109 protein-coding genes and 1 pseudogene (2 of these 110 only partly in view) are annotated in these 111,462 nt (G+C 68.6%); 44 read left to right on the top strand and 66 right to left on the bottom strand.

Annotated elements, in window-relative coordinates; all coding sequences use genetic code 11:
* The 7 genes from J5T34_RS21430 to J5T34_RS21460 all read left to right on the top strand — a co-directional run.
* On the top strand, nt 1–92 hold the end of the coding sequence (locus tag J5T34_RS21430) for a MaoC family dehydratase (RefSeq protein WP_208583191.1). 400 nt of this gene lie to the left of the window's left edge; 92 of the gene's 492 nt are visible here — the last part of the coding sequence; its start codon lies off the left edge, out of view; its stop codon occupies nt 90–92.
* Nucleotides 89–1,327, top strand: a complete 1,239-nt coding sequence (locus J5T34_RS21435; RefSeq protein WP_208582917.1) for an acyl-CoA dehydrogenase family protein — start codon at nt 89–91, stop codon at nt 1,325–1,327. The genes J5T34_RS21430 and J5T34_RS21435 overlap by 4 nt, the downstream gene beginning before the upstream one ends.
* On the top strand, nt 1,324–1,815 hold the full coding sequence (locus J5T34_RS21440) for a MaoC family dehydratase (RefSeq protein WP_174106558.1): 492 nt from the start codon (nt 1,324–1,326) through the stop codon (nt 1,813–1,815). Before J5T34_RS21435 ends, J5T34_RS21440 begins: the two co-directional genes overlap by 4 nt.
* Nucleotides 1,812–3,047, top strand: coding sequence for a CaiB/BaiF CoA transferase family protein (locus J5T34_RS21445; RefSeq protein ID WP_208582918.1), 1,236 nt, complete (start codon nt 1,812–1,814; stop codon nt 3,045–3,047). The genes J5T34_RS21440 and J5T34_RS21445 overlap by 4 nt, the downstream gene beginning before the upstream one ends.
* Before the next feature lie 60 nt (nt 3,048–3,107).
* Complete coding sequence (locus J5T34_RS21450; protein ID WP_208582919.1) at nt 3,108–4,031, top strand: HpcH/HpaI aldolase/citrate lyase family protein; 924 nt, start codon at nt 3,108–3,110, stop codon at nt 4,029–4,031.
* A gap of 69 nt (nt 4,032–4,100) precedes the next feature.
* Nucleotides 4,101–5,120 carry a Bug family tripartite tricarboxylate transporter substrate binding protein gene (locus J5T34_RS21455; RefSeq protein WP_208582920.1) on the top strand — a complete coding sequence of 340 codons (1,020 nt, stop codon included), beginning with the start codon at nt 4,101–4,103 and terminating at the stop codon, nt 5,118–5,120.
* Between the two features lie 166 nt (nt 5,121–5,286).
* Nucleotides 5,287–5,709, top strand: coding sequence for a GFA family protein (locus J5T34_RS21460; protein WP_208583192.1), 423 nt, complete (start codon nt 5,287–5,289; stop codon nt 5,707–5,709).
* Nucleotides 5,710–5,772: 63 nt separating this feature from the next.
* Here J5T34_RS21460 and J5T34_RS21465 read toward each other — a convergent pair whose 3' ends face one another.
* Complete coding sequence (locus J5T34_RS21465) at nt 5,773–6,414, bottom strand: HD domain-containing protein (protein WP_208582921.1); 642 nt, start codon at nt 6,412–6,414, stop codon at nt 5,773–5,775.
* 242 nt (nt 6,415–6,656) lie between these two features.
* On the opposite strand from J5T34_RS21465, the gene J5T34_RS21470 reads away from it, so the two are divergent.
* Nucleotides 6,657–7,613, top strand: a complete 957-nt coding sequence (locus tag J5T34_RS21470; RefSeq protein ID WP_208583193.1) for a GlxA family transcriptional regulator — start codon at nt 6,657–6,659, stop codon at nt 7,611–7,613.
* 20 nt (nt 7,614–7,633) lie between these two features.
* Here J5T34_RS21470 and J5T34_RS21475 read toward each other — a convergent pair whose 3' ends face one another.
* Together J5T34_RS21475 and J5T34_RS21480 are read right to left on the bottom strand one after the other, a co-directional pair.
* Entirely contained in the window at nt 7,634–8,371 is a 738-nt protein-coding gene (locus J5T34_RS21475) for an SDR family oxidoreductase (RefSeq protein WP_208582922.1), read from the bottom strand.
* Between the two features lie 147 nt (nt 8,372–8,518).
* Nucleotides 8,519–9,118: a TetR/AcrR family transcriptional regulator gene (locus J5T34_RS21480; RefSeq protein WP_208582923.1), complete on the bottom strand. Its 600-nt coding sequence runs from the start codon at nt 9,116–9,118 to the stop codon at nt 8,519–8,521.
* 164 nt (nt 9,119–9,282) lie between these two features.
* On the opposite strand from J5T34_RS21480, the gene J5T34_RS21485 reads away from it, so the two are divergent.
* A complete protein-coding gene (locus J5T34_RS21485) occupies nt 9,283–10,518 on the top strand; it encodes a YbfB/YjiJ family MFS transporter (RefSeq protein ID WP_208582924.1) in 1,236 nt (411 codons plus the stop codon).
* A gap of 22 nt (nt 10,519–10,540) precedes the next feature.
* Here the strand turns inward: J5T34_RS21485 and J5T34_RS21490 are convergent, their stop codons facing one another.
* Together J5T34_RS21490 and J5T34_RS21495 are read right to left on the bottom strand one after the other, a co-directional pair.
* Nucleotides 10,541–11,401 (bottom strand): alpha/beta hydrolase, encoded by an 861-nt coding sequence (locus J5T34_RS21490; RefSeq protein ID WP_208582925.1) that lies wholly within the window; start codon nt 11,399–11,401, stop codon nt 10,541–10,543.
* Between the two features lie 52 nt (nt 11,402–11,453).
* Nucleotides 11,454–12,074: a TetR/AcrR family transcriptional regulator gene (locus J5T34_RS21495; RefSeq protein ID WP_208582926.1), complete on the bottom strand. Its 621-nt coding sequence runs from the start codon at nt 12,072–12,074 to the stop codon at nt 11,454–11,456.
* A gap of 128 nt (nt 12,075–12,202) precedes the next feature.
* Here J5T34_RS21495 and J5T34_RS21500 point away from each other — a divergent pair, with 128 nt between their 5' ends.
* Nucleotides 12,203–13,021 carry a metal-dependent hydrolase gene (locus tag J5T34_RS21500; RefSeq protein ID WP_208582927.1) on the top strand — a complete coding sequence of 273 codons (819 nt, stop codon included), beginning with the start codon at nt 12,203–12,205 and terminating at the stop codon, nt 13,019–13,021.
* Between the two features lie 34 nt (nt 13,022–13,055).
* Here J5T34_RS21500 and J5T34_RS21505 read toward each other — a convergent pair whose 3' ends face one another.
* A complete protein-coding gene (locus J5T34_RS21505; protein ID WP_208582928.1) occupies nt 13,056–13,196 on the bottom strand; it encodes a hypothetical protein in 141 nt (46 codons plus the stop codon).
* 300 nt (nt 13,197–13,496) lie between these two features.
* On the opposite strand from J5T34_RS21505, the gene J5T34_RS21510 reads away from it, so the two are divergent.
* Nucleotides 13,497–15,971 (top strand): penicillin acylase family protein, encoded by a 2,475-nt coding sequence (locus J5T34_RS21510; protein ID WP_208582929.1) that lies wholly within the window; start codon nt 13,497–13,499, stop codon nt 15,969–15,971.
* Here J5T34_RS21510 and J5T34_RS21515 read toward each other — a convergent pair.
* Entirely contained in the window at nt 15,968–16,807 is an 840-nt protein-coding gene (locus J5T34_RS21515; protein WP_208582930.1) for an NAD(P)H-dependent oxidoreductase, read from the bottom strand. The genes J5T34_RS21510 and J5T34_RS21515 overlap by 4 nt on opposite strands.
* Nucleotides 16,808–16,891: 84 nt before the next feature.
* On the opposite strand from J5T34_RS21515, the gene J5T34_RS21520 reads away from it, so the two are divergent.
* Nucleotides 16,892–17,785: a LysR family transcriptional regulator gene (locus J5T34_RS21520; protein ID WP_208582931.1), complete on the top strand. Its 894-nt coding sequence runs from the start codon at nt 16,892–16,894 to the stop codon at nt 17,783–17,785.
* A gap of 25 nt (nt 17,786–17,810) precedes the next feature.
* Here the strand turns inward: J5T34_RS21520 and J5T34_RS21525 are convergent, their stop codons facing one another.
* Nucleotides 17,811–18,716: a LysR family transcriptional regulator gene (locus tag J5T34_RS21525; protein ID WP_208582932.1), complete on the bottom strand. Its 906-nt coding sequence runs from the start codon at nt 18,714–18,716 to the stop codon at nt 17,811–17,813.
* A 163-nt stretch (nt 18,717–18,879) separates the two neighbouring features.
* On the opposite strand from J5T34_RS21525, the gene J5T34_RS21530 reads away from it, so the two are divergent.
* Both J5T34_RS21530 and J5T34_RS21535 read left to right on the top strand, forming a co-directional pair.
* Nucleotides 18,880–20,181 (top strand): SGNH/GDSL hydrolase family protein, encoded by a 1,302-nt coding sequence (locus J5T34_RS21530; protein WP_208582933.1) that lies wholly within the window; start codon nt 18,880–18,882, stop codon nt 20,179–20,181.
* A gap of 150 nt (nt 20,182–20,331) precedes the next feature.
* Nucleotides 20,332–21,099 carry an SDR family NAD(P)-dependent oxidoreductase gene (locus tag J5T34_RS21535; protein WP_208582934.1) on the top strand — a complete coding sequence of 256 codons (768 nt, stop codon included), beginning with the start codon at nt 20,332–20,334 and terminating at the stop codon, nt 21,097–21,099.
* Between the two features lie 31 nt (nt 21,100–21,130).
* Here the strand turns inward: J5T34_RS21535 and J5T34_RS21540 are convergent, their stop codons facing one another.
* From J5T34_RS21540 to J5T34_RS21640, 21 genes are all read right to left on the bottom strand, one after another.
* Nucleotides 21,131–22,381: a cation:proton antiporter gene (locus J5T34_RS21540; RefSeq protein ID WP_208582935.1), complete on the bottom strand. Its 1,251-nt coding sequence runs from the start codon at nt 22,379–22,381 to the stop codon at nt 21,131–21,133.
* Complete coding sequence (locus J5T34_RS21545; RefSeq protein ID WP_208582936.1) at nt 22,378–23,949, bottom strand: HAL/PAL/TAL family ammonia-lyase; 1,572 nt, start codon at nt 23,947–23,949, stop codon at nt 22,378–22,380. Before J5T34_RS21545 ends, J5T34_RS21540 begins: the two co-directional genes overlap by 4 nt.
* Nucleotides 23,950–23,993: 44 nt before the next feature.
* Complete coding sequence (locus J5T34_RS21550; RefSeq protein ID WP_208582937.1) at nt 23,994–24,728, bottom strand: 4'-phosphopantetheinyl transferase family protein; 735 nt, start codon at nt 24,726–24,728, stop codon at nt 23,994–23,996.
* Between the two features lie 30 nt (nt 24,729–24,758).
* On the bottom strand, nt 24,759–25,220 hold the full coding sequence (locus J5T34_RS21555) for an excinuclease ATPase subunit (protein WP_244259132.1): 462 nt from the start codon (nt 25,218–25,220) through the stop codon (nt 24,759–24,761).
* Between the two features lie 52 nt (nt 25,221–25,272).
* Entirely contained in the window at nt 25,273–26,502 is a 1,230-nt protein-coding gene (locus J5T34_RS21560; protein WP_208582938.1) for a beta-ketoacyl-ACP synthase, read from the bottom strand.
* A complete protein-coding gene (fabG, locus tag J5T34_RS21565; protein ID WP_174106601.1) occupies nt 26,499–27,230 on the bottom strand; it encodes a 3-oxoacyl-ACP reductase FabG in 732 nt (243 codons plus the stop codon). The genes J5T34_RS21560 and fabG overlap by 4 nt, the downstream gene beginning before the upstream one ends.
* Nucleotides 27,227–27,655, bottom strand: coding sequence for a hypothetical protein (locus J5T34_RS21570; RefSeq protein ID WP_208583195.1), 429 nt, complete (start codon nt 27,653–27,655; stop codon nt 27,227–27,229). Before J5T34_RS21570 ends, fabG begins: the two co-directional genes overlap by 4 nt.
* Nucleotides 27,656–27,768: 113 nt before the next feature.
* Nucleotides 27,769–28,968, bottom strand: coding sequence for a beta-ketoacyl-ACP synthase (locus J5T34_RS21575; RefSeq protein ID WP_244259133.1), 1,200 nt, complete (start codon nt 28,966–28,968; stop codon nt 27,769–27,771).
* Entirely contained in the window at nt 28,968–29,594 is a 627-nt protein-coding gene (locus J5T34_RS21580) for a DUF3261 domain-containing protein (protein ID WP_244259134.1), read from the bottom strand. The genes J5T34_RS21575 and J5T34_RS21580 overlap by 1 nt, the downstream gene beginning before the upstream one ends.
* A complete protein-coding gene (locus tag J5T34_RS21585) occupies nt 29,582–30,811 on the bottom strand; it encodes an NAD(P)/FAD-dependent oxidoreductase (RefSeq protein WP_208583198.1) in 1,230 nt (409 codons plus the stop codon). The genes J5T34_RS21580 and J5T34_RS21585 overlap by 13 nt, the downstream gene beginning before the upstream one ends.
* A gap of 52 nt (nt 30,812–30,863) precedes the next feature.
* Entirely contained in the window at nt 30,864–33,248 is a 2,385-nt protein-coding gene (locus J5T34_RS21590) for an MMPL family transporter (RefSeq protein WP_244259135.1), read from the bottom strand.
* Nucleotides 33,241–33,858, bottom strand: coding sequence for an outer membrane lipoprotein carrier protein LolA (locus tag J5T34_RS21595; RefSeq protein ID WP_244259136.1), 618 nt, complete (start codon nt 33,856–33,858; stop codon nt 33,241–33,243). Before J5T34_RS21595 ends, J5T34_RS21590 begins: the two co-directional genes overlap by 8 nt.
* A 17-nt stretch (nt 33,859–33,875) precedes the next feature.
* Nucleotides 33,876–34,313 (bottom strand): acyl-CoA thioesterase, encoded by a 438-nt coding sequence (locus J5T34_RS21600; RefSeq protein WP_208582939.1) that lies wholly within the window; start codon nt 34,311–34,313, stop codon nt 33,876–33,878.
* An 11-nt stretch (nt 34,314–34,324) separates the two neighbouring features.
* Nucleotides 34,325–35,287, bottom strand: a complete 963-nt coding sequence (locus tag J5T34_RS21605; RefSeq protein ID WP_208582940.1) for an acyltransferase — start codon at nt 35,285–35,287, stop codon at nt 34,325–34,327.
* The gene (locus J5T34_RS21610) at nt 35,284–36,033 is read right to left on the bottom strand and encodes a glycosyltransferase family 2 protein (RefSeq protein WP_244259137.1); all 750 of its coding nucleotides are present in this window, start codon (nt 36,031–36,033) and stop codon (nt 35,284–35,286) included. Before J5T34_RS21610 ends, J5T34_RS21605 begins: the two co-directional genes overlap by 4 nt.
* Nucleotides 36,026–37,789, bottom strand: coding sequence for an AMP-binding protein (locus J5T34_RS21615; RefSeq protein WP_244259138.1), 1,764 nt, complete (start codon nt 37,787–37,789; stop codon nt 36,026–36,028). Before J5T34_RS21615 ends, J5T34_RS21610 begins: the two co-directional genes overlap by 8 nt.
* A complete protein-coding gene (locus J5T34_RS21620; protein WP_208582942.1) occupies nt 37,779–38,354 on the bottom strand; it encodes a hypothetical protein in 576 nt (191 codons plus the stop codon). Before J5T34_RS21620 ends, J5T34_RS21615 begins: the two co-directional genes overlap by 11 nt.
* A 6-nt stretch (nt 38,355–38,360) precedes the next feature.
* A complete protein-coding gene (locus J5T34_RS21625) occupies nt 38,361–38,627 on the bottom strand; it encodes an acyl carrier protein (protein ID WP_006576953.1) in 267 nt (88 codons plus the stop codon).
* A 61-nt stretch (nt 38,628–38,688) separates the two neighbouring features.
* Complete coding sequence (locus J5T34_RS21630) at nt 38,689–38,958, bottom strand: phosphopantetheine-binding protein (RefSeq protein WP_208582943.1); 270 nt, start codon at nt 38,956–38,958, stop codon at nt 38,689–38,691.
* Nucleotides 38,945–39,721 (bottom strand): lysophospholipid acyltransferase family protein, encoded by a 777-nt coding sequence (locus J5T34_RS21635; protein WP_174106616.1) that lies wholly within the window; start codon nt 39,719–39,721, stop codon nt 38,945–38,947. Before J5T34_RS21635 ends, J5T34_RS21630 begins: the two co-directional genes overlap by 14 nt.
* A complete protein-coding gene (locus J5T34_RS21640) occupies nt 39,714–40,478 on the bottom strand; it encodes a beta-ketoacyl synthase chain length factor (protein WP_208582944.1) in 765 nt (254 codons plus the stop codon). Before J5T34_RS21640 ends, J5T34_RS21635 begins: the two co-directional genes overlap by 8 nt.
* Before the next feature lie 584 nt (nt 40,479–41,062).
* On the opposite strand from J5T34_RS21640, the gene J5T34_RS21645 reads away from it, so the two are divergent.
* A complete protein-coding gene (locus tag J5T34_RS21645; RefSeq protein ID WP_208582945.1) occupies nt 41,063–42,862 on the top strand; it encodes a methyl-accepting chemotaxis protein in 1,800 nt (599 codons plus the stop codon).
* Between the two features lie 64 nt (nt 42,863–42,926).
* On the opposite strand, the gene J5T34_RS21650 is transcribed toward J5T34_RS21645, so the two are convergent.
* The 3 genes from J5T34_RS21650 to J5T34_RS21660 form a co-directional block, all read right to left on the bottom strand.
* A complete protein-coding gene (locus J5T34_RS21650) occupies nt 42,927–43,406 on the bottom strand; it encodes a carboxymuconolactone decarboxylase family protein (protein ID WP_208582946.1) in 480 nt (159 codons plus the stop codon).
* 102 nt (nt 43,407–43,508) lie between these two features.
* On the bottom strand, nt 43,509–44,465 hold the full coding sequence (locus J5T34_RS21655; RefSeq protein WP_279633811.1) for an RNA polymerase sigma-70 factor: 957 nt from the start codon (nt 44,463–44,465) through the stop codon (nt 43,509–43,511).
* Nucleotides 44,466–44,647: 182 nt separating this feature from the next.
* Entirely contained in the window at nt 44,648–45,340 is a 693-nt protein-coding gene (locus J5T34_RS21660) for a putative glycolipid-binding domain-containing protein (RefSeq protein WP_208582947.1), read from the bottom strand.
* Nucleotides 45,341–46,103: 763 nt separating this feature from the next.
* Here J5T34_RS21660 and oxlT point away from each other — a divergent pair.
* Both oxlT and J5T34_RS21670 read left to right on the top strand, forming a co-directional pair.
* Nucleotides 46,104–47,426: an oxalate/formate MFS antiporter gene (gene oxlT / locus J5T34_RS21665; RefSeq protein WP_174106626.1), complete on the top strand. Its 1,323-nt coding sequence runs from the start codon at nt 46,104–46,106 to the stop codon at nt 47,424–47,426.
* A gap of 140 nt (nt 47,427–47,566) precedes the next feature.
* The gene (locus J5T34_RS21670) at nt 47,567–48,163 is read left to right on the top strand and encodes a LysE family translocator (RefSeq protein ID WP_208582948.1); all 597 of its coding nucleotides are present in this window, start codon (nt 47,567–47,569) and stop codon (nt 48,161–48,163) included.
* Nucleotides 48,164–48,194: 31 nt separating this feature from the next.
* Here J5T34_RS21670 and J5T34_RS21675 read toward each other — a convergent pair.
* From J5T34_RS21675 to J5T34_RS21690, 4 genes and pseudogenes are all read right to left on the bottom strand, one after another.
* Nucleotides 48,195–49,106: pseudogene (locus J5T34_RS21675) on the bottom strand (helix-turn-helix domain-containing protein).
* On the bottom strand, nt 49,060–49,329 hold the full coding sequence (locus J5T34_RS21680; protein ID WP_208582949.1) for a Txe/YoeB family addiction module toxin: 270 nt from the start codon (nt 49,327–49,329) through the stop codon (nt 49,060–49,062). The pseudogene J5T34_RS21675 and the gene J5T34_RS21680 overlap by 47 nt, the downstream one beginning before the upstream one ends.
* Nucleotides 49,326–49,589, bottom strand: coding sequence for a type II toxin-antitoxin system Phd/YefM family antitoxin (locus J5T34_RS21685; protein ID WP_208582950.1), 264 nt, complete (start codon nt 49,587–49,589; stop codon nt 49,326–49,328). Before J5T34_RS21685 ends, J5T34_RS21680 begins: the two co-directional genes overlap by 4 nt.
* Nucleotides 49,590–49,770: 181 nt before the next feature.
* Nucleotides 49,771–50,721, bottom strand: coding sequence for a LysR substrate-binding domain-containing protein (locus J5T34_RS21690; protein ID WP_208582951.1), 951 nt, complete (start codon nt 50,719–50,721; stop codon nt 49,771–49,773).
* 157 nt (nt 50,722–50,878) lie between these two features.
* Here J5T34_RS21690 and J5T34_RS21695 point away from each other — a divergent pair, with 157 nt between their 5' ends.
* Both J5T34_RS21695 and J5T34_RS21700 read left to right on the top strand, forming a co-directional pair.
* Nucleotides 50,879–51,277, top strand: a complete 399-nt coding sequence (locus J5T34_RS21695) for a RidA family protein (RefSeq protein WP_208582952.1) — start codon at nt 50,879–50,881, stop codon at nt 51,275–51,277.
* A complete protein-coding gene (locus J5T34_RS21700; RefSeq protein ID WP_208582953.1) occupies nt 51,274–52,404 on the top strand; it encodes a tRNA-dihydrouridine synthase in 1,131 nt (376 codons plus the stop codon). Before J5T34_RS21695 ends, J5T34_RS21700 begins: the two co-directional genes overlap by 4 nt.
* A gap of 18 nt (nt 52,405–52,422) precedes the next feature.
* On the opposite strand, the gene J5T34_RS21705 is transcribed toward J5T34_RS21700, so the two are convergent.
* The 11 genes from J5T34_RS21705 to J5T34_RS21755 all read right to left on the bottom strand — a co-directional run bounded on the left by J5T34_RS21705 (nt 52,423) and on the right by J5T34_RS21755 (nt 63,835).
* The gene (locus J5T34_RS21705) at nt 52,423–52,788 is read right to left on the bottom strand and encodes a TraR/DksA family transcriptional regulator (protein WP_208582954.1); all 366 of its coding nucleotides are present in this window, start codon (nt 52,786–52,788) and stop codon (nt 52,423–52,425) included.
* Nucleotides 52,789–53,129: 341 nt separating this feature from the next.
* Nucleotides 53,130–54,080, bottom strand: a complete 951-nt coding sequence (locus J5T34_RS21710; protein ID WP_208582955.1) for an SAM-dependent methyltransferase — start codon at nt 54,078–54,080, stop codon at nt 53,130–53,132.
* 733 nt (nt 54,081–54,813) lie between these two features.
* Nucleotides 54,814–55,782: an aliphatic sulfonate ABC transporter substrate-binding protein gene (locus J5T34_RS21715; protein ID WP_208582956.1), complete on the bottom strand. Its 969-nt coding sequence runs from the start codon at nt 55,780–55,782 to the stop codon at nt 54,814–54,816.
* 11 nt (nt 55,783–55,793) lie between these two features.
* On the bottom strand, nt 55,794–56,012 hold the full coding sequence (locus J5T34_RS21720) for a TOBE domain-containing protein (RefSeq protein ID WP_174106645.1): 219 nt from the start codon (nt 56,010–56,012) through the stop codon (nt 55,794–55,796).
* 36 nt (nt 56,013–56,048) lie between these two features.
* Nucleotides 56,049–56,666, bottom strand: coding sequence for an NADPH-dependent FMN reductase (gene ssuE, locus J5T34_RS21725; protein ID WP_208582957.1), 618 nt, complete (start codon nt 56,664–56,666; stop codon nt 56,049–56,051).
* Nucleotides 56,667–56,672: 6 nt separating this feature from the next.
* Nucleotides 56,673–57,542 (bottom strand): ATP-binding cassette domain-containing protein, encoded by an 870-nt coding sequence (locus J5T34_RS21730; RefSeq protein WP_208582958.1) that lies wholly within the window; start codon nt 57,540–57,542, stop codon nt 56,673–56,675.
* 59 nt (nt 57,543–57,601) lie between these two features.
* Entirely contained in the window at nt 57,602–58,465 is an 864-nt protein-coding gene (gene ssuC, locus J5T34_RS21735; protein WP_208582959.1) for an aliphatic sulfonate ABC transporter permease SsuC, read from the bottom strand.
* Nucleotides 58,466–58,470: 5 nt separating this feature from the next.
* On the bottom strand, nt 58,471–59,706 hold the full coding sequence (gene ssuD / locus J5T34_RS21740) for an FMNH2-dependent alkanesulfonate monooxygenase (protein ID WP_244259139.1): 1,236 nt from the start codon (nt 59,704–59,706) through the stop codon (nt 58,471–58,473).
* On the bottom strand, nt 59,703–60,719 hold the full coding sequence (locus tag J5T34_RS21745) for a sulfonate ABC transporter substrate-binding protein (protein WP_208582960.1): 1,017 nt from the start codon (nt 60,717–60,719) through the stop codon (nt 59,703–59,705). The genes ssuD and J5T34_RS21745 overlap by 4 nt, the downstream gene beginning before the upstream one ends.
* Before the next feature lie 116 nt (nt 60,720–60,835).
* On the bottom strand, nt 60,836–62,479 hold the full coding sequence (locus tag J5T34_RS21750) for a multicopper oxidase family protein (RefSeq protein WP_208582961.1): 1,644 nt from the start codon (nt 62,477–62,479) through the stop codon (nt 60,836–60,838).
* A 99-nt stretch (nt 62,480–62,578) separates the two neighbouring features.
* Nucleotides 62,579–63,835, bottom strand: coding sequence for an MFS transporter (locus J5T34_RS21755; RefSeq protein ID WP_208582962.1), 1,257 nt, complete (start codon nt 63,833–63,835; stop codon nt 62,579–62,581).
* Between the two features lie 156 nt (nt 63,836–63,991).
* Here J5T34_RS21755 and J5T34_RS21760 point away from each other — a divergent pair, with 156 nt between their 5' ends.
* Nucleotides 63,992–64,915, top strand: coding sequence for a LysR family transcriptional regulator (locus J5T34_RS21760; protein ID WP_208582963.1), 924 nt, complete (start codon nt 63,992–63,994; stop codon nt 64,913–64,915).
* A gap of 14 nt (nt 64,916–64,929) precedes the next feature.
* Here the strand turns inward: J5T34_RS21760 and J5T34_RS21765 are convergent, their stop codons facing one another.
* The gene (locus J5T34_RS21765) at nt 64,930–65,331 is read right to left on the bottom strand and encodes a hypothetical protein (RefSeq protein ID WP_208582964.1); all 402 of its coding nucleotides are present in this window, start codon (nt 65,329–65,331) and stop codon (nt 64,930–64,932) included.
* The gene (locus tag J5T34_RS21770) at nt 65,328–65,471 is read right to left on the bottom strand and encodes a hypothetical protein (RefSeq protein WP_208582965.1); all 144 of its coding nucleotides are present in this window, start codon (nt 65,469–65,471) and stop codon (nt 65,328–65,330) included. Before J5T34_RS21770 ends, J5T34_RS21765 begins: the two co-directional genes overlap by 4 nt.
* Nucleotides 65,472–65,614: 143 nt before the next feature.
* Here J5T34_RS21770 and J5T34_RS21775 point away from each other — a divergent pair, with 143 nt between their 5' ends.
* Nucleotides 65,615–66,916, top strand: a complete 1,302-nt coding sequence (locus J5T34_RS21775; RefSeq protein WP_208582966.1) for a UDP-N-acetylglucosamine 1-carboxyvinyltransferase — start codon at nt 65,615–65,617, stop codon at nt 66,914–66,916.
* 72 nt (nt 66,917–66,988) lie between these two features.
* On the opposite strand, the gene J5T34_RS21780 is transcribed toward J5T34_RS21775, so the two are convergent.
* From J5T34_RS21780 to J5T34_RS21795, 4 genes are all read right to left on the bottom strand, one after another.
* Nucleotides 66,989–67,921, bottom strand: coding sequence for a dihydrodipicolinate synthase family protein (locus tag J5T34_RS21780; protein ID WP_208582967.1), 933 nt, complete (start codon nt 67,919–67,921; stop codon nt 66,989–66,991).
* A 17-nt stretch (nt 67,922–67,938) separates the two neighbouring features.
* Nucleotides 67,939–69,261 (bottom strand): MFS transporter, encoded by a 1,323-nt coding sequence (locus J5T34_RS21785; protein WP_279633813.1) that lies wholly within the window; start codon nt 69,259–69,261, stop codon nt 67,939–67,941.
* A gap of 96 nt (nt 69,262–69,357) precedes the next feature.
* Nucleotides 69,358–70,956, bottom strand: coding sequence for an aldehyde dehydrogenase (NADP(+)) (locus J5T34_RS21790; protein ID WP_208582968.1), 1,599 nt, complete (start codon nt 70,954–70,956; stop codon nt 69,358–69,360).
* Between the two features lie 56 nt (nt 70,957–71,012).
* A complete protein-coding gene (locus J5T34_RS21795) occupies nt 71,013–72,755 on the bottom strand; it encodes an IlvD/Edd family dehydratase (RefSeq protein ID WP_208582969.1) in 1,743 nt (580 codons plus the stop codon).
* A gap of 233 nt (nt 72,756–72,988) precedes the next feature.
* Here J5T34_RS21795 and J5T34_RS21800 point away from each other — a divergent pair, with 233 nt between their 5' ends.
* The 7 genes from J5T34_RS21800 to J5T34_RS21830 all read left to right on the top strand — a co-directional run bounded on the left by J5T34_RS21800 (nt 72,989) and on the right by J5T34_RS21830 (nt 80,396).
* Nucleotides 72,989–73,963 carry a LysR family transcriptional regulator gene (locus J5T34_RS21800; RefSeq protein WP_208582970.1) on the top strand — a complete coding sequence of 325 codons (975 nt, stop codon included), beginning with the start codon at nt 72,989–72,991 and terminating at the stop codon, nt 73,961–73,963.
* A 23-nt stretch (nt 73,964–73,986) separates the two neighbouring features.
* The gene (locus J5T34_RS21805) at nt 73,987–75,501 is read left to right on the top strand and encodes a PLP-dependent aminotransferase family protein (RefSeq protein WP_208582971.1); all 1,515 of its coding nucleotides are present in this window, start codon (nt 73,987–73,989) and stop codon (nt 75,499–75,501) included.
* 164 nt (nt 75,502–75,665) lie between these two features.
* On the top strand, nt 75,666–76,289 hold the full coding sequence (locus J5T34_RS21810) for an FMN-binding negative transcriptional regulator (RefSeq protein WP_208582972.1): 624 nt from the start codon (nt 75,666–75,668) through the stop codon (nt 76,287–76,289).
* Nucleotides 76,290–76,307: 18 nt separating this feature from the next.
* Complete coding sequence (locus tag J5T34_RS21815; protein WP_208582973.1) at nt 76,308–77,303, top strand: LysR family transcriptional regulator; 996 nt, start codon at nt 76,308–76,310, stop codon at nt 77,301–77,303.
* Nucleotides 77,304–77,450: 147 nt separating this feature from the next.
* On the top strand, nt 77,451–77,681 hold the full coding sequence (locus J5T34_RS21820; protein WP_208582974.1) for a hypothetical protein: 231 nt from the start codon (nt 77,451–77,453) through the stop codon (nt 77,679–77,681).
* 85 nt (nt 77,682–77,766) lie between these two features.
* Nucleotides 77,767–78,828, top strand: a complete 1,062-nt coding sequence (locus tag J5T34_RS21825; protein WP_208582975.1) for an HlyD family secretion protein — start codon at nt 77,767–77,769, stop codon at nt 78,826–78,828.
* The gene (locus J5T34_RS21830) at nt 78,825–80,396 is read left to right on the top strand and encodes an MFS transporter (protein WP_208582976.1); all 1,572 of its coding nucleotides are present in this window, start codon (nt 78,825–78,827) and stop codon (nt 80,394–80,396) included. The genes J5T34_RS21825 and J5T34_RS21830 overlap by 4 nt, the downstream gene beginning before the upstream one ends.
* Before the next feature lie 25 nt (nt 80,397–80,421).
* Here the strand turns inward: J5T34_RS21830 and J5T34_RS21835 are convergent, their stop codons facing one another.
* Complete coding sequence (locus J5T34_RS21835) at nt 80,422–81,369, bottom strand: DMT family transporter (RefSeq protein WP_208582977.1); 948 nt, start codon at nt 81,367–81,369, stop codon at nt 80,422–80,424.
* Nucleotides 81,370–81,495: 126 nt separating this feature from the next.
* On the opposite strand from J5T34_RS21835, the gene J5T34_RS21840 reads away from it, so the two are divergent.
* Nucleotides 81,496–82,533, top strand: coding sequence for a LysR family transcriptional regulator (locus J5T34_RS21840; RefSeq protein ID WP_244259140.1), 1,038 nt, complete (start codon nt 81,496–81,498; stop codon nt 82,531–82,533).
* Here the strand turns inward: J5T34_RS21840 and J5T34_RS21845 are convergent.
* Together J5T34_RS21845 and J5T34_RS21850 are read right to left on the bottom strand one after the other, a co-directional pair.
* Nucleotides 82,475–83,083, bottom strand: a complete 609-nt coding sequence (locus tag J5T34_RS21845) for an SAM-dependent methyltransferase (RefSeq protein ID WP_208582978.1) — start codon at nt 83,081–83,083, stop codon at nt 82,475–82,477. The two genes, J5T34_RS21840 and J5T34_RS21845, sit on opposite strands and share 59 nt — an antisense overlap.
* Nucleotides 83,080–84,675: an acyl-CoA synthetase gene (locus J5T34_RS21850; RefSeq protein WP_208582979.1), complete on the bottom strand. Its 1,596-nt coding sequence runs from the start codon at nt 84,673–84,675 to the stop codon at nt 83,080–83,082. Before J5T34_RS21850 ends, J5T34_RS21845 begins: the two co-directional genes overlap by 4 nt.
* A gap of 194 nt (nt 84,676–84,869) precedes the next feature.
* On the opposite strand from J5T34_RS21850, the gene J5T34_RS21855 reads away from it, so the two are divergent.
* The gene (locus J5T34_RS21855; protein ID WP_208582980.1) at nt 84,870–85,307 is read left to right on the top strand and encodes a TfoX/Sxy family protein; all 438 of its coding nucleotides are present in this window, start codon (nt 84,870–84,872) and stop codon (nt 85,305–85,307) included.
* Between the two features lie 42 nt (nt 85,308–85,349).
* Here the strand turns inward: J5T34_RS21855 and J5T34_RS21860 are convergent, their stop codons facing one another.
* Genes J5T34_RS21860 through J5T34_RS21870 form a run of 3 tightly spaced genes read right to left on the bottom strand, consistent with a single transcriptional unit; the run spans nt 85,350 to nt 87,814 of the window.
* Nucleotides 85,350–85,985 (bottom strand): flavin reductase family protein, encoded by a 636-nt coding sequence (locus J5T34_RS21860; RefSeq protein ID WP_208582981.1) that lies wholly within the window; start codon nt 85,983–85,985, stop codon nt 85,350–85,352.
* Nucleotides 85,986–86,010: 25 nt separating this feature from the next.
* On the bottom strand, nt 86,011–86,760 hold the full coding sequence (locus tag J5T34_RS21865) for a GntR family transcriptional regulator (protein WP_244259141.1): 750 nt from the start codon (nt 86,758–86,760) through the stop codon (nt 86,011–86,013).
* Nucleotides 86,761–86,764: 4 nt separating this feature from the next.
* The gene (locus tag J5T34_RS21870; protein ID WP_208582982.1) at nt 86,765–87,814 is read right to left on the bottom strand and encodes a polysaccharide deacetylase family protein; all 1,050 of its coding nucleotides are present in this window, start codon (nt 87,812–87,814) and stop codon (nt 86,765–86,767) included.
* A gap of 347 nt (nt 87,815–88,161) precedes the next feature.
* Between J5T34_RS21870 and J5T34_RS21875 the strand changes: the two genes are divergently transcribed.
* The 4 genes from J5T34_RS21875 to J5T34_RS21890 are packed head-to-tail and all read left to right on the top strand — an operon-like array spanning nt 88,162 to nt 94,428.
* On the top strand, nt 88,162–89,337 hold the full coding sequence (locus tag J5T34_RS21875; protein WP_208583205.1) for an ABC transporter substrate-binding protein: 1,176 nt from the start codon (nt 88,162–88,164) through the stop codon (nt 89,335–89,337).
* Nucleotides 89,338–89,369: 32 nt separating this feature from the next.
* Nucleotides 89,370–90,245, top strand: coding sequence for a branched-chain amino acid ABC transporter permease (locus J5T34_RS21880; protein WP_208582983.1), 876 nt, complete (start codon nt 89,370–89,372; stop codon nt 90,243–90,245).
* Nucleotides 90,242–92,827, top strand: coding sequence for a branched-chain amino acid ABC transporter ATP-binding protein/permease (locus J5T34_RS21885; protein WP_208582984.1), 2,586 nt, complete (start codon nt 90,242–90,244; stop codon nt 92,825–92,827). Before J5T34_RS21880 ends, J5T34_RS21885 begins: the two co-directional genes overlap by 4 nt.
* Nucleotides 92,827–94,428, top strand: a complete 1,602-nt coding sequence (locus tag J5T34_RS21890; RefSeq protein WP_244259142.1) for a gamma-glutamyltransferase family protein — start codon at nt 92,827–92,829, stop codon at nt 94,426–94,428. The genes J5T34_RS21885 and J5T34_RS21890 overlap by 1 nt, the downstream gene beginning before the upstream one ends.
* A gap of 71 nt (nt 94,429–94,499) precedes the next feature.
* Here the strand turns inward: J5T34_RS21890 and J5T34_RS21895 are convergent, their stop codons facing one another.
* Genes J5T34_RS21895 through J5T34_RS21910 form a run of 4 tightly spaced genes read right to left on the bottom strand, consistent with a single transcriptional unit; the run spans nt 94,500 to nt 97,818 of the window.
* Complete coding sequence (locus tag J5T34_RS21895; RefSeq protein WP_208582985.1) at nt 94,500–94,946, bottom strand: RidA family protein; 447 nt, start codon at nt 94,944–94,946, stop codon at nt 94,500–94,502.
* 5 nt (nt 94,947–94,951) lie between these two features.
* Nucleotides 94,952–96,085 (bottom strand): DSD1 family PLP-dependent enzyme, encoded by a 1,134-nt coding sequence (locus J5T34_RS21900; protein WP_244259143.1) that lies wholly within the window; start codon nt 96,083–96,085, stop codon nt 94,952–94,954.
* Between the two features lie 50 nt (nt 96,086–96,135).
* Complete coding sequence (locus tag J5T34_RS21905; RefSeq protein WP_208582987.1) at nt 96,136–97,122, bottom strand: tripartite tricarboxylate transporter substrate-binding protein; 987 nt, start codon at nt 97,120–97,122, stop codon at nt 96,136–96,138.
* A 24-nt stretch (nt 97,123–97,146) separates the two neighbouring features.
* Nucleotides 97,147–97,818 (bottom strand): HAD family hydrolase, encoded by a 672-nt coding sequence (locus J5T34_RS21910; protein WP_208582988.1) that lies wholly within the window; start codon nt 97,816–97,818, stop codon nt 97,147–97,149.
* Between the two features lie 97 nt (nt 97,819–97,915).
* Between J5T34_RS21910 and J5T34_RS21915 the strand changes: the two genes are divergently transcribed.
* Complete coding sequence (locus tag J5T34_RS21915; protein ID WP_244259144.1) at nt 97,916–98,923, top strand: LysR family transcriptional regulator; 1,008 nt, start codon at nt 97,916–97,918, stop codon at nt 98,921–98,923.
* A gap of 15 nt (nt 98,924–98,938) precedes the next feature.
* Here the strand turns inward: J5T34_RS21915 and J5T34_RS21920 are convergent, their stop codons facing one another.
* Nucleotides 98,939–99,187: an RNA recognition motif domain-containing protein gene (locus J5T34_RS21920; RefSeq protein WP_208582989.1), complete on the bottom strand. Its 249-nt coding sequence runs from the start codon at nt 99,185–99,187 to the stop codon at nt 98,939–98,941.
* A 280-nt stretch (nt 99,188–99,467) separates the two neighbouring features.
* Between J5T34_RS21920 and J5T34_RS21925 the strand changes: the two genes are divergently transcribed.
* Nucleotides 99,468–101,018 carry a DASS family sodium-coupled anion symporter gene (locus J5T34_RS21925; protein ID WP_208582990.1) on the top strand — a complete coding sequence of 517 codons (1,551 nt, stop codon included), beginning with the start codon at nt 99,468–99,470 and terminating at the stop codon, nt 101,016–101,018.
* 46 nt (nt 101,019–101,064) lie between these two features.
* Nucleotides 101,065–102,114: an Ldh family oxidoreductase gene (locus J5T34_RS21930; RefSeq protein ID WP_208582991.1), complete on the top strand. Its 1,050-nt coding sequence runs from the start codon at nt 101,065–101,067 to the stop codon at nt 102,112–102,114.
* Nucleotides 102,115–102,154: 40 nt separating this feature from the next.
* On the opposite strand, the gene J5T34_RS21935 is transcribed toward J5T34_RS21930, so the two are convergent.
* Nucleotides 102,155–103,297, bottom strand: a complete 1,143-nt coding sequence (locus tag J5T34_RS21935) for a CaiB/BaiF CoA transferase family protein (protein ID WP_208582992.1) — start codon at nt 103,295–103,297, stop codon at nt 102,155–102,157.
* A 142-nt stretch (nt 103,298–103,439) separates the two neighbouring features.
* On the opposite strand from J5T34_RS21935, the gene J5T34_RS21940 reads away from it, so the two are divergent.
* Complete coding sequence (locus J5T34_RS21940; protein ID WP_208582993.1) at nt 103,440–104,111, top strand: nitroreductase; 672 nt, start codon at nt 103,440–103,442, stop codon at nt 104,109–104,111.
* 10 nt (nt 104,112–104,121) lie between these two features.
* Here the strand turns inward: J5T34_RS21940 and J5T34_RS21945 are convergent, their stop codons facing one another.
* Nucleotides 104,122–105,105, bottom strand: coding sequence for a LysR substrate-binding domain-containing protein (locus tag J5T34_RS21945; RefSeq protein ID WP_208582994.1), 984 nt, complete (start codon nt 105,103–105,105; stop codon nt 104,122–104,124).
* A 323-nt stretch (nt 105,106–105,428) separates the two neighbouring features.
* Between J5T34_RS21945 and J5T34_RS21950 the strand changes: the two genes are divergently transcribed.
* From J5T34_RS21950 to dkgB, 6 genes are all read left to right on the top strand, one after another.
* Nucleotides 105,429–106,460 carry a Bug family tripartite tricarboxylate transporter substrate binding protein gene (locus J5T34_RS21950; protein ID WP_244259145.1) on the top strand — a complete coding sequence of 344 codons (1,032 nt, stop codon included), beginning with the start codon at nt 105,429–105,431 and terminating at the stop codon, nt 106,458–106,460.
* Between the two features lie 77 nt (nt 106,461–106,537).
* Entirely contained in the window at nt 106,538–108,130 is a 1,593-nt protein-coding gene (locus J5T34_RS21955; protein ID WP_208582996.1) for a gamma-glutamyltransferase family protein, read from the top strand.
* Between the two features lie 81 nt (nt 108,131–108,211).
* Entirely contained in the window at nt 108,212–109,141 is a 930-nt protein-coding gene (locus J5T34_RS21960; protein ID WP_208582997.1) for a LysR family transcriptional regulator, read from the top strand.
* Nucleotides 109,142–109,327: 186 nt separating this feature from the next.
* On the top strand, nt 109,328–109,576 hold the full coding sequence (locus J5T34_RS21965) for a hypothetical protein (RefSeq protein WP_208582998.1): 249 nt from the start codon (nt 109,328–109,330) through the stop codon (nt 109,574–109,576).
* A 58-nt stretch (nt 109,577–109,634) separates the two neighbouring features.
* Nucleotides 109,635–110,525, top strand: a complete 891-nt coding sequence (locus J5T34_RS21970) for an oxidoreductase (RefSeq protein ID WP_208582999.1) — start codon at nt 109,635–109,637, stop codon at nt 110,523–110,525.
* Nucleotides 110,526–110,919: 394 nt separating this feature from the next.
* Nucleotides 110,920–111,462: the 5' portion of a 2,5-didehydrogluconate reductase DkgB gene (gene dkgB, locus J5T34_RS21975; RefSeq protein ID WP_208583000.1), read on the top strand. It continues 267 nt past the right edge of the window; the window shows 543 of its 810 coding nt (coding positions 1–543); it begins with the start codon at nt 110,920–110,922; its stop codon lies beyond the right edge, outside the window.

Consider the following 111,462-nt stretch of genomic DNA (forward strand, 5'->3'; position numbering starts at 1 on the left):
GCATCGTCACCTGGCACACGCGCGGCACCAACCAGCGCGGCGAAGCGGTGATCGAGTTCAAACGTTCGAATCTTGTGAGGACCAGGGCATGACCATCTCGGCAGACGGCAAGGGCTACATGACGGAAGAGCGCGAAATGATCCGCGAGGCGGCGCGCGAGTTCACCATGAAGGAAGTACTACCGGTCGCCAACGCCCTCGACGGTCCCGACGCCGAGATCCCGATGGATCTGCGCGACAAGATGGCGGAGATGGGCTATTTCGGCATCACGATCCCCGAGCAATATGGCGGCCTCGGCCTTGGCATCTTCGAGTACTGCCTGATCTGCGAACAGCTGTCGCGCGGGTGGATGTCGGTCGCTTCCATCGTCGCGCGCGCGCAGGGCGGCTGGATCATGAAGGCGATGCCGGAGGACATGCGCCAGGCGTACCTGCCGCGCGTGGTGCGCGGCGAGTTCCTGAACGCCAGCGCGCTGTCGGAGCCCGACACCGGCTCGGATCTGGCCTCGATCTCGTGCCGCGCCGAGCGCGACGGCGACCAGTGGGTGCTGACCGGCAACAAGTACTGGTGCACCTTCGCCGATGGCGCCGACTACCTGATCCTGTTCGCACGGACCTCGCCGCCGCCGAGCCCCGACAAGCGCTGGGAAGGCATTTCCTGCTTCATGATCGAGAAGGAACGCGGCAGCTTTCCGCCGGGCATGACCGGCTCGCCGATTCCCAAGATCGGCTACTTCGGCTGGAAGACCTTCGAGCTGGCCCTCGACGGCGTGCGCGTGCCCGCCCGCAATCTGATGGGCGGCGAAGGCAAGGCCTTCCTGCTGATGGCCAAGGGACTGGAAGGCGCGCGCGCGCATACCGCGGCACGCGCCATTGGTCTCGCCCAGGGCGCGCTCGAGGACGCGATCGCCTATTCGCTGGAGCGCCGCCAGTTCGGCATGCCGATCGCCGAATACCAGGCGATCCGCTTCAAGATCGCCACGATGGCGACCGAGATCGAAGCGGCACGCCAGCTGCTGTACTACGTCTGCAACGAGATCGACAGCGGCCGCCGGTGCGACAAGGAGGCGTCGATGGTCAAGTACTTCGCCTCGGAAATGGCCGAGCGTGTCACGTCGACCGCGCTGCAGATCTTCGGCGGCGCCGGCTACACCAAGCTGTTCCCGGTCGAGCGTTACTGGCGCGATGCGCGGCTGACCAAGATCTTCGAGGGCACCTCGGAGATCCAGCAGCGCATCATCGCCAACAGCCTGCTGGGGCGTTCGGAAGTCGAAGCGATGATCGCCAGCCGGGCCTTCGAGCAACGATCCGGGAGGACGACGGCATGAAGACGCACGCGCTGACCAGCCACGACGGCTATTTCGAGGACTTCGCCCCCGGCATGCTGATCCGCCATGCGCGCGGCAAGACGGTGACCGAGATGGATAACGTGCTGCTGACCAACATGGTGATGAACACGGCCGAGGGGCATTTCAACGAGGACGCAATGCGCCGCGCCGCCAACGGCATCTTCTCGCAGCGCGTCGTGTTCGGCGGCATCAATCTGTCGATGGTGCTGGGCCTGGCCGCGCAGGACACCGCAGAGCAATGCCTGCGCGAAGTGGGCCTGGACAAGATCCGGCTGTCCCATCCGGTCTTCCATGGCGACACGCTGTACGCCTATTCGGAAGTGCTGGCCGTCGAGGAAGCGGCCGACCGCGCCGATGCGGGGCTCGTCCGTTTCCGCCATTACGGCATCAATCAGCACGACAAGCTGTGCGTGCAGGCCGAACGCACGGTGCTGCTCAAGCGCAAGAGCCACTGGGGCGCGCGATGAGTGGGGACGACCGCCCTGCCGGTGCCCTCGATGGCCTGGTGGTGCTCGATCTGACGCAGATGCTGGCCGGGCCGTACGCCTCGATGATGCTGGCCGACCAGGGCGCGCGCGTGATCAAGATCGAGCCGCCAGGCGGCGACCTGACGCGCCGCAACGGCCCGCATCTGGATGGAGCGCTGCGGCTCGAGCAGCGGGGGTACGGTGCCTACTTCGGCTCGATCAACCGCGGCAAGGAATCGGTGGAGCTGGACCTGAAGCATCCGGCCGGGCGGCAGGCGCTGCTGCGGCTGGTGCGGCAGGCGGACGTGCTGGTCGAAAACTATCGGGTCGGCGTGATGGACCGCCTCGGGTTGGGCTACGAGACCCTGGCCGCCGAGAATCCGCGGCTCGTCTATGCCACGCTGCGCGGCTTCGGCGATCCGCGCAGCGGTGCAAGCCCCTACGCCGAGTGGCCGGCCTATGACCCGGTGGCGCAGGCCATGGGCGGCATCATGGGCATCACCGGGCCGCAGCGCGGCGGTGCGCCGACCAAGATCGGGCCCGGTATCGGCGACATCGTCCCCGCGATGTTTCTTGCCTATGGCATCGCCGCGGCCTGCTGGCGGGCGCAGCGAACCGGTCAGGGCCAGTTCGTCGACGTCGCGATGGTCGATGCGGTGCTCGCCGTCTGCGAGCGGCTGGTGTTCCAGTACAGCGTCACCGGCAAGGCGCCCGGGCCCGAGGGCAACGGCCATCCGCTGCTGTGCCCGTTCGGGCTGTTTCCGGCCGCCGACGGCCACGTCAGTCTGGGCGTTCCGAACGACCGCTTCTGGGCGCTGCTGGTGGCGCGCATGCAGCGCCCCGAGCTGCAGCACGACCCCCGCTTTGCCACCAACGACGCCCGCGTCGCGCATCGCGAAGCGGTGGACGAGCTGGTCTCGGCCTGGACCCGGCAATTCACCAAGCAGCAGCTCGCGCACGAGCTTGGCGGCGAGATTCCGTTCGGTCCGGTGTTCGATGCCGGCGACATCTTCGCCGACCCGCATTTTCGCGTGCGGAACATGCTGGTCGAGGTGGAACAACCCGGTGCGGCACGGCCATTGACCGTCGCCGGAACGCCGGTGCGGATGAGCGCGACACCGGGGACGGTACGCCGGCGGGCACCGCTGGTCGGCGAGCACACCGCCCACACGCTGGCCGACTTCGGCTTCACGGCGACGGAAATTGCCGCGCTGGCGGCCGGCCGGCAGTAGCCGCCGTCGCCCCATCACAAGAGCGACAGCTACTCTCAACACCAAGGAGCAAACACCGTGATGCAAAGGGATGCACAACAACGGCCAAAACGGCTGCGCCGCTGCCAGCTGTCCGTACCGGGCTCGAGCGAGAAGATGATGAGCAAGGCGGCCGCGATGGACGTCGATTTCGTCTTCCTCGATCTCGAAGACGCGGTCGCCCCCTCGGAAAAGCGCCCCGCGCGGGCGAAGATCGTCGATGCGCTGAACCAGCTCGACTGGGGCAGGACGACCCGCTGCGTGCGCGTTAACGACCTGACCACCGAGTACGCCTACGAGGACATCATCGAAGTAGTCGAGGGCGCCGGCGCCAACCTCGACGTCATCATGCTGCCCAAGGCGATGAGCGCGGCCGACGTGCAGTTCGTCGACAAGCTGCTGACGATGATGGAGATCAAGCTGAAGCTGCCGCATCGGATCGGCATCGACGTGCTGATCGAAGAGGTCGAGGCGATGATGAACGTGGAGGCGATCGCGGCCTCCACGCCCCGCCTCGAATGCCTGATCTTCGGCATGGGCGATTACTCGGCCAGCCAGGGCGTATCGGTACGCGACATCGGAGGCAGCGGCGGGTATCCCGGCGACATCTGGCACTACCAGCGGCACCGGCTGACGATCGCCGCGCGCGCCAACCGGCTCGACGCGGTCGATGGCCCCTTCGCCGATTTCCGCGACCCGGACATCTATCTGCAGGAAGCCCGGCGCGCCATGATCCTCGGCATGGTCGGCAAGTGGGCGATCCACCCGTCGCAGGTCGAGCTGGCGCAGCAGGTGTTTTCCCCCTCCCCTGAGGACGTGGCCCGCGCCCGCGACATGATGCGGGCCTACGATGCCGCGCTCGCGCAAGGCCTGGGCGCGGTCCAGTACGACGGCAAGATGATCGACATCGCATCGATCCGCATCGTCCGCAATCTGGTCGAGCGCGCCGCATTGATCGGCATGTAGCGCCCGCTACGGCGCGAACGGCGGCCGGGACACGCGGCCGTGCAGTGATAACAACGATACGGAGACGATATGAAGGCTGACAACCCACCCCAATGGCCGATCGACGGCCAGCGCCGTCGCCTGCTGCGCGCCGGCGCGGCGCTGGCCGTGCTGCCGTGGCCGTTCGCATCCGCTCGCGCCGCCAACTGGCCGAGCCGCCCGATCCGCATCATTGCCGCGCAGGCACCCGGCTCGTCCAACGACAGCACGGCGCGCGCGTTCGCCGAGTATTTCACCAGCGTGCTGAAGGTGCCCGTGGTGGTGGAGAACAAGCCCGGCGGCGTCGGCATGATCGCGGCCGAGACCGTGGCGCGCAGCGAGCCGGACGGCTACACGCTGCTGTTCACGCTGCACAGCCAGCTCGCCCAGGCGCCGGTGCTGTTGCGCAAGCCGCCGATCGATCCGTCCCGCGATCTGCTGCCGATCGCCGCGGTCAGTACCGGCGTCGGCGTGATGGTGGCCAACAAGAACCTGCCGGCCAACAACTTCAAGGAGGTGCTGGCACTGGCGCGCAAGCGTCCCGTTTCGGTCGGCAACTACGGGGTGGGCTCGGGCTGGCAGCTGATGGTCGCGCAGCTGAAGAAGGAGACCGGCGCGCAGCTCGACATCATCAACTACAAGGGCACCGGCGCCATGATGGGCGACCTGCTGGCGGGGCATATCGATGTCGGCGCCGGCTCGCTGCTCGGCATGACGGGCGGCCTGCAATCCGGTGGGCTGAAGCCGATCCTGATCATCTCCGGCCCGCGCAGCGATCGCCTGCCGGGCATCCCGACCTGGGCCGATGAGGGCTTCACCAGCCCGGTGTTCCGCAACCTGACCGAGTGCAACATGCTGCTGGGCCCGGCCGCCCTGCCGCCGGAGATCGCCGCGCGCCTGGCCGAACTGGTGTCGAAGTCGATCACCGAATCGGAGCAGGTCAAGGCGGTCAGGCAGCAACTTGGCAGCCAGGACACGCCGCTGACCGGCGACGCCCTGCGTCAGTTCATCGGCCGCGTCTGGCCGACCTACCAGGCGGCGACCAAGGCGATCGGACTGACACTGCAATGAACGTCCGCCTGCGGGCCACCGTCGTTGACGCCGCCGTCGCCCCGGCATAGACGGCAAGGCCGGGGCAATTCCGATTCATCATAGAATTTCGTCTCCTCATACCTACGACGAGATCGCGATGAACGATTGGAACTTGCCCTGGGCCGGCGGATGTCGATGCGGACGGTTGCGCTTCGAAATCACCGCCCCACCCCTGCTGACGATGGCGTGCCACTGCACCGGCTGCCAGAAAATGAGCGCCAGCGCCTTCTCGCTGTCGATGGCGATTCCCGAGGCCGGCTTTCGCGTGACCGAGGGAGAGCCAGTCGTCGGTGGCATGCATGGGGAGCAAATTCATCACCGGCATTGCGATTGGTGCAAGACCTGGGTGTTCACCGAACTCGAACCGAGCATGGGCTTTGTCAACGTTCGCCCCTCCATGCTGGACGATGTCGCATGGTTCCGCCCCTATGTCGAGACGTATACGAGCGAAGCGCTGCCTTGGGCAACGACCGGGGCGGCGCACAGCTTCGAGAAATTCCCGCTGATGGAGGAGTATGGCCCGCTCGTCGCGGAATTCGCGGCAAAGGGCGCACGCCCCGGCCGCTAGAGCGCGAAGTTGGAGCCAGGCGTCTGCGAGGCATCGGCACGCCTGGCCCAAGGCCCTGCCGACTCAGGTCGGCCAGGCCGATCCCAGGATGATGCTGCAGAAGTTCAGGCGCCGGTAGTTCGGGTCCTTCAGCGCCAGCACGTCGGCCTTGACGTTGCCGAAGGTCGTCAGCGGCTTGCGGCGCGTGCCCTGGGCGAAATGGTCGATGATGCTTTCCTTGAAGTTGTGCTCGCGCGGGTGATGCCGGCAGACGTGATCGCGCTGCTCGCCGGTGAAATCGTGATAGCACAGCCCCAGCACATCCATTTCGACGCCCGCCGTGACCAGCGCGACCGTCGGCCGCATATGCTCGGGGATGCCGGGCGTCGTGTGCAGCGCGATGGCGGCCCAGACGTCATCGATATCCCGCTCGGCAATACCGTAGCCCTTCAGGAAATCGCGCGCCGCGTTGGCGCCGTCCACTTCGAAGCGCAGATCGTCGCTGGCATAGCGCTGCGTCAGCCCCATGTCATGGAACATCGCGCCGATATAGAGCAGTTCGGGATCGTAGGCCAGCGCCTTGCGCTCGCCGGTCAGCGCGCCCCAGAAAAACACGCGGCGGCTATGGTGGTACAGCAGATCGTCCTCGGTGTCGCGGACCAGCTGGGTCGCGGCGCGGGCCATCGCGCTGTCTGGCACGCGAATGCCGGCAATGATTTCAGCCATCGTTATCGCTCCTGAATGGTGGGCACGGCGAGGGCAGCGGCACGATGCCCTGCGCCTTCACCATCGCCACAGTGGGAAGGGAAACTGCCAGCCGGGCCGCCGTCTTCCCCGTCGGGTTCGACGGGCCCGTCCTGCGATTCGATTCTGGTGTGCGCGGCGTTTGACTACAATGACGTCAACCCGTCAGATCAGGACATCATGACCGCGCTTCAGGACACCCGCAGGAAACCGACGAGATGAGCGTGACCACCGTCGCCATCCTGATGCTCGAAGGCGTGCAGGCGCTCGATGTCACGGGGCCCGCCGACGTCTTCGCCGAGGCCAATGCCTTCATCGAACGCAAGAACCGCTATGAAACGGTGCTGGTCGGCAAGACGCGCAAGCCGCTGCGCGCGTCGAACGGCATGCAGTTGATGCCGGATCTGTCGCTCGGCGACGAAGCGCCGCGCTTCGATATCGTGCTGGTGGCGGGCGGGCCGGGGCTGCCCACTGCGCCCGCGGATGCCGCGGTGTCGAAGTGGCTCCGTACCGCGGCGTCGCGCGCGCGGCTGCATGGTTCGGTCTGTACCGGCGCCTTCGTGCTGGGCCATGCCGGCCTGCTGGACGGCCGTACGGTGACGACCCATTGGCAGAACGCCGCTCACCTGGCCGAGCGCTTTCGCGCCGCCACGGTCGAATACGACCGTATCTATCTGCGCGACGGCAAGCTGGTCACATCGGCAGGCGTCACGGCAGGAATCGATCTGGCGCTGGCCCTTGTCCGCGAGGACCATGGCGCCAAGGTGGCACTGGCGGTGGCCAAGCGGCTTGTCGTGGTGGCGCAGCGCCAGGGCGGGCAGTCGCAGTTCAGCCCGTATCTGGCCGCGGCGCCGAGCCAGGCCGATTCGCCGGTGGCGCGCGTGCAGGCCTACGTGATGGCCAATATCGGCGCCAGGCTGACGCTCGACGCGCTGGCAGCCGAGGTCGGCATGAGCGGACGCAATCTGGTGCGCTTGTTCGTCGCCGATACCGGCATGACGCCGCATGCGTTCATCGAGCGGGCGCGCATCGATATCGCGCGGAATCTGCTGGAAGGCAGTGCGCTGCCGTTGAAGTCGATCGCCTACAAATGCGGCTTCGTGACGGTGGACCGCATGCGGGTCCTGTTCCAGCAGCGGCTGGGCATCTCGCCGGCGCAGTATCGCGCGAGCTTTCGCTAACGCCGGCGGGACCGCCTGCCTCAGATGACGCCGCCGTTCGCGCGCAGCGTCTGGCCATTGATCCATGCGCCATCCGGGCCGGCGAGGAAGGCCACCGCGCTGGCGATATCCTCGGGTTGTCCCAGCCGCTCCAGCGGTGCGAGCCTGGCCAGACGGTCGATGACCTCCTGCGGCTTGCCGTCGAGAAACAGCGCGGTGGCCGTGGGACCGGGCGCCACCGTGTTGACGGTGATGTTGCGGCCGCGCAATTCCTTGGTCAGCACGTGGGTCATCGCTTCGACGCCGGCCTTGGTCGCCGCATACACCGCGTAGGACGGTTGATACAGGCCCACCACGCTCGACGACAGATTGATGATCCGCCCGCCCTGCCGCAGCCGGCGCGCCGCCTCGCGCAGCGTGTTGAAGGTGCCCTTCAGATTGATCGCGATCTGGCTGTCGAACAGCGCGTCGTCGCTGTCGGCCAGCGGTGCGAGCCGCATGATGCCGGCGTTGTTGACCAGCACGTCGACGCCACCGAAGGCGGTCTCGGCCGCATCGAACAGGCGCCGGACGGCCGCGCCGTCGCTGACATCCGCCTGCGCCGTGATGGCGCGCCCGCCGGCCTGCTCGATCCGGCCGGCCAATGCCTCGGCATCGCGCGCGCTGCCGGCATAGTTGATGACGACGGTGAAGCCGTCGCGGGCCAGGCGCTGCGCAATGGCGGCGCCGATGCCGCGCGAGGCGCCGGTCACGATGGCGACTTGGTGTTGGGTGCTCATGTTGGTTCTCCGGTCGAGGGTCGCTAAGGAAGGTCGCGACATGGGAGAACTATGCGCGGCGGCGCCGAAAAGATCATCGGCCCGGCATTGGCAGGACTGTTAGCCTGGCTTGAACAATGGTGCCGCCGAGCGCGTTGCGCTATTGCGCTATTGCGCTCCGACCAGCACGGCGATCAGGCTGTCGGCCGCCGCGCGCAGCCGCTTTTCGTCCTGATAGACCCGTTCGACCACCACCAGCCCGCGCGTGAAGGTGACGATCAGCCGGGCCGCCTGCCGCGGCGGCAGCGCCAGCTGCGCCTGCTGCGTCCGATGCGCCTGCTGGTCCTCGCGCGACAGGCGATCGAACAGCACCTGCTCGATATCGTCGAGCAGGGCCTTCAGCGCCGCGCGCATTGGCCCGTCCAGATCCTCGGTGCCCACCGCGGTCTTGGTGCTGAGGCAGCCCCGGGTCGGCGTCCCGGTCGTCATCGACGTGATGACGCAGGAGAAGAAGCCGCGCAGCGCATCGCGCAACTTCGGCTTGTCCAGCGCCTCCCGCATCTGGCCGACGAAGCGCTCGCGGTAGACCTCGAACACGCGTAGGAACAGCGTCTCCTTGTCGCCATAGGCGTTGTACAGCGAGCCGCGCTGCACGCCGGTCGCCTCGGCCAGCTCCTGCATCGAGGTCGCCGCATAGCCCTTCTGCCAGAACAGCGCCAGCGCCTTGTCGAGCGCGAGGCTTTCATCGAATTGGCGAACGCCAGCCATCTGTTTCTCCGAATTCCTGAGGTCCGCAAACTTGTCGCAAACCCTGCCGAATGACAAGGCGTCATTTAAGCCCATTATTGACACCCTCGTCAATCTTGTCTATGTTTGTCAAACATGACACTGATGTCAAAGATGAAACTCCCTCACTGCCTGCTACCGAACGAATGTCCAAGTCCTCTCCCACTTTCACGCCGGCACAGCTCGACCGCGCGCTGGTCTGGCGCTATATCTTTGCCGGCCTGTGCGCCAGCCTCGACAGCATCGGGCTGGCGCGCTTCGCCTTCACGCCGCTGATTCCCGAACTGATCCAGGCGCACTGGTTCCCGGCCGCCAGCGTGATGTATCTGGGCGCCGCCAATCTGGCGGGCTATGTCTGCGGTGCGCTGATCGGTCGAGCCGTCGGCGCGCGCCTTGGCAATGAACGCACGCTGCGGCTGATGATGGTATGGATCACCGCCGCCTTCCTGGCCTGCGCCGTGCCCTTGTCGTTCGGCTGGTATTTCTGCTGGCGCTTCATGTCCGGCATGGCCGGTGGCGTCGTCATGGTGCTGGTGGCCGGCACCATCCTGCCGCACGTGCCGCCAGCGCGCAAAGGCGCCGCGGGCGGCGCGATCTTCCTTGGCCTGGGGCTGGGCATAGCAGGATCGGGCACCGTCATTCCTCTGCTGCTGGAGCTGGGCCTGGCGCAAACCTGGATCGGCCTGGGTATCCTGTCGGCGCTGCTGACCGCCGCCAGCTGGCGCGCGTGGCCCCCGCGGCAACTGGATCGCCCCAACGCGGCGCCGGCGAAAGCGGTGCCGTCCGCGACGCCGCATTTCGGCCGCGCCGTCTGGATGCTGTACCTGCAGTACGCGCTGATGGCCACGGCCGCCGTCGTACCGATGGTGTTTCTGGTGGACTTCATCGCGCGCGGTCTGGGCGCGGGCACGCATCTGGGCTCGGTGTTCTGGGCGATCTATGGACTGGGCGCGATCGCCGGCCCGCCGCTGTACGGTTTCCTGGCCGACCGGCTCGGCGCCGGCCCCGGCATCCGGCTGGTGTCGCTGGTGTTGGCGATCGTGCTGGCCGCGGTCTACACCACCGACAACCTGCTGATGCTCGGAGTCCTGACCGTTGTCATCGGCACCTTCGCGCCGGGCATGGTGCCGCTGGCGCTGGCACGCGTGCATGAACTGGTGCCCGAACACTCGCCGCGGCAGAACATCGCGTGGAGCCGTGCCAGCATCCTGTCGGCGGCGGCGATGGCGGTCGCAGGCTACGCCTATTCCGCGCTGTTCAACGCGAGCGGCGGATCGCACCGGCTGCTGTTTCTGACCGCGGCAGGGCTGCTTGTGGTGGCATTGCTGGCGGACCTCTGCCTTCCGGCCAAGCCAACGGATGCGCAGATGGCCCGGTCCTGAATGAGCGAAGTGCGTTCGTGCGTTACGCTGTGGCCTCGATCATCGCCAGCACGGCTGCCGCCAATTCGCTTTGCGGATCGCCCAGGACATCGAGCGCATCGAAATGGTGGCCGCGCGCCTGCGCGACGATGGTGACCGGCACGCCGCGTTGCCGCAGCAGCGCGGCATACTCGGCCTGCTGCCGATGGTATTCGGCCGATTCGTCGCCGCCGACCGTCAGGATCATCGGCAGCGCGGTCGCCGGTGGATGGCGCATCGGACTGTAGGCGGCGACATCCGCCTCGGTCAGTCCGATTACGCGGTTCAGATAGCTGAGCCGGATCGGCTCCAGGTCGTAGAGGCCGCTGATCGAGCATCCGCCCTTGATCACGTCCGCAGGCAAGCCGAAATCCTGCCACCGCGTGCCGGCCAGCATGCCGACCAGTTGGCCTCCCGCCGAATGCCCGGACACGAAGACGCGACCGGCATCGAAGCCCAACGCTTCGGCCTGCCGGTGCAGCCAGGCCACGGCGTCCCGATTGTCGCGCACGATCTCGGCCATCGTCGCCTCCGGCGCAAGCCGGTAATTGAGCATCGCCACGTCGATGCCCCGCGCCAGATACGGCGCGGCCAGATGGCTGGAATCGGACTTGTCCAGCGCCTGCCAATAGCCCCCGTGAATGAAGATCAGCAGCGCACGCCCCGGCCCACCGGCGGGGAAATAGTCCAGTCTCTGTTTCGGATCGCCGCCATAGGCGAGATCTTCCTTGCCGGCGTGTGCCTGCCGGAAGGCCGCGGCCTCCGCGGCCCAACGCGCCAGGATGGCCGGGTGCTCCGGCACCGCGGCCCGGTTGTTGTACTGCTTGTCCAGGGACTCCTGATCCAGGTTGCGAAACACGGGCATGGAGCGAACCTCCGTATTGTCGGACGGCGATGACGATGCGCCTGGAACGATATCAGCCTGCGGCACGTCCCTCTTCCCCGACGATCCGCCGTACCAGATCGCACACCGTCGGCACCAATGCCTCGAGCCGTGCCGGCCCGGCTCCTTCGATCCGCTCCAGCACCAGTTCATGCACCGCGCCGACCAGCGCCAGCGCGCTTTCGTAGGGCAGCCGCTGGCGCCGCCGCTGGTCGGTGCCGACGGTACGCTGGATGAATTCGGCCAGGTCACGATGGACCTGCCGGCGCACCGCCAGTCCGGGACCGCCGAGGCTGAGAATCTCGATGAACAGCGTGCGCAGCAGCGCCGGGTTGCCTGCCATATAGCCAAGATAGGCCCGCATCGCGCCTTCGACCTGGGCCGTCCACGGCTGGCGCGGGTCGATCGCGTCGCGCAGCACCTGCAGCGCGTGACGGCTGGCGCTGACGTACAGCGCCATCAGGCAGTCGGCCTTCGAATCGAAGTGCTCGTAGAAGGTCCGGCGCGAGACGTTGGCCTCGGCCACGATGTCGGCGATGGTGACTTCGCCATAGCCCTTGTGCGCGACGGCGCTGGCCATGCCTTCGAGCAGGCGGCGTCGGTGTTCGCTGCGGTCCGGCGCGGTGCCGGCGGTCAGGATGGCTGGTGCGTGCATGGGCGGCTCGTTGTCCCGGCTCGTTTTCTCGGCTCATTATCCGCCGCCATGGTACTTGACAGTACCGATGCGCGCCATCATGATCGGTACTCCGCAGTACCAGTCGGGCAACACTCAGGGAGACCACCGTGACGCATCTCGTCGTTCGCCGCCTGCTCGTCGATATGGAAGCGCCCATCCCGCGGCATTGGTGCGCGGGCGATCCGTTCCGCACGGCGTTTCTCAACGCGCTGTCGATGAGCTTTCCGGTCGGCGAACAGTTCTTTATCGATGCGGTGCGCAATGGCCTGAAGGCCCTGCCGCCCGAGCGGCAGGAACGATTCCGCGCCGAGGTGCAGGGTTTCGTCGGGCAGGAAGCCACGCACCGCCGCCTGCACGGACTCTACAACGAGCATCTGCGCAAGCAGGGGCTGGTCAATGCCTGGGAGGTTCGCTCCAGGGAACGGCTGAAACAGCTCGAAGGCGTGGACCCGCGCCACCCGCTGGCCATCACGGCGGCCTTCGAACACTTCACCGCGATCTTCGCCGACTGGATGCTGCGCAATGCGGACTTGCTGGGCGAGCAGGACCCGCGTCTGGCGACGCTATGGCTGTGGCACAGCGCCGAGGAAACCGAGCATCGCAACACCGCCTTCGATCTGTACCAGGCGCTCGGCGGCTCGCACGAATGGCGCATCACCTGGTTCCGCCGCATCAGCATCACCTTCCTCGGCGATGCGTTGCGCCAGACCATCGACAACCTGCGCCACGACGGCACGCTGTGGCAATGGCGAACGTGGACGGGCGCGGCCCGATTCCTGTTCGGCAAGCGGGGCCTGATCCGGCAGACCTTCGGCGCGTGGCGCGACTACTTCCGCCGCGACTTCCATCCGACCGACCACGACGCCAGCGCATCGAAGCAATGGCTGGACGCCCACCGGGACAAATACGTGCCGGTAGGCGGTTGAACCGGAGCAAGCGCCTACGCCCACGCTCACCCGATTACCAGTACGACAACACCAGTAGCCCGATCAGCACGATCGCGATAAACACCCACAGCGCCGGTCGCGCAATCAGGTGACGGCCGCGCGTCGACGCGTGGGCGGCTTCGGCATTGGTGCCGTACTCATCTTTCCTCGGCATGGCGATGACTCGAAAGGCTTGAAGTATTGGGCCTGACGCACGGATCGTGCCGGGCGCAAAAGCCCGTTCGCTGCGGTGCGCCATGCCGCGGCACCGTGCAATTTTGACAACGGCATGGCCGCCTTGGCCTGCGCCCCACTCCTCTCCTTCTTGCGCGCCGCCCGCGCTGCGTGCGATCACCGGGCACACCCTCCCCATCCCGTCATCGGCTCGGCTATGCTTCGTTGGCCGGATTCCGCTGAGCCAGCATCCGGCACGCGCTCCACCAAGACACCAAGACCAACAAAGCAAGGAGACCCGATGCGCATCGTCCGCCGGCGGCCCGCCGCCACCCTGCTCCGCAACATTGCCTTCGTCGCCGCCGCCCTGCCCGTGCTGGCCGGCACGGCCTCGGCAGCCCCGCCCACCGACCGTTATGCCGCGCCCGGCCTGGAGAAGCCTGCCAGCATCCTGATCGACCGCTGGGGCGTGCCGCATATCTACGCCGGCACGCTGTACGACGCCTTCTACGCGCAAGGCTTCATCGCCGCGCGCGACCGGCTCTGGCAGATCGACCTGTGGCGCAAGCGCGGGCTCGGCGAGATGGCCAAGGACTTCGGCCCGGCCTATGTCGACGGCGACCGCATGGCGCGCGCGGTGCTGTACCGCGGCGACATGTATCGCGAATGGCTGGCCTATGGCTCCGATGCGAAGCGCGTGGCCGAGGCCTTCGTCGCTGGCGTCAACGCCTACGTGGCGCTGACCGAGGCGCAGCCCGACCTGCTGCCGCGCGAGTTCAAGCAACTCGGCTACAAGCCGGCGCGTTGGCGGGCCGAGGACATCGTCCGCATCCGGCACCACGGCCTGACGCTCAATTTCACCGGCGAGGTGGACCGGGCCACGCTGTACTGCCAGGCCAAGGAGCAGGCGGTACGTGCCGACTGGCTGCGGCGCGAGCTCGATCCGCCGATCACGCCGACGCTGCCCGAGGGCCTGGACCCCTGCGCCGTGCCCGCCGCCGCGCTGAAGAAGGCCTATACGCTGGCCACGGCGGCCGCCAATTTCCCCAAGGAGGCCTGGCAGAAGGCCAGCGCCGATGCGGTGCCGGTAGACCAGCTGTACGCCGCCGTCGACGCCAACAGCGACACCGGCCGCAGCCTGGGCTCGAACAACTGGGTCATCGCCGGCAGCCGCACTTCGACCGGGCGGCCCATCCTGGCCAACGACCCGCACCGCGCGCATGGCGCGCCGAGCCTGCGTTATGTCTCGCACCTGAACGCGCCCGGCCTGTCGGTGATCGGCGCGGGCGAGCCCTTCCTGCCCGGCATCTCGATCGGACACAACGGCACGATCGCTTTCGGCCTGACGCGCTTCTACATGGATCAGGAGGACCTGTACGTCTACGAGACCGATCCCGCGCAGCCCAAGTCCTACCGCTATCGCGGACGCTGGGAGCCGATGGAGACGATCACCGAAAAGATCGAAGTCCGCGGCGAGGCCGAGCCGCGCACGGTCACCGTCGACTTCACGCGCCACGGCCCGGTGCTGCATGCCGACGACGCCAGCCATCGCGCCTGGGCGCTGCGCGCGGCCTGGCTCGATACCGGCATGGCGCCCTACTTCGGCTCGATGGACTATATGCGCGCCACCAACTGGGACCAGTTCCGCGCGGCGATGAACCGCTGGGGTGCGCCCGGGGAGAACCAGGTCTATGCCGACCGCAGCGGCAATATCGGCTGGATTCCGGGCGGCCTGACGGTGATCCGCCCCAACTGGGACGGCCTGTTCCCGGTACCCGGCGACGGCCGCTACGAGTGGGCCGGCTACCGCAACATGGACGAGCTGCCGTGGGCCTATAACCCGTCCGCCGGCCATATCGTCACCGCCAACGAGAACAATATTCCGCCGGACCATCCGGCCGCGAAGCTCGGCGTCGGCTACGAATGGAGCGACAGTTCGCGCGCGCGCCGGCTCAAGAGCCTGGTCGGCGCCGCGCCGGTCAGCTCGCTGCGCGATTCGATCGCGTGGCAGAACGACACCGTCTCGCTGCCCGCGCAGCGCACGCTGGCCGTGATGCGCACTGTCGGCAATGCCGGCGCCGCGGCGTCGCTGCTGCAGGATCCGCAGGTGCAGCGCGCCGTCGCGCTGCTGCGCGGCTGGGACGGCAATGTGCGCGCCGACAGCGTGCCGGCCGCGTTGTTCGAGATCTGGTTCAGCAACCATCTGCGGCCGGCGGTGGTGCGCGCGGCGCTGCCCGAGGGCGCTGCCAAGCTGGTCGGCGCCGGCGATGCGGCGCGCGTGCTGGCGGTGCTGGAGCAGCCGGACCCGTGGATGCCTGCGGCGCGGCGCGACGAGGTCATGCTGACCTCGCTGAAGGCCGCGATGGCCGAGCTCGAGCGCCGTTCGCCGTCGCCGGAGCAGCTGGCGAGCTGGGGCACGCTGCATCGCGCGATCTTCCGCCATCCGCTGGCCAATATCGTCGACGACGCCACGCGCGCCCAGTATGACGTCGATGCGGGCGGCATCGGCGGGTCTGCGTTCACGCCGATGAACACCGGCTACCGCAACAGCGACTATCACCTGACCTCGGGCGCGTCGTTCCGCATGGTGCTGGACGTCGGCAACTGGGATCAGGGGCGTGTCGTCAATACCCCGGGACAGTCGGGCGATCCGGCCAGCCCGCACTATCGCGACCTCGCGCCGGTGTGGGCCAAGGGGCAGACCTTCCCGCTGCTGTATTCGCGCAAGGCGATCGAGCGGGCCGCGGAGAAGCGGATCGAGCTGACGCCGCGCTAAGGCGCAGCCACCGCATCGGCGCCGATTGCCGATGCGGTCCGCGGGCGTGCTTCGTGCACGCCCGCCACGTGCACACCGAACCCCGTCCGCCCCGGCGCGAGATCGTCGCGCAGGGTCAGCTGCGGAATCGCATAATCCCCGCCGTTCTGCCGCCGGAATGGAATCGGCGGCGTCGTGCCCAGCCGATCCAGGCGCTGCCCCAGTTCGTCCCGAATGGTGGCGAACCGCGCCGCGTCGACGCGACCGGTGCGGTAGACCACGTAGGGCGGCAGCACGTCGAAGCCCGGGTAGTACAGGATCCCGTGGTGGATCGGGAACAGGATGTCCTCGATCGGCCCGTTGATGCCGCGCGGGCTGTAATGCGATTCCCATCCGCCCGCGGTCACGATCAGCATCGCACGCTTGCCGGCCAGCGTGCCCTCGCCATAGCGATCACCCCAGCGCGCATCCGAGTGCTCGCCCACGCCATAGGCAAACCCGTAGGCATAGACGCGCTCCACCCATCCCTTCAGGATTGCCGGCATCGAAAACCACCACAGCGGAAACTGCAGGATCAGCGCATCGGCCCACAGCAGCTTGCGCTGTTCGGCGGCGATGTCCTCGCTCTGCCTGCCGTGCTCGAAGGCGTGCCTGGAGTCGAGCGACGGATCGAAGCGCGCGCCAGCCTGATGGTCGAGATTGTCGGCGGCGTCGAGCGTGGCCTTCCACTGCATCGCGTACAGATCGGACAGCCGCACCGTGTGGCCGGCTTGCCTTAGCCGCTCGAGGGTAAAGTCGCGAATCGCCCCGTTCAACGAGCGCGGTTCGGGATGGGCATAGACCAGAAGAACATTCATCGTGAGCCTCCATAGCAAGAGGAAGCCAGATTAGGGGCGCGTCCGGTATATTGGAAATGAATTTCCAAAATTCCAGGTATTGCCATGAACAATTTCGGACGGCTGGACCTGAACCTGCTGATCACGCTCGACGTGCTGCTGACGGAGCGCAATGTCACCCGTGCGGCCGAGCGGCTGAACCTGTCGCAGCCCTCGGTCAGCGTGCAACTGGCCAAGCTGCGCGAGACGCTCGGCGACCCGCTGCTGTTGCCGGGCCCGCGCGGCATGCGGCCGACCGCCCGCGCCGAGGCCCTGCGCGAGCCCTTGCGCGAAGCGCTCGAAGCGCTGCAGCGCGCCGTCTCGCCGCAGCGCGCGTTCGATCCGGCGCAGGCGACCGACACCTGGCGCGTCGCCGCCTTCGACTACGCCGAATCGACCATCGTGCTGCCGCTGCTGCGCGGCTTGCGGACGATGGCGCCCGGCACCCGGCTGGCGATCGTGCAGGCGGTGCCGTCGCTGCTGGCGAGGCAAGCGGAACAGGGCGAGATCGATCTGGCCTTCCATACGACCGACGGCGCGCCGCCGGGCCTGCACCGCCGCCCGCTGTTCACCGAGCGCTACGTGCTGGCCGGCCGCGCCGGGCATCCCGCGCTGAAGCGCAAGCCGACGCTGGCGCAGTTCTGCCGGCTCGAACACGTGATCGTGTCGCCCGATGGCGGCGGTTTTGCCGGACCGACCGACGAGGCGCTCGCCGCGCGCGGGCTGTCGCGCCGGGTCGTGCTGTCGGTACCGCATTTCCTGTTCGTGCTGTCCGTGCTGGCCAGTACCGATCTGGTCGCGATGCTGCCGTCGCGCCTGGTGCGCGATGCCGCCGGCCTGCGGGTGGTCGATGCCCCGATCGAGATCCCGGGCTACGAGATGTCGATGCTGTGGCATGAGCGCGTCCATCGCGACCCCGCGCATCGATGGCTGCGCGACACCGTCGTCGATTGCGTGTAGCACCCGCTTGCAACCGGCCCGGCCTCTACGCCTGCACCATGCCGGGCAGCAACGGAATGCGCCCGGCCAGAAAATCCATCAGCACGCGCACGCGGGCAGGCTGATAGCGGCGGCTCGGATAAACGAGGAAGGCGTCCTGCGGTGTGCCATCCCAGCGTGGCAGCACGCGCACCAGCGTGCCGTCGTCCAGCAGGTCCTGCACCAGCCAGGCCGGCGTCAGTCCGAAGCCAGCTCTGGCGACAAAACCCTCGCGCATCGCCAGCGAGTTGTTGACGCGATAGCGGCACGGCGACTCCACGGTGGCCGAGCCATCCGGACCTTGCAGCACGATCGCGTCGCCGCCCGCCAGCCACGTGAAACGCAGCATCGGCACGGACGCCAGGTCGGCGGGACGGCGGATGCGCTTGTGCTGCCCCGTCAGCGCGGGGCTCGCGACCAGCATCCGCGGCGATACGGCGATGCGCCGCGCGACCACATTGGGCGGCAGCTGCGCGCCGAGGCGCAGCGCCAGATCGACGCCCTCGGCGACCAGGTCGACATAGCGGTCGTCGAACAGCAGCTCGACATCCACCTCCGGATAGCGCTGCTGGAATTCCAGCACCAGCGCATTCAGACGCAGCACGCCGAAGCTGACGGGCGCGCTCACGCGCACCAGCCCGGACGGACGCTCCACCTGCCCTTGCGCATCGCCGACGGCCTCGCCGAATTCCTCCAGCACGCGCCGCGCGCGCTCGTAGAAGCGGCGCCCGGCCTCGGTCGGCGACAGGCTGGTGGTACTGCGCTCCAGCAGCCGTACACCGAGCTGCCTCTCGAGCGCGGCGACGATCTTGCTGATGGTCGGCTGCGACGCCTGCTGTTCGCGCGCGACGGCCGACAGGCTGCTCAGCTCGACGGCTCGGACGAAGGTCTGCATGGCGCGGATGGTGTCCATGATCGGCTCGCGGCAAGTTGGGTTGGAAGGCGGATATCGAAGCGGCTCATTCCAATATCGAATGAGCACCATGCCATTTTGCCAGCTTCCGCGCTGTATCGGCATACCGTAGCTTGACGCCTGTACCGGCTTGCCGCCGGACTTTCACAGGACGATTTGAACCATGCCGACCTCATTTCCCCATGCCTTGCGCCAACGCTGGCTGCGCGCCTGCGCCGCCATCGCGCTCGGCGCCGCGGCCTTTGCCGCGCTTGCCACTGAGACACCCAACGGCGCGCCCACGCTCCACTGGCTGCCGACCTGGACCGCCAGCGAGCAGCCGATCTGGCAGGCCGGCGAATTGCCGCTGCCGACCGGCGTGCCGGCACGGCTCGACAATCAGACGCTGCGGCAGATCGCACGGATCAGCCTCGGCGGCCGGCGTGCGCGCCTGGTGCTGTCCAACCGCTATGGGCGCGAGCCGGTCACGATCGGCACGGCGCGGCTGGCCCTCGCCACGGGGCGCGACGGCATGGATGCCAGGACCGACCGCACGGCGACCTTCGGCGGCAGTCGGTCGATCACGATTCCGCCCGGAGCCACCGTGACCAGCGATGCGATCGACCTCTCGCCGGCGCCGCTGAGCGAACTGGCGGTCAGCCTGCATCTGCCAACACCGGTGCAGCCCGGCGGCTTTCATTGGGATGGCCGGCAGACCGCGTGGCTGGCGCCAGGCGACACGACCCGCGATGCGACGCTGCCGAACGCAAGCCCCTTCAGCGGCCGGCTGCTGCTCGCGGCTATCGAGGTGGAAGCGCGCCAGGACGCCGGCGCCGTGGTGGCGATCGGCGATTCGATCACCGAAGGCAACGGCTCGACGGTCGACGCCAATCGCCGCTGGCCGGACCGTCTTGCCGAACGGCTGGCGCCGCATCGTCTGGCGGTCCTCAATGCCGGCATCTCGGGCGGCCAGCTGTTGCGCGACGGCATGGGCGAATCCGCGCTGGCGCGCTTCGAGCGCGACGTGCTCGCTCAGCGCGGCGTTCGCACGGTGATCGTCGCGATCGGCATCAACGACATCGGCTGGCCGGGTTCGACCTTCGCGCCGCGGACACCGTTGCCCGACGCGGCCGCGATAATCGAGGGCTACCGCGCGCTGATCCACCGCGCGCAGCAGCGCGGCATTCGGGTGATCGGCGCGACCATCACGCCGTTCGCCGGTGCGCTCGCCGGCACGCCGATCCGCGGCTACGACGCGCCGCCGCAAAAGGAAGCGCTGCGGCAGGCCGTCAATGCGTGGATACGCGACGGCGGCGAGTTCGACGGCGTCGCGGACTTCGATGCGGCGCTCCGCGACCCGGCACGGCCCGACGCAATGCTGCCGCGCTACGACAGCGGCGACCATCTGCACCCGGGCGATGCGGGCTATCTGCGGATGGCGCAAGTCGCTGCCGGAGCCGTCGCCGCGATGACCGCCCTCGACTGAACGCTATTGCCCGTTGCCGGCGCGGCGCAACCATGGTCGAAAGGTTCGCATTTCCGGAACTTCGCGCCGGCGCACCGACTCAGACCGGGATATCCCTGTCCGACAGCATCGGCCGCCTCCCTTGGCGGCCCTACGTCAAGAGGTGCCCAGATGAGACTGCAAGGCAAGACTGTCCTGGTGACCGGGGCCGCCTCCGGCATCGGCCGCGGCATCGCGCTGCGGCTGGCGAGCGAAGGCGCCAACGTGGTGGTCGCGGTGCATCGGCTGGACGAACGGTCCGAGCAGGTCTGCAAGGAGATCCGCGAGGCCGGCGTGCAGGCATGGCTGGTGCAGGGCGACGTTGCCGGCGTGACCGAGGTCGAGCGGCTGTTCGGCGAGGCCGCCGACGCCGCCGGTTCGATCGACGCGCTGATCAACAACGCCGGCATCGAGCTCCGGGCGCCGTTCGGCGAGGTCACGGAGGAAGACTACGACCGTGTGCTGAACGTCAATCTGAAAGGCCCGTTCTTCCTGTCGCAGCAATTCGTGCGCCACTGCAGGCAACAGGGCCGCGGCGGCAAGATCGTCAATATCAGCTCGGTGCACGAAGACTTGCCCTTTCCGAACTTCACCAGCTACTGCGTCAGCAAGGGCGGACTGCGCATGCTGATGCGCAACCTGGCGATCGAATTGGCGCCGCTGGGCATCACCGTCAACAACATCGCGCCCGGGGCAATCCAGACGCCGATCAATCACGCGTTGCAGCAACGCCCCGATCAACTCCGCGCGCTGCTGGCCAATATCCCGCTGGGCCGCCTCGGCGAGCCGGGCGACGTGGCGGGACTGGCAGCCTTTCTGTGCAGCGCCGACGCGGATTACATCACGGGGGCCACGCTGGTGATCGACGGCGGGCTGCTGTGGAATTACAGCGAGCAGTAAGGCGACAGCACCGCCCTCATCGGCTCGCGGGCTAGCGGCCCTTGGCGGTGCGCTCGGCGATGACGCCCAGCGCCGGCCCCCGGCCCCGCATCGCGAAGGCGGCCAGCGGACGCGCCAATACCGTGGTCGCCAGCGCCATCCACAACAGGCCGGAGAACGCGGGACCGGCGATCAGGCCGGCGTCCAGCAGGATTCCCAGCACCACGACCTCGACCAGGCCCTTGGTCTGCAGCAGCGCGCCGAGCGTCCATGCCTCGCGCCAGCCTAGCCCGGCCAGCCGCGCGGGGACAGCCACGCCGACCGTCTTGCCGACCACCGCCACCGCAACCGCGATCGCGAAGACCCGCAGTACTTCGCCGTCGGCCATGCCGACCGTGGTCCGCAGGCCGGCCGCCAGGAAGAAGAACGGCAGCAACACCACCACCGTCGCCGGCTCGAGCAGCTTCCTGATCTGCGACGCATGTTGGCGCGGCCATAGCAGCCCGGCGACAAAGCCGCCCATTACGTGGTGCAGCCCGACCAGTTCCGACAGGAAGGCCGACACCAGCACCGTGACCAGCGCCACCGCCAGCAACGGCTCGGCGTGCCAGCCATCGCGCGACAGCCAGCGCGCCAGCAGCGGCCGCGCGACCAGCAGGCAGGCGGCCAGATAGGCCAGCGCCAGCACGGCCACGCGCACCGGTCCGGCGCCTTCGCCATGGCCGACCAGCACCACCGCCAGCGCCAGCCACACCACGCCGTCGGTCAGCGCGGCACAGCGCAGCGCCAGATGGCCCATGCCAGTACTGGCCATCCCCATCTCGCGCAGGATCGCGGCCAGCACCGGCAGCGCGGTCACCGCGCTGCACAGCCCGAGCGCCAGCGCAAAACCGGTCGGGCCGGCATTCGGCCCGGCCAGTTGCGGCAGGTCCGCCACCAGCCAGGCCCCGGCAGCAGTGCCCAGTGCAAATGGCAGCACGATGCCGCTCGCGCCCGCGGCGACCGCGGCGCGCGGCTGGCCGCCCAGCTCGGTCTCGCGCAGGTGCAGGCCGGTCAGGAAACAGAACAGCGTCACCGCGAGCCATTGCAGACCGCCGAGCATCGACAGCGCCTGCGGACCGAACAGCGTCGCCCACGCTTCGGGAAAGAAGCGCCCCAGCCCGGTCGGTCCCAGGCCGATGCCCACCAGGATCTGCACCACGACCAGCGGCAGCACGCGGCCCTTGCCGAACAGCCGCCACAGCGCGTAAGGCAGGCCGACGACGATGGCTGCCTGCAGAAAGAAGATGGCGGCCCCGTTCACCAGCGGCCCTCCCGAATCTGCCCGACCAGCGCGATCAGCTCGCGATCCAGTGCGCGGTCCCGCTCGATAAACGGAATCGCCGCGTTCAGCCGCTGTTCGAACGGTGCGAGCGCGGCGGGCGGCGTACCGCCAGCGCGTCGGCGCAGCGCCACGCCCTGTCGCACGGCCACCAGCATCGCCGCGGCGACCTGTTCGCTCAGTTCGAGCACGCGCAGGCAGTCACGCGCGGCAATCGTGCCCATGCTGACCTTGTCCTGGTTATGGCATTCGGTCGAGCGCGAGAACGAGGCCGCGGGCATGGTGGCCTTCAGCGCCTCGGCGGTCCACGCCGACACGCCGATCTGCAGCGCCTTCAGTCCGTGGTTCAGGCAGGCATCGTCGCCGGTGGCGCCCGACAGATTGGCGGGCAGGCCGTGATTGTGGCGGGGGTCGGCCAGCAGCGCGAACTGGCGGTCGAGCAGATCGGCGACGCTCGCCACCGCCGCCTTGAGTCCGTCCATCGCAAAGGCGATATGGCCGCCGTAGAAATGGCCGCCGTGCAGCACGCGCTCCTCGTCCGGATCGACCAGCGGATTGTCGTTGGCGCTGTTCAGCTCGGTCTCGATCCATTGCCGCGACCAGTCCAGCGCATCTTCGAGAACGCCGATCACATGCGGCGCGCAGCGCAGCGAATAGCGGTCCTGCAGGCGGTGCGCGTGGCGCGGCGCCTGCACGTCGCCCAGCCAGCCGCGGATGGCGGCGGCCGCGCGCAGCTGCCCGGGATGCGGCTTGGCAGCGAACAGCGTGGGATCGAAATGATAGGGATTGCCGTCGGTCGCGGCGACCGCGCCGGCGGTGATCGCGCAGGCCAGCTCCGCCAGCTGGCGCGCGCGCTGCCACGCCAGGCAGGCCAGGCCCGTCATCACCGCGGTGCCGTTCATGATCGCCAGCGCCTCCTTCGGGCGCAGCCGCAGCGGCGCGCGTCCGAGCTGCGCCAACGCATCGGCGGCTACCATGCGTCGGCCTTCGACCATGACATCGCGCTCGCCGCACAGCACCGCGGCGACATAGGACAGCGGCGTCAGATCGCCGCTGGCGCCGACCGAGCCCTCGGCCGGGATGCACGGCAACACATCGTTGGCCAGCAAGGCGGCCAGCTGTTCCAGCAAGGCCGGGCTGACCGCGGAATACCCCTGGCACAGCGAGGCCAGGCGCGCTGCCAGCACGGCGCGGGTCTCGTCGGCATCGAGCAGGCGGCCCAGGCCGCAGCCGTGGAAGGTGTACAGGCGCGGCGGCAGCTGGTCCGCCATCGACACCGGCACCTCGACGCCGCAGGAATCGCCGTAGCCGGTCGTGACCCCGTAGATGCGGCCTTCCTCCGCGAGCAGCCGGTCGAGAAACGCCATGCCGCGCTCGATGCGGGCGCGAAATGCCGGGGATGTCGACAGGCTCGCCGCCGCATCGCGGCGGGCCAGCGCGGCCACGTCCTCCACCGTCAGGGGCGTGCCGTCGAAGACGACGGTTGCGGGACGGACGTTGCCGACCGAGCCTGAGCCGGCGTCGGAGGAGGACTGCGAAGAGATACGCATGATCGGGGTAATCGTTTGGGAAATCGGATCGAAAAACGGGACGGTCAGCGTGGCGCGGTTGCCGCCCTTCGTTGCGGGGAATCGGCGCCGTAACAAGGCATCGCCACCTGCCAGTGGCGCATGGCGGCGGGCGGGGTGCTGCCGTGGTCCAGCTCGGGCAGCAACGGATCGCTGACCACGGCAACGACGGCGTCGCCATGCCACCCGCTGCATCCGTTGGGCGGGACGTCGATGCGCGCGGACCCGGTGGGCCGGATGCAGGCCCGATGGCCCAGCATGGTCGAGAACAGCTCGCCGCCACGGCACTTGAGCGCGGCTTCCTTCAAGGTCCACGCTTCCAGGGCCAGCGTTTCGGTGTCGTGCGCGCGCCCGGCAAGCAGCACGTCCCGTTCGGTGGCGCTGGTGATCGCCCCGAGCAGCGCCGCACGCGATCGTCCGGGCCGGCGCACCTCCAGATCGAGACCGACCGGACGATCGCCGACGGCGCACGCGACACTGTCGCCGCCGTGCGCGATCGAAAGATGCTTGTCGGCATGGCCCGCGACGCGCGGCGCGCCATCCGGCGATGCCTCGATCGTCCAATCGGCGGGCACGCCGCCGAACCGCTCCGCCAGCAACGCGCGGGCCAGCCATCGGCCGGCGACGAACTGGGCCGCGCGCCGTGGCGCATGGATGTCGGCCAGACGGGCGCGCTCGGCCGGCGACAGCCAGGCGTGGGCATCCGCGCCCACGCCTGCCATCAGGGCGCTGACCGATTGCAGCCGGATGGAGATCGTCACGCGCCGGCGCCCGGGACTCGGCTGTTCACCTCAATTGCCCACGCGGGCGTAGTCGCCCTTGAGCGCGACACCGACCACCACCGCGCCGGCATGGCACTCGTACTGATCGGCACTGGCCATCTCGTTCTTCTTGTAATAGCTGACCAGGTTGACGACGGCGTTGGCGTCCATCGTCTTCGCCTTGTCCTGAAACGACAGCAGCGCGGACAGCGCGGCCCAGCGGCAGGCTTCCTCATCGCTCTTGCCCACGCCGTTGGTCTTGCGGTTCGACACGTCGCTGCCCTTGGTCTCCAGTACCTTGGGCGTGCGCTGGCCGGCGAAGAAGAAGCGCACCGAACCGTCGAGCTTCTCCTTGGCCTCGGGCATGTTCAGTACGTCCTGGATGGGCAGCAGGTACCTGGTGTCGCGGGCGCTGGCCGGCGCGCTGACCAGGGCGCCGGCCGCGATGGCGGCGAGGACTGCATAGTGACCACACGTCTGAGCGAACTTCATGATTTTCCTTGTCGTTGTCGAGGTTCAAGAAAGCAGGCGCGAGACGGACCGTTCAGTCCGCCCAGCGCCGGAACACCAGGGAGGTGTTGATGCCGCCAAAGGCGAAGTTGTTGCTCATCGCGTGGTCGACGTCGAGCACACGACCCTCGCCGGCGATGTAGTCCAGCGGCGCGCAACGCGGGTCCGGCGCGACGAGATTCAGCGTCGGCGCGAACCAGCCCGCCCGCATCATCTCGATGGTCAGCCACGCCTCCAGCGCGCCGCAGGCGCCCAGCGTATGGCCGAGATAGCTCTTCAACGAGCTGATCGGCACGCCGGCGCCCAGCACGGCATGGGTCGCGTGCGACTCCGCCACGTCGCCGTGGTCGGTCGCGGTGCCGTGCGCATTCACATAGCCGATACGGGACGGATCGATGCCGCCGTCGCGCAGGGCCAGCCGCATCGCCTGCGCCATCGTGTCGGCATTGGGCTGGGTCACGTGCGCGCCGTCGCTGTTGGTACCGAAGCCGACCACCTCGGCGAGGATGCGGGCGCCCCGAGCGCGCGCGTGTTCGAGCTCTTCCAGCACCAGCGTGCCGGCGCCCTCGCCCAACACCAGGCCGTCGCGCTGGGCGTCGAACGGGCGCGGCGTGGTCTGCGGCGCGTCGTTGCGCGTGCTGGTGGCGAACAGCGTGTCGAACACCGCCGCCTCGGTGGGGTCGAGTTCCTCCGCGCCGCCGGCGAGCATCGCGACCTGGCGTCCCGCGCGAATGGTCTCGTAGGCGTAGCCGATGCCCTGGCTGCCCGAGGTACAGGCGCTCGAGGTCGTCAGGATGCGGCCGGTGATGCCGAAGAACACGCCGATATTGACGGCAGTCGTATGCGGCATCATGCGGATGTAGGTGGTCGCGCTGACGCCCTCGGTCGAGCAGTCCAGCAGCATCCGGCCGAAGTCCGCGACGGCTTCGGGCGTGCCCGTGGACGAACCGTAGGCAATGCCCAGTTCGCCGCTGGTCACCAGCGGATCGCCATACAGCCCGGCGTCGCGCAGCGCCGCCTCGCTGGCCAGCACCGCCATCAGCGCCACGCGGCCCATGCCGCGCGTGCGCTTGCGCGTGTAGTGCGCCGGCGTCTCGAATTCGGGGACCGGCGCGGCAAGCTGCGTGTTCAGGCCCTTGTACTTGCTCCAGTCCTCCATCCTGACGACGGCGCTCTGGCCGGCGCGCAGCCGTGGAGCGACCGTGGCCCAGTCGTTGCCCAGCGCGCTGATGGCGCCGGCACCGGTGACGACGACGCGCTTCATCCGAACATCCCTCCGTTGACCGAGATCACCTGGCGCGTGATGTAGCCCGCGTCGGCCGACAGCAGGAAGGCCACCGTCGCGGCCACTTCGTCCGGCGTGCCCATGCGGCGCGCCGGAATCAGGCGCAGCGCCTCGTCGCGGACGGTCGCGTCGATCATGTCGGTGTCGATCAGCCCCGGGGCCACGCAATTGACAGTGATCTGGCGCTTGGCCAGTTCGATCGCCAGCGCCTTGGTGGCGCCGATGATGCCGGCCTTGGCGGCGCTGTAGTTGGCCTGCCCGCGGTTGCCGACCAGCCCGGACACCGACGACAGCGTGACGATGCGTCCCGGTGCGCGCCGCTGGACCATCGGCATCACGACCGGGTTCAGCACGTTGTAGAAGGCATCGAGGTTGGTATGGATGACCTCGTCCCACTCCGCGCCGGTCATCGCCGGGAAGGCGGCATCGCGCGCGATGCCCGCATTGCAGACCACGCCGTAATAGGCGCCGTGCGCGTCGATGTCCTGCTGCAGCGCCTGCGCGGACTGCTCGCGATCGGCCACGTCGAAGGCCAGCACGCGCGCGGCGCGGCCGAGGCTGCGCACCATGTCGGCGACCGATTCGGCCTCGTCGCGCCGCGAGCGGCAGTGCACTACGATGTCATGGCCCTCGCGCGCGAGGCGCAACGCGATGGCGCGGCCGATGCCGCGCGAGGAGCCGGTCACGAGGACGGTGTGGTCGCTCATGGCTTGTGTCCTTGCAAGAAGGCCTGCGCGTCGGCAGGCTGGAAAACGGAAACGTTGGCGCGGGCGACCTCCCGCCCCTCCATGTCGATAGCGCACGAGAACATGCCCAGACCGTTGTCGCCGATCAGCTCGACGCGGGCGGTGATGGTCAGCACGCTGCCGCGCGGAAAGGCCGGCACGTCGCAGGCATAGCGGCGCGAACCGAGCAGAAAGCCGATCGCAGGCGCGTTGCCGGCGCGGCGCGCACGCGCGCCGGACCACGCGGCGATGGTCTGCGCCATGTATTCGACGCCGACCCAGGCCGGCATGCCTTGCGCGTCGACGAACAGCTGCGTCGGCCGCACGGTGGCGCGGGCGATCGCGTGATCCTCGTCCGCATGCAGCAGCGCATCGAGCAGCAGCATCGCGCCGCCATGGGGCACCATGGCGGCGATGTCACCGGGTTCGTACTGGGCCGCGGGAACGCCGGCAGCCGTGGTGGCCGTGGGGGGCGTGGTGGCCATGGTGTGGGTCATGGTCGTGTTGATGGTCATCGTCGTCACGCTGCGCCGAGGAGCAGCGCGCAGTTGCTGCCGCCAAAGGCGAACGAGCTGCTCAGCGCATGGCGGGGCGCGCGGCCCAGCCGTTCGCGCGGCCCCACCAGCCGCAATGCCGGCAGCGCGGGATCGGGCACGCCGTCCCACCAATGCGGCGGCAGCCGGCCGTGCGGGTTGTCGACCAGGGTCAGCCACAGCAGCGCGGCTTCGATCGCGCCGGCAGCACCGAGCGCATGCCCTGTCATCGGCTTGGTCGAACTGGCGGGCACGTCGGCGCCGAGCACCGCATGCACGGCGCGCGACTCCATCGCGTCGTTGTGCTCGGTGCCGGTGCCGTGCAGGTTCAGGTAGTCGATCTGCGCGGGCGCGAGACCGGCCCGCGCCAGCGCCTGCCGCATCGCCTGCTGGGCGCCCCGGCCTTCCGGGTCGGGCGCGGAAATATGGTAGGCATCCGAGCTCTCGCCCCAGCCTGCCAGGCGCACCGGGCCGGGTTCGCGCGACACCACGAACAGCGCAGCGCCCTCGCCCAGATTGATGCCGGCGCGATGGGCGGAGAACGGATTGGCGCGCGCGGCGGACACCGCCTCGAGCGCGCTGAAGCCGCCGATCGTGAAGGGGCACAGCGAATCCGCGGCACCCGCGATCACCGCGTCCGCGATGCCGGCGTGCAACAGCCGTGCCGCCGCCGCCAGCGTCTTTGCACCGGACGAGCAGGCGGTCGACAGCGTGTACGCCGGACCGCGCGCGCCGAGCTGCGCGGCGACGAAGGCCGCGGTCGTGCCCAGTTCCTGCTGCCCATAGTGGAACGCATCCGGCCAGCGGCCCTGCGCCAGCCGCGCGCGCACCGCCGCCCCGCCCTCGCGGATGCCGGAAGTACTGGTGCCGAGCACCACGGCAACGCGCGCGGTGCCGAAGCGGTTCAGCGCGGCCTCGGCCTCAGGCCGGATCTGCGCCAAGGCCTGCAGCAGCATCGCATTGTTGTGGGTCCGTTGCGACGCGGCCACATCGGCGCGCAATATCGGCGCCGATGGCAGGCTGCCGACATGCAGCGGCCTGCCCGGCGTGAAACGATCGGTGACCTCGCCGCCGTGCGGGCCGTCGTCGCGCCACAGCGCGGCGCGGACTTCGTCGGCGCCGTTGCCCAGTGCGCACAACACCCCCATGGCGTTCAGATGGATCGGCCGCATTTTCTGTGCAGGCATCATCGCGGCATCTCCCCGGCGGCCAGCGTGCGAATGGTCAGCGCATAGCCATCGCGATATTGGGTGAAACGCAGCGTGTCGGCGTCGGCATGCCGAACCTCCACGACCACCTCGTCGCCGTGGCGCAGCACGCGCCGGCCTTCGCCTTCGCGCACGGTCCAGCCCGCCGGCAACGCCTCCGCCACCGCGCGCAGCGGCCACAGCGACAGCTGCAGGTCGCTGAGGATGCGTTCGGGATCGAGCTGCGCGGGCGCCCAGGGTGCGCGCGACACGTCCAGCCGCGCGCCGTCCCAGTCCAGCCGGGCCAGCACCTGCCCGCCTGCCACCGCGGCCAGCCGCGTATGCGCGGCGTCGGCCTGCAGCAGCGCGATCAGCTCGCGCGTCTCGGTGGCGCCGTCGGCGGTGCGGTAGCGCACCGTAATGTGCTGCTGCAGGGCCAGCGTGCGCTGCAGCGCGGCCGGCGGCAGGCGCAGCACGGGCACGGCCGCGGGCGCGCTTTCCGCTCGCGGCAACGATGGCGATGAGGATGGCGATGAGGACGGCGACGACAACGGCGGCAGATTGCCGCACGCCGCCAGCCAGGCGGCAAATCCCGCGGCCGCCACGGTCCGGATCAGGCGCGGCAAAATTCCTCCAGCACGGTCAGCCGACGCCTGGACTCGACCACGAACGGGTTGCTGCGGTCCCACGCGTATCCGGCCAGGATCGACGAGATCATGCGGCGGATTTCCGGAGTGGCATCGGGGTGGAAGATCAGCGTCTGAAACGAGCCCGCATACCAGGCCTCGACGAACGTACGGAAGCAATCGACTCCGGCCTTCAGCGTGCGGGCGTAGTCCTGCTCCCAATCGACCGTCTCGCCGGCAAACTCGCGGGCGATGCAGTCGACCGCCAGGCTGGCGGACTTGAAGGCGATGGTCACGCCGGACGAGAACACCGGATCGAGAAACTCGCCGGCGTTGCCGAGCAGCGCATAGCCCTTGCCCCACAGCGAGCGGACATTGGCCGAATAGCCGGTCAAATGCCGCGCCGGCGTGTCCCAGTGCGCGTCGGCCAGCAGCGCGGCCAGGGCGGGCTCTTCGCCGACCAGCGTCTGCAGCCGCTGCATGTCGTCGCCGTCGTAACGGTCCAGGAACGCCTTCTCGGCGACCACGCCCAGCGAGCAGCGGCCATTGGAGAACGGAATCGTCCAGTACCAGACATCGACGTGCTCGGGATGCACGCTGATGCGGATCTTGTTGCGGTCGAAGGCGCCCGGTGCGACGCGGTCCTCGATATGCGTGAAGATCGCGCTGCGGACCGGGAAGTTCGAGGGCGATTCCAGATCCAGCAGGCGCGGCAGCACGCGGCCGAAGCCCGAGGCGTCCAGCAGCTGGCGGCATTCGACCTGGTACGACGCGCCATCGTCGCCGCGCACGGTCACGCGCGGACGGGCGCCGTCGAAATCGACCGCCGTGACCTGATGCCGGAAGCGGACCTCGGCGCCCTGGCGCTGAGCGTCGCGGATCAGCACATCGTCGAAATGCGCGCGCTGGACCTGGTAGGTCGTGCCCCAGCCCGGCGTGAACTTGTCGCGGAAATCGAATTCGGTGTAGCGGTCGCCGCGAACGAAGGCGGCCCCGTTCTTGTACTGGAAGCCCGCCTCGACCACCGCGCGCAGCATGCCGGCCTGCTCGATGTATTCCATGCTCTGCGGCAACAGGCTCTCCCCGATCGAGAAGCGCGGAAACGTCTCCTTTTCCAGCACCAGCACCGCGATGCCGCGCTGGCGCAGCAGCCCGGCGGCCACCGCGCCGGCCGGTCCCGCGCCGATGATCAGCACATCGACGTATTGAAGTTCCATCTGTTCCATCTGTTCCATCTGCGTATCCTCCTGGTCGCGCGCGCGTTCGAGTTCAACGCGCCGCGTATTGATCGGTTGGCACAGGCCGGAACCACGGCGACAGTATCCACACGGCGCCCACGCCGCTGAGCATGGTCATGCCGAACGCATGCAGCGCCGGGGTTGCCGACAGCGCCAGCAGGCCGAACGCCAGCAGCGTGCTGGCCGCACCGAGCACGATCGCGGTCCATGACACGCCGTCGCCCGGGTGCTCCAGCAGAAAAATCCCGTAATCGACGCCGACGCCCAGCAGCAAGGCCAGCGCCAGCACCGAGAACAACTGTAACGGCACGTCGAGCCAGCCCAGCATCGCGACGCTCAGCGCCGCCGCCAGCAAGGTCGGCACCAGCGCACGCCATGCCGCGCGTCCATGGCGCCAGGCCAGCAGCGCGGCGACCACGACCGCACCGGCCCCCAGCAGCCAGCTCATCATCGCGCGATAGCGGGCCAGCAGCGCCGAATAGTCGGCCACGCGGTCCACCCATAGCGCGCCCTCGACCGGCGCCACCGACGCGGCGACCGCGCCGATCGCATCGCGTCGATCCAGTCCCTGCAGCAGCATCACGCTGGCATGGTCCTGCCCGATCGGTCCGAGCCATAGCTGGCGCAGCGGCAGCGAGACCGGATCGGCAAGCCATGCCGGCAGCGTCAGCACCGCGCCGGGGGCCGGCGGCGCGGACCCGGAGCCGGCCGGCTCGCCCAACGCGCGGCGCACACGGGCCCGCACCTGCTCCTCGACGTGGCCGGCCAGTGTCGCATCGGCCCGCTGCCGCGCGGCCGACGGCACCCAATCGGACAGCGCCAGCACCCCGTGCAGCTGGCCCGCGGCCAACGCCGGCGCGAGCGCACGCTTGACGGCTTCCTCGCGTTGCAACACCTGTTCGGGCGTGGCGCCGCGCACCACGATGAACTGCGCGGGACTTGGCGTGCCGAGCAGCCGGCCCGCGAGGCGTTGCGCGTCGACCAGCTCGGGCGGCGAGCTCTGCAGCTGGCGCACGTCGTCGCTGACCCGCACGCGCGCCACGCCGAACGCGATGAATACGACAAGCAGTCCCAGCGCCAGCGCGGTGCGGCGGTCCGCTTGCACCCGCGGCCAACGCGACAGGCTGGCGGCCAGCCATCGCGACAGCCGTGTGGGCCGGACCGGCGCGCGATCCAGCCACGGGAACCACAGCACCACCGTCAGGAACGCGCACACCAGGCCGGTCGCCGAGAACAGCGCCATCTGGCGCAGACCCGGGAACGGCGCAACGCCCAACGCCAGATAGGCCGCCACGCTGGTAGCCAGCGCCAGCGCCATGCCGCCGAGCAGCATCCGCACCGTGCGCGCGGGCGTCCAAGCCGGCCTTGCCTGGCGCATCACGAAATAATGGATGCCGTAGTCCTCGGCCACGCCGACCAGACTCGCACCGAACACCAGCGTGATCAGATGCACGCGGCCGAAGACGAGCGCGGTCACCGACAACGCAGCGGCGGTGCCGATCACGAGCGACAGCGCCACCAGCCCGATCGGCCGCAGCGAGCGGAAGGCCAGCCAGACCAGCAGCAGCACCGCCGCCAGCGAGCCCAGCCCGATCACGTTCATTTCGCGGTTGGCCTGGACCGCGGCGGCCTCCGCATGCAGCGGGATACCTGCCGCCACCACCCGCACGTCGCCGTCGCCATGCCGCGCGGCGCGCTGGCCGGCGTCGAGCAGCGAACGGTAATCGGATGCCCCATCGGCGGCGAAGGCCGCGCGCGCGGCGTGGTAGCCGAGCACCACCCATTCGGCGCCATCGCCACTGACCGTGGTCACGCCATCGCGCTGGCGCACCGCAGTCGCGCCGGCGCGCGCCAGCCACCAATCCGGCCACAGATTCAGCGGGTCCGCCTGCCAGTCCGCCAGCCGCGGCCCGGCCGCGAACTGGTACAGCCGCGCCAGCGATTGCTGCGCGAGCGCCTCCGTATCCGCCTGCGTATCCACCTGCGTCAGCGTCGTGCGCTGGGCATCGGTCAGCATGCCGGCCCGATACGGCCGATAGAAGTCGAGCGCCGCGTTCAGGTCGAACGCCGACATCCGCGTCGACGGCTGCAGCAGCGCACCACCCGGGGCCGACGCTGCCGCGGCGGCAAAACGCTGCGCCGCGGCGCGGGCGCGCGGCCAGTCCGGTGCGCCCACCAGCACCACCACCTCGCGCGCCGCGTTGTCGGTCAATTGCCGCAGCGCGCGGTCCGCGACTGCGGTGCGCTCCGTCATCGGCAACAGCGCCAGCACATCGGTATCCAGCCGGGCCTCGCGCCAGAACTGCAGCTGGTGCACGACCAGGCCGATGGCGAGCAGCAGCCAGACGAGCGCCAGCGCGCGCGCCAGGCGCGTCGGCTCGGATCCGCGCGCGACGGCGATGGCGGCGTCAGTCAACGGCAATCTCCCGCGCCGCGTCGGCGCCGGCCGCCATCGGCGCGAGCAGGCGTACCACGGTGCTGTCGCCGCTCGCCTCCTGCAGGCGCACCTCGCGCACGAAGCGGTCGCCTGCCAGATCCACGCGCGTCAATACCCGGCGCATATCGGCATCGGTCGGCGTCAGCGCGAGTTTCCAGCCCTGTTTGCCCTGCACTTCGCCGGCCACGGCAAAGCGTTGCGCCAGCGCCGGCGCATCGGCACGCAGCACGGCGAGGATCGCTTCGAGCGCCGCGCGCAGGCCCGGTTGCGCATCGGCCTGCCATCGCTGCTGCACGCTGCCGTCGGCGCCGCGCATGGTCAGGCCCCGCGGCGTCAGCAGCAGGCTGGACGCGATCGGCGCGCGCGTATGCCAGACCAGGCCGCGGCCCCGTGCCAGCACGAAGTCGCCGCGCGAGACCAGCGGCATGGCGAAGCCGGCGACCTTGCGGGTCTGCTCGAACCCGCCGCGGATCACCGGCGCCTCGTCGAGCCGCGCGGCGACCTGGTCCAGCAGGCCTGCGGCATACGCCGGCGCGCCGCCGAGTGCGATCGCGGCGAGAACAACGTGCCGCGCCAGGCGCGACGCCATACGCCATAGCCGCGCGCTCACGTTGCCACTCCCAGCCGTTGTGCCAGTACCGGCGGGCAGACGTAGCGCATCTCGCCGGTGGCGATGTCGACCGGCACCTGGATCGTGTAGCCGCGCGTCAGCCGCCGGCCGCTGGCTGCGTCGCGAATCTCGTAGTCGATCTTGAGCCGGTGCTCCCACTCGACGATGGCGGCTCGCACGATGGTTTGCTGCCCATAGACCAGCGGCCGGATGTACTTGATGCGCATGTCGACGACCGGCCAGGCATAGCCGGAATCGCGCATGGCCGGGTAGTCGTAGTCGAAGCGGGCCAGCAGCGCGCAACGGGCCAGCTCGAAATAGCGCGCGTAGTTGCCATGCCAGACCACATCCATCGGATCGAGGTCGTGGAAGGCGGGACTCATTACCAGTTCATGCGCGAGCGGGGCGTGCGCGGCGGACGGCGACATTGACATGGAAGCGTTGCTCAGCGGGCGTCGCCGTCGCCGGCGCCGCTCCAGAAATCGTAGAAGTTGAACCACTCGTAAGGCGAGGCACAGACCTGCTCCGCCAGCCAGTCGGCATAGGCTTGCGCGTGGCGCGTCAGGGCCTGCAGCCGGCCGCCGCGCGGCAACACCACTGCCTCGGCCAGCTGCGCAAAGCGCAGCAGATGGCCGTCGCCGGCGCGCACGCAGCTCATCGCCAGCAGCGGGCAGTGCAGCAGCGCGGCCAGCGCGTACGGCCCGATCGGCATGCGGGCGGGCGCGCCCAGGAAGGACACCGTCACGCTGCGCCCGCCTTCGAGCGGCACGCGATCGCCGGCGATGGCGACAAACTCGCCGGCCTCGATCTTCTGCTGCAGCAACAGCGCGGTCGCCGGCGTGATCTCGGTCACCTGGATCAGCTGCACCACCGCTTGCGGATCGAGCCGGGACAGAATCCGGTTGAAGCGCTCGGCGTGCATCGTGTGCACCAGCACGTTGACGCGCAGGCCCGCCTTGTGGGTAGACACCACGCGGCACAGTTCCAGGCAGCCCATGTGCGCGGTCACGATGACGGCGCCGCGTCCGCTGGCGCGCTGGCGCGCCATCAGCTCGGCGCCCTCGCGGCGCACCGCGTCGAAGCGGTAGCGCCCGCTGATGGCGAGCATCTTGTCGAGCAGCGTCTCGGCGAACGACAGCAGATGGCGCAGGCTGTGGCGCAGGCCCGGGACCGCTCCGCGGGCGCCGCCGTACCGATGCACGCGCCGCAGGAAATCCACCGAGGCACGCCGCGCGGCCGGCCTCGTCAGCCAGTAATACATCACGACCGGATACAGCAGCACGCGGAACAGCGTCCGGCCGAAGATCCGGTTGACCGCGTACAGGGACCAGATGCCCCAGACGCAGGTCGACTCGGCGATATCGGCCCAGTGCGGCGACCAGCGGCGGCCCGGCGCGGCGGTGTTCATGCCGCCCCCGACCCGAACTTGCGCGCCAGCAGCAACGGTGCGCGCAGCAGCATGCCGGCGAACAGGCGCGCGTGCATGCCGGAGATCAGCGCGTTGTCGCGCCACACGCGGAAGTGCGACACGCCGTCGGCGGGATAGGTGACCCGCACCGGCACGTTGACGATGCGCACGCCGCGCCAGACCAGGCGCACCAGCACCTCGATGTCGAACTCCATGCGCCGCCCCAGCGGCACGCTTTCCACCAGCGGCACCAGCGAGGCCAGCGGATAGACCCGCAGCCCGCACATCGCGTCGCGCACGGCGAACGACAGCGTGTTGATCCAGACCCAGACATGGGTCAGGTAGCGGCCCATCAGCCGGGCCCGCGGCACCGACTCGTCATACACCGGACAGCCGCAGATCAGCGCCTCGGGGCGAGCCTCGGCAAGCGCCAGGAAATCGGCAATGCGGGCGCTGTCGTGCTGGCCGTCCGCGTCGATCTGCAGCACATGGCTGTAGCCGCGCCGGCGCGCATGCAGCGCGCCCGCGATGATGGCCCCGCCCTTGCCCTGGTTGGCGGGCAGCCGCAGCAGCTCGACGCGCTCCGGACGGCTGGCGACCAGTTCGCGCAAGACCTCGGCGCAAGCCGGCGCGCTGCCGTCGTCGACCAGCAGGCACGGGACCGGATGTTCGAGCACCGCGGCAAGCACCTGGCCGACCGCATGCTCGTGGTTGTACACCGGGATCAGCACGACCGGCCTAAACATCGCTGGCTCCCGGGACGGCATCGAAGACGGCACCCAAGACGGCACCGAAGACGACCCGGCCGCTGGCATGCTGACCGACATCCGAGGCGAGCTTGAAGACGAGCGTGCTGCGCTCGGGCTGCCAGTCCAGGTCGAGGCGAACGACATCGCCCGGACGAATGACCTGCTGGAACTTGAGCGCGTCGAGCTGGCGGAACGCGCTGCGCGGCGGCACCTCGAGCGCCTGCGCGGCCAGCGTCATCACCCAGTCGAGCTGCGCCACGCCGGGCACGATCGGCGCCTGTTCGAAGTGGCCGTCGAACACGGCCAGGTCCGCATCGATGCCGAGCAGCGCCGCGGCGCGGCCCGGCGCTTCGGCGGGCAGCCATTGCACGCGCGGCAGCACGCCGCGCACCAGCTCGCGCAACATCGCCTCGGTGGTCTTGCCCTGCGCGTTGCAGGGGAGCGCCGCCGGGAAACACCAGCGGCGCGGCAAGGCGATGGGCTCCAGCGCCTGCGCCAACGGTGCACGCAATGACGCGATCAGCGCCGGCCGGCCGCCCTGCGCGAGCAGCGCGGCGCCGGCAGGGCCCGGCACCGCGACCACCGCGGTACGCAGGCCGATATCGAGCTCGACCGTCAGCGCGCGCACCTCTTCGACCAGCGGCGAGCCCCGCAGCAATTGCTCGATGCGGGTCAGCGACACGCGCTTTTCCTCGATCTTGACGATGCGATCGGCGCGCCCGGCCAGCACAAAACTGCCGCCCTCGGCCGCCTCGACGCAATCGCTGCCGACCAGCCAGCCCGGCTCGGCCAGATGGCCCGAGCGGACCGCCAGCAGGCCGTCTTCGATGCGCCATTCGACCCCGGGCAGCGGCGTCCACGCGATGTTGCCGCCGCTGGCGGTGCGCCATGCGATGCCGCCGGTTTCCGAACTGCCGTAGACCTCGATGGGCCAGCGTCCCAGATGCGCATGCGCGTCCGCGGCGGCTTCTGCGGGCAGCGGGCCGCCCGACGAGAACACGGCCCGCAGCGCCCGGCGTGCGCTGGCCCAGTCGAGCGAGGCCGGCATGCGGCGCAGATGCGCCGGGCTGCTGACCAGCACCGCACCGGGCGATACGTTCGGCGCCGCACGGACGATCTCTTCATGGAAGGCAAAGCGCACCGCCGGCATGCGGCGCCGCGCGGCCAGCGGCCACAGCACGCAGAACAGCAGGCCGTAGATATGCTGGTGCGACACCGTCGTCAGCACCTGCGTGCCGGCGGACAGCGCGCCGCCGAAGGCGGTCTGCAGCGCCTGCACTTCGCAGTCGAGCTGGTCCAGCCGCTTCGGCAGCCCGGTCGGCGCGCCGGTGGAACCTGAGGTGAACAGCGTCACCGTGCTCGAGCGCGGACACAGCGGGGGCCACGACCGCGCCTCGTCCAGCAGGTCCGCTTGCCGCCCGGCCGCGATCGGATCGGGCAGCAGGCCATCCGGCAATTCGCCGGCAAAGCCGTCGACCAGCGGGCGCAGCGCAGCGAGCGTGTCGGGCCGCGTATCGCCGGGCAGCACCACCTGCTTGCCGGCGTGCCAGGCACCGAACAGCGCCGCGGCGAACTCCGGGGTGGCATCGTGATAGAGCGCCCAGCGGCCGCCCTCGCGCGCGGCGAAGGCCGCGCGCCATGCGGCGACGCGATGCAGGAAGGCCGCCGCACCGAGGCCGTCGGCAACGGCGGCGTCGGGCGTGCGCGCCAGCTGCCGCACCAGCTCGGGCAAGCGAACACAGTCAGTCATCATGCTTCCTTGCCAGCACGCGCCGCCGCACCAGCCATTCGCCGGCGAACATCAGCCCGATCAGCAGATAGGCGATGCCCCCGTTGTACAGGGCCCAGACCGCGTCGCTGGCCCACCAGGCGGTCGCCAGCGCCAGCACGCCATTGAAGACGAAGAACAGGCACCAGGCGATGGTCACGCGGCGCGTATAGGCGACGCCGCTGGGCGGCAGATCGGGCTCGCGCAGACGCGCGATACGCTCGACCACCGTGGGCGGATGCAGCAGGCTCCAGCCGAACACGGCCAGCATCACGCCATTGACCAAGGCGGGATACAGCTTGAGCGGCAACGTCTCGCCGGACAGGAACACCGCGGCCGCCAGCAACAGCGCGGCGGCCACCATGGCGATCCAGGCCGGCTTGCCGCGCAGCGTGCCCGCGCGCAGCAGCGCCACGCCCACCAGCGCGAACGCCATCACGCGCGGCGACGCATGGCGCAGCCCCGCGTAGACGATCAGCGGATAGAGCAGCGTGGCCGCCCCCGCCAGCAGCATGCATGGCGAGACGCGCCAGCCGGTGCCGCGTGCCATCGAGCGTCACACCTCGGCCGGCGTGGGCGAGGCGTCGATCAGCAGCGCCAGCGCCGCCACCACGTCCTGCACCGTGCGTACCGACTTGAACTGCTCGGGCTTGAGCGGCTTGTTCAGCATCGGCTTGAGTTTGACCAGCAGATCGACCGCGTCGATGCTGTCGATATCCAGGTCCTCGTACAGGCGCGCGTCGGGACGGATGCGCTCGGCATCGATCTCGAACGTCTCTTCCAGGACCGCCGCCACGCGCGCGAAAATTTCTTCGTGAGTCATGATCTTTGGCTTGATGTGTTCGGAGGGAATGGGGATTGAACCGGGGATCGCAACGCCCGCCTCAGGCCGGCTGCGGCGTGCGCTGGGCCGCGACGAATCGCGCCAGCGCGGCGACGCTGGCGAAATGCTTGCGCATCTCCTCCTTGTCGCCGCTCATCGCAACGCCATAGCGCTTCTGCACCGCCAGCCCGAGTTCGAGCGAGTCGATCGAGTCCAGGCCCAGGCCCTCGACGAACAGCGTCGCCTCGCTGTCGATGTCCGCGGGGCGGATGTCCTCCAGCGACAGCGAGGCCACGATCAATTCCTTGATTTCTTGTTCAAGCGCCTTCACGGCGTACCTCCTCGATAAAAAATTCTGCCAACGCGCGCGTCACGTCGCGCACGGCCTGCATCGGCTCGGTATCGGGCGCGACCCAGCGGTCGAGGGGCACGTCCTCGTGCACCTCGATCACGAAGCGGGGCCGCCGCACCGGTACCCGATACCACTTCTCCCCTTTGGTCAGGGTCGGCGGCGTGCAGCGGATCGTTACCGGCGTCAGCGCAAACCCGCCGCGCACGGCGATATTGGCGGCGCCACGTTGCAGCCGCGGCAGGCCGCGCGGCTCGGTGCGTGTGCCTTCCGGGAAGATGACCAGATTGTTGCCCGCGCGCAGCGAGGCAATGCATGCATCGACCATGCCGGGACCGGCATCGTTGCAGACATAGCCGGTCGCGCGCACCGGACCGCGCGTGAAGGGATTGCGCATCAGCGCGGCCTTGACCACGCAGTCCGCGCGCCGCACCAGCGAGATCAGCAACACCACGTCGATCAGCGACGGATGGTTGGCCACGATCAGCAAGCCCGAGCGGCGCAGGCGCTCGGCATGGCGCACTTCGTAGCGGATCACGCCGACGCTGGCCATCAGCCAGACGAACAGCCGGAATACATGGTGGATCAGGTTCTTGCACGCGCGCTGGCACACCGGCGCCGGCCGCAGCAGGACCGAAAGCAGCGGAAACACCAGCACGCGCAGCGCCAGTCCGCCGATGCCGAAGCACGCGAAGCAGATGCCCGTCGCACAGATGCGCCAGCCGCGATCGATTCGCTCAACCATGGCGACGCCAGACCCAGCTGCGGCCGCCGCCCCGATGGCGCAGCGACGCGGATCCCGCCAGCATGAAGCGCAGCACGGCCAGCCCATGCGGCAGCGGCACGCCGGCACCGCACGGCGATTCGATCGCGCCGGCATCCACGCCATCGATCCCGTCTTCCACGCCGCACGCCAGCGTCCAGCGCGGTGCATCGTCGCTCGGCGCGGCGATGCGCCAGGCCCAGGCATACAGCGCGTCCGGCTCGTCCGCGTGCATCGCATGGGACGGCGGCAGCGGCGCGTCGTAGCACACCACCAGCACTTCCTCGTGGCCATCGGCCAGCAAGCCGCACGCCTCGACCAGCGCGGCCTCGGCGGTCTCGCTGCCCGCGGCGATCGCCTGCAGCACCGCAGGGCGCCGCTGATCGATCGAATACAGCGCGCCGATCGCGTTGTGGACCGACAGGCCGAAGCTGGTCGGCGACAGCGGCGCGTCGGCGGCCAGCTCCTCGAGCATCAGCGCGGAGCGCGACAGTTCGCCATGGCGCGAAGCGAAGACCATCGGGACGTCCGCCGGCGCGTCGCACGCATAGGCGGCATGCAGCGCCACGCGTCCCAGCGCGCCCAGCCGGCGCCGCAGCATCGGCGCCATGCCGGCCACCGGCGGCACCTCGCCTTCCAGCGGCAGCCAGGGCGCGCGGCTCCATGCCTCCCAGTCGTGGGCGGTATGCAGTTGCGGCGCGCACGCGGCCCAGCCGCGGATTGCGAATTCACATGCCATGCGAGGTGCTGGATAGCCCGGCAGACGGCGCGCAATGCGCCACGGGCGCGCGAAGGCGTCCGGGCCGGCTTGCCGTTTGCCGAAACGAATTGATGCGGATGAGGAAGCCGATTGGCCGCTGCTAGCGGTTATCGACGGCTTTGCGCAGACCTTGAGGCTTCCGAAGGCAGCGCGCCGGCCGCGGCTTGCGCCGCGGTCCTGGCTCACGCGGGCATGGCGATGGCGCTGACTGCCGGGCGACCGAACCCGTGTCGACGTCGGTCGCGAGATGACGCTCCCCTTGTGTTGACCTTACCCGTTGTTCTTTTGATTTTCGAAACTTTCGATTGTATTACCAAACGCACATCGGCTCACTCCCCCCGCCAGTAGGAGGTCCAGACCGTTCCGGATCGGCCTGCGGCCAAATTTGCTGCTGCCGAACCGCTCTTGTCTGCCTTAGGGATCACATAGACCATTTCCTCGTCGATCCGAGGGTGAATATCGCGCGATCTGCGCCGTTAGCCGCGCATGCGCTGCCGCGAGCGTCCCCCGGGAACGCCGTTGGCGTCCCCTTGCGTCGGCGCCCTTTCATGGAATCCCTTCGTATGTTCTCCTCCATCCGCTCGCGCATCGTGGCGCTGTGCGTGGCCATTGTCGTGGCCGCGCTGGCCGTCAATGCCGCCATCAATTACGTGGTCGCCGACTCCTACAACGACACGGCGATCGACAGTTCGCTGACCGCCTTGCAGGCCGGCCATGCCGGCGCCATCGCCGACTGGGTCGACGGCCATGGCCGGATGATCGCCTCGCTGCGCGAAGCGGTGCTGCAGGCCGACCCGTCGGCCGCGTTGAAGCAGGTCGCCGACGCCGGCGGCTTCGTCAACGTCTATGTCGGTTATGACGACAAGCGCGCGATGTTCTCCAATCCGACCGGCATTCCCGCGGGATACGACCCGACCGGCCGTCCGTGGTATCGGCAGGCGGCCGCAGCCGGCAAGCCGGTGGTGACGCCGCCCTATGTCGATGCCGGCAGCGGCAAGCTGGTGGTGGCTTTCGCCGCGCCCGTCGTTGCCGACGGCGGCGTCAAGGCGGTGGTGTCCGGCGACGTGGCGATGGACCGCGTGATCGCCAACGTCAAGGCGATCCAACCGACGCCGTCGAGCTTCGGCATGCTGGTCACGCAGGCCGGGCTGATCGTGGCCCACCCCGACGACAAGCTGACGCTCAAGCCGGTCGCCGAACTGGTGCGGGGGCTCGACGCCGCGCAACTGGCCGCGCTGCTGACGGCCGCCGCGCCGACCGAAGTGCAGGTCGGCGGCGCCGCCAAGCTGCTGCGCGCCCGCGCGATTCCCAACACCGACTGGGTCGTGGTGATCGCGCTGGACAAGGCCGAAGCGACCGCGGGCATGCGCTCGGTGCTGATGGCGTCCGCACTGACGCTGATCGCAATTGCGCTGGTCGCGGCCGCGCTGGCCGCCCTGGCGACCGGGGCCTCGTTCCGCCGCCTGTCGCAGGTGCGCGACGTGATGGATGCGATCGGCTCGGCCGATGGCGATCTGACGCGCCGCCTGCCGGCCGACGGCAAGGACGAGGTCGCGCAGATCGCGCGCGCGTTCAATACCTTCGTCGACAAGCTGTGCACGGTGATGCGGCAAATCCGCGATGCCAGCGAATCGGTGCGGCATGCGGCCGACGAGATCGCCGCAGGCAATCTGGACCTGTCGCAGCGCACCGAGTCGGCGGCGGCCAGCCTGCAGCAGACGGCCGCGTCGATGGAGCAGATCACCGCGACCGTGGCGCAATCGGCGACGTCCGCCCGCCAGGCCGACGATTCCGCCGCCGCGGCTTCGCGGATCGCCTCCGAAGGCGGCGTGGCGATCGGCGAGGTGATCGGCACGATGGACAAGATCGAGCACGCCTCGGCCAAGGTCTCCGACATCATCGGCGTGATCGAGGGCATCGCCTTCCAGACCAATATCCTGGCGCTCAATGCCGCCGTGGAGGCGGCCCGCGCGGGCGATCAGGGCCGTGGGTTCGCGGTCGTCGCCGGCGAGGTCAGAGGGCTGGCCCAGCGCAGCGCGCAGGCGGCCAAGGAGATCAAGACGCTGATCGAATCGACCGTCGGCGAGGTGGCGGCCGGCTCGGGCCAGGTGCGCCAGGCCGGCGAGACGATGACCGCGATCGTCGGCAATGTGTCGCAGGTCAGCGCGGTGATTTCGGAGATCTCCAATGCCGCGGTCGAGCAGACGCGCGGGATTCAGGAGGTCAACCAGGCGGTCGGCCAGCTCGACGAGATGGTGCAGCAGAACGCCGCGCTGGTGGAACAGTCGTCGGCCGCCGCGTCGGCGCTGCAGGCGCAGGCCAACAAGCTGGCGGGCGCGGTGGCGTTGTTCCGGCTGGCTTGAGCATCCACCACATCACCACGTCGTTCCCACGCAGGTGCGGGGACGACGGATGAGTGGGCGAACCTTATTCGAGGCCGGCCTTGTCCAGGCCGAAGGCCTTGTCCGCCGAACCCGGCACCGTGCGGAACGCGATATTGGCCCGGTTCCAGCCGTTGATGCCCATCACCGCGAAGGTCAGGTCAGACAGCTCCTTCTCGGACAACTGCGCCCGCACGCGCTCGTAGACGTCGTCGGGCACGCCATGCGGCGGCAGCTGCGTCAGCGTCTCGGTCCACTCCAGCACCGCGCGCTCGCGCGGGGAGAACAGCGTCGATTCGCGCCAGATGGCGATATGGTAGACGCGCAGCTCGCGCTCGCCGTGCAGCTTCGCTTCCTTGACGTGCATGTCCAGGCAGAAGCCGCAGCCATTGAGCTGCGAGGCGCGAATCGACACCAGATCGAGCAGCGAGCGCTCGATCGCGCCGCCGTCGATGGCGTTGCTGAAGTTCAGATAGGCCTTGAACAGCTCGGGCGATTGCTGGATGTAGTTCAGGCGTTGGGTCATGACGTTCTCCTGGTCGAAATGGCTGCGCACCGTCGGGCGCGCGGTGGACATCACGGCGGCGGCAGCGGCCGCACGCCACAAAAAAATCGATCTTCTGCGCCTTCAGCAGGCGCCGCGTGCCAGCGCGATGCGTAGCAGCTTGTCGGGATTGCGCTGGGCGTGAATGCGGACGATGCGCTCGCCGTCGGTCTCGCAGCACTGCGCCGACTCCAGCTGTCCGTCGACAAAGCGCAGCAGGGCCCAGTCGCCATTGAGCAGCGCCAGCTCGACGCGTACCGCGGTGCCGGGGCGCTGCGCGCTGACCGCGAACACCTTGGCGATGCGCCAGCCGCCGACCAGCGGCTTGGGAAAGCTCGGCACCTTGCCGCCGCCATCGCCGATCAGCGCGGCGTCCTCGGCCAGCATCGACTGCAATGCCGCCATGTCGCCGCGCTCCATGGCCTGGGCAAACCCCTGCAGCAGACGCAGATGGGTTTCGCGCGGCACGGCAAAGCGCGGCCGCTCGTCGCGCAGCTGCACCTTGGCGCGGCTGACCAGCTGCCGGCAGGCGGGCTCGCTCTTGCCGATCGCGCGGGCGACGTCCGCGTAATCGGCATCGAATACCTCGCGCAGCAGGAAGGCCGCGCGCGCCTCGGGGGTCAGCCGTTCGAGCAGCAGCAGGAACGCCACCGACAAATCGTCGGCCCGCTCGGTCAGCTGTTCGGGAGTGGCGGGCGATTCCGTCAGTTCGGGCTCGGGCAGCCAGATGCCGGCATAGTGCTCGCGCTGGACCTTGGCCATGCGCAGCCGGTCGATCGACAGCCGCGTGGTCACGGTGACCAGCCAGGCCTCGGCGTTGTCGATGCTGCCGCGGTCGGCCTCATGCCAGCGCAGCCAGGCGTCCTGCACCACATCTTCGGCTTCCGCCACCGTGCCCAGCATCCGGTAGGCAATGCCATGCAGGCGCGGCCGCAGCCGGGCAAACGTCAGCGTGGCGGCATCGGCCAGCGGCGCGGTGGCAGCAGTCGCGTTCGTAGCGGCCGGGTCCGGCCGATCGCGGGTATCGGGTGGGCGGGTCATCGCGTTCCATCGTCAAGGGTCCAGGCCATTGCACCATCCGGGCACAGGTATGGCGCATCCTGGGCCTCGGTGCCGGCGTGGCACTGTAGCAGTCAGTCAAACCCAAGACGTCTGGCGATGGCCGTTTGTGACAGGGTGGCGGAGCACGCCGTTGAAAGGCCGCGCCCCGCCCCGCCCAACGGTCAGACCGCGGCCTCCGCCAGCGCCTGTGCCGCCGGCATCCGGTCCCAATAGGGCGGGTAGCTGATGACCAGCCCCCCGGCATCGACCACGATGTCGGCGGTGAAGGCGGAGTCCTGGCCGTGGTAGCCGCCGAGGCCGGTGCCCGACCCCTGTTGTTGCCCTGCCGGCCCCAGGGTCTCGTAGCGGAAGCGGCGGCGGCCGTCCGCCTCCGTGGCAAGCCAGGTGTAACGCTGGCGGACCGGTTCGACGGTCAATTCCGGCAGGCGGATATAGGCCATCGTGAACACCTGGCTGACGCCCGGCTGCCAGGCCGCGTGGCACAGCGGCAGCGTATTGGTGATCGGCGTCGCCATGATGTCGATATAAGTCGCGTCGGCAAGGTCGTCGCGCGGGCCCTGGCCATCGGTCCACTGCCTGCCGTCCCACGCCAGTGCAAGGGTCCGCGCGTCCCCCCGGTACACGGTGCGGGCGTCGAGCCGGACAAAGCGCCAGTCCGCCTCGCATTCGAGCCGATAGGCGAGCTCCAGCGGACCGTCGTCCCATTGCACCTGCACCCGCCCTTGGACCCCTACGCGGTCCGGCGCACGGGTCACCGCGGCAACATCGAGGCCGGTCCGTGTTTGCCAGGACCACGCCACCAGCTGGACGTCGGCGGATTGCACGGTGCCGGGCCGGGTATTCGATGGATTCATGATTGCCCTCCTTTGCGCAGACGGGCGCGGGGCGGCCCGCCGTCAAGACCGTCAATCTACCGCGATACCGGGAAACCGGCGATCGGCGCATCGACTCGGTCTCGATTCCCGATATTCATTAATGCGATAGCGGTGGCATCCATAATCACGCCGAATATCCTCCGGAAAATCCTTCCCGTCTCGATCAATTGCCATTTCCGGATCGCCTGACAATATTCGACACAGCGTTGGAGATTCTCTTTCGGGCCACGGAATATTCATCGCGGACCATTTTCCCGGCGGCAATTCTCTGCCCGGCCATAATCATTCGATAACCGTCTGAAGCGCTGCAGCATAGTGATTTCCGGAATGAATCCCTGCTGGTGAAAACCCTGCCATCCCTTTCACTTGACTTAATTGATATATCACATACCTTGTAACCCATCGCCACACCCAATGCGAGCGGGGCGATGACCGTGATGGCAACCGGCACCCCACAGAGGGACACCAACGGCAAGGAGGAAGCATGGAAAACGATTCGGCCGGGTCGTCCATCGCAGCCAGATCAGTTTAAGCAAGCCCGCTTCGCCCCATCCTCTTGTTTCGATGCGTCTGCCCCCCCGGCAGCGCACTAGCGTAGGGTTTTTTTGTTTCAGGAGCGGATGTGTAACGGACATAGAAGCCAACGATACAGGAGACATTGAAATGCTAGCGACGATATCCGAGCCGAGGTGCGGTACCGCACATTCGGACAGGAAGGACCAAACGATTGAAGGAGTGCGCCATGAATAATTCATCGACGGCGGCATTCCGCCCCAATCCCGAGGTCTCTGAAAAAACGCGCTGGATGCAGCTTATCGTTGGCGTCATCTGCATGGTCGCCACCGCCAACATCCAATATGCCTGGACGCTGTTCGTCCCGGAAATCCAGGAAACCTATGGCTGGTCGCGCGCCAATATCCAGATCGCCTTTACGGTGTTCGTGCTGGTGCAGACCTGGCTGGCGCCGATCGAGGGCTATTTCATCGACAAGTTCGGGCCGCGGATGATGGTGGCCTTCGGCGCCATCCTGATGGGCAGTTCGTGGGTCATCAACTCGCAGGCCACCACGCTGATGGGCTTCTACATCGGTGCCGCGGTCGGCGGGCTGGGTGTCGGTTCGATCTATGCGACCTGCATCAACAACGCGATCAAGTGGTTCCCGGACCGCCGCGGCCTCGCGGTGGGCCTGACCGCAGGCGGATACGGCGCCGGTTCGGCCGCCACGATCCTGCCGATCGCGGCCATGATCGAGTCCTCGGGCTTCCAGCACACCTTCCTGTTCTTCGGCGTGCTGCAAGGCACGCTGGCGTTCGCGGCAGCCTGGTTCCTGCGCTCGCCGAAGGCGCACGAGGTCAAGGCATCCAACAAGCTGGCGCAGGCCACGCGCGACTACACGTTGAAGGAAGCGCTTTGCACCAAGCTGTTCTGGCTGATGCTGGTGATGTTCGTGCTGGTCGTCACCGGCGGCATGATGGCCGTGGCGCAGCTGGGCGTCATCGCCAAGGACCTCGGCGTCAAGGACTTCCAGGTCGACCTGCACTTCTTCGTGATGGCCGCCCTGCCGCTGGCACTGATGCTCGACCGCGTGATGAACGGGATCTCGCGCCCCCTGTTCGGCTGGATCTCCGACCATATCGGCCGCGAGAAGACCATGGTGATCGCCTTCTCGCTGGAAGGGATGGGGATCATCGCGCTGGGATATTTCGGCCACAACCCGTATGCCTTCCTGATCCTGTCCGGGGTGGTGTTCCTGGCCTGGGGCGAGGTCTACTCGCTGTTCTCCGCGCTGGCCGGCGACGCCTTCGGTACCAAGCACATCGGCAAGATCTACGGCGTGCTCTATACCGCCAAGGGCATCGGTGCGCTGTTCGTGCCGATCGGCAACCTGATCATGGAGGCAACCGGCACCTGGTCCACCGTGCTGTACACGGTGGCTACCATGGACCTGATCGCCGCCTTCCTGGCGCTGATGGTGCTGCGGCCAGTGCTTGCCGGGCATGTGGCGACATCCAGACGGTTGTTCTCGAAGGAGGCCGCGGCTGCCGGCACACAGGTACCCGCCTGATCGATCTCCACCCCGGCGAACGCCGCAGCTGATGCGGGCTTCTTCGGAAGTCCGCTTTTTTTTTGCCGCAGCAGTTTTGTTCAATACAGCGGCCCACGGCCGCTTCTAGCATGCGCCATCGTCCAATCCGGAGCGCAACGATGGCCTCTCTTACCTTGCTGCTGTCCATGGCCGCCTTTGCCCTGGTGTCCTCGATCACGCCCGGGCCGGTCAATATCGTGGCGCTCAGCGCCGGCGCCCAGCATGGCCTGCGCGCCAGCCTGCGGCATGTCACCGGCGCCACCGTCGGTTTTTCCGTGCTGCTGCTGTTGGTCGGCCTCGGCATGCATGGCTTGCTGACGCAGTGGCCCGCCTTGACGACGGCCATCCGCTGGGGCGGCATCGCCTTCCTGCTGTTCATGGCCTGGAAACTGGCCATTGACGAGGGCAAGATCGACGCCACCGGCAACGGCAAAGGGCCGTCGTTCCTGTACGGCGCCGCGATGCAATGGCTCAATCCCAAGGCATGGCTGGCGTCGGTGGCGGGCATCGGCGTCTACGCCGCCGACGGCACGGGCGTGCAGGTGTGGCGCTTCGCGGCGATCTATTTCGTGGTCTGCTATCTGTCGATCGCCTGCTGGGCCTATGCCGGGGCGTTCCTGCGCACCTGTCTGCGCGATGCGCGCCGGGTGCGGGTCTTCAATCGCGCGATGGCGCTGCTGCTGGCCGCCAGTGCCTTGTTCCTGGTGGAGCCTTGAAGCCCGAGCCTGAAGCGCTGCCGGCCGCGCCTTACCGCATGCGCTGATATTGCGCCGGCGTGGCGGCGACCATTCGCTTGAACACCCGTTGCAGGTGGGCCTGATCGGCGAATCCCGCTTCCTGCGCGACATCCGAAATCGCGCGGCCGCGCTTGAGCTGGCTGCGGCTGTATTGCACGCGCCGATTGACCAGATAGGCGTGCGGCGTCAGTCCATAGTGCCGCTTGAAGGCACGGATCAGATGCGACTCGGATAACTGCGCGGCCGCGCAGATTTCGCCGAGCCGCAGCGGCCGCGCGAAATTGGCGTCGATATATTCGGCGGCGCGCCGCAGCCGATATTCCGGCCATTAGTCATGCGCCGGTCTGGCTGTCGGTTCGGACGATCGCTGTTCCGGCGCCGGGCAAAGGCGCCGATGCACCGCCGTGAAGAAAGCGATGGCCGCTTCTTCCTTGCACATCGCGTCCGTGCGATCGTCCGTCAGCAGGGCATGGAACTGCCCCAGCGCGCGATGAAGCCCGACGTCGTCGCTGACCCGCGTCGTAAAGCCCTGGAAATCGCCATTGCGATCGAAGCCGAGATCGTGCTGCAGCGCCGTCAGCCAGCCGACGTCGACATACAGCATCCGATACGACCACGGCGCATCGTCGAGCGGATTGCAGGCATGCACCTCTTCGGGATTCATCAGCACCACGGCACCGGCGCCGACCGATGCGCGCATGCGGCCATTGACATAAATACTGCGCCCACCGGTGACGGCGTCGATCGAGAAGGTCTCGTGCGAATGCGCGCCATAGCAGATGCGGCGGCCGTCCTCGATCGAACGGGCCTCGATAAAGGGGAGCGAAGGATCGCGCCAGAAGGACGGGGCTGGGGTTTCCACGATCACGCGGGTGTTACTTGTCCCCGTAGTGCAGCCGGCAAGCGATGATCGCCAGCTCATCGTCATTGGCGTAATAGACGAGGCGGTTTGTATCGTCGATGCGCCGTGACCAATAGCCGGAAAGCGTACCCTTGAGCGGCTCCGGCTTGCCGAGCCCCTCGAAGGGGCTGCGTTGCGCGTCCTGTATCAGCGAGTTGATCCGCTTCAGCGTCTTTTTATCCTGCCCCTGCCAGTACAGGTAATCGTCCCAGGCACCAGGCATGAAGGTCAGCTGGCGGCTCATTCGATATCCGGATCGATCAGTTCCCGCTTCTGCGCCTCGCCGCGACGGTGTTGCTCGATCGACTCCATCAGTCGCTTGGCGTTTGCAGGATTGCTAAGCAGGTACATGGTTTCCATCCAGCTGTCGTATTGCTCTTGCGACATGATTACGGCGTTTGGTGCGTCACGGCGCGTGATGAGAATAGCGTCGTGATCAGCGATGGCTTGGTCGATGACGGCCTTCAAATTGTTGCGGGCGTCAGAGAAGTGAATTGTTCGCATGGCGTGCCCTCCACGGAGTTGTTCAACTAGTTGAACAAGTATAGCAAAGAGAGGCAATTGCCTTGCTTAGCGCTAGATCCGGGACCATACGCCCCCATGCGTATCAAACGCTATGCGCCGATTCTCATTTGCCTCCAAGCGACTGGGTCGCTTCGGACAGCCTAGTCACCTCAACAAAGCCTTAGCGTCCGTTATGCCCCCGGCGGCCCACCTCAACGGGTGTCGTAGAAGCGCGGCCCCCGAACTCCGCCTCGACCCACTCCCTCACCAACCGCGTAGCCGGCCGTTCGGCGGCGCGCGGGCTGTAGACCAGGTCATAGCGGAAGCTCTCCAGCGCCAGCTGGAATGGCTGCACCAGCACGCCCGAGGCCAGTTCTTCGGCCACCAGCGTCAGGCTCAGCAACCCCACGCCCTGCCCGGCGACGGTGGCCTGGATCGCGTGAATCTCGTCGGTGAAGGTCAGGCCCGCGGACGCGTCGATCTGGCCGGCGGCGGCCCCCACGCCCGCGCGTTCGAGCCAGTGCCGCCACACCGCGGCACGCGGGTCCTGCCGCACGCCGGCGCCCCATTCAAAATGGATCAGCGGCGCGTGCCGCAGGTCCGCCAGCGACGCCAGCTTCAGGTGCGGGCTGCAGACCGGCGCAAAGCGGTCCTGGAACAGCGGCTCGACCGTCAGGCCCGGATAGTGGCCGCCGCCATAGCGGATCGCCACGTCGGCGTCGCTGTCGAGATCCACCACGGCGTTCGATGCATCGAGCCGCAGCGTCCAGTCCGGATGCGCGGCGCGAAACGACCCCGCGCGCGGTGCCAGCCGCTTGGCGACGAAAGCGACGGTCGACGACAGCGTGGCGATATTGGCCGCGCGCTGCCGCTGCACCGCCGCTACCGCGTGCTCGAAGCCATCGAGTCCGTCACGGATCGCCGGAAACAGCAGCCGTCCGCTGGGGGTCAGGTCGACCTTGCGGGTTTCGCGCTCGAACAGCCTGACGCCCAGCCATTCCTCGAGCAGCCGGATCTGGTGGCTGATCGCCGTGGCCGTGACGTTCAATTCGTCGGCGGCGCGCTTGAAGCTCAGACGCCTTGCCGCGGCCTCGAAGGCGCGCAGCGCGCTCAGTGGAGGGAGGCGTCTCATGACCTCGCCATGAATGAGCTGAACTCATCCATACCTTGAAATTTGACCATTTGTCGAGCCTGCGGGGGATCGCGATACTGGCACCGTCGTCTGCAACGGCGCTACAAACAGCCGTCGCGACGGATGAAATTCCCTCAACTTTATCCCGGAGTTCCCCATGCTGCTCGAACAAGTCCGCACCAACCCCGATCCGTACGCGCCGTTCCTGCTGTCGCAAGGCATCCGCGTCGGCAACCTGGTCTTTATCTCGGGACAGGCCGCGATCGGCGACGACGGCAAAATCGTCGGCCGCGGCGACTTCGACAAGCAAGCCGAGCAGGCCTTCCGCAACCTGCGGCGCGCGCTGGAGGCCGCAGGGTCGAGCCTGGACCGCGTCGCCAAGGTGACGATCTTCCTGAAGTCGATGGACAACTTCGGCAAGATCGTCGAACTGCGCCGCAAGTGGTTCTCGGCACCCTACCCCGCCGACACCATCGTCGAGATTTCCAGCCTGTATTCGCCGGACGCACTGATCGAGATCGAAGCCATCGCCGTGGCCGAAGGAGACGCGGCATGAATGCGCCTGCAAGACCCACGCTGTTCGACCCGGGCGATCTCGGCGGCATGGCCTTGCCGAACCGTCTCGTGGTCGCGCCGATGACGCGGATCAGCGCCACGCCCGAGGGCGTGCCCACGCCGACGATGGTCGACTACTACGCCGGCTTCGCGCGCGGCGGCTTCGGGCTCGTGATCACCGAAGGCACCTACACCGATCGGGCCTTCTCGCAAGGCTATGCCGGCCAGCCCGGCCTGACCGACAGCGAACAGGCGCGAGCCTGGCGCGCGGTCACGGACGCCGTGCACGACGCCGGCGGCCGCATCTTCGTGCAGCTGATGCATGCGGGGGCGCTGTCGCAGGCCAACCGCTTCCGCGGCGAAACGGTCGGGCCGTCGGCCATCACGCCGAAGGGCATGCAGATGGCGGTCTATCGCGGCGAAGGGCCATACCGCACGCCGCGCGCCATCGAGCCGCACGAGATCGACGCCGCCATCGCCGGATTTGCCGAGGCCGCCCGCCTCGCCAAAGACGTGGCGGGCTTCGACGGTATCGAGATCCACGGCGCCAACGGCTACCTGCTCGACCAGTTCCTGACGGACTACACCAATCGGCGCGACGATACGTGGGGCGGCCCGATCGGTAACCGTATCCGGCTCGCCGAACAGACCGCGCGGGCCGTGCGCGCGGTGGTCGGCGACAGCTTTCCAGTCGGCATCCGGATTTCGCAGGGCAAGGTCAATGACTTCACGCACAAGTGGGCCGAGGGCGCCGACGGCGCAGCGATCGTGTTTGGCCGGCTGGCGGCAACGGGCATCGACTTCCTCCATGTGACCGAGTTCGAGGCCTGGCAACCGGCCTTCCCTAGCGACGCACGCACGCTGATCCAGCATGCGCGACGCGCGGCGCCGGACCTGGCCGTCATTGCCAACGGCAGCCTGGATGACCCAGCGCGCGCGCAGCAGGTGCTGACCGAAGGCGCCGATCTCATCGCCCTGGGCCGCGGCGCGCTCGCCAATCCCGACTGGCCGATCCGCGTGGCGAAGGGCATCGCACCGCGCCCCTTCGATCCCGCGCTGCTGTCCCCGTTGGGCGATATCAAGCCGGAAGAACTGCAGGTCCGTCAGGCACAGCCGCTCGTTGCCTGACCGGCGGGCAACGTCCTCCTAAGCGGCAAAGGTGCGCTCGTGCCGCCCCTGGCACGGCGCACACCGCGTGGCCGTTGGATTGGCCAGCAGGCGTTCGTACGGGATGTCGACCGCGCAGTCCTCGCACACGCCATAGTCGCCGGCATCCATCCGCTCGCGCGCCTGCGCGATATCGTCGAGCTCCCCGCGATAGTGCTGCTGCAGGGCGACGCGATCGCGCTCCTCGTTGACGCCCTCGGCGGCATCGGCGAGATCCTGCGGCTCTCTGGCCGGCTCGGTGGCGGGGCGGTCGCGCCCCTGCTGATAGAGCGGCTGCAGTTCGCGCTCGCGCTGGTCGAGGCGATCGCGCAGCGCGGCGAGCTGATCCGGACTCAGATGTGCCATATGCGCCTCCGTATCGATATCGGTCACGGTGTTGACGTCGGTCCCGATCGGTCCCGTTCCTCGACTGCGGCGAGCCGAGGCCATACGTGATCGACACAAGCGGCAGCGGGCCGTTCCCTCCGCGCTCAAAAAGCTGGTCCGGATTCGACCCGCTGTCGTGCGGCGACACGGCGCGCCGCTGCCAGGCCGACGAAGAACAGGCACCCTCCCGATTAATTAAATCTAAATTCAGGAATCAGTTTTTTTCTAATTCCAATTACACCGATGGATGAATTTTTTTTAAACACCCCCTTCTCTCAATTGCCGCCCTTATACTGCGCCGCGGGGCGCCGGTGCCGCCATCATTCAGGCTTGCGCGCGATGACGGTGGGGAACATGCGGGCGCGGTCGTCGACGAAGCGGATGTCGGTAAAACCGGCCCGCTCCAGTTGCGCCCGCGTCTGTGCCTGCGTCCGGAATGCGCTCCACTTGACCTCGAGAATATGCGCGAACAGCACGTACTGCAGCGCCAGCGACGACTGGTCGATCTGCGACAGATCCCAGCTCGACTCCGCGCCGACGGTCGGCGGCGGCGTCAGGAAGCTCGTGATCAGCGTACCGCCCGGCTTGAGCGCAACAAAGAACGCGCGGTACAGCGCAATCACGCGCTCGTCATTCGGCTCATAGATATTGAGGCCGTTGCTGGTCAGGATATCGGCCTCGCCGCTCAGGCTGCCCGCCCAGGCATCTTCACGCCGCAGCGTCACTTGCGATGACATGCCGCGCTCCAGAGCGAGCGCCCGCGCGCCGTCGAGCGCCTGCTGATCGAGATCGATGCCGATCAGCGACACATCGGGAGCAGCACCGAAATCGAGGGACAGCAGATCGCCCATCAATCCGCACGGCACCGAGGCGATCGTGATGCCGGGCCGAAGCCGTTCCTGCAGCTGGCGGCGAAAAAGGTGGAAGCGCTCGCGCGTGGCCAGCACCGCCGGCATCTTCTCGAAGATCTGATACTCGAGTCCGCCGGCCTGATGCTCGGCGAACGTACCGGGCCGATAGGTCACCAGCTCGTGCGTCCAGTACGCGTTCAGGCCCTGGTTTTCCAGCAGGAAGCGGCCGAGCGGAAATCGCGTCAGCGCGTACAGCATGTCGATCTGCTGCTCCACCGTCGCCCCGGGCAGATCCTTGCCGGCGCGCAAGCGCGCTTCGGCGGCCCGGATCCGCTCTTCGGGGTTCCATGCTGGCGCCGCCGCATGCGAAAGCAGACGGTGTCCGTGGTCGAAGGTTCGGGCGGCTTCCGCTCGCGTCATTTCTGCTTCCTCTTTGGATCGCGGTAAAAAGGGGGAAATGGGGAATTGGGGAATTGGGGAATTTGGGAATTTTGGAATAGAAAATCGGCGCGGCCCGATGGCGCCTGATTCGGAAATGCAGGGTTTTGTCCGCGCCAGAATTTAGCACACAAAGTCCATTGCGATCTGCTGAATAAATTGCAATCAGAATTCAACAATAACTAATTCTCGCCGGCGTATTGCCATCATTCACCAAGGCATCGCCATTCGGTCATGGTGGCGAAACATTGGGCTGGAGCAGAGTCCCGCCGTCGCGAGGTCCGGGCCGTCGGACACCCTGCTGCTACCCCTGCCGCACGCGGCCAGCAGCAGCGCGACGGCGGGCATCACGCCTTGCAAACGAGCGATCCTGTCCACCGCATCCTCTCTCAGTCGAAGAATCGGCGGACGAGATCGCCGATCAGCACGCCGCGCGGACGATTCATGTCGGGTCGGATTGCCCGGACGCGGGACCTGAACGGTCCCCGTCATCGTTCGGGTCTGTGTTGGCCAGCGCGGATCATTCCTGCCGGGCATGGCCACATGAGGATTGCGAAGTGGATGGCAAAGGGCAAGGGCATGCGCCCTCGCGTGCGCGCCTTCGAAGGCGCTGCTCCGGCTCCGGGGTAAACCCGGTTCGCCGGAACGTAGAACGAGGTTAGTACACCGGTAGTCCGAATGCCAAGCCTTCAATCGGGCCGGTTTGCGAGGGGGTTCAGGCCTGTCGCCGCCACACCGGCGACGCGCTGACCACCACCTTGCGTGGAATGATCTGCTGTGCGTGGAAGGCGTCGGCGATGCGTTGCTGCTCATCGAGCGCCGGCGCGTCGACCGCCTGCAGCCGATAGCTGCGCCGCCGGTTCGCGATCTCGACGGTGGCCGCGTCGAGGCCGATCAACGGCGCGTGCCATTCGGCCGCGGCGGCCGGGTTGGCCTTGACCCATTCCCCGGCCTGCGCCAGCGCGTCGAACACGACGGCAAGCACATCGGCGCGGCGGCGCGCAAAGTCGCTAGCCGCCAGATAGAAGCGGCGATAGCTGGCCAGGCCAGTGCCGTCAGCCAGCACGCGCGCCTGCGCCTGGCGCTGCGCGGCAGCGAGAAACGGATCCCAGATGACCCAGGCCGACACGTTGCCGCGTTCGAAAGCGGCGCGCGCATCGGCCGGCGTCAGATACGCCGGCTCGATATCGCGCATGGACAGGCCGTTGCGCGTCAGCGCCTCCAGCAGCAGGTAATGCGCGCCGGCGCCCTTGGCGAAGGCGACCTTGTGGCCCTTCAATTGCGCGATCGATGTCAGCGACGAGTCGCGCGGCACCACGATGGCCTGCGCCGTCGGCGACGGCGTCTCGATCGCGTAGTACGTCAGCTTGGCGCCGGCGGCCAGCGCGAACGGCGGCACCGCGTCGGCGACATCGGCGCTGAGGTCGAGCCCGCCGACATTGAGCGCCTCGAGCAGCGGCAGGCCCGAGGTGAATTCGTGCCAGGACACCGAGACGCCCAGCGGTGCCAATGCCTTCTCGAGCGTGCCGCGCGACTTCAGCAGGATCATCAGCGTCGACGACTTCTGATAGCCGATCCGCACGGTTTCCGGCTTGACGGCCGGCTGGGCGCGGGCGGCGCCGACCAGGCTCCATGCCGCGATGCCGGCCCCGGCCAGCAGCAGCTGCCGACGCATGCCCTGCATTCTCGTTGTTCTCATAGCGTGGCGATCGACACCTCGGTCGACTTGACCAGCGCGATCACCTCCTTGCCGACAGCGAGCTCGAGCTCCTTGACCGAGCGGGTCGTGATCACCGAGGTCACGACCAGTCCGCCGGCGGTCTCGACGTCGATCTCGGACACGACCGGTCCTTCGATGATTTCGCGGATCTTGCCGCGGAACTGGTTGCGTACGTTGATGGCGTGAATCGTCATGACAGGTTCCTGTTGGATGGAATGGATAAGGCTGACTCAGACCGACCAGCGCACGCGTTCCGCGGGCCACGGCTCGGCAAGGGCCGACAAGGACGCCGCGCGCGCCAGCTCGGCTTCGCGCTCGCGCAGTTCCCGCGCGCGGGCGGCAACGTGCTGCACCGAGCGGTCGAGCCGCTCGACGATGTCGCCCACCGCGGTGTATCCGCCTTCAGGACGCGAGGGCAGCTGCTGGTCGGTCGCGTAGATGCCGTCGAGAATGTCCCGGGCGCCGAGCGCCGACAGCACCGGCTTGAGCGCGTAGTCCAGCGCCAGCAGATGCGCGGGACTGCCGCCCGTGGCCAGCGGCAGCACGGTCTTGTCGCGCAGCCCATCCTGCGGCAGCAGATCGAGGAAGGCCTTCAGCACGCCGCTGTACGAGGCCTTGTAGATCGGCGTGGCGACGATCACCAGTTGCGACTCGCCGACTGCGCGCACTGCCTCCTGCAGACGGGCGTCGCCGAAATCGGCCTGCGTCAGTGCCTGCGCGGGCAGGTCGCGCGGCCGGATCGATCGGTAGGAGGACGTGAATGCGTCCAGCCGCGAGAGCGCGAGCTCCAGCAGGTAGGCCGAACGCGAAGGCGTGGAAGGACTGCCGAGAATGCCGACGATGTTCATCAGGGATCAGAAGGTTGCCAATGCGCTGGTCTGCGCGTCGTGGTCAGGGGATTCGATGGCGGGCTGCCGCAGCACCCGCCGGAGCACGCGCTCTTCGATCGCCGCGAATGCCGGCGCACCGTGGCTGCGCGGCCGCAGCAGCGGCACGCGTTCGTCGAAGGCAATACGGTGGTCTTCGATCAGCAGCACGCGGTCCGCCAGCGCGACGGCCTCGGCCACATCGTGCGTGACCAGCAGCGCGGTGAAGCCGTGCGCGAGCCACAGGCGTTCGATCAATTGCTGCATCTCGATGCGGGTCAGCGCATCGAGCGCGCCCAGCGGCTCGTCGAGCAGCAGCAGGCGCGGGCGATGCACCAGCGCACGGGCGAGCGCGACGCGCTGGCGCTGCCCGCCGGACAGCACCGCTGGCCAATCGTTGGCGCGTTCGGCCAGCCCGACCTGGGCCAGCGCCTCGCGCGCGCGCTCGCGGCCTTCCCGGCCGGGCAGGCCCAGCGCGATGTTGTCCAGTACCCGCTTCCATGGCAGCAGCCGCGCGTCCTGGAACATGATGCGGGTGCCGTCGTCATGGCCGTCGCGCGGCCGGCCGTCGAGCGCAATGCGTCCGCTGCTCGGGCGCTCGAGCCCGGCGACCAGACGCAGCAGCGTGCTCTTGCCGCAACCGCTGCGTCCGACGATGGCGACGAAATCGCCGGGCGCGATGCGCAGATCGATGTGCTGCAGCACCGCGCGGCCGCCATAGGCCTTGTGCAGACCGCTGATGGCGACCTCGGTGCCGCGCGCGCCGCCGGTGCTGTCCTCGACATGGCGCGGCGCCGCTCGCGGGGTCGGCTCGCTGTCCTCCCTGCCCGCACGCCGCAGCGGCAGATGTTGTTGCATGGCATGCATCGCATGAACTCCGTTGATGAGGGGCCGATGAGCGGATGGATCGATCGGGGTCAGGCTTTGGCGGCGGTCTGATAGCCCGGATGCCAGCGCAGCCACCAGCGCTCCAGCCCCTTGGCCAGCAGATCCGCGAGCTTGCCCAGCAGCGCGTAGAGCAGGATGCCGACCAGCACCACATCGGTCTGCAGGAACTCCCGCGCGTTCATCGTCAGGTAGCCAATGCCGGCCTGCGCGGAGATCGTTTCCGCGACGATCAGCAGCACCCACATCAGCCCCAGCGAGAAGCGCAGGCCGACCAGGATCGACGGCAGGGCGCCGGGCAGGATCACCTGCCAGTACAGCGCCCAACCGGACAGGCCGTAGCTGCGCGCCATCTCGATCAGGCCCTTGTCGACCGAGCGGATGCCATGGAAGGTGTTCAGATAGATCGGGAAGAAGACGCCGACCGCGACCAGGAACAGCTTGGCCGCCTCGTCGATGCCGAACCACAGGATCACCAGCGGAATCAGCGCCAGCGCGGGGATATTGCGCACCATCTGCAGGCTCGAATCGAGCAGCGTCTCGGCGGTGCGGAAGGTGCCGTTCAGCAGACCGAGCAACAGCCCGAGGCCGCCGCCGATCGCCAGTCCGGCCAGTGCGCGCCAGGCGCTGACGGCGGTGTGCTGCCACAGCTCGCCGGACAGCGCCAGCGTGCGGAATGCCGCGACGACGGCCAGCGGCTCGGGCAGCACGCGGCTCGACAGCCAGCCGCGGCGCGAGGCCAGCTCCCACAGCAGCAGGATCAGCGCAGGCACCAGCCAGGGCAGGCCCCGGCGCAGAACGGATGCGATCCAGCCGTGCGGCAGCGGCGTGCGCACCGGCACGGCGGCATGGAGATCGGCCGCCAGCGCGGCACCGCTTTTCGTGGGATTCGGCATGGCGTTCAACTCGCGGATTGTTGCGCGGATTGTTGGGCCGACTGATGCGCAGACTGATGCGCGGACTGAGCAGCGCCCCGCCCTGCCGCCGACGGCACGATGGTATTGGCGACGATCTCGCCGAACGGCCCGGTCAGCACGCGCTGCGCGTTCTCGCGCTGCGCCAGCGGCAGCAGCGGGAACACCAGCTCGGCGAAGCGATGTGCCTCCTCCAGATGCGGGTAACCGGACAGGATGAAATACTCGAGCCCGAGTTCGGCGTACTCCTTGATTCGTGCGGCCACCTGTTCGGGATCGCCGACCAGCGCGGTGCCCGCGCCGCCGCGCACCAGCCCCACGCCGGCCCACAGGTTCGGCGCGATCTCCAGGCCCTGGCGAACATCGTGCTTGTTGAAGCGGCCGCCATGCAGTGCTGCCATGCGCCGCTGCCCCACCGAATCCATCGCGGCGAACTTGCGCTGGGCCGCGGCGACGATGTCCTCGTCCAGGTGCGACACCAGTTCGCTGGCCGCGCGCCAGGCCTCTTCCTCGGTCTCGCGCACGATCACATGCAGCCGGATGCCGAAACGCAGCTTGCGGCCGAGCGCGGCGGCGCGTGCGCGGACGTCGGCGATCTTCTGCGCCACCGCCTGCGGCGGCTCGCCCCAGGTCAGATAGGTATCGACCTGCTCGGCGGCAAGGTCGTGCGCCTCGGGCGACGAGCCGCCGAAGAACAGCGGCGGATAGGGCCGGCTGATCGGCGGATACAGTGCCTTGGCGCCCTCGACGCGCAGATGCTCGCCGGCAAAGTCGAACGATTGTCCATCGTGGCTGCGCGCCAGGATCTCGCGCCAGATCGTCAGAAATTCGCGCGACAACGCATACCGGTCGCGATGCGACAGGAACAGACCGTCGCCTTCCAGTTCCTCGGGATCGCCGCCGGTCACCAGATTGACCAGCAGACGCCCGCCCGACAGCCGGTCCAGCGTGGCGGCCATGCGCGCGGTCTGCGACGGCTGCATCAGGCCGGGGCGCAGCGCCACCAGAAACTTGAGCCGGCGCGTCGCGTCGATCAGGCTCGAGGCCAGGATCCACGAATCCTCGCAGGAGCGGCCGGTCGGCAGCAGCACGCCCTCGTAACCAAGGCTGTCGGCGGCGATCGCGACCTGCTTGAAGTAGTCGAAGGTCGCGGCGCGCGCGCCCCTGGCGGTGCCCAGGTAGCGCGAGTCGCCATGCGTCGGCAGGAACCACAGGACTTTCATCGGGCATCTCCGGCGTTCGTTGCGCCGCGCTGTGCGACGGCCTCCCGCTTGGCGGGCAGCGCATCCGCGATGCGGATCGGCTTCGGAATCAGCTTCAGCGCATGGAAGGTATCGGCGATCTGCTGCTGTTGCGCGGCCACGGCTGGCGTCAGCGGCGCGACGCCGAACTGGCTGCGGTTCAGCGTGCGCTCGACGACGTCGACGTCCAGCCCCTGCTGCGGGGCGATCAGCGCCGCGGCGGCACGGGTATCGGCCTTCAGGCGCTGACCCTGGCGCGCCAGTTCATCGAACAGCGTCTCCACGACCTGCGGCTTCTGTGTGGCGAAGCGCCGCGCGGCAAGGTAATAGGCGTAGTTGTTGACGAGGCCGCTGCCGTCGGCCAGCACGCGCGCGCCGATCTGCTTCTCGGCGGCCGCAAGGAAGGGATCCCAGATGACCCAGGCATCGACGGCACCCCGCTCGAACGCCGCGCGCGCATCGGCCGGCGGCAGATACACCGGCTGGATGTCGGTGACCCTCAGGCCGGCCTTCTCCAGCGCCTTGACCAGCAGGTAGTGAACGTTCGAACCCTTGTTCAGCGCGACCTTCCTGCCCTTCAGATCGGACACCGAGCGCACCGGCGAATCCCGGCGCACCACGATGGCCTCGGCCTCGGGCGCAGCGGGGTCGAAGCCGATATAGACAAAGTCGGCGCCGGCCGCCTGCGCGAAGATCGGCGGTGCCTCGCCGACGAAGCCCACGTCGACGGCGCCGACGTTCAACCCTTCGAGCAATTGCGGACCGGCGGGAAATTCGACCCATTTGACTGTGGTGCCGAGCGGCGCCAGCCGGCGTTCGAGCGACTGCTGGGATTTGAGCAGCACCAGCAGGCTGGCCGACTTCTGATAGCCGATACGCAAGGTGTCGGCGGCTGGCTGGGCCAGCGCGGAACCGGCGGGAACGACCGCGGCACTGCATGCAACGGCGAGCGCCGCCAGCCCCCGCAGGCCGCGGCGGAAGATCGAAAGCGTCATGGCTTGATGGACCGGTGATCGGAGTAGCCCCGACGATAGCCCGACGGGCCGCCATGACAAACGAAGCGTTTCGGATTTCGATACGCGGTCAGCGCATGTGGGATACTGATCGATGCTCAGCGCAGCCGCGCGGCCACGCCGTCCACAGCGGCCCGCGCTTGCGGCGAACGGCACACCGTGTCCTCCCATGGCGCGCGCGCCTGGGCCGGTGTGCCCAGCCACCGCGACAGCAAGCTCGGACTGGCCGATTTCGCCGGCGTCACCGTGCGCATCCTGGCCGGTGTCGCGACGGTCTGACCCGGCGGCAGCACCACCACGTTGGCCATCATGCCGCCGTCCTCGTGCCCGACGATATGGCAGTGGAATACGAAGCGGCCCACCATCAGCGGGTTGGTGAACGGAATCACGATCTTGACCTCGCCCGCCACGCCGTTCTGCTGGTATGGCAAATCGATGACGTCGCGCAGGCCGGTCTCGTCGATGTCCTGCCGATTGATCGAGGTCACCAGGAAGTCGAGCTGATGGATATGGAACACGTGCCGCTCGCCGCTGACGTTCTGCACGGTCCACTCCTCCACATCGCCCAGATTGACCGTGACATCGTCGCGGGCCGGGTCGTATTGCTTGCCGTCGATGAAGAAGGTATTGCCGTCGGCGGACTCGGAGAACACCACCGTGCGGCGGCGCGTGATCGGCATCGCGGCGACCTGTGCGGGCGTCGGCGTATCGACATTGACGGCCGCGTCCGCCAGCGCGCTGCGCAGCGTCGCAGTGTCATGCCGTGGCCCCTCGACGATCAGCGTCGCCAACTGAACCTCCGGGTTGGGATCGCCCTGCGGGCCGGTATCGACGGCCAGCGTGCGGATCGCGTAGCGCCCCGGCACGTCGGGCGCCTGGACGATCGCGGTCGAGCGCGCCCCCGGCGGCAGGAACAGCGAGGCGCGGCGTTCCGGCCCGGCGCGCAGATTGCCGTCGCGGCTCAGCTCCCACAGCGGAACGCCATCGATCGCGACATCGAAATAGGCGTCGGCGCCCACATTGCCGAGATGCCAGACCTGCATCTCGCCGGGCCGCATCCGCAGCACGCCGCCCAGCACGCCGTTGATGGTCTTGGTCAGCGGCGCGCTGTCGTCGGCGCCCGGCAGCTGCATGTCCTTGAGCAGGAAGTAGCGCTCAGGCAGCCGTGCGAAGGCCGGGAAATGGTCGAGCACGCCGTCGATCACCAGCATCCCGGACATGCCGCTGAGGATCTGCGGTTCGACCAGCCCATGCGGGTGCGGGTGATACCAGTGGGTGCCCTGCGGGTGCGTGGCCGGAACCTGCCAGCTGTACTGGTAGTCCGCACCGCTGGCGATATGCAGGAAGATGTCGTCGGCCGGCGCCCTCGGCGAGATCGACATGCCGTGGTAGTGCAGATTGGTCTCTTCGGGACCGTCGATCTGCACGTCGGCCTTGCCGATGCGGTTTCGCAGCGTCAGCTCGAGCCGCTCGCCGCGCCGCAGCTTCAATACCGGCGGCACATAGGTGTCGTTGAAGACATTCGAGGTAAAGGTCTTGCCGGCCACGGTGATGGTGGCCGGCGCCTGGCGCAACGTCATGCGCAGCGTGCCGTCCCGCGCCGTCGCGACCTCGGGTTGAGGGATGGCGGTCCCGCCATCGTCGCCCCCGCCGCCTCCGCAGCCTGCCAGCATCGCAACGGCCAGTGCCGCGCTCGTTGCCAGACGAACCTGCGCAATCGCAGCATTTGCGAAGAGAGCCATGGCGACCTCCTGCCATCGAGGGCCCGCACCAGGCAAGCGCAGGCGGGGCAAGTCCTCATGTTAGGTCATGGCAGCCAGTGCAGCGCGCGAACGCGGGCGCTACGGCCCGCATTGAGCCAGGCCGGCAGAGGACCCCGCCGGCGTTTTCTGCATGCGCAAGCTCGTGACGAGCGCCGCCAGCGTCAGCGTACCGGCGATCAGCAGCGTCGCATGCAGCCCCGCCGCGTCGACCGCGATGCCGCCGAAGAACGAGCCCAGCGCGATGCCGAGGTTGAATACCGACACCAGCAACGCGGTCGCGGCCTCGATGCCGGCGATGCCGTCGGCGGCGCGCAGGATCCAGCTCTGGACCGACACCGACACCGCGCCGTACGACAGCCCCCAGCACAGCAGCAACACCGCACCGGCCGTCATGCTGCCGCCGAATGCCGCGTACAGCAGCAGCGTCGCGCTCAGCGCCAGCGCTACGGCCAGCAGCGCGCGTCCCGGATGCCGTCCGGCCAGCGGCCCGGCGGCGAAATTGGCGGTCATGCCCGCCACACCGTAGCCGAACAGCAGCACGCCGATCCAGCCGGGACCGAAGCCGGATACCTGCTGCAGCAAGGGCCGCACGAAGGTGTAGGCCATGAAGTGGCCGGCCACCAGAAAGAAGGTCACCGCCAGGCCCAGCCTGACCCCGCGATTGCCGAATTGCGCCGCCAGTCGCTGACGCGAGCCGCGCGCGGTGGCAGGCAGCGGCGGCAGCGTGGCGATGTTCAGCACGAAAATCAAACCGCTGCAGACCGCCATGGCGGTAAAGGCCGCGCGCCAGCCGACCAGTTCGCCGAGCCCCGCCCCCAGCGGCACGCCGACCACCGACGCCACCGACACGCCGCCGAAGATGATCGCGGTGGCCCACCCCACCGATGGCGCGGCCACCAGCCGCGGCGCCAGGCCGCCGGCCACGGACCAGATGCCGCCGATGCAGAAGCCCACCACCGCGCGCGCGGCCAGCAGCCAGGTCAGCGTCGGCGCCAGCGCGCAAAGCACGTTGGCGCCCGCCAATACCAGCAGCAGCGCGGCCAACAGGCGCCGGCGATCGATCGAGCCCGCGCCGACCACGATCAGCGGGGCAAACAGCACCGCCAGCAAGGCGGGGGCGGACAGCATCAGGCCGGCGCTGCCGGCCGACACCTGGAGGCTCTGGGCGATCGGCGTCAGCAGGCCGACCGGCAGCATTTCGGTGGTGACCACGCCGAAGGTCGCGAGGCCGACCGCGGCGACCGCAGGCCAGCGGTTGCGCTGGGCCTCGCCGGAAGCCGGGCGCGGCTGCGCGAGATGGGAATGGTCGTGTTGTTCTTGATGGATTTCGGTCATTGGCAATCGCTCCGTCGGATGCGGTGCCCGGTCGTTTGGTGCTCGATTCGCGCTCGATTCGCGCTCGATTCGCCGGGCCGCCCGCGTGTCCCGCAAGCGTAATCGGTGCCAATGCGGTGATAAAGTAGCCAACTTTCGCAACACTGGGGACGAATCGTGCCTAATGGGGAAGGCATTGCGCTCGATCACCTGGGCGATGTGCGCGCCTTCGTGCAGGTCGCGCAGGCGCGCAGCTTCACGCTCGCGGCGCAGCGGTTGGGGATTTCCCGCTCGGCGGTCGGCAAATGCATCGGCCGGCTGGAATGCGGGTTGGCCGCGCGCCTGCTGCAGCGGACCACGCGCAGCGTCAGCCTGACCGACGAGGGCCGGCTGTTCTACGAGCACGCGGTGCGCATCCTCGCCGAGGTCGACGAAGCGCAGGCCGCGCTGGCCTGGCGCAACGAGGTGCCGCGCGGCCGCCTGCGCATCGATCTGCCGGTCACGCTCGGACGCCTGCATATCGTGCCGATCCTGCGCCGGTATCTGGCGCAATGGCCCGAGCTGTGGGCCGAGGTCAGCTTCTCCGACGAATACAGCGATCTGGTGCGCGACGGCATCGACCTGGCGATTCGCGTCGGCGGCGAACACGACAGCGGGTTGATCCGCCGGGTGCTGGCGCCCCACCGGCTGGTGACCTGCGCCACGCCGAGCTATCTGGCCAGGCACGGCACGCCTGCCACGCTCGACGATATCGGCCGGCACGACACCATCGTCTATACCCACGCCGGCATGGCGACGCCCTGGCGCTATACGGTCGACGGCCGCGAGTGCAACCTGGCGATCGAGGGCCGCTGGCGCATGAACAATACCGAGGCGATGCGCGACCTGGCGCTGGCCGATGCGGGACTGGTGCAGATCGCGGCGTTTCTGGTCGGCGCGGATCTGCGGGCCGGCACGCTGGTGCCGGTGCTGGAGGCGTTCACCGGCCCGGGCGCGCCGGTCTGCGCGGTCTATCCGAATCGGCGCCATCTGTCGCCGAAGGTGCGCCGGCTGATCGACGAGATCGATCGCGCATGGGCGGATGGGGCGCCGTGGAATTGAATGGCGCGAGGCGCTCAGCCCTCGCCCAGCAGCCCCTGCGCATCGAGAATCGCGTAGGCGATCTCGGGATGGCGTTCGAGACAGCGCCGGATCGCCGCGGGGATGGTTTGCCGGGTCTTCTTGCATAGCCCGGGCTGTTCGGCCAGTTCGATGTTGAAGCCGCGCACGGTGCGCACGCCGTGAATGCTGGGCTCGATCGTGACCGTGATGCCGAGCAGCGCGTGCATTTTCTCCTGCATGCGGCGCAGGTCGTCGAGCGTCTGCACGTCCTCCAGCCGCGCGATCAGCCGCTTCTCCTCCTCCTTGGTCAGCCGCAGCACGCGGATGTCCGCCTGCGGATCGTCGAGCAGCTGTTCGCGCCCGCAGATGCAGGCCCCGGGCGGGCATTCCTTACGGATCGGAAACGGGGCGTTCATGTCGACGCGGATCGAGGCCGGTGTTGCGCGGTGGTGGCGATGGTGGCGATGGTGGCGATGATGGCGATCGTGGCGATGCTGCGGTGCTGCGCGATGGCGGCGAGACGCACGACAAAGCCCAGGCGAAGCAAAGGCCGCATGGCGGTGGCGTGCCCGCAGCGGGGCATTATAGCGGGCGCCAGCGATCCCCCGCGCCGGCGCCCGGGGCAGTACAATGCCGTCCGTTTCCACCGCTTACCGCCGTCCGGCCCCTCCCGCCGGCGCGGCGCCGACGCTCTCCCTCATGTCAAATCTGATCGTGCATGGCGGCACGCCACTGCGTGGCCGCATCGTACCCTCCGCCAACAAGAACGCCGTGCTGCCGGTGCTGTGCGCCACCCTGCTGACCGACCAGCCGGTGCGGCTGCACGGCGTGCCGGACATCACCGACGTACGCAAGATCCTCGACATCTTCCGCACGCTCGGCAGCGATGTCCGCATGGACCACGACAGCGGCACGCTGGACCTGCATCACCGCGACACCGTCTTCGATCCGGCCCGCCACCACCTGCCCGAGGAAATGCGCTCCTCGATCATGCTGGTGCCGCCGCTGCTGAGCCGCTTCGGCGTCGCGCGGCTCGAGGACAACGTCAAGGGCTGCACGCTCGGCGTGCGCGAGATCGACCCGCACGTCGAGATCTTCCGCCGCTTCGGCGGCGAGGTCGAGCGCGCGCAAGGCTCGCTGCTGCTGCACAGCGACGGCCCGCTGCGCCCGATCGACCATTGGCTGGACTACGCCTCGGTCACTACCACCGAGAACTTCGTGATGTGCGCGGCCGCAGCCGGCGGCACCTCGACGCTGACCAACGCCGCCTCCGAACCGCATGTGCAGGAGTTCTGCCGCTTCATGACGATGATGGGCGCGCGCATCGAGGGCATCGGCACCTCGCGCGTGACCGTGCATGGCGGCGAGAAGCTCGGCGGGGGCGAGTTCACCTTCGACGAGGACTTCCACGAGATCACGACCTTCCTCGCGCTGGGCGCGATCACCAATGGCGACGTGGTCGTGCGCAACGGCGCGCCGGAGAACTTCCCGCTGATCGATCGCACCTTCGAGAAGTTCGGCGTGCGCATCGTGCACGAGGATGGCTGGTCGCGCGCGGAACGCTCGGGCCCGCTGCAGGTGCAGACGCCCTTCACCAGCAATGTGCTGACCAAGGTCGAGGCCGCGCCCTGGCCCTATTTCCCGGTCGATCTGCTGCCGATCTTCATCGCGCTGGGCGTGCGGGCGCAGGGCAATGCGATGTTCTGGAACAAGGTCTACGACAGCGCGCTGGGCTGGACCAGCGAGCTGTCGAAGTTCGGCGCCCATGTGTTCTCGTCGGACCCGCACCGCCTGATCACCTTCGGCGGCAACACGCTGGCGCCGGCCGTGGTGGAAAGCCCTTACATCATCCGCGTGGCCATCGCGCTGTTCATGGTCGCCGCCAGCATCGACGGCCGGTCGGAGATCCGCAATGCGGCGCCGATCCGGCGCGCGCATCCTCGCTTTGTCGAGAACCTGCGCAGCCTTGGCGTGCATGTGGAGTGGACTGACGGCGAGTAAGGCTGCAGAAAACGCTCGGCCATCGAAGTATCGCGTGGCGGCCCTGGGCCGCCACGTTGCCGTCTGCTATCGCTATTTGGCCCACCGCAGCACCAGCGGATCGAGCCGGCGCGCGATCGCGATCAGTTCCCGGCGCGTTTCCGGGTGCATCGGCGGCAAGGGGTGGCGCGGCGCCTCGCAGGCGATCACGCCGCCCTCCTTCATCAGCGCCTTGGCCGCCAGGATGCCTGCCTGCCGGTTTTCGTGGTTGATCAGCGGCAGCCAGCGCTGGTACAGCGTGAAGGCCAGATCGGCATCGCCCTGGCGGTGCGCCTCGATGATCGGCCGGATGCCGTCCGGAAAGCCGCCGCCGGTCATCGCCCCGGTCGCGCCCGCTTCCAGGTCCGCCAGCAGCGTGATCGCTTCCTCGCCATCCCACGGCCCTTCCACCGCGTCGCCGCCCAGCCGGATCAGCTCGCGCAGCTTGTTGGCCGCGCCCGGCGTCTCGATCTTGAAGTACGACACGTTCTCGATCTCGCACGCCATGCGTGCAAGCAACGGCGCCGACAGCACCGTGCCGCTGGCCGGCGCGTCCTGGATCATGATCGGAATGCGGATCGCATCGGACAGGCGCGCGTAGAACGCGTGGATCTGCGGCTCCGGGACGCGGAAGGTGGCGCCATGGTAGGGCGGCATCACCATCACCATCGCGGCGCCCATCTGCTGCGCCCGCTGGCTGCGCTCGATGCAGACGCGCGTGCTGTAGTGCGTGGTGGTGACGATCACCGGCACCCTGCCCCGCACGTGTTCGAGCACGGTGCGCGTCAGCAGCTCGCGTTCGTCGTCCGACAACGCGAACTGCTCGGAGAAGTTGGCCAGGATGCAGAGGCCGTCCGAGCCCGCATCGATCATGAAATCGACCGCGCGCTTCTGGCTTTCCAGATCGAGCTCGCCGGTCTCGGTGAAGGTGGTCGGCACCACCGGGAAGATGCCACGGTAGCGCGGCGAGGTGTACGTGTAGGGCATGTGCAGGGCTCGTCGTATCAGCGCAGCGTGCGCGGCTCGAGTGCGGCGCGTACCACGAAGGTCATGACCACCGCGAACACCAGCATCGCGGCGAGGAAGTAGAGGCCGGCGGCGAGGCTGCCGGTCGCGTCCTTGATCAGGCCGATGCCATAGGGACCGAGATAGCCGCCCAGATTGGCCAGCGAATTGATGGTGGCGATGCCGACCGCGGCGCTGGCGCCGGTCAGGAACTGGCCCGGCAGCGCCCACACCACCGCCTGGATCGAATAGATCGAGAACGCCGTCAGGCAGATGAACAGGAACTGCAGCGCCGGCGTCTGGACCCAGGCGCTGGCCGCCATCGTCAGCGCGGCCACGCCCGAGACCACCACGATATGCCAGTAGCGCTCGCCCTTGCGGTCCGAGTGGCGCGGCACCAGGTAGAGGCCCACCACCGCGAACAGATACGGCACCGCCGACAGCAGGCCGGTATTGGCATCGGTGACGCCGAACTGCTTGATGATGGTCGGCAGCCACAGCGACAGGCCGTAGATGCTCAGCGGAAACGGCAGGAACAGCAGCGACAGCAGCAGCACGCGCTTGTCCTTCAGCGCCTTCAGCGGATTGCCGTGCGACTTCAGCGCGAAGGTCTTCTGGTCCGCGGCCAGCTCACGCTCGATCCAGGCGCGGTCGCGCGCCGACAGCCACTTTGCATCGGCCGGCGATTCGGGCACCAGGCGCAGCGTCGGCAGGCACAGCAGCACCGCGGGCAGGCCGCTGACGACGAACAGCGTCTGCCAGTTCGACAGGCCGAACAGCCCCGGCGTCGACAGCACCCATCCGGCGATCGGCCCGGTGATGATCAGCGCGATCGGCTGCGCCAGCACCAGCAGGCCGATGATGCGCGCGCGATGCCGCATCGGAAACCACTTGGTCAGGAAGTACAGGATGCCGGGATAGAGGCCGGCCTCGGCCGCACCGAGCAGGAAGCGCAGCACGTAGAAGGTGGTGGCGTTGTGGATCAACGCCATCGCCATCGTGATCAGGCCCCAGGTCAGCAGGATGCGGGCGAACCAGCGGCGGGCGCCGAAGCGCTCCAGCGCCAGATTGCTCGGCACCTCGCACAGGAAATAGCCGATGAAGAACAGCCCGGCACCCAGGCCGTAGGCGGCATCGCTGATGCCGACCGCCGCGTTCATATGCAGCTTGGCGAAGCCGACCACCGAGCGGTCGATGTAGGCGACCACATAGATCAGCGCGAGAAACGGGATCAGCTTGCGGGTCAGCATGCCGATGATGCGGGACTCGTCGGCCGGCGCGGTATCGGCGGGGTCGTGCGGCAGCGGCACGGGCTGCGGCATGGACTGCGGCACAGGCTGATCCAGCCCGGCCGTGGAATGGCTGTTCATAGGGGTCTCCTCACATTGTTCTGAATATCGGGATGGGCCTCGACGCGTTCAGGCTTGCATGGGCGCTGTCTCCGGCTTGCCGCCGACGCGGCGCCACAGGCCGAGCGGATTGCCGTCGCGCAGCGCCTCGGGCAACAGCGCATCGGGCAGGTTCTGGTAGCAGACCGGGCGCAGGAAGCGTTCGATCGCCGCGGTGCCGACCGAGGTGCTGCGTCCGTCCGACGTCGCCGGGAACGGACCGCCGTGCACGATCGCGTTGCACACCTCGACGCCGGTCGGAAAGCCGTTGGCCAGAATGCGGCCGGCCTTGCGCTCCAGCACCGGCAGCAGGGCGCGGGCGGCGTCGTGATCGGCATCGTCCAGATGCAGCGTCGCAGTCAGTTGCCCCTCGCCCTGCTCCAGCACCCGGCGCAACTGCTCGGCATCCTCGCATTCGACCAGCACGCTGCACGGGCCGAAGCATTCTTCAGCGAGCGTTGCATCGGCCAGCAGATCGGCGGCACGCACACGGAACAGGCTTGCGGTGGCGCGGCCGGCGGCGCTCGCGCCCTGCGCCACCGTGGTGACCGCCGGATGCGCAGACAGGCGTTCGATACCCTCCGCATAGGCACGGGCGATGCCGGCGTTCAGCATCACGCCGGCCGGCACGGCGGCGATCGCGCTGGCCGCGGCCGCGACAAAGCGCTCGAACGCATCGCCGCCGACGGCCAGCACCAGTCCTGGATTGGTGCAGAACTGGCCGCAGCCCAGCGTCACCGAGGCGACGAAGTCGCGCGCCAGCGTTTCGCCGCGCTGCGCCAGCGCCGCGGGCAGCAGGATATTCGGATTGACGCTGCTCATCTCGGCGTAGACCGGAATCGGCGCCGGCCGCGCGGCGGCGATGGCCATCAGCGCCAGGCCGCCGCGGCGCGAGCCGGTGAATCCGACCGCCTGGATCGCCGGATGCGCGACCAATGCCGCGCCAACCTCGTGGCCGGCATCGAACAGCAGCGAGAACACGCCGGCGGGCAGACCCGCCGCGGCCACGGCGGCCTGCACGGCGCGGCCGACCAGTTCGGACGTGCCGGGGTGCGCGGGGTGAGCCTTGACGACCACGGGACAGCCGGCGGCCAGCGCCGAAGCGGTATCGCCGCCGGCCACCGAGAACGCCAGCGGGAAATTGCTGGCGCCGAACACCGCCACGGGACCGATGCCGATCCGCCGCAAACGCAGATCGGTGCGCGGCGGCTGCCGCTGCGGCAGCGCCGGCTCGATGCGCGCATCCCAGGCATCGCCGCTGCGCACCAGCGCCGCGAACATCCGCAGTTGGCCGGTGGTGCGGGCGCGCTCGCCTTCCAGCCGCGCGCGCGGCAGGCCGGTCTCGTCCATCGCGCGCAGGATCAGCACATCGCCGATCGCCTCGATGCGCGCGGCAATATCGTCCAGAAAGGCGGCACGGGCTTCGTCGGGCAGCGCACGGGAGGGGTCGAAGGCTTGGGCGGCCAATGCGCAGGCCCGGTCCACCTCGGCGATCGAGGCGCCATGGAACGTGGGATCGGCGATGGGTTCGCCGCTGGCGGCATGGACGGCGTGAAAGGCCTCGCCGCTGCCGCGGCGCGACTCGGCGCCGATCAGCAGATTGCCGGTCAAATTGCCGTTCGATTGCATCGATTGTTCTCCTCGGTGCCGTTCATCGTTCGCTGCTTGATGCATCGCGGGGCCACTCAGTGCGAGTGGCGCGGCACCTCGGCGCCGCGGCAGCCCACCAGGAAGTCCAGGTCGCAACCCTGGTCGGCCTGCAGCACGTGGTCGACATAGAGCCGCTGATAACCGCCCTCGCCCGCCCGGCCCTCGGGCTTCGGCGGCTGGAACATCTCCATGCGGTCGGCCAGTTCCTCGGTCGAGATATCGAGATGCAGCGTGCCGGCCTCGCAATCGAGTTCGATCCAGTCGCCGTCGCGTACCGCCGCCAACGGGCCGCCCGCGGCGGCCTCGGGCGCGACGTGCAGCACTACGGTGCCGTAGGCCGTGCCGCTCATCCGCGCGTCGGAGATCCGCACCATGTCCTTGACGCCCTGGCGCAGCAGCTTCGGCGGCAGGCCCATGTTGCCGACCTCGGCCATGCCGGGATAACCCTTCGGTCCGCAGTTCTTCATCACCAGCACCGAGTTGGCATCGACGTCGAGCGATTCGTCGACGATGCGGGCCTTGTAGTGCTCCAGGTTCTCGAACACCACCGCGCGGCCGCGGTGCTTCAGCAGCGAGGGCGTCGCCGCCGACGGCTTGAGCACCGCGCCGCGCGGCGCCAGATTGCCGCGCAGCACGCGGATGCTGCCGTCGGCGATCAGCGGGCGCTCGAGCGGGCGGATCACCTCGTCGTTGAAGTTCGGCGCGTCCTTGACGTTGTCCCACAGCGTCCTGCCGTTGACGGTCAGCGCGCCCGGATGCGGCAGCAGGCCGCCCTCGCCGAGCCGGCGCAGCACCGCGGGCAGCCCGCCGGCGTAGTAGAACTCTTCCATCAGGAAGCGTCCCGACGGCATCAGGTCGACGATGGTCGGCGTGTCGCGGCCGATGCGGGTCCAGTCCTCCAGCTCGAGCGGCACGCCGATGCGGCCGGCGATCGCCTTCAGATGGATCACCGCGTTGGTCGAGCCGCCGATCGCGGCATTGGTGCGGATCGCATTCTCGAACGCCTCGCGCGTCAGGATCTTCGACAGGCACAGCCCTTCCTTCGCCATCTCGACGATGCGGATGCCTGACATGTGCGCCAGCACGTAGCGCCGTGCATCGACCGCGGGAATCGCTGCGTTGTGCGGCAGCGTGGTGCCCAGCGCCTCGGCCATGCACGCCATCGTCGACGCGGTGCCCATCGTGTTGCAGGTGCCGGCCGAGCGCGACATGCCGGCCTCGGCCGACAGGAAATGGTGCAGATCGATTTCGCCCGCCTTCAGCGATTCGTGCAGTTGCCAGACCGCGGTGCCCGAGCCGATGTCCTTGCCGTCGAGCTTGCCGTTGAGCATCGGCCCGCCGCTGACGACAATCGCCGGCACATCGCAGCTGGCCGCGCCCATCAGCAGCGCGGGCGTAGTCTTGTCGCAGCCGGCCAGCAGCACGACGGCATCCACCGGGTTGCCGCGAATCGCTTCCTCGACATCCATCGCCGCGAGATTGCGCGTCAGCATCGCGGTCGGACGCAGATTCGACTCGCCATTCGAGAAGACCGGGAATTCCACCGGAAAGCCGCCGGCCTCATAGACGCCGCGCTTGACGTGCTCGGCCAGCTTGCGGAAATGCGCATTGCACGGCGTCAATTCCGACCAGGTATTGCAAATGCCGATGATCGGGCGGCCATCGAATTCATGATTGGGAATGCCCTGGTTTTTCATCCAGCTGCGGTACATGAAGCCGTTCTTGTCGGCAGTGCCGAACCATTGGGCGGAGCGGAGCTTGGGTTTTGAATCCGGCATGGAAATTCCTGAATACGACGATGATGCGGCGGGACGAACGCCGGCCCGCGGCATCGGCCGCACGGCACGGGACGTCATCGGGATTTGGGGCAGCTGAGGGGTGTCTCCGAGCTGCGTCGCGGCTTTGGCGATCGTTTTGTTTTCGACAGGCGGCAGTGTACAAACCGATCGGATATCCTTCTAATGAAAATTCGCGCCATTGCGATATCGATTCAGATATCCGTGTTAACCCGATGCCGACTTCCCCACCCTGGTATATCCGTGCCCGCCTGAAGACCCGCCAATTGCTGCTGCTGGTGGCATTGGCCGAGGAAGGCAATATTCACCGCGCCGCGGCGGTGATGAACATGACGCAGCCCGCCGCCTCGAAGCTGCTGCGCGAACTCGAGGAAATGCTGGGCGTGCCGCTGTTCGAGCGGCTGCCGCGCGGCATGCGGCCGACGCTGTACGGGGACGCGATGATCCGCCATGCGCGGGCCGTGGTCGGCAGCCTCGATCAGGCGCAGCAGGAAGTGCTGGGCCTGCGTGCCGGCCGCCTGGGCCATGTGGCGATCGGCGCGATCACCTCGCCGGCCGTCAAGCTGTTGCCACCCGCGGTCGCGGCACTGAAGCGCGAGAACCCCGGCGTGCGGGTCTCGCTGGAGATCGAGAACAGCAACGTACTGCTGGAGCGCCTGGCGCAGGACAAGCTCGATCTGGTGGTGGCCCGGCTGTTCGCCGAGCACGACAAGCTCCAGCTGCGCTACGAGCCGCTCGCCGGCGAGCCGGTCTGCGTGGTGGCCCGCTGCGGCCATCCTCTGCTGGACGGCCCGGCGCTGTCGCTGGCCGACCTCGAGCAGGCGGCGTGGATCGTGCCGCCGGCCGGCAGCGTGCTGCGCCACCGCTTCGATCTGATGTTCCAGCGCGCCAGCCTGATGCCGCCGACCAATGTCGTCGAGACCGCCGCGCTGCTGTTCGTCACGCAGATGATCGAACAGAGCGACATGCTGGCGGTACTGGCCGCCGATGTCGCCGAATACTATGCAGGGCACGGCATGGTGGCGATCCTGCCGCTGGACGTGCCCTGCCACATGGACGACTTCGGCATCATCACGCGTACCGACCGCCTGCTGTCGCCGGCCGCCGCGCTGATGGTGGAGGCGCTGCGGGCGGCGGGACGCCAGGTCTATGCGGACGCCGATGGCCATGCCGCAAGCCGCCAGGATTGAACCCGCTTCCCGAGCTCGAACTCATGGCACGACACCGTCACGCAATGGAACTGCCGTCCATCGGCAAACTGGACCGGTCCGCCGGCCAGCTCGGCAGGCAACTCTCACGGTTATTGCGCGAGGCGATCCAGCGGGGGGAACTGAAACCGGGGGAGCTGCTGCCCTCCACGCGCCATCTGGCGAGCGCATTGGGCGTGTCGCGCGGGATCGTGCTGGAGGCGTTCGAGCAGCTGATTGCCGAGGGTTATCTGGAAGCGCAGGCCGGTGCCGGGACCAGAGTGGCAACGGCGTTATCGGATGCACGGGAGCGCAGCGTGCCGGCCGCGCATGCGGACGAACCGGCGGCGCCGATGCGGTTGAGCACGCGTGCCGAGGCCTTCGCGGCGATCTCGAAGCAATTCGCGCCGCTGCCGCCAGTGCCTTTTGCGGTTTCGGTCCCGGTCGGCCCTACGGCGCCGGACGACGTCTGGCGCCGTCTGGGAAACCGCACGCGAGGGCTGCGTGCGGCGGCGCCGGCCGGCTATGACGATCCGCAAGGCGTGCCCGCGCTGCGGACGGCCATTGCCGACTACGTCCGCCGGTCCCGCTCGGTGCTTTGCACACCGGAACAGGTAATCGTCACCACCGGCACGCAACAGGGGCTCTATCTGTCGTGCCAGGTACTGCTCGACGTCAATGACGAGGCATGGGTCGAAGATCCGGCCTACCGCGGCATTACCGGCATTCTGGAGAGCACCGGCCACCAGGGCCGCATGGTCCGCGTGCCGGTCGACGATTCCGGCCTGGACGTCGAAGATGGCATCAACATGGCCCCCCACGCGCGCGCCGCCTTTGTCACGCCCTCGCACCAATATCCGCTCGGCATGCCGTTGAGCATGGCGAGAAGAAACGCGCTGCTGGCCTGGGCGCGCGCCAACGGCGCCTGGATCGTCGAGGACGATTACGACAGCGAGCTGCGTTACGTTGGGCACCCCTTCCCCTCGCTGCAAGGATTGGCTCCGGACCGCGTCGTGTATCTGGGCACCTTCAGCAAGATCCTGTTTCCTTCGCTGCGGCTCGGCTATGCCATTGTTCCGCCCCCGCTGGTGCCGGCCTTTTGCGGGGCCCGTGTCCTGATCGATCGGCATTCGCCGAGCGCCGAGCAGCATGTGCTCGCGGCCTTCATCGAAGAAGGACATCTGGACCGGCATATCCGTCGCGTTCGGCTCGTCTACGCAGATCGGCGCCAGCATCTGATTGCGACCATCGACCGCTGGATACCGACGGAGCTGGCCTGGCTTCAGCCAGGGGATCAGGGCATGCATCTGGTACTGTGGCTCGCCGCAGGAATCGACGACGAAGCGGTTGCCGCCCTCGCCAGGCAGGCCGGCGTGTCGGTCAGGCCCGTGTCGCCGATGTATTCGAGCGCCAATGCGCGCCCCGGCCTCGTGCTCGGCCTGGGCGGCTACACCAACGAGCAGATCGAAGCAGCGGTGAAGGCGCTGGCGAAGGTGCTGGCATCCTCGGCCCGCGCCAGCCGCGCAGCCCGCGCGAGCTGAAGCATGCCGCCAGGGCGCGGCAGACCGCGCGGAATACTGGTCCATTCAAATACCGCGAAAATGGCCCTTTCCCGCGATCGCGGACTGGCCGATCATCGAGCCGTCCATCATCACGACGGACGCCCTCCGGTCGCCACTTCAACCCCTATTCGAACCTCGGAACCATGTACATCCCGCCCCATTTTGAAGTGCAAGATGTCGAGGCATTGCATCGGCTGATGCGTGAGCACCCGTTCGGGATGCTGGTCACGCATGGCGCGGACGGCCTGGACGCGAACCATCTGCCGTTCGAGCTCGATCTGTCGACAGGACGACATGGCACGCTGCGCGCCCATGTCGCCCGCGCGAATCCGGTCTGGCAGGACGTGAGGAACGGCGACGAGGTGATGGTGGTGTTCCGCGCCGAGCAAGGGTACATCTCGCCGACCTGGTACCCCAGCAAGCACGAAACCCACAAGCAAGTTCCCACGTGGAACTACCGGGTGGTCCATGCGCACGGCAAGATCGCGGTCCGCGATGAAGAGAAGTACGTCAGGGGCGTCGTCGCGCGCCTGACCCGCGCACACGAGGCATCCCGGCCCGAGCCGTGGAAGATGACCGACGCGCCGGCCGACTACATCGATACGATGCTGAAGGCCATCGTCGGGATCGAGATCGACATCACGCGGCTGGTCGGCAAGTTCAAGCTGAGCCAGAATCGCGAACTGCGCGACAAGGTCGGGGCCGCCGAGGCGCTCAAGCAGCAAGGGGACGTTGCGCTCGGGCAGGCGATGCTTGACGCGATCTGAAGCCGGCCGGAGAACGCGATGGACCAGCTTGACGGGCGACGCAACGACGCGGCGCAGGCTTCGGGCGGCATCGAACCCCTGGACTACCGGAAATTCCGCGGTCTGGACCTGAATCTGCTGGTTGCCTTCGATGCGCTGGCCAGCCAGCGCTCGGTCAGCGGCGCAGCGCGCCAGCTGTTTCTCGGCCAGCCGGCGGTCAGCCATATGCTGGCGCGCTTGCGGCGGCTGTTCGACGATCCGCTGTTCGTGCGCGGCGCCAAGGGCATGGAGCCGACCGCCAAGGCCCTCGGGCTGGTCGAACCGGTACGCGCGCTGCTGAACGAGGCCTATGGACTGGTGCGCCCCGTCGGCGAATTCGATCCCTCATCGGCGCAGGCGCACCTGCGCATCGCGCTGCCGGAACCGCTGGAGGCGATGCTGCTGCCGGTGCTGTGCGCCGCGCTGGCACGCGAAGCGCCGTCGATCCAGCTGGGGTCGCGCGCCGTGCCGGCCGCCCGCATGCCGGACGTCCTCGACGCGCGCGAGATCGACATGGCGGTCACCGGCGTACCGCTGGCAACGAGGGACTGGCATCGCAGCGCCGGCCTGCATCGTTGCCATCTGATCTGCGCCCACGCGCCGGCACAACTGGCGCTGCCCGCCAGCGTCGGCGCCGACGAACTGCGCACGCTGCAGGCCATCGGCCTGTCGCATGCGATCGAACTCGGCTCGGGCGGCAACGCCTTTCTCGGCCTACTGCAGCACACCGGCGCGATGCCGACCGAAGTCGAGAGCCTGCTGACGCTGAGCCGCCTGCTGCAAACGGCACCGGTGGTTGCGGTGCTGCCCGCGCTGATCGCGCCGCTGATCTTGCGGCAAGGCGCGCTGGCCTGCGTGCCGGTGCGCGGCACCGAGGACACGGTGACGATCCGGCTGCATTGGCACAACGGGACCGACAGCAATCCGGTGCATCGCTATGTCCGCCAGCATCTGACCGACGCCTTCGCCGCGATACTGCAGCAAGCCGACGACTGACGGTCCCGGGCGCCCGCCGCCCCCGGGCGCGCCTATCGAAATGCCGCATGGCGGCCATCGAATCGTTCGATTTCCCCTGCGTGACGGCCCTGCCTATAGTCGTGCCACTTCAACCACGAGGCGGCATGCAACGATGCCGGGCCCACGATGACCTTTCGGTTCTACCCCAGTTCGATCGCGCTGGCGATCGCTGCAGCCGCGCTGTCCGGCTGCGCCAGCAGGCAAGGCGACGGCATCGCTAGCGGCGCCGATGCCCGCACGGCGCCCGCGCCGATCGGCATGAGCCTGGGCGATATCAATCATCGGCATCCGATGCTGGACGAGGGGCCGCGGCCACGGCCCGGCGCCCGCCTGAACGACCCCTTCGTCGATCGCTAGGCCGGGCGGAGCGAAGCGTATGGCAACTCAGGCAAAGGCTCCGGCCCCATCTCGTGGGCCCTCGCGGCGGCCATCGCGACGCGCAGTGCTGGCCTCGCTGTCGATCGTCGGCACACTGCTGGCGAGCTACGGCAGCTATCGCTGGTGGCAGCACCGCCAACACATGGTCACGAGCGACAACGCCTATGTACGCGCCGACGTCACCGCGGTGGCGCCGCGCGTGGCCGGCTATGTACGCGCCGTCGAGGTCGACGACAACCAGCCGGTGCGAGTCGGTGACGTGCTGTTCCGCATCGACGACGCCGACTATCTCGCACGCGTCGGACAGGCCGAAGCCGATGTGCGGGCGCGCGGCGCCGCGCTTGCCACGCTGGAGCGCCAGCATCGTCTGCAGCAGGCGCAGATCCAGCAGGCCCAGGCGAAGCTGCGCATTCGGCAATCGGCCACGCGCCGCGCCGAGCTCGATCATCGGCGCCACGCCTCGCTGTTGGAGGCCCACGCCAGCAGCCGCCAGAACTATGAACTGGCGCGCGCAGAGGCCGAACAGGCGGCCGCGGCCGAGCAAGGCGCCGTGGCCCAGCTCGATGCGGAGCGCCGCCGTCTGGAGGTGATCGCCGCGCAGATCGAGGAGGCCAGGGCTGCCGAAGCGAGCGCACTGGCACAGCTCGAACTGGCGCGCATCGACCTGCGCAATACCGTGGTGCGCGCGCCGGTCGACGGCGTGGTCGGCAATCGGCAGATCCGCGTCGGGCGCTACGTGCAACCGGGCACGCAGGCCTTGGCGCTGGTGCCGGTCGAGGCGGCCTGGGTCGTCGCGAACCTGAAGGAGACCGAACTGCACCGCATCCGCGTCGGCAGCCCGGTGCGGATCGAGCTGGACAGTTATCCCGGCGTGCCGATCGACGGCACGGTGGCCAGCGTGTCGCCGGGCAGCGGCGCGCAGTTCGCGCTGCTGCCCCCGGACAACGCCACCGGCAACTTCACCAGAATCGTCCAGCACGTGCCGGTCAAGATCGTGCCGACGCGCGGCGGCCCACTGCACGGCAAGCTGGTGCCGGGACTATCGGCGGTGGTGTCGATCGATACGCGGACCGGCGCGACGGCCCCTGCCACACCGCTGGCGCAACGCCTCGCGCAGGTCAGATGATGGACCGGCGCTTCGCCATGCTGCTGGCCGGTGTGACACTGCTCGCCCTCACCGACGCCATCAACGGCACGCTGATGATGGTCAATCGCGCCCATTTCGCTGGCGGACTGCATGCGACGCTGGACGAGGCAGCCTGGCTCAATATCCTGTACTTCGCGGCGAAGCTGGCCGGCTTCGTGATCGCGGCAGCGGTCGTGCGCCGCTTCGGCGAGGCAGCGGTGTTGCGGTGGTCCGGCGTACTGCTGGTGGCCTCGACCATGGCCGCTTCGTTGCCGCTCGACCTGGCGATGCTGTGCACCTGCCGCTTCGTGCATGGCGCGAGCGCCGCGTTGATGCTCGCCACCGCGCAGGCGCTGCTGTTTCGCGATGCGCCGCCGCGCTGGACGCCGCTGAGCCAGGCGGTGTTCGCGCTGGCGACCGTGATGGCGCCGACCACGCTGGCACCGCTGGCGCAGGGCTGGGTCACCGATCATGGGTCCTGGCGCCTGGTGTTTCTGGCGGGTGTGCCGTTCGGGCTGGCGGGGATCGGGCTGGCGCTGTTGGCGCTCCGCCGCGAGCCCGCTCGCCAGCGTGGCAACGTGGGAGGCTCGGCGCTACGGCCCACGCTCAATCCGATCGATCTCGCACTGCTCATCGTCGCTTCGATCGCCATCGTCTTCGTGCTGCAGGAAGGCAATCGCCACGACTGGCTGCACGCGCCGCCGATCGTGCAGGCCGGATTGCTGGCCGCGGCGACCCTGTTGCTGGCGGCATGGCGCCAGCGCCGACGCGAAGGCGCACGCTGGCTGCAGGCGCGGCTGTTCCGCGACCCGCATTTCGCCTTCGGCTTCTGCGTCAGCTTCGTGGCCGGCTTCGCGCTGTTCGGCAGCGCCTTTCTGCTGCCAGCTTTCGCGCTGAACGTGCTGCGACTCAGCCCGACCCACGCCGGCAATCTGCTGGTATCGAGCGCGGCCACCGCTTCGCTGGGCCTGCTGCTTGGCGGCGCGCTGGCGCAATACACGCGCGTGGCGCCATTCAAGCTGATCCCGCTCGGCATCGTGCTGTTCATGCTGGCGATGGGCATGCTGTCGTACGCCACGGCGTACAGCGGCTTGCCCGACATGACGCCGCCGCTGCTGATCCGCGGCTTCGGCCTGGGGCTGATGTTCCTGTCGCTGACGCTGGTCACGCTGGGCGGACTGCGGACCGAGCTGGCCTGCCAGGGCGCCGCGCTGTTCAACTTCGGCCGGCAGTTCGGCGGACTGATCGGGATCGCCTTCCTGCAGACGTATCTGCATCATCGCCATGCGGCTGCGCGCACCGCGCTGGTCCAGACGCTGCCGGTTGGCGTGGACGCGCCGCTCACCGCGGAATCGATGGAATCGCCGCTGCGGCAGGCACTGTCACAGGTCGATCCCACCGTGGCGATGGCCGCCACGCTGGAACCGCTGCTGGAAGGGCAGGCCGGCGCGCTGGCCTTCAATGCGGGCTTTCTGTCGCTCGCGCTGCTGTTTATCGTGGCGATCCCCGTGCTGCTGGCGATCAAGGCGGCGCTGGGTCGCTACGGTGCGAGCAGCGCCGCGCATTGAGCGCGGCTGCGGCAGAATATCCGCACTACACCCGTTCCGCGGCCTGCGGCACATCGTGCGCCGGCGCGAACGGACGCTGCCATCGCATGGTCGCCAGCAGCGAAGCGACCACGATCAGCCCGCCCCCGATCCAGCCAGTCAGCGAGATCCGCTCGCCCAGCCACAGCCACGCGAACAGCGCGCCGAAAGCCGGCTCGCTGCCCATCAGCAGCGCGACGCGGGTCGGACTGCTGCGTTTGATCGCGTAGTTCTGCGCAAAGAATGCGAACAGCGTGCAGGCACCGACCAGGTACAGCAGGCAGAACCAGAACGGGCTCTGCGTGCCGAAGCCGGGCAGCGGCGGCAGCGGCCACGTGGCGGCCCCGCCGGCCCACGCCACCGCCACGCTGCCGACCGACACGACGCCAGCCTGCAGCGCGGTGACGGCGAGCGCGGACGGCGGCTGCCGGCCCATGCTGTGCTTCATCGCGCAGACATAGATCGCGCGCAGCAACGCGGCCAGCAGGATCAGCGCATCGCCGGGGTGAAAGGACAGCGTCCATGCGCCATCGGCGGCCAGAATCCAGGCGCCGCACAATGACAGCAGCACCGCCATCCATTCGAGCCGGCCCGGCCGGCGCGACAGCAGCAGCCATTCGATCAACGGGGTCAGCACCACGCACAGGCTGATCAGGAACGCCGCATTGGCCGCGCGCGTCAGCAGCAGGCCGAACGTTTCGCACAGGAAGATGCCGAGCAGCAGAACGCCTGCTCCGGTGACCCGAGCCAGCGAGGCAGCCGGTATGCCACGAAGACCTGGCAGCGTGGGCGACAGCAACACGAAGGTCAGCCCGAAGCGCAGCGCCAGCAGGCCGAGCACCGGGTAGTGCTGCAGCGCCTGCTTGGCGACGCCATAGCTGGTGCCCCACACCACGGCGACCCCGAGCAGCATCAGGTCGGACAACATCAGCAGGCGGGTTTGTCGGGCGGTCATGGAATGGGCGGATCGGCCATCGAATGGATCGGTCCGAACATTGTCCGGCATTGCATTCGCGGCGATAATCCTTCCATTCTGCAAATCTTTGATGTCGTCGATTCATCAATCCCCAACGTGCCGCCGATGCACCAGAACACGCTGATCGCCCTGCTGCCGGACCTGGCGGTGTTCGCCCGTGTCGTCGAGACCGGCAACTTCTCGCTGGCCGCGCGCCAGCTCGGCACCACGCCATCGACCGTCAGCCGGCAGATCAAGCGGCTCGAGGAAGCGCTGGCAACCCGCCTGCTGGAACGCTCGACCCGCAAGGTCCGCGTGACCGAGGCCGGCGAACAGGTGGCGCGGTTCTGCCGCGACATGGTCGGTGCCGCGGCTGGCGCGGTCGATGCCGCCGGTCAACTGGGCGGGCGACCGCAAGGACGGGTCACGCTGAGTGCGCCGGTCGCCTATGCAAAGACCGTGATTCACCCGTTGATTCCAGCGTTTCTGCGCCAGTACGAGCAGATCGACGTGCAGCTGCGCTTTTCCGACCAGACCGTCGATCCGCTGGCCGACGAGGTGGATCTGGTGATCCGGCTGACCGACGATCCGCCGCCGGGGCTGGCCGGCCGCCGGCTCGGCGCCGTGCGTTGGGTGTTGTGCGCCTCGCCACGCTATCTGCGCAAGCGGGGCTTGCCGGCGCAGCCGCGCGAACTGGCCGGCCACGATTGCCTGTTTCTTGGCGAGGTCGCCGACGACAATCGCTGGCGCTTTCGCCGTGGCGGAGAAACGCAGACGGTTGCGGTGCGCGGGCGCTATATCGCCAACCATGTCGGTGCAAGGCTCGAAGGCGCGCTGGACAACCTGGGCATTGCCGCGCTGCCCGACTTCGCGGCTCAGGCCGCGCTGCAATCGGGCAAGCTGGTACAGGTACTGCCGGACTGGGACTTCCGTGCGCGCGCCTACCAGGGGGCGGTGTGGCTGCTATATCCGCCCAAGCGCGTGCTGCCTCCGAAGGTCCGTGTGCTGATCGACTATCTTGCGATGCATCTGGGCGATCTTGGCGATGGGCGCGAAAGACCGGCCGCGGCCGCAGATACCGCTACGCCGCGGCGCAAGGCAAGGCTCAGCCAGCCTCCCGCTGAGTCGGCCTCAACCCATCGGCGGCCCACGCGTCGATCATGAAGTCGTCCTCGCGATAGCTCGCCGTGCGGGCGAAGCCGGTTTCCTGTTCCAGGATGCGATGCACCTCCGGCGCGGCACAGGCCTGTTCGTCGAACGGATGGCGCCAGTGGCAGGCCAGCAGCAGCCCGTCCGGCTCCATCGATTCGCGCACCCGGCGCGCCAACCGGGCGACCTGATCCGGCGCGAGGTAATAACAGAACTCGCTGAGCACCACCAGATCGAAGCGCTGCGCCGGCCATTCCGATGGCACCTTGATCGTGTCCACGCGCACGTGCGTGGCATGACCGGCGCGCGCCGCCGCGGCCTCGACCGCGCGCGGATGCCGGTCGGCCGCCAGCAGCGCCTCGCACCGCGACGCCAGCGCGGCCGTCATTTCGCCGTTGGCACAGCCGGGCTCGAAGGCCGAGCGATAGCGCGGCCGATCGAGCATCGCCAGCACCAGCGCGCGCTTGCGCGCCTCGAACCAGCGCGTGCGGTAGTGCCAGGGATCGTCGCCGTTGGCGTAGACGGCGTCGAAGTAGCCGTCCGGCGTCGGCTGGCCGGCGCTCATGCCTGCGCCTCGTATCGGCGCCGCAGTTCGCGCTTGAGCAGCTTGCCGCTCGGATTCTTCGGCAGCGCCTCGGCGAAGATCACGCGCTTGGGCACCTTGAAATGCGCCATGCCTTCCTTGCAGAAGTCGATCACCTGCTGCTCCGACAGCGTCTGCCCATCCTTGAGCACGATCACCGCGGTCACCGCCTCGACCCAGTAGGGATCGGGCAGGCCGATCACCGCGACCTCGGACACCGCGGGGATGCGGAAGATCATTTCCTCGACCTCGCGGCTGGCGACATTCTCGCCGCCGCTCTTGATCATGTCCTTCTTGCGGTCGACGATGGTGATATAGCCCTCCTCGTCGCGCACCGCGAGGTCGCCGCTATGGAACCAGCCGCCGCGGAAGGCTTCCGCGGTACGCTCTGGATCGTTGTAGTAGCCGTCGAGCAGTTGCGGCGAGCGATGGACGATCTCGCCGATCTCGCCCGGCGCGACATCGCGCATCTCGTCGTCGACGATGCGGGTCTCGACATTGAGCGCCGGCTTGCCGGCCGAGCCGGCCTTGCGCAGCTGGTCGTCGGGATGCAGCACGGTGGCCAGCGGCGCGATCTCGGTCTGTCCGTAGAAGTTCCACAGCCGCACGCGCGGCATGCGGCGCTGCATTTCCTTCAGCACCTCGACCGGCATGATCGACGCGCCGTAGTAGCCCTTGGCCAGCGAGCCGAGGTCGGCGCCCTCGAACTGCGGCGAGCGCAGCAGCGCGATCCAGATCGATGGCGGCGCAAAAAACGCATTGACGCGATGGCGCGCGATCAGCGGCAGGATCACGTCGGGCCGCGGCTGTCCGGTGATGATATTGGTCGCACCGAGGTACACCGCGGGCCCGAGGAACACATCGAGCTGCGCGCAGTGATACAGCGGCAGCGCGTGCAGCACCACGTCGTCGGCCTGCATATTGCCCTCGACGATGCAGGTCACGTACTCCCACAGCACCGCCTCATGGCTCAGCATCGCGCCCTTGGGCAGGGACTCGGTACCGCTGGTGTAGATGATCTGTAGCAACGCGCGCGGATCGACCGGTGCAATGTCCGGCATCGGGGCGCTCGCCATCAGCAGATCGTCGAAGCGCAGCATGCCCTCGGGCGCGCCGTCGGCCTGGTCCTCGGACGGCAGCCAGATCTGCAGGCCGATCTGCACGCCGTCGGCTACGCCCTGCTCCACCGCGGCGACCGCCAGCGCCTCGAAGCCCGCGCCCACCAGCAGCGTGCGTGCGCCGGAACTGCGCAGAATGTAGGCCACTTCGCCGGCATTGAGCATGAAATTGATCGGCACCAGCACGGCGCCCATGCGGGCCAGCGCGAAGCGCATCGCCGCGAATGCATGCGAATTGCGCGACAGGATGGCGACGCGGTCGCCGGCGGCGATGCCCTGCTGCGACAAGGCCGCGACCAGGCGGTCGCAAATCTGGTCGAAATCGCGGTAGCTCCACTGCACGTCGCCGCAAACGATGGCGGCCTTGTCCGGCGTGCGTTGCGCCGAGCGCCGCAGGATATCTCCCACGCCATGCTGATGCGCGCGGCGGATCGCCGCCTGCTGGTCTAGCGTCATGCTGCTGTCTCCTGTGCCTGTTCTGTGCTCGTGTCTGTGCAGGTTCTGTGCATCCTGCTCGCGGCGGACCGCTGCGGGGACATCGGCCGCCGGCCGCGTCAGGCTAGCAGCATTCGCGCGCCGGCGCATCCCCCCTGGGCCCGGTGCCGGCGGTGCTACCATCGCCGGATCGCTCGTCAGCCGTGCTATCGCCCATGTCCACGTCCCCACGCCGTTCCGATCCCTTCGTCGATCACCTGCTCGAACTGATGGCGCCGCTGGCCGCACGGATCGGCCCGATCGCGGCGAAGCGGATGTTCGGCGGGCATGGCTTGTATTACGACGGCCTGATGTTCGGGCTGGTCGCCGACGGGCGCTGCTATCTGAAGGCCGATGCATTGACGCTGCCTCGTTTCGAGGCGCAGGGGTGCGAACCGTTCAGCTATCGCAGCGGCGCCAAGGAAGTGGTGATGCGCCATTATCTGAGCCTGCCGGCGCAGTGCCTCGAATCGGCAAGCGAGATGGAACCGTGGGCGCGCGAGGCAGTGGAGGCGGCGTTGCGGCTGGCGAACGCCGCGCCGCCAAAGCGCAAGCCGGCGGCGAAGAAGGCCGCCATCGCGACGCCCGCGCGGCGGCGCAAGGCGCAGGCATGACGGAGGCTGGATTCCCGCCTACGCGATAGCGGCGGACGGCCGTCAGATCTCGTCGATCGCCGTCGATGCGGTGGGCCTGCCCGCTTCCTGCTCCAGCGAGAAGCGGTCGCGCGTGGACACGTAGAAGCTCGCGCCAAAACGCCCCACCGGAAAATAGTCCTGCAGCCTGACGCGCCAGCGCTCGGTATCGATCAGGCCATCCCTGGCATGCAGCCGCAGCACGCGGCCGATAAAGATCTGGCGGCTGTCGGTCTCCAGCGTCTCCCACAGCCGGCATTCGAACGCGACGGGCGCCTCGGCGATCCGCGGCGGCGCGATCTGCGTGCTGGGCGCCGTGGTCAGGCCCACATGCGCGAGTTCGCTGACATCCGGCGGCAGCCGCTCGCCGCAGCGGTGCATCCGTTCGGCCATCGCCTCGTCGCACAGATGCACGACGAATTCGCCGGACCGTACGATGTTGGCGGCGGTGTCCTTCAGCGCGCCGTCGGCCAGCCGGTTGACGCTGATCATCACGATCGGCGGCTCCTCGCCCAGCATATTGAACATCGAGAACGGGGCGGCATTGGCGGTGCCGTCCTCCCCCAGCGTGGTCACCAGCGCGATCGGCCGCGGCACGATCAGGCTGGCCATCAGCTTGTAGCGCTGGTATTCGGTAATGGCGTCGAAATCGATTTCCATATTGGCGCGATGGCCTCGTTCGTGTTTAAAGGCCCAGCATCTGGGCCAGGCTCTTCTCGCCCTGCATGCGCGAGGTCTCGATGCGCTGCTCCAGCTCGCGCAGATGTGCGTCCATCCGGGCGATCGCGCCGGCCGCATCGCGCTGCTCGATGCAATCGACGATGGCCGCATGCTCGTCGTGCTCGCATGGCGCGTGGCCGGGCGGCTCGTACAGGCCGACGATCAGCGAGCAGCGCGACACCAGCTCGGTCAGATAGCGCTGCAGCACCGGGTTGCGCGCCAGCGCCGCGATGCGCAGATGAAAGCCGCTGGCGAGCCGCGCCCACGAGGGCTGATCGAACCGGTGCATCGCGTCGTGCTCGTCGGCCAGCTGCCGGCGCAGATCGCGCAGATCGGCCGCGGTGGCGCGCGCCACCGCCATCTCGACCAGCACGCGTTCGAGCGCCCGCCGCGCTTCGAAGATCTGGCCGGTCTCCTCCGGCGTCGGCTCGGCAATCACCGCGCCCTTGTTGGGCCGCAGCGCGACGATGCCGTCGTGCGCCAGCTTCTCCAGCACGCGCCGCACCACCGCGCGCCCCACGCCGAACAGCTGGCACAGCTCCGGCTCCGGCAGCTTGGTGCCGGGCGTCAGCCGGTGGTTCAGCACGCCGTCGAAGATCGACTGGTAGATGCGCGTGTCGGCATCGAGCGGCTGGCGTTTTGAGGGCACGGCGGCAGCTTTGACCTTGCCCGCGGTGGACCTGGTCGCGGCTTTGGTCAACGAATGAACGGTCATGATGTCAGCTCCCGGCTGCCGCAATTGCGGCCATTGTCGTCACCACGTCGGACGACGCGGCCGCAGCCCCGCCGCCCACAGCCTCCATCGCCTCGCAGATCGCCCCGGGCGTCGTCATCCAGATCTCGCCGTCATCGCGGCGCCGGGCGATATGCGCCAGCGCCCTGCGCAGATGACGCAGCCGGTGCGGCTGTCCGACCAGATAGGGATGCAGCGCGATCCCCATCACCAGCGGCTGCGGCCGCGTGGCGTGATTGGCCTGCGCCAGCATCTCGTCGAAGTGGTCGACGATCATGTCGGCAAACGCCGCGCCGTCCATCTGCCGTCCGACGATCATCGGAATGTCGTTGAGCTCCTGCGGATAGGGAATCGACCATAGCGGCCCGCCGCGCGTCGCCATGCGCACCGGGCGATCGTCGTGGCACCAGTTCAGGGTGTAGCGGTAGCCCGTCTCGCTGAGCAGATCCGGCGTCAGCGCGCTCTCCGAGATCCACGGCGACAGCCAGCCGGTGGGCGGCTTGCCCGCATGGGCGGCGATGCGGTCGCGGCAATGGCGCAGCAGCGCCCGCTCGCCGGCCTCGTCCAGATCGCTCTGGCGCACGGCATTGGTGTGCCCGTGTCCGATCAGCTCGTCGCCGCGCGCGAGAAAGGCGTCGGGCACCTCGGGGCAATGGTCGTACAACGCGGTGTTGAGCAGCACGCCGGTGGGCATGCGCAACTGATCGAACAGCTCCAGGCAACGCCAGACACCGACGCGGTTGCCGTATTCGCGCCAGCTGTAATTGAGCACGTCCGGTTGCGGCGAGGCGGGCCCGATATTCGCGCCCAGCCCCTCGCCGAAGGCGAAGTGCTCGATATTGAAGCCGAGATAGACCGCGAGCCGCGCGCCGCCGGGCCAAACGAAATCGTCGGCATCGGTAATCGGCCGATAGGCAAAGCGCCCATGCGTGCGCAGCGGGCCAAAGGTCGTCGTTGCGGCGAAGCTGCGGCCGCCGCGGTCATCGCCTGCCTGCCGCGGCGGCAGAGGCGGCAGCGAAATCGGATTGTGGGTCATCGCCCTGTGTTCCCCTGTCTGGCGATCGCGGCCTCGGCGCGCGGATCGGTGCGCCTGCACCGTCCTGGCCCCGCTTCCGCACCTGCCGCACCGCATCCGTGCGGCACGCACCGGCTTCGATCGCATTCATCTCGATGGCGCAATCGTTCGCAAGATGCGAGCCAGATCGTATGCGATCGGCTACCCCTTTCCCTGCAACGTCTGACGTGCCGAATGTCGACGCGTGGCATGCCTCTTGCGATCGCATCGCCGGTCCGTCGCTTCCACGACGCCAATCGCTTCCTCTTGCACCGATCCGGAGAACTGCCATGTCCCGCCACCGCCCCGAACCGCGCCGCCGCGCGCTGATGCTCGCCGTCGCCGCCATTACCGCCGCCTGCGCGCTGCCCGCCGTGCCGGCGCTGGCGGCCGACACCGTCAAGATCGGCCTGATCACCGCGATGACCGGACAGTCCGCACGCGCCGGCGAAGCGCTGACGCGTGGCATGACCATCGCGATCGACGAGATCAATGCCAAGGGCGGCGTGCTGAACGGCCGCAAGCTCGAGCTGGTTCGCCGCGATGACGAGAGCAATCCCGCCAAGGGGGTGCTGGCCGCGCGCGAGCTGATCTACAAGGAGAAGGTCGCGGTGCTGTTCGGCGGGCTCGACACGCCGGTGTCGATGGCGATCGTGCCGATCGCCAATCAGGAGAAGGTGCCGTTCATGGGGCCGTGGGCGGCCGGCACGCCGATCACGCGCAACGGTGCCAATCCCAACTTCGTGTTCCGCGTGTCGGCGGTCGACGAGCTGGTCGACAAGGCGATGCTGCAGTACGCGCAGAAGACCTTCGGCGCCAGCAAGCCGGGGCTGATCCTGGTCAATAACCCGTGGGGCGAGTCCAACGAAAAGGGCATCGTCGCCGCGCTGACGGCCAAGGGCATGAAGCCGGCCGGCATCGAAAAATTCGAGGCCAACGACGTCGACGTGGTGCCGCAACTGGGCCGCCTGAAGGCCGCGGGCGCCGACGTGCTGCTGATGGTCGGCAACGTCGGCCCTTCCGCGCAGGTCGTCAAATCGCTGGACCGCATGGGCTGGAAGGTACCTGTGGTCTCGCACTGGGGCCCCGCCGGCGGGCGCTTTACCGAGCTGGCCGGCCCCAATGCCCGCAACGTCCACTTCGTGCAGACCTACAGCTTCTTCGGCGCGCCGTCGCCGGTCGGCACGCGCGTCGTCAATGCGCTGAAGGCCAAATACAGCGACATCAAGGGACCGGACGACATCACGCCGGCGGTCGGCGTCGCCAACGCCTACGACGCCACGCATCTGGCCGCGCTGGCGATCCAGCGCGCCGGCTCGACCAAGGGCGACGGGGTACGCCAGGGCTTCTACCAGATCGATCGCTACGAGGGGCTGATCAAGACCTATGTGAAGCCGTTCTCGCCCCAGGTGCACGACGCGCTGACCGAAAACGACTACGTCTGGGCCCAGTTCATCGACAACCGCATCGTGCCGGTCGCCGACAAACAGGTCGCGTCGAAGTAAGCCGCCGCTGCCGCCCGCTCGAGGAACGCCTGATGTTATGGATCTCCGCACTGATCAGCGGTCTTGGCCTGGGAAGCATGTACGGGCTGATGGCGCTGGGTTTTCATCTGACCTTTGTGGTCAGCGCCACCGTCAATTTCGCCCAGGGCAGCTCGATGATGCTCGGTGCGGTACTGACCTATACGTTCGCGCAGACGCTGGGCTGGCCGATGGCGCCGTCCGTGTTGCTGGCGCTGGCGCTGTGCGCGCTGTACGGGCTGGCGGTCGAGTTCGTCGCGGTGCGCCCGTTCGCCAGCCGCGGCTCCGATGCGTGGCTGATGGCCACGGTCGCGCTCGGCATCGTGCTCGATAACGTCGTCACGCTGACCTTCGGCACCGAGCCGCGCAGCCTGCCGTCGCCATTGGCCACATCGTCGATGCAGCTGGCCGACGGGCTCGGCGTCTATCCGCTGCAGCTGTTGATCCCGGTGGTCGGCCTCGCGCTGGCAGGGGTGCTGCACTACGTGCTGCGCCACTCGCGCTGGGGGCTGGCGATGCTGGCCGTCGTGCAGAACCGCGATGCGGCCCGGCTGATGGCGATTCCGATCCGCCGCACCGTGGCCGCGGCATTCGCGGTATCGACGCTGCTGGCCGGCGTCGCCGGCGTGCTGATCGCCCCGCTGTTCAACGTGCAGTCCGACATGGGCACGGTGTTCGGGCTCAAGGCGTTCGCGGTGGCGATTCTCGGCGGCCTGTCGAGCGCCTGGGGCGTGATGATCGCGGGCCTGATCTTCGGCGTGGTCGAGGCCGCGATCACGGCCTCACTGGGCTCGAGCTATACGCAGATCATCACCTTCGCACTGGTGATCGCGCTGCTGGCGCTGCGCCCGGCGGGACTGTTCGGCCGCGCGGAGGTACGCAAGGTATGAGCGCACGTCCTTCCCTCGTCGCCGGCATCGGCACGCCGCTGCAGATCGCCGCCATGGCATTGGCGCTGCTGGGGGCCGCGACCGCGGCCATGATGCTGAACGGCTATTTCGTCTTCGTGATCGCCGGGGTCGCCATGCTGGCGATCTGCGGCGTCGGCCTGAACCTGCTGATCGGCCTGACTGGCCAGATCTCGTTCGGCCATGTCGGTTTCTATGCGATCGGCGCCTACAGCGTCGCGATTCTGACCGGCCAGGCCGGCTGGAGCTTCTGGCCGGCCTGGCTGGCCGGCACCGCGATCGCCGCGCTGGCGGGCGCGCTGCTGGCGCTGCCGGCGCTGCGCGTCAAGGGGCCGGGACTGGCGATGATCACCATCGCCTTCGGCTTTATCGTCGAACACGGCGCGGTCGAATGGCGCGCGCTGACCGGCGGCCAGAATGGGTTGATGGGCATCGCCCAGCCCTCGCTGCCCGGCGTCGAAGGCGGCGAACGCGCGCTGACGCTGATCGCGCTCGCGGTGCTGGCCGTGTCGCTGGCAGCTTACGCGCGCATTTCCCGGGGCAGCTGGGGCGCGGCGATGCGCGCCGTGCGCGACAGCGAAACCGCGGCGGCGTCGATCGGCATCGACCCGCTGCTGGTGCGCACGGTGGCCTTCGCCTTCTCGGCCGCGCTGGCCGGGCTTGCCGGCGGACTGTTTGCGCCGATGCAGGGCATGGTCACGCCCGGCATGTTCTCCTTCCTGCAGTCGATCCTGTTCGTGCTGGTGGTGATGATCGGCGGCGCCGGCACCGTCGCCGGTCCGGTGATCGGCGCGGCGGTGGTCGGCATGCTGCCGGAGCTGCTGTCCAGCCTGGAGAACCTGCGGCTGCTCTGCTTCGGCATGCTGCTGCTGGTGGTGCTGTGGGTCGCGCCGCAGGGGATCGTCGGCGTGGCGAGCGCTCTGCTGCGCCGGCTGCGCCCCCGACGCGCCGATGCCATCCCAGCGCCCGAGCCGGCCGACATGCCGCTGCCCGGGCGCGAACCCGCTGCGCGTCGCGCGCTGGTGGCCGATGGCCTGTCGATGGTGTTCGGCGGCGTGCGGGCGGTCGACCAGCTGTCGTTCACGGTAGCCGCCGGTGCCGTGACCAGCCTGATCGGCCCGAACGGCGCCGGCAAATCGACCGTGCTGAACATGCTGTCGGGCTACTACCGGCCGCATGCCGGCGGGCGACGGCTCGGCGACGCGGCGCTGCCCGCGCGCGGCGCCTGCCACAGCGCGCGCCACGGCATCGCGCGGACCTATCAGACCTCGCAGTTGTTCGGCGGCATGAGCGCGGCCGACAATGTCGCGCTCGCGCTCGGCGGCGGTCGTCTTGGCACGCTGCTCGGCACCGCCCGCTTCACCGCCGCCGATGTCCGCGCGCAGGCCCACGCGCTGCTGCGCGCCTGCGGCTATCGCGGCGACCCCGATGCCAGCGCCGCCGATCTGGCGCACGTCGACCGCAGGCTGGTCGAGATCGCACGTGCGCTGGCCACGCAGCCCGCGGTGCTGCTGCTCGACGAGCCGGCCGCCGGATTGTCGCGCGAGGACAAGGCCAGCCTCGGACAGCTGCTGCGCCGCATCGCGGACAGCGGCATCGCCGTCGGCCTGGTCGAACACGACATGTCGCTGGTGATGGACGTATCCGACCGCATCGTGGTCATCGACGCCGGCCAGCGGCTGGCGGTCGGCACGCCGGCCGAGGTCCGGGCCGACCCCGCGGTCCGTCGCGCCTATCTGGGCGAAGCGGCCGCCGGTGGACCGCCGCGCCAATACCGTGACACGTCGGGTGCGGAACTGCTGGGCGTCAACGCGTTGCGAGCCGGCTATGGCGCCGCGCCGGTGCTGCACGACATCGCGCTGCAGGTCCGCGAGGGCGAGATGGTCGCGCTGCTCGGCGCCAACGGCGCCGGCAAGTCCACGCTGATGCGCGCGCTGTCCGGCCTGCACCGACCGGTGCAAGGCGGCATCGCGTTCGACGGCACCGATCTGGGCGGCATCGATGCGGCCCGCATCGCGGCGATGGGCATGGTGCTGGTGCCCGAGGGGCGGCAGGTGTTTGCCGAGCTGTCGGTGCTCGACAACCTGAAGCTCGGCGCGTTTCCGTCCGGCCGTCTGCGCCGCGGCGAAATGCAGCGTCGCATCGAATCGATGTTCGCGCGGTTCCCGCGCCTGCGCGAACGCCAGCATCAGCGCGCCGGCCTGCTGTCCGGCGGCGAGCAGCAGATGCTGGCGATCGCGCGCGGCCTGATGTCGCAGCCGCGCATGCTGCTGCTCGACGAACCGTCGCTGGGCCTGGCACCCAAGGTCATCGACGAACTGTTTGCCTCGCTGGACCGCCTGCGCGAGGCGTCGATCACGATCCTGCTGGTCGATCAGATGGCCGCGCTGGCGCTGACGCTGGCCGACCGCGCCTATGTGCTGGAGGAAGGCCGCGTCGTCGCGAGCGGCCGCGCCGACCTGCTGGCGCGCGATCCGGCGCTGGTGCAGGCGTATCTGGGCGGCGACGATGGTGACCATGCCGCCGGGAATCCCGCTGCGGCCCCGCAAGCGGTGGTGGCCTGATGGAAACCGCTCTCTTTGCCCGTGCCGGGCTCGCCCGCTCCCGCGCGGGCATGGTGACCAGCCCGCATGCGCTGGCCAGCGAGGCCGGACTCGAGGTGCTGCGCGCCGGCGGCAACGCGATCGAAGCGGCGATCGCGATCGGCGCGACGCTGTCCGTCACCTACCCGCACTTCACGGGTCTGGGCGGCGACGCCTTCTGGGTCATTGCCGACGGTGCCGGCGAGGTCCGCACGCTGTCCGGCATCGGCCAGGCGGCCGCGGCGCCGCCGGCATTCGATGGCGAGATTCCGACGCGTGGACCGGCCTCCGCGTTGACCACGGCCGCGACTGTCGATACCTGGGATCGTGCCTACCGTCTCAGTCGCGACGCGTGGGCCGGCACCAGGTCGTGGGAATCGCTGTTCCACCGCGCCATCGAGCATGCCGAGGCAGGGTTCCCCGTTACGCCGTCGCAGCGCTTCTGGCAGGATTTCCGCGCGGGACAGTGGCGCGACTGGCCCGGCTTCGCCCGCGTGTTCCTGCCCGAGGGCCGCGTTCCCGAGATCGGCGAGCGCTTCCGCCAGCCGCAGCTGGCGCGCAGCCTGCGCCGAATCGCCGAGCACGGCGCGCGCGACTTCTACGAAGGCGAACTGGCCGAACGGATCGCCAGAGGCCTGCGCGAGGCCGATTCGCCCTTGCGCGCGGCCGATCTCGCCGCGACGCGCGCCCGTGAAGAATCGCCGCTGACGGTGCCCTATCGCGGCGGTGAACTGGTCAGCCTGCGCCCGCCCACGCAGGGCGTGACGTCACTGCAGATCATGGGGATACTGGACCGCTTCGACGTCGCCGCGGTCGCCGAAGGCAGCGCCGACTACTACCATCTGCTGGTCGAAGCGGTAAAGCAGGCGTTCATCGAGCGCGACCGTCACGTGGCCGATCCCGAGTTCGTCGACGTGCCGGTACAGACGATGCTGTCGGCCCCGCATCTCGATACGCTCGCGGCGGCGATCCGGCCGGATCGCGCGCTGCCGTGGCCGCACCGCTTCCGCACCGGCGATACCGTCTATCTTGGTGCCGTCGACAGCCAGGGCCGCTGCGCCAGCGTGCTGCAGACCGTCTACTTCGACTGGGGCAGCGGCGTGGTGGCCGGCGACACCGGCATCCTGTGGCACAACCGCGGCGCGGCCTTCGGCACCGACCCGCGGCATCACAACGTGCTGCGGCCGGGCAAGCGGCCCTTCCACACGCTGAACCCCGGCCTCTATCTGCAAGACGGCCGCCCGCGGCTGCTGTACGGCACGCAGGGCGCCGACGGACAGCCGCAGACGCTGGCGGCGGTGCTGACGCGGATGATCGACTACGGCATGGACCCGCTGACGGCGCTGTCCCGTCCGCGCTTCCTGCTGGGCCGCACGTTCTCGGATACGCGCGACACGCTGAAGCTGGAAGCCGATGCCGGCGACGCGGTGATGCAGGCGCTGACCGCGCGCGGCCATGAGCTAAGTGCGATCCCCGCGCAGAGTCCGCTCGCCGGGCACCCCGGCGCGATCCGCATCGAGGCCGACGGCAGCATCACCGGCGCACACGATCCGCGCAGCGACGGCATGGCGATCGGTTGCTAGCGGTTGCTCGGTTGCTCGGTTGCTCGGTTGCTCGTGGTTGCGGTTATCGCGCACGTTCGGCGGCGCACCGGCTACGATGCGCCCGAAGCGACCGCGTCAGGATGGACGGCCACCGCCTCCACCTCGACCAGCACGCCATAGTGCAGCGCCGGCACGGGCACCACCGCCCGGGCCGGCCGCGCGTCGCCGAGCACCTGACGATAGACCGCGTCGAAGGCGGGCCAATGCTCGACACCGGCGAGGTAGACGGTGACCTTCAGCACGTCTCGCCAAGCGCAGCCGCCCGCCGCCAGCGCGGCCTCGACGTTGCGCAGCGCCAGCGCGGCCTGGTCCGCCAGCGGCAGATCGGCGCACGGCTCGCCGTGCGCGTTCAGCGGCAGCTGCCCCGATACGTAGACGAGGCCCAGTCCCGTGGCGACGTGCGAGTAATGGCCGCGCGGCGTCGCCAGCGTGGGGACGTCGGGATAGGCAACGCCAGTGTCGGCGGTATTCCTGCTACCTTGATGCTTGTTCGTCATCGCGTTCACCATCCACCAAAACGGGTCCACCGCGCTTCAACGTCGATGCCGCCCGCCACCACGGTGTAGCTGCCGTGCTGCGCCGCAGTCGCGCAGGCGTGATTCGGCAGGATGCGCAACAGCGTGCCGACCGGCAGCATCGGCGTCGCGGCCGGATCGGTGCGATGGCTGACGATGCCGTGTTCCTGGTTGGCATCGACCATCAACAGATCGGCCAGCGGCTTGCCGTCGATATCGCAGACCAGGCCATAGCCCTGGTCGACCGGCTGCTTCGCGGTACCGCGATCGCGCGACATCGCCATCCAGCCCGCATCGGTGATCAGCCAGCCCTTGTCGCGCTGATGGCCGATGACGGTGCACAGCACCGACAGCGCGATGTCCGAGGTCTCGCAGACGCCGAGGCCGTTCATCACCAGATCGAAGAACACGAACACCCCGGCCCGCACCTCGGTCACGCCATCGAGCGAACGCGCGAAGTGCGCGGTCGGCGTGCTGCCGACGCTGACCACCGGCGCCGCATGCCCCGCCGCGCGCAGACGCTGCGCGGCCCGTACCGCGCCGGCGCGCTCCTGTTCGGCCAGCGCCGCGATGGCTTCCACCGAACGGCAGTTGTACGAATCGCCCGCGTGAGTCAGCACGCCGGCGAGCCAGGCGCCCTTCCCTTCGTCGCGCGGCAGCTCTGCGGAAATCTCCAGCAGCATCGGGTCCTCCGGCTTGACACCGGAGCGGTGACCGTCGGTATCGATCTCGATCAACACCGGGACGCCGAGCGCGCGCTCGCGGCAGTAGGCGGCGACCGCGCGGGCCGCCTCGACGTTGTCGAGCAGCAGCGTCATCCGCGCGCCGCGCCGCACCAGGTCTTCGACATGCGGCAGCTTCGACGGCACGATGCCGACCGCATAGAGGATGTCGGTCCAGCCGTGCCCGAGAAAGTAGTCGGCCTCCTTCAGCGTCGACACCGTGATCGGCGTGCCCGATGCGCCGATGCGCGCCGTGACCTCGGCCGACTTGTTGGTCTTCACATGCGGGCGCAGCGCGACGCCGGAGGGCGAGAGCCGTTCGCGCAGCCGCGCGATATTGCGCTCCATCTTCGTGCGGTCGAGCAGCAGCACCGGCGTTTCTAGTTCATGCAGTGTCATGGGTTTCCTTGCTTTCATCCTGTGCACCTCGTGGTCGGGGCGTCCCGCGCTCAATCTAGCCGCACCTTGTTGGCTTCGAGAATGGGCCGCAGCCGCCTGGTCTCGCTGTCGACCAGGCGCGCCAGATTGGCCGGCGTGTTGTCGGCGCGAGCGGGGAATTCGACGCCGACCTCGCGCATCTGCCGGATCAGCGCCGGCTCGGCCAGCGCGTCGTTGATTGCCTGGTTCAGCCTCGCCACCACCGCGGGCGGCGTTCCCCTGGGCGCGAACAGGGCATTCCACGAGCGGAAGTCGATACGGGTCTTGCCGCCGGCCTGCGCGGTGGCAAGCTTCGGCAGCGCGGACAAGGGCTCGCGCGTCAGCACGGCCACCGCCCGTACCCGTCCGCCCGCCACCTGCGCCAGCGACGTCGTGGTCTGATCGCAGGTGAAATCGGTCTCGCCGCCCATCAGCCCGGCCATCGCCGGCGCCACGCCCTTGTACGGCACATGCATGACCTCGACCTTCAGGTCGCCGAGCAGCATCAGACAGGCCAGATGCGCGATCGATCCCACGCCCGCGCTGCCGTACGACATGGTGGCCTGGTGCGCGCGCAGATAGTCGGCGAACTGGTTGAAGTCGTTGACCGGCAGGTCGCGCTTGACCAGCAGCAGCACCGGTGCCGAGCCGACCAGTCCCAGCGGCTCGAAATCCTTGCGCGCGTCGTATAGCGGCTTGCGGTACAGGATCATGTTGGCCGCATGCGTGCCGATGGTGCCGAAGCCGATCGTGTAGCCGTCGGCTGGCGCGCGTGCGAGCTTCTGCATGCCGATCGATCCACCGGCGCCGCCGACGTTCTCGACGACGATGGACGTGCCGAGCCGCGGCGCCATCCTGGCGGCGACCGCGCGCGCCAGCGCATCGCTGGGCCCGCCCGCGGGGAACGGCATGATCAGCGTGATCGGCTTGCTGGGCCAGTTCGGCGTCTGCGCCGAAGCCGGCACGGAAAGAGCGCCGAGCGCGCTCGCCAGCAGCGCCGCGACGATGGTGAATTTCATGATGTCTTCTCCTGATCGGCCGGCTCAGCGTTGCGCCGGCGACTTGATGCGCGGGGCCGCGGCGAGCTCCAGCACCGGCAGGATGCTGGGGCCCTGCTGCAACGGCGCCGGTGCGCCTTCCGGCAGCGCCAGTCCCACGCGGTTATGCCAGTAGGTATCGAGCCCCACGGCCGAGGTGCCGAACAGGTCGAAGCCCGAGCCCGCGACGAACAGCGTATTGGCGGGTTCGGCGCCGAGCTCCTGAAGGGCCATGCGATACGGCCGCGGATCGGGCTTGTAGAAGCCGGCGCGCTCGGAGGTCACCACCACGTCCATCGGCACATTGAGGCGTTCGGCCGCCAGCCGGCCCAGGCGCTCCGAGCAGTTGGTCACGACGCCAAGCCGGTGCGTCGCGCGCAGGCTGTCGAGCAGGTGCGCGGCGCCGCTCCACAGCGACAGTTCGCCCCAGCGCTCGTCCAGCGCATCGGCCATCGAAGCGGGCAGCCCGGTCTCGACCGCGGCCTCGCGCACCAGCGTCTCGTACGGACGATAGGCGCCGCATGCATAGGTGCGTTTCAAATAGGCGGCGCGCCATGCGCGGCCCGGCGCTTCGCCGCCCGCCACGCTGTTCCACAGCGTCCAGGAATCGAGCAGCGCGGTCAGCAGATCGAACAGCACGACATCGTATTGGCGCGCCGGGGTTGGTAGGCTTGTCATGGCGTGGCTCCGGTTGGAATCGATGCCACAGTGTAGGTGTCGCCCGCCCGCCGGTGGTTAATGGAATAGAATTTCTTGATTCACCCACCGGTTAAGAATGATGAAGCTGAACATCGACGACCTGCGCTTCATCCTGGCGCTGGACCGGCTCGGCAGCCTGGCCGCGCTGGCGCGCGAGGAGAACGTGACGCCGCCGGCCGTGACCAAGCGGCTCAGCCAGCTCGAAGCACGCCTGGGCCTCCGGCTCGCGCTGCGCACCACGCGCCGGCTGCAGCTGACGCACGAGGGCCATCTGCTGGCGCAGCACGCCACCGGCGTGCTCGAACAGATGCAGGCCATCGAGGAGGCCCTGCAGCAGCGCAGCCAGGCGGTGGCCGGCAAGCTGAAGGTCCATGGGCCGTTCGGCTTCGGGCGCCGCTACCTCGGTCCGCTGCTGGCGCAGTTCCAGGCCGCCCATCCCAATCTCGAGGTGCAGCTGTACCTGTCGGACAACCTGATGCTGCCGCGCCAGCCGGTGCACGGGCGCGATGCCTTCGACGTGGTGGTCAGCATCGGTGCGATACCGGATTCGCGCTGGGTCGCGCACCGCATCGCACCGAACCGCCGCATCCTGTGCGCGGCGCCCGAGTACCTGGCCAAGGCGCCGCCGCTGCTGCGTCCCGCCGATCTGGCGCGGCACGCCTGCCTGGTGCTCAGGGAGAACGACGAGGACGTGACGTTATGGCGCTTCGCCGGCCGCGACGGCATCAGGGACACACGCCGGGACGCGCGCAAGGGCAGCGGAAAGAGCGCCGGCGGCAGCGATGCACGCGAACACACGGTACGCGTGCGCCCGATCATGGAGAGCAACGACGGCGACGTCGTCCATCAGTGGTGTCTGGCCGGCAAGGGCGTCATGGCGCGATCGGAATGGGATGTCGCCGACAGCCTGGCATCGGGACGTCTGGTCGCGCTGCTGCCGGGCTACACGCTGCCTGACGCCGACGTGATGGCGCTGGTGCCCCAATCGCGTGTGGCGTCGATGCGCACGCGCCTGTTCGTCGAGATGTTGCGCAAGGCGTTCGGACCGAGGCCGCCGTGGCGACGCGCCGACGGGCGGAAGTAGTCGACAGCAAGGACGTCAGTCGACGCTCTGATGCGCAATGACATGCAGGCGCATCACGCCGCCGTCGAAGTACTGTCCGTCGAAGCGGCGCACCAATCCGAACGCGGTAAAGAGATCGACATCGAGATCCACCCAGGCCCAGGGCCGTTCCGGGTCGCCGTCGCGCATCACCTCCACCGAACGCACCGGGGCATAGGGCGCGAACTTGTCGCGCAACCGCTGTTCGGTGATATCGCGATGAAGGCCGCGAATCAGCACCTGCATGTCGATCTCCTGTGGCGCCGCCCGGCCGGCATGCCCGTCGCCGCAGCGGTGTACGGTATGCGCCGGACCCCAAGACCACTATAGGACGTCCGCGCGCAATCGGCCCGCGTCGGTCGATGCGGTTCGCTTGCCTTGGCGCAGCCGCGCGGCTTCTCCTTGATCTGGCGCAAAGGCGATGACCGCTGCGCTCGACAATGGCGACGACGCGGGCCGATAATCGTGTCCATCGTGCCGGCGGCCCCGCACGGCCGCGCCGCTGCACTTACCACGGGACACGGCAATGACCGATTTGCACAGCAACGCGTCTTCCCCGCCCTCTCCTTCCGGCGCCTCTGCCGGCCCGGCACCCGCCGCGAGCCCGGCCATCGCAAGCCAGGCGAAGAAGCGCCCGCCCTGGGGACTGTTCGTCGCGGTACTGGTGCTGATCGGCGTGCTGTTGCTGCCGACGCCCGCCGACCTCCCGCTCGCCGGACACCGGATGCTGGCCATCCTCGCCTTCGCGGTGGTGGTGTGGATCAGCGAGGCGGTGTCGTACGAAACCAGCGCGATCATGATCACGTCGCTGATGGCCGCGCTGATCGGTTTCGCGCCCATGGTCGACGACCCCAACACCCTCTACGGCACCTCGCGCGCGCTCGGCATGGCGCTGGCCGGCTTTGCCAATACCGCGCTGGCGCTGGTCGCCGCGGCGCTGTTCATCTCCGCGGCGATGACTGTCACCGGGCTGGACCGCCGCATCGCGCTGGTCACGCTGTCCGCCATCGGCACCAGCACGCGGCGCATCCTGATCGGCACCATCGCGGTCACCATCGCGCTGTCGCTGGTGGTCCCGAGCGCCACCGCGCGCAGCGCCTGCGTGGTACCGATCATGATGGGGATCATCGCGGCCTTCGGCGTCGACAGGCGCTCCAATATCGCGGCCGGCATCATGATCACGGTGGCGCAGGCGACCAGCATCTGGAACGTCGGCATCCAGACCGCCGCCGCGCAGAACCTGCTGGCGGTCGGCTTCATGGACAAGCTGCTGGGCGAACGTGTTACCTGGCTGCAGTGGATGATCGCGGGCGCACCATGGGCGCTGGCGATGTCGGTGGTGCTGTATCTGCTGGTGCGTTGGCTGCTGCCGCCCGAAACCGAAGCGATCCCCGGCGGCAAGGAGGCGGTGCAGCGCGAGCTGATGGCGCAGGGCCCGATGAGCGGGCCGCAAAAGCGCCTCGCCGCGGTCTCGGTCGGCCTGCTGCTGGCGTGGGCCACCGAAGGCAAGCTGCACAGCTTCGACACCGCCTCGGTGACCTTCGTCGGCCTCGTGATCCTGATGCTGCCGCGCGTCGGCGTGATGGACTGGAAGACCATGCAGCAACGCACGCCCTGGGGCACGCTGATCGTCTTCGGCGTCGGCATCAGTCTCGGTACCGCGCTGCTGACCACGCAGGCGGGCCAATGGCTCGGCAAGTTCGTGGTGGCGAATTCCGGCCTGGCGACGCAGGGACCGATCGCCGTGTTCGCGATCCTTGCCGCCTTCCTGATCGTGATCCACCTGGGCTTTGCCAGCGCCACGGCGCTGACGGCGGCGATGCTGCCGATCCTGATCTCGGTGCTGCAGACGCTGCCGGGCGACATCGACAAGGTCGGCATCACGATGCTGCTCGGCTTCACCATGAGCTTCGGCTTCATCCTGCCGATCAACGCGCCGCAGAACATGGTGTGCCTGGGCACCGATACCTTCAACGGCCGCCAGTTCGCGTGCATCGGTATCCCGGTCACGCTGGTCGGCTACGCCATGATGCTGCTGTTCGCGGCGACGTATTGGCGCTGGCTCGGCTGGATCTGAGGACGAACCCTGAGGACCATCGCCTCGCAACAACAAGGAGTCCGACATGAAGATCACCCTGCAGGACGCGCATCGCCTGGCGCGGGACATTCTGGTGGCGCTGAAGGTGCCGGACGACATCGCCGACGATGTGGCCGAACATCTGGTCGAATCGGACCGCTGCGGCTATGTCAGCCACGGCCTGTCGATGCTGCCGCAGTATCGCGCCTCGGTCGAGGGCGGCAGCGTCAATCCGGAAGGCCGCGCGACCTGCGCGATGGACCGTGGCACGCTGATGGTGTTCGACGGCAACCGCGGCTTCGGCCAGCATGTCGGCAAGCGCGTGATGCAGGCCGCCATCGAACGCACGCGCGAGCATGGCCATTGCATCTTCACGCTGCGGCACTCGCATCATCTCGGCCGCATGGGCTATTACGGCGAGATGGCGGCGCAGGCACGGATGGTGCTGCTCAGCTTCACCAACGTCATCAACCGGCCGCCCGCGGTGGCGCCCTACGGCGGCAGGGTCGCCCGGCTGACCACCAATCCGCTGTGTTTCGCCGGCCCGATGCCCAATGGCCGTCCGCCGCTGGTGATGGACATCGCCACCAGCGCGATCGCGATCAACAAGGCGCGTGTGCTGGCCGAGAAGGATGAGCCCGCCCCGGAGCGCAGCGTCATCGACGCCAATGGCGAGCCCACAACGGACGCTGGCGCGATCTTCGCCGATCCTCCTGGCGCCCTGCTGCCCTTCGGCGGTCACAAGGGCTACGCGCTCGGCGTGGTGGCCGAACTGCTGGCCGGCGTGCTGTCGGGCGGCGGCACCATCCAGCCGGACAATCCGCGCGGCGGCGTGGCGACCAACAACATGTTCGCGGTGCTGATCGATCCGCAGCTGGACCTGGGCCTGCAGTGGCAGAGCGCCGAGGTCGAATCGTTCATCCGCTATCTGCAGGACACGCCGCCCGCGCCGGGATTCGATCGCGTGCAGTACCCCGGCGAGTACGAGGCCGAACATCGCGCCCGCACCGGCGACGAACTCGACGTGAATCCGGCGATCTGGCGCAATCTCGCCAAGGTGGCCGGGGACCTGGGGGTGGCGCTACCCGGCCAGTAAAGCCGGCCGCGCCGCGGCGAATCGCTGCGGCGATGCAGGCTCAGATCGCGCCGACGCCCTTCAGCGCGGCAATCTCTTCGGCCGCAAAACCCCAATCGCGCAGCACGGCCTCGGTGTCGGCACCGGGCGGCGATGCGGGCGTCGGTTTGGCCGTCGCCGTGCGGGAGAAGCGCGGCGCCGGCGCGGGGTGTGTCACGCCATCGACGTCGATAAAGGTCTCGCGGGCGCGGTTGTGCGCGTGGACCGGGGCTTCGTCCCAGTCCAGCACCGGGGCAAAGCACGCATCGCTGCCCTCCATCAACGCGCACCACTCGTCGCGCGTGCGGGTCTTGAACACCTCGGCGAGCCGTTGTTTCAGCAGCGGCCAGTCGCGCGGTTCGCCCTGCGTGGCAAGGGCCGGATCCTCGATGCCGCACAGCTCGACCAGCTTGCGATAGAACTGCGGCTCGAGCGCGCCGATCGCGACATACTTGCCGTCGGCGCAGGCATAGGTGCCGTAGTACGGCGCGCCGCCGTCGAGCAGGTTCTCGCCGCGCCGGTTGCTCCAGCGGCCGGCCGCCTTGAAGCCATACATCATGGCCGACAGCAGCGCCGCGCCATCGGTCATCGCGGCATCGACCACCTGCCCCTTGCCGCTGCGCTGGCTCTCCAGCACCGCGCAGACCACGCCGAAGGCCAGCATCATGGCGCCGCCGCCGAAGTCGCCGATATAGTTCAGCGGCACGACGGGCGGCGCATCGGGAAGACCGATCGCATGCAGCGCCCCGGTGATCGCGATGTAGTTGATGTCGTGGCCTGCCGCATGCGCGAGCGGTCCGTGCTGGCCCCATCCGGTCATGCGGCCGTAGACCAGGCGTGCGTTGCGGGCCAGGCAGATATCGGGGCCGAGCCCCAGCCGTTCCATCACGCCGGGACGAAAGCCTTCGATCAGCACGTCGGCCTGTTCGATCAGGCGCAGCACCGCGTCGGTCGCGCCCGGCTGCTTCAGGTCGATCGCCAGCGAACGCCGGCCGCGCGCGGTCAGGTCGAAGCGGACGTCCCTGGGCAACACCCCGTCGCCGCGATGGGGCCGATCGATGCGAATCACCTCGGCGCCCATATCGGCCAGCATCATCGCGCAGAACGGTCCCGGCCCGAGGCCGACCATCTCCACCACCTTCAGTCCTTGCAGCGGACCCGCCATGCCTGTCTCCCGTTGTCGTGGTATCGTCGGCGCCAAGTTACCACGGCACGCCGGCCGGTGCGACCGCGCGCCGATTCGGCTGCCGCCCGCCTCATCGACGACAGAACGACGACAGACGACGACAGAACGACGAGAGAAGACCATGAACGTCAGCGAAGCCATTGCCACGCGCCGCTCGATCCGCGGCTTTCTCGACAAACCGGTGCCGCCCGCGCTGATCCGCGACATCGTCGAGAAGGCGGCGCGGGCGCCGTCGGGCGGCAATCTGCAACCCTGGCACATCCAGGTGGTCGGCGGCGCGCCGCTGGACGAACTGAAGGCGATCATGCGGCAGCGCGTGGTGGACGAACCGAAGGGCGAACCGGCCGAATACCACATCTATCCGCCCGAACTGGTGTCGCCCTATCGCGAACGGCGCTTCCAGGTCGGCGAAGACCTGTACGGCCATCTCGGCATCCCGCGCGAGGACAAGGCCGCGCGGCGCCAGCAGTTCGCCCGCAATTTCCAGTTCTTCGGCGCGCCGCTGGCGCTGTTCTGCACGGTCGATCGCCGCATGGGCCCGCCGCAATGGTCGGACCTGGGCATGTATCTGCAGAACGTGATGCTGCTGTTGCGCGAGGCCGGGCTGGACAGCTGCCCGCAGGAATGCTGGGCGATGTATCCGGAGACGATGCGCCGCTTCCTCGGCACGCCGCCCGAACGCATGCTGTTCACCGGCATGGCGATCGGCTATGCCGATCCGGACGCGCCCGCCAATCGCCTGGTCGCGCAGCGCGCGGCGGTGGAGGAGTTTGCCGAATTCATCGGCATTTGAGCCTCTGCATTTACGCGAACTGCGCCGCCTGCCGCGCCGGCGCGTCCGCCTGCTCGCCGGCCCGCTCCCCCGCTTGCTCCCGCGCTTGCTCGCCCGCCAGCATGCGCCATAGCGCGTGCAAGGTCGGATTGGCGCTGTGCGCCGACCGGTAGGCGCAGATCTGCAGCGGGGAGCACCAGCTGTCGTCCCCGGCTGGCACCAGCGTGCCCGCCGCCAGCGCCTGCGCGACGGTGCTGTGCGGCAGCCATGCCACGCCGTGCCCTTCGCTGGCCATCTTCAGCAGGAGCATCGCCATATCGGCTTCGTAGCAGCGAACCAGGCGGCGATGGGCCTGCTTCTGTTCGAGAATCGACTCGACCACGCGGCCCAGCGTGGTGTTGGCGGTATAGGCGAGGAACGGCGTCGGGCTCGACGCCTTGCCATCCGGCTCGGCCAGCGAAAACACCGGCGCGCCGCGCGAGGTCGGCACCGACACCGGCATCAGCAGATCGCTGCCCACCGTCAGACTGTGAAAGCGCTCGCCGTCCAGCGACACCGGCACGCGCGGATGGTTGTAGCCCAGCATCAGATCGCAATGGCCCTCCGACAACGCCACCACCGCGTCCAGCACGTTGGCGGCCACCACGCGCGCATGGAAGGCGCCCGCACGCTGCCGGCACTGCTTGAGCCAGTCGGGCAGGAAGGTCAGCGACAAGGTATGGCCGGCGGCGATTTCGATCGCCTTGCCCGGCATCGTGGCCTCGCGCCGCAGCGCCGCGCGTGCTTCGAGCAGCCGCTCGCAGGCGTCGCGCGCGGTGGCGCAGAACGCCGCGCCGGCCCGCGTCAACGCCAGCGGATAGGTATTGCGGTCGACCAGCTCGGCCCCGGCCCATTCTTCGAGCGAGCGAATGCGGCGCGACAGCGCGGACTGGGTGATATGGCGCAATTCGGCGCCGCGCGAAAAGCTGCGCGTGCGTTCGAGCACGAGCAGGTCCTCGATCCACTTCAACTGCATGGTCGTCTTCCGTCGGATGCTTGCCGGCCTCGCACCGAGGCACGGCGGTGCGGCCGCCGGCGCCGTACTCCGCGGGAGATGCCCTATTCCGTTTCCGCATGGCGCCATGGCCGATCCGCATCCGCTGACGCACGGACCGTGCCTAGAATCGACCATTCCCATCAGCGCAGTCCGCGGCCCGGCCGTGGACGCAGCATGACAGGCGCCCGGAGCCGCGCGACAAGCGGACCGCGCCGGATTCGCCATCCCGGCCCCTCCCCGCCAACGTCGCCATGCCGGCGCGTTGCGGAGGCGGCCATCACGGAGTCGTCGAGATCATGGTCATGCAACTGCTTCACCCCGCGCGCACCGCCACGGCGCATGCGCGCACCATCCTGAACACTGCCCGGCGCAAGGCGCTGCAGCTCGCCGCCGTGGCAACGGCCGCCGCGATCGTCGCCCCCGCCGCGCTCGCCGAATACCCGGAACGTCCGATCCAGCTGGTGCTGTCGTTCCCGCCCGCCGGCGCCACCGACGTGCTCGCGCGCGCGGTCGGCCAGCGCCTGTCCCAGCAGCTGCAGCAGCCGGTGGTGGTCGAAAACCGGCCGGGCGCCGGCGGCGCGATCGGCCTGGCCTATGCCGCCAAGGCGGCGCCCGATGGCTACACGCTGTACCTGGCCGCCGTCAGCAATGCCGCGATCGCCGCGGCCACCTATTCGAGCCAGCCCGCCGACCTGGCCAAGGACTTTGTGCCGATCGCCGGTGTCGGCAACGTGCCGCACATCCTGGTGGTGCCCGCGGCGCTGCCGGTCAAGACCGTGCCGGAGCTGGTCAAGTACCTGCAAGGCGCGCCGGGCAAGTACAACTTCGCCTCGCAGGGCAACGGCACGCTGTCGCATCTGGAGTCCGAGCTGTTCCGGCTGCGCACCGGCGTCGATGTGGTGCACGTGCCGTACAAGGGGAGTTCGTTCGCGCTGCCCGATCTGATGGCCGGCCGCTCTGCGATGATGTTCGACAGCATTCCCTCCGCGTTGCCGCACGTCAGATCCGGCAAGCTGCGGCTGCTGGCGGTCGCTTCCGAGCGCCGCGTCGGCTCGCTGCCGGAGGCGCCGACCATGGCGGAGGCCGGCATCCGCGACTTCGGCGTCAACAATCTGTTCGGCCTGGTCGCGCCGAAGGGTACGCCGCCCGCCGTGGTGCAGAAGCTGGCCGCCGCCACCAAGGCCGCGCTGGCGATGCCCGACCTGGTGCAATCGCTCGAGGCGCAAGGCGTGCAGGTGCAATTCACGCCGAGCGACGCCTTCGGCCGCATGATCGGCGAGGAAATGCGGACCTGGAGCAAGGTCGCGCAAGCGGCCAAGGTCAGGATCGACTGACGCCCGAACGCTTGCCCACCCCCGGGGCGTCCGGGTAGGTCCCCGGCGCCCGCTCATCGGTCCTCTCTTCGCTTCCCATGACTTCCTTCCTGAACTTCCCATACCGCTCCCAGCGCGCGCCCGTGCTGGCCGACAACGTGGTGGCGACCTCGCAGCCGCTGGCCGCGGCCGCCGGACTGCGCATGCTGGCACGCGGCGGCAATGCCGTCGATGCCGCGCTTGCCACCGCGATCGCGCTGACCGTGGTCGAGCCCTGCATGAATGGCATCGGCGGCGACGCCTTTGCGCTGATCTGGGACGGCAACAAGCTGCACGGCCTGAACGCGTCGGGCCGCGCGCCCCGGGCGTGGACGCCCGAGTCGTTTTCCCGCTACGACGCCATGCCGTTCAAGGGCTGGGACAGCGTGACCGTGCCCGGCGTGGTATCCGGCTGGCGCACCGCCTGGGACAAGTTCGGCTCGTTGCCGTTCGAAGACCTGTTCGAGCCCGCGCTCGAGTACGCGCACAACGGCTTCGTGGTCTCGCCGACCGTGCACCGCCAATGGCAGTCCCAGATTCCGGTGCTGGAAAACCAGCCGGGCTTCGCCGAATCGTTCGCACCGCGCGGCCGCGCGCCGCTGCCGGGAGAGCGCTTCATTTGTCCCGGCCAGGCCGACACGCTCGAGCGCATTGCCCGCAGCGGCGGCGACGACTTCTATCACGGCGAACTGGCCGCGCGCATCGCCGCGCATGCGCGCGCCACCGGGGGCCGCATCGATGAAGCCGATCTCGCCGCCCATCAATCCGACTGGGTCGATCCGATCCAGATGCGCTACCGCGATCTGACGCTGCACGAGATCGGCCCGAACGGCCAGGGCATCGGTGCGCTGATGGCGCTGGGCATGCTCGACCAGTGGGACGTGGCGTCGGGCGGCGTCGATTCCGCGCGCACCATGCATCTGCAGATCGAAGCGATGAAACTGGCCTTCGCCGATCTGCACGCCTACGTGGCCGATGCCGACGCGATGCGGACGGTCACCGCGCGGGACCTGCTCGATCCCGGCTATCTGAGCGAGCGCGCTCGCGCGATCGATCCCGCCAAGGCCAACTATCCCGGCCCGGGCAAGCCGCACAGCGGCGGCACCGTCTATCTGACCGTGGCCGACCAGAGCGGCATGATGGTGTCGTTCATCCAGTCCAACTTCAAGGGCTTCGGCTCCGGCGTGGTGGTACCGGGGACCGGCATCGCGCTGCACAACCGCGGTTGGGGCTTCACGCTGCAGCCCGGACATCCGAACCAGGTCGCGCCCGGCAAACGCCCGTTCCATACGATCATCCCGGGCTTTCTAATGCGCGGGGGCGCGCCGCTGGCCGCGTTCGGCGTGATGGGCGGCTCGATGCAGGCGCAGGGGCACGTGCAGATGACGAGCCGGCTGGCGGACTTCCACCAGAACCCGCAAGTCGCCTGCGACGCGCCCCGCTGGCGCGTGATGGACGACAACGCGGGCGTCGCGGTGGAGGCCCACTGTCCGACGGAAACGGTGCAGGCACTGCGTGCGATGGGCCATCCGGTTCAGGTCGCACCGCCAGACAGCCTCGACTTCGGCGGCGCGCAGATGGCGATGCGGCTGCCGCAGGGGTATGCCGCGGCGTCGGATCATCGGAAAGACGGTTACCCGTTGGGATTCTAGGGCGCAGCGCAACGGGCCTGTCCACCGTCGGCAAGCGACCGGCGCTATGATGGCGCCATTCTCAACCTTCGGTTGCCGATCATGGACAAGGCCCGCGTCCTGACCCTCTTTATCGGCGTGGTGCGAGCCGGCAGCTTCCGGCGCGCCGCCGCGGACGCCGGCGTGACCCCGCAAGCGGTCAGCAAGGCCGTTCGCACGCTGGAAGCCGACCTTGGCGTCCGGCTGCTGCACCGGACCACGCGCAAGCTCAGCCTGACCACCGAAGGCGCGCGGCTGTTCGAACTGGCCGCGCCCGGCATGCGCCAGCTCGACGAGGCCATGGAGCAGATCCGCAGCAGCAAGAGCGAGGACGACGGGATGATCCGGCTGACGGCGCCGCCGTCGATCGGCAGCCGCGTGCTGGTGCCGCTGGTCCACGGCTTTCGCCAGCAATATCCGGGCATCGTCTTCGACGTGGTGCTGACCGACCTGTTCACCGATCTGGTCGAAGCGCGCATCGATGTCGGCTTTCGCGTCGGCACGAGCCCCGGCCAGAACCTGGTGGCGCGGCGACTGTGCGATGTGCCGCTGATCATCTGCGCGTCGCCCGAATACCTCGCAGAACACGGGGAGCCGGCCACGCCGGATGAGCTGCTGCAGCACCGGTGCACCGGGTTCCGCCGTCCCTCGACAGGCCGCATGGTGCCATGGGAACTGCAGGTGGACGGCAATCTGGTCTACCAGGAAGTGCCCGCGGTGGTCAGCTTCAACGACCTCGACAGCGAGGTCGAAGCCGTGCGGGCCGGCATGGGCATCGGTCAGCTGCTGGCCTACATGGTCCACGACGATCTGGTCGAAGGCAGGCTCAAGCCGATTCTGACCGACTACACCGTCAGCAAGGTCGGGCTATACATGTATTTCCCCCATCGCACGCAGATGCCCGCGCGTGTCCGGCGCTTCATCGACTTCGTGGTCGAGGCCAGCCGTGGCGCGGAGCAGTCGTTGTCCAGGCTGGTCGGGATCGAGTCCTAGGCATTCCCCGCCGATTGACAACCGTTGGTTGCCACTCAGACAGCATTCCTCACCCTAGTGCCACAGTCGCTGCCCATCTAGATTGGTCTCAACGGCGGCTGCATCGCGACACCCGCGGAAAACGGGAAGCGCGCCGCAGCCACCGTCCCCAAAGCGAAATCGAGACCCTTCTTCAGGAGCGACATCATGATGGCCCAATTCACCCGCATCCTCGTTCCCGCCGCCGTTTCGATGGTGGTCGGCCTTTCCCTGCAGAGCGCCAACGCCGCGTCGACCGGCGACGCACCGCCCAGCACGGCGGCACGCTCGCACGACGTGTTCACCGACGGCACGCGCCAGGGCCCGTTCAACCCCTACTCGGAAGGCGCGCGCACCGTCGACGGCGATCCGCGGGCGCGCGGCGCGGCGCTGACCCACGGTCCTTCCCTGGTCTGACGGCCGCACTGACCATTACGCAATCCATCGAACATAAATCGCTGAAAGGAGAGACACCATGTCCGCCACCATCGCGACGAACGACCGCAAGGTCTGGTTCATCACCGGCGCTTCCCGCGGCTTCGGCCTCGAGCTGGCCCGCGCGGCACTGGCACGCGGCGACCGCGTCGTCGCCACCGCGCGCCGCCCCGAAGCGGTCACCGCCGTGCTCGGCGAGCACGCCAACCTGCTCAGCGTGGCGCTGGACGTCACCAGCGAAGCGCAGGCGATCGCCGCCGCCGACGCCGCGGTCGCGCGCTTCGGCCGCATCGACGTGCTGGTCAACAACGCGGGCTACGGCCTGCTCGGCGCGGTCGAAGAGGCCTCGGCGAAGGAAGTCGAGCAGCAGTTCGCCACCAATGTGTTCGGCGTGCTCGCCGTGACCCGTGCGGTGCTGCCGCAGATGCGCCGCCAGCGCAGCGGCCATGTGATCAACATCTCGTCGATCGGCGGCTATGCGGCCTATCCAGGCTGGGGCGTGTACGGCGCGACCAAGTTCGCGGTAGAGGGCCTGACCGAGGCGCTGGACGCGGAGCTGGCGCCGCTGGGCATCCGCGCCACCGTCGTCGAGCCGGGCTTCTTCCGCACGGACTTTCTCGACGACAGCTCACTGGTGCGGGTGCGCTCGGAGATCGCCGCCTACGCCGAAACCGTCGGTGCGATGCGTGGCCACATGGCATCGGCCAACCACCAGCAGCCGGGCGACCCGGTGAAGCGGGCCGCCGCGCTGCTGGCGCTGGCCGACAGCGACACGCCGCCGGTGCGGCTGCCGCTCGGCTCGGACACCGTGGCACGCATTGCGGAGAAGCACCGCAAGGTCGAAGCGGAGCTGTCGGCATGGCGGGCGCTGGCGATGTCGACGGACCATGACGACGCGCGGGTGGATGAGGCCGTGCTTGCCGGCCACTGAGGCAATGGAACCGCCCCTTGCCCTCTCCCCGGCCCTCTCCCGCAAGCGGGAGAGGGAGCGGCGTGGCGACGATTTTTCGCCGAGGCAATGGAGCCGCCCCATGCCCTCTCCCCAGCCCTCTCCCGCAAGCGGGAGAGGGAGCGGCGCGTCGCCAGTACGGTCGCCGTCGCAGGATGCAAGCCTGTTTCTCGCGCCAGCGGTTTTCTCCCCTCTCCCGCGGGCGGGAGAGGGGCCGGGGGAGAGGGAGCGCCGCGTCGCCACTCGTATTCGCGGCGCACCGACCCTTGAGCACCAGGCAACAGTCATTTGACGGTCCAGGGCTGTTTCATCCACGCATTCGGCAGCAAAATGCCCCGAATCCCCATTTCCTGATCCCGAATTCCTGGAGCTCACCATGACGCAACCCATTCCCGCCTTCGGCCTCGGCACCTTCCGCCTGACCGGCCAGACCGTGATCGATTCGGTCAAGAACGCCCTGTCCGTCGGCTATCGCCTGATCGATACCGCGCAGATCTACGGCAACGAGGCCGAGATCGGACAGGCGATCGCCGAGAGCGGCGTCGCCCGCCAGGACCTGTTCATCACGACCAAGATCTGGACCGACAACCTGGCCGGCGACAAGCTGATCCCGAGCCTGAAAGAAAGCCTGGCCAAGCTGCGCACCGAGCAGGTCGACCTGACGCTGATCCACTGGCCGTCGCCGGCCAACGCCGTGCCGCTGCCCGAGTACATGGCCGCGCTGGCCGAAGCCAAGGCGCAGGGGCTGACGCGACTGATCGGCGTGTCGAATTTCACGATCTCGCTGCTCGGCCAGGCCATCGACGCGGTCGGCGCGAGCGAAATCGCCACCAATCAGGTCGAGATCTCGCCGTATCTGCAAAACCGCAAGCTGGTCGACTACGCGCGCGGCCAGGGCATCCATCTGACCTCGTACATG

Origin of the sequence: Cupriavidus gilardii (genome assembly GCF_017598945.1) — a bacterium.
Classification (GTDB): domain Bacteria; phylum Pseudomonadota; class Gammaproteobacteria; order Burkholderiales; family Burkholderiaceae; genus Cupriavidus; species Cupriavidus gilardii_E.

Excerpts from the sequence above, each read along its gene's own strand:
- J5T34_RS21835 (WP_208582977.1), bottom strand. The coding sequence starts at position 81,369 with ATGACCGCCCGACAAACCCGCCTGCTGATGTTGTCCGACCTGATGCTG.
- J5T34_RS21945 (WP_208582994.1), bottom strand. The coding sequence starts at position 105,105 with ATGCAGTTGAAGTGGATCGAGGACCTGCTCGTGCTCGAACGCACGCGC.
- J5T34_RS21820 (WP_208582974.1), top strand. The coding sequence starts at position 77,451 with ATGACCTTTCGGTTCTACCCCAGTTCGATCGCGCTGGCGATCGCTGCA.
- J5T34_RS21530 (WP_208582933.1), top strand. The coding sequence starts at position 18,880 with ATGCCGACCTCATTTCCCCATGCCTTGCGCCAACGCTGGCTGCGCGCC.
- J5T34_RS21505 (WP_208582928.1), bottom strand. The coding sequence starts at position 13,196 with ATGCCGAGGAAAGATGAGTACGGCACCAATGCCGAAGCCGCCCACGCG.
- J5T34_RS21525 (WP_208582932.1), bottom strand. The coding sequence starts at position 18,716 with ATGGACACCATCCGCGCCATGCAGACCTTCGTCCGAGCCGTCGAGCTG.
- J5T34_RS21840 (WP_244259140.1), top strand. The coding sequence starts at position 81,496 with ATGCACCAGAACACGCTGATCGCCCTGCTGCCGGACCTGGCGGTGTTC.
- J5T34_RS21670 (WP_208582948.1), top strand. The coding sequence starts at position 47,567 with ATGGCCTCTCTTACCTTGCTGCTGTCCATGGCCGCCTTTGCCCTGGTG.
- J5T34_RS21475 (WP_208582922.1), bottom strand. The coding sequence starts at position 8,371 with ATGAGCACCCAACACCAAGTCGCCATCGTGACCGGCGCCTCGCGCGGC.
- J5T34_RS21650 (WP_208582946.1), bottom strand. The coding sequence starts at position 43,406 with ATGACCCAACGCCTGAACTACATCCAGCAATCGCCCGAGCTGTTCAAG.
- J5T34_RS21775 (WP_208582966.1), top strand. The coding sequence starts at position 65,615 with ATGTCAAATCTGATCGTGCATGGCGGCACGCCACTGCGTGGCCGCATC.
- J5T34_RS21620 (WP_208582942.1), bottom strand. The coding sequence starts at position 38,354 with ATGGCACGCGGCACCGGCTGGCGCGTCTCGCCATGCATGCTGCTGGCG.
- J5T34_RS21925 (WP_208582990.1), top strand. The coding sequence starts at position 99,468 with ATGACCGATTTGCACAGCAACGCGTCTTCCCCGCCCTCTCCTTCCGGC.
- J5T34_RS21440 (WP_174106558.1), top strand. The coding sequence starts at position 1,324 with ATGAAGACGCACGCGCTGACCAGCCACGACGGCTATTTCGAGGACTTC.
- J5T34_RS21875 (WP_208583205.1), top strand. The coding sequence starts at position 88,162 with ATGCTCGCCGTCGCCGCCATTACCGCCGCCTGCGCGCTGCCCGCCGTG.
- J5T34_RS21435 (WP_208582917.1), top strand. The coding sequence starts at position 89 with ATGACCATCTCGGCAGACGGCAAGGGCTACATGACGGAAGAGCGCGAA.
- oxlT (WP_174106626.1), top strand. The coding sequence starts at position 46,104 with ATGAATAATTCATCGACGGCGGCATTCCGCCCCAATCCCGAGGTCTCT.
- J5T34_RS21705 (WP_208582954.1), bottom strand. The coding sequence starts at position 52,788 with ATGGCACATCTGAGTCCGGATCAGCTCGCCGCGCTGCGCGATCGCCTC.
- J5T34_RS21465 (WP_208582921.1), bottom strand. The coding sequence starts at position 6,414 with ATGGCTGAAATCATTGCCGGCATTCGCGTGCCAGACAGCGCGATGGCC.
- J5T34_RS21700 (WP_208582953.1), top strand. The coding sequence starts at position 51,274 with ATGAATGCGCCTGCAAGACCCACGCTGTTCGACCCGGGCGATCTCGGC.
- J5T34_RS21535 (WP_208582934.1), top strand. The coding sequence starts at position 20,332 with ATGAGACTGCAAGGCAAGACTGTCCTGGTGACCGGGGCCGCCTCCGGC.
- J5T34_RS21780 (WP_208582967.1), bottom strand. The coding sequence starts at position 67,921 with ATGCCCTACACGTACACCTCGCCGCGCTACCGTGGCATCTTCCCGGTG.
- J5T34_RS21885 (WP_208582984.1), top strand. The coding sequence starts at position 90,242 with ATGAGCGCACGTCCTTCCCTCGTCGCCGGCATCGGCACGCCGCTGCAG.
- J5T34_RS21860 (WP_208582981.1), bottom strand. The coding sequence starts at position 85,985 with ATGGAAATCGATTTCGACGCCATTACCGAATACCAGCGCTACAAGCTG.
- J5T34_RS21815 (WP_208582973.1), top strand. The coding sequence starts at position 76,308 with ATGGACCAGCTTGACGGGCGACGCAACGACGCGGCGCAGGCTTCGGGC.
- J5T34_RS21655 (WP_279633811.1), bottom strand. The coding sequence starts at position 44,465 with ATGACCCGCCCACCCGATACCCGCGATCGGCCGGACCCGGCCGCTACG.
- J5T34_RS21490 (WP_208582925.1), bottom strand. The coding sequence starts at position 11,401 with ATGCCCGTGTTTCGCAACCTGGATCAGGAGTCCCTGGACAAGCAGTAC.
- J5T34_RS21695 (WP_208582952.1), top strand. The coding sequence starts at position 50,879 with ATGCTGCTCGAACAAGTCCGCACCAACCCCGATCCGTACGCGCCGTTC.
- J5T34_RS21520 (WP_208582931.1), top strand. The coding sequence starts at position 16,892 with ATGAACAATTTCGGACGGCTGGACCTGAACCTGCTGATCACGCTCGAC.
- J5T34_RS21890 (WP_244259142.1), top strand. The coding sequence starts at position 92,827 with ATGGAAACCGCTCTCTTTGCCCGTGCCGGGCTCGCCCGCTCCCGCGCG.
- J5T34_RS21955 (WP_208582996.1), top strand. The coding sequence starts at position 106,538 with ATGACTTCCTTCCTGAACTTCCCATACCGCTCCCAGCGCGCGCCCGTG.
- ssuC (WP_208582959.1), bottom strand. The coding sequence starts at position 58,465 with ATGCCGAATCCCACGAAAAGCGGTGCCGCGCTGGCGGCCGATCTCCAT.
- J5T34_RS21660 (WP_208582947.1), bottom strand. The coding sequence starts at position 45,340 with ATGAATCCATCGAATACCCGGCCCGGCACCGTGCAATCCGCCGACGTC.
- J5T34_RS21480 (WP_208582923.1), bottom strand. The coding sequence starts at position 9,118 with ATGGCTGGCGTTCGCCAATTCGATGAAAGCCTCGCGCTCGACAAGGCG.
- J5T34_RS21755 (WP_208582962.1), bottom strand. The coding sequence starts at position 63,835 with ATGACCGAAATCCATCAAGAACAACACGACCATTCCCATCTCGCGCAG.
- J5T34_RS21690 (WP_208582951.1), bottom strand. The coding sequence starts at position 50,721 with ATGAGACGCCTCCCTCCACTGAGCGCGCTGCGCGCCTTCGAGGCCGCG.
- J5T34_RS21915 (WP_244259144.1), top strand. The coding sequence starts at position 97,916 with ATGATGAAGCTGAACATCGACGACCTGCGCTTCATCCTGGCGCTGGAC.
- J5T34_RS21575 (WP_244259133.1), bottom strand. The coding sequence starts at position 28,968 with ATGCCTGCACAGAAAATGCGGCCGATCCATCTGAACGCCATGGGGGTG.
- J5T34_RS21570 (WP_208583195.1), bottom strand. The coding sequence starts at position 27,655 with ATGGTGCCCCATGGCGGCGCGATGCTGCTGCTCGATGCGCTGCTGCAT.
- J5T34_RS21515 (WP_208582930.1), bottom strand. The coding sequence starts at position 16,807 with ATGAATGTTCTTCTGGTCTATGCCCATCCCGAACCGCGCTCGTTGAAC.
- J5T34_RS21730 (WP_208582958.1), bottom strand. The coding sequence starts at position 57,542 with ATGCAACAACATCTGCCGCTGCGGCGTGCGGGCAGGGAGGACAGCGAG.
- J5T34_RS21625 (WP_006576953.1), bottom strand. The coding sequence starts at position 38,627 with ATGACTCACGAAGAAATTTTCGCGCGCGTGGCGGCGGTCCTGGAAGAG.
- J5T34_RS21850 (WP_208582979.1), bottom strand. The coding sequence starts at position 84,675 with ATGACGCTAGACCAGCAGGCGGCGATCCGCCGCGCGCATCAGCATGGC.
- J5T34_RS21880 (WP_208582983.1), top strand. The coding sequence starts at position 89,370 with ATGTTATGGATCTCCGCACTGATCAGCGGTCTTGGCCTGGGAAGCATG.
- J5T34_RS21960 (WP_208582997.1), top strand. The coding sequence starts at position 108,212 with ATGGACAAGGCCCGCGTCCTGACCCTCTTTATCGGCGTGGTGCGAGCC.
- J5T34_RS21680 (WP_208582949.1), bottom strand. The coding sequence starts at position 49,329 with ATGAGCCGCCAGCTGACCTTCATGCCTGGTGCCTGGGACGATTACCTG.
- ssuE (WP_208582957.1), bottom strand. The coding sequence starts at position 56,666 with ATGAACATCGTCGGCATTCTCGGCAGTCCTTCCACGCCTTCGCGTTCG.
- J5T34_RS21585 (WP_208583198.1), bottom strand. The coding sequence starts at position 30,811 with ATGGAACTTCAATACGTCGATGTGCTGATCATCGGCGCGGGACCGGCC.
- J5T34_RS21910 (WP_208582988.1), bottom strand. The coding sequence starts at position 97,818 with ATGACAAGCCTACCAACCCCGGCGCGCCAATACGATGTCGTGCTGTTC.
- J5T34_RS21950 (WP_244259145.1), top strand. The coding sequence starts at position 105,429 with ATGCAACTGCTTCACCCCGCGCGCACCGCCACGGCGCATGCGCGCACC.
- J5T34_RS21900 (WP_244259143.1), bottom strand. The coding sequence starts at position 96,085 with ATGACACTGCATGAACTAGAAACGCCGGTGCTGCTGCTCGACCGCACG.
- J5T34_RS21930 (WP_208582991.1), top strand. The coding sequence starts at position 101,065 with ATGAAGATCACCCTGCAGGACGCGCATCGCCTGGCGCGGGACATTCTG.
- J5T34_RS21495 (WP_208582926.1), bottom strand. The coding sequence starts at position 12,074 with ATGCACGCACCAGCCATCCTGACCGCCGGCACCGCGCCGGACCGCAGC.
- J5T34_RS21920 (WP_208582989.1), bottom strand. The coding sequence starts at position 99,187 with ATGCAGGTGCTGATTCGCGGCCTTCATCGCGATATCACCGAACAGCGG.
- J5T34_RS21935 (WP_208582992.1), bottom strand. The coding sequence starts at position 103,297 with ATGGCGGGTCCGCTGCAAGGACTGAAGGTGGTGGAGATGGTCGGCCTC.
- ssuD (WP_244259139.1), bottom strand. The coding sequence starts at position 59,706 with ATGAAAGTCCTGTGGTTCCTGCCGACGCATGGCGACTCGCGCTACCTG.
- J5T34_RS21830 (WP_208582976.1), top strand. The coding sequence starts at position 78,825 with ATGATGGACCGGCGCTTCGCCATGCTGCTGGCCGGTGTGACACTGCTC.
- J5T34_RS21970 (WP_208582999.1), top strand. The coding sequence starts at position 109,635 with ATGTCCGCCACCATCGCGACGAACGACCGCAAGGTCTGGTTCATCACC.
- J5T34_RS21845 (WP_208582978.1), bottom strand. The coding sequence starts at position 83,083 with ATGAGCGCCGGCCAGCCGACGCCGGACGGCTACTTCGACGCCGTCTAC.
- J5T34_RS21800 (WP_208582970.1), top strand. The coding sequence starts at position 72,989 with ATGCCGACTTCCCCACCCTGGTATATCCGTGCCCGCCTGAAGACCCGC.
- J5T34_RS21865 (WP_244259141.1), bottom strand. The coding sequence starts at position 86,760 with ATGACCGTTCATTCGTTGACCAAAGCCGCGACCAGGTCCACCGCGGGC.
- J5T34_RS21685 (WP_208582950.1), bottom strand. The coding sequence starts at position 49,589 with ATGCGAACAATTCACTTCTCTGACGCCCGCAACAATTTGAAGGCCGTC.
- J5T34_RS21615 (WP_244259138.1), bottom strand. The coding sequence starts at position 37,789 with ATGATGACTGACTGTGTTCGCTTGCCCGAGCTGGTGCGGCAGCTGGCG.
- J5T34_RS21965 (WP_208582998.1), top strand. The coding sequence starts at position 109,328 with ATGATGGCCCAATTCACCCGCATCCTCGTTCCCGCCGCCGTTTCGATG.
- J5T34_RS21895 (WP_208582985.1), bottom strand. The coding sequence starts at position 94,946 with ATGACGAACAAGCATCAAGGTAGCAGGAATACCGCCGACACTGGCGTT.
- J5T34_RS21510 (WP_208582929.1), top strand. The coding sequence starts at position 13,497 with ATGCGCATCGTCCGCCGGCGGCCCGCCGCCACCCTGCTCCGCAACATT.
- J5T34_RS21855 (WP_208582980.1), top strand. The coding sequence starts at position 84,870 with ATGTCCACGTCCCCACGCCGTTCCGATCCCTTCGTCGATCACCTGCTC.
- J5T34_RS21720 (WP_174106645.1), bottom strand. The coding sequence starts at position 56,012 with ATGACGATTCACGCCATCAACGTACGCAACCAGTTCCGCGGCAAGATC.
- J5T34_RS21640 (WP_208582944.1), bottom strand. The coding sequence starts at position 40,478 with ATGGCATGTGAATTCGCAATCCGCGGCTGGGCCGCGTGCGCGCCGCAA.
- J5T34_RS21610 (WP_244259137.1), bottom strand. The coding sequence starts at position 36,033 with ATGTTTAGGCCGGTCGTGCTGATCCCGGTGTACAACCACGAGCATGCG.
- J5T34_RS21785 (WP_279633813.1), bottom strand. The coding sequence starts at position 69,261 with ATGCCGCAGCCCGTGCCGCTGCCGCACGACCCCGCCGATACCGCGCCG.
- J5T34_RS21795 (WP_208582969.1), bottom strand. The coding sequence starts at position 72,755 with ATGCCGGATTCAAAACCCAAGCTCCGCTCCGCCCAATGGTTCGGCACT.
- J5T34_RS21745 (WP_208582960.1), bottom strand. The coding sequence starts at position 60,719 with ATGACGCTTTCGATCTTCCGCCGCGGCCTGCGGGGGCTGGCGGCGCTC.
- J5T34_RS21450 (WP_208582919.1), top strand. The coding sequence starts at position 3,108 with ATGCAAAGGGATGCACAACAACGGCCAAAACGGCTGCGCCGCTGCCAG.
- J5T34_RS21595 (WP_244259136.1), bottom strand. The coding sequence starts at position 33,858 with ATGGCGTCGCGCCTGGCGCGGCACGTTGTTCTCGCCGCGATCGCACTC.
- J5T34_RS21555 (WP_244259132.1), bottom strand. The coding sequence starts at position 25,220 with ATGAAGTTCGCTCAGACGTGTGGTCACTATGCAGTCCTCGCCGCCATC.
- J5T34_RS21560 (WP_208582938.1), bottom strand. The coding sequence starts at position 26,502 with ATGAAGCGCGTCGTCGTCACCGGTGCCGGCGCCATCAGCGCGCTGGGC.
- J5T34_RS21940 (WP_208582993.1), top strand. The coding sequence starts at position 103,440 with ATGAACGTCAGCGAAGCCATTGCCACGCGCCGCTCGATCCGCGGCTTT.
- J5T34_RS21455 (WP_208582920.1), top strand. The coding sequence starts at position 4,101 with ATGAAGGCTGACAACCCACCCCAATGGCCGATCGACGGCCAGCGCCGT.
- J5T34_RS21905 (WP_208582987.1), bottom strand. The coding sequence starts at position 97,122 with ATGAAATTCACCATCGTCGCGGCGCTGCTGGCGAGCGCGCTCGGCGCT.
- J5T34_RS21715 (WP_208582956.1), bottom strand. The coding sequence starts at position 55,782 with ATGCAGGGCATGCGTCGGCAGCTGCTGCTGGCCGGGGCCGGCATCGCG.
- J5T34_RS21710 (WP_208582955.1), bottom strand. The coding sequence starts at position 54,080 with ATGACGCGAGCGGAAGCCGCCCGAACCTTCGACCACGGACACCGTCTG.
- J5T34_RS21600 (WP_208582939.1), bottom strand. The coding sequence starts at position 34,313 with ATGTCAATGTCGCCGTCCGCCGCGCACGCCCCGCTCGCGCATGAACTG.
- J5T34_RS21635 (WP_174106616.1), bottom strand. The coding sequence starts at position 39,721 with ATGGTTGAGCGAATCGATCGCGGCTGGCGCATCTGTGCGACGGGCATC.
- J5T34_RS21770 (WP_208582965.1), bottom strand. The coding sequence starts at position 65,471 with ATGCGGCCTTTGCTTCGCCTGGGCTTTGTCGTGCGTCTCGCCGCCATC.
- J5T34_RS21605 (WP_208582940.1), bottom strand. The coding sequence starts at position 35,287 with ATGAACACCGCCGCGCCGGGCCGCCGCTGGTCGCCGCACTGGGCCGAT.
- J5T34_RS21810 (WP_208582972.1), top strand. The coding sequence starts at position 75,666 with ATGTACATCCCGCCCCATTTTGAAGTGCAAGATGTCGAGGCATTGCAT.
- J5T34_RS21870 (WP_208582982.1), bottom strand. The coding sequence starts at position 87,814 with ATGACCCACAATCCGATTTCGCTGCCGCCTCTGCCGCCGCGGCAGGCA.
- J5T34_RS21485 (WP_208582924.1), top strand. The coding sequence starts at position 9,283 with ATGTCCAAGTCCTCTCCCACTTTCACGCCGGCACAGCTCGACCGCGCG.
- J5T34_RS21545 (WP_208582936.1), bottom strand. The coding sequence starts at position 23,949 with ATGCGTATCTCTTCGCAGTCCTCCTCCGACGCCGGCTCAGGCTCGGTC.
- J5T34_RS21445 (WP_208582918.1), top strand. The coding sequence starts at position 1,812 with ATGAGTGGGGACGACCGCCCTGCCGGTGCCCTCGATGGCCTGGTGGTG.
- J5T34_RS21645 (WP_208582945.1), top strand. The coding sequence starts at position 41,063 with ATGTTCTCCTCCATCCGCTCGCGCATCGTGGCGCTGTGCGTGGCCATT.
- J5T34_RS21790 (WP_208582968.1), bottom strand. The coding sequence starts at position 70,956 with ATGCAATCGAACGGCAATTTGACCGGCAATCTGCTGATCGGCGCCGAG.
- J5T34_RS21805 (WP_208582971.1), top strand. The coding sequence starts at position 73,987 with ATGGCACGACACCGTCACGCAATGGAACTGCCGTCCATCGGCAAACTG.
- J5T34_RS21765 (WP_208582964.1), bottom strand. The coding sequence starts at position 65,331 with ATGAACGCCCCGTTTCCGATCCGTAAGGAATGCCCGCCCGGGGCCTGC.
- fabG (WP_174106601.1), bottom strand. The coding sequence starts at position 27,230 with ATGAGCGACCACACCGTCCTCGTGACCGGCTCCTCGCGCGGCATCGGC.
- J5T34_RS21750 (WP_208582961.1), bottom strand. The coding sequence starts at position 62,479 with ATGGCTCTCTTCGCAAATGCTGCGATTGCGCAGGTTCGTCTGGCAACG.